The sequence below is a fragment of the Limnobaculum zhutongyuii genome (genome assembly GCF_004295645.1).
GTDB lineage: Bacteria > Pseudomonadota > Gammaproteobacteria > Enterobacterales > Enterobacteriaceae > Limnobaculum > Limnobaculum zhutongyuii.
In genome coordinates this window covers 1,956,613-2,071,955 of record NZ_CP034752.1, presented here as the reverse complement: position 1 = coordinate 2,071,955, position 115,343 = coordinate 1,956,613, and the positions used below count along the sequence as shown (strand labels likewise).

Annotated in this window: 98 protein-coding genes, 4 pseudogenes and 2 other annotated features (2 of these 104 only partly in view); of the genes and pseudogenes, 52 read left to right on the top strand and 50 right to left on the bottom strand. The window is 45.1% G+C overall.

The genetic code is table 11. The annotated features are described in order from the left end of the window. From EKN56_RS09110 to EKN56_RS09090, 5 genes are all read left to right on the top strand, one after another. Positions 1 to 1,350 carry the final stretch of an autotransporter outer membrane beta-barrel domain-containing protein gene (locus EKN56_RS09110; RefSeq protein ID WP_407656540.1) on the top strand. Its footprint begins 1,521 nt before the window's first position, so 1,350 of the gene's 2,871 nt are visible here — the last part of the coding sequence; its start codon lies off the left edge, out of view; its stop codon occupies positions 1,348 to 1,350. Between the two features lie 282 nt (positions 1,351 to 1,632). Next, the gene (locus EKN56_RS09105; protein ID WP_246020020.1) at positions 1,633 to 2,403 is read left to right on the top strand and encodes an IclR family transcriptional regulator; all 771 of its coding nucleotides are present in this window, start codon (positions 1,633 to 1,635) and stop codon (positions 2,401 to 2,403) included. Positions 2,404 to 2,418: 15 nt separating this feature from the next. Continuing rightward, on the top strand, positions 2,419 to 3,321 hold the full coding sequence (locus EKN56_RS09100; RefSeq protein WP_130591487.1) for a dihydrodipicolinate synthase family protein: 903 nt from the start codon (positions 2,419 to 2,421) through the stop codon (positions 3,319 to 3,321). 17 nt (positions 3,322 to 3,338) lie between these two features. Further along, the gene (rhmD, locus tag EKN56_RS09095) at positions 3,339 to 4,544 is read left to right on the top strand and encodes an L-rhamnonate dehydratase (protein WP_130591486.1); all 1,206 of its coding nucleotides are present in this window, start codon (positions 3,339 to 3,341) and stop codon (positions 4,542 to 4,544) included. A gap of 84 nt (positions 4,545 to 4,628) precedes the next feature. After that, a complete protein-coding gene (locus EKN56_RS09090) occupies positions 4,629 to 5,924 on the top strand; it encodes an MFS transporter (RefSeq protein WP_130591485.1) in 1,296 nt (431 codons plus the stop codon). A 55-nt stretch (positions 5,925 to 5,979) separates the two neighbouring features. Here the strand turns inward: EKN56_RS09090 and EKN56_RS09085 are convergent, their stop codons facing one another. Genes EKN56_RS09085 through EKN56_RS09075 form a run of 3 tightly spaced genes read right to left on the bottom strand, consistent with a single transcriptional unit; the run spans position 5,980 to position 9,123 of the window. Next, positions 5,980 to 8,016, bottom strand: coding sequence for an FUSC family protein (locus EKN56_RS09085; protein WP_130591484.1), 2,037 nt, complete (start codon positions 8,014 to 8,016; stop codon positions 5,980 to 5,982). Positions 8,017 to 8,024: 8 nt separating this feature from the next. Beyond that, positions 8,025 to 8,882 carry an efflux RND transporter periplasmic adaptor subunit gene (locus EKN56_RS09080; protein ID WP_130591483.1) on the bottom strand — a complete coding sequence of 286 codons (858 nt, stop codon included), beginning with the start codon at positions 8,880 to 8,882 and terminating at the stop codon, positions 8,025 to 8,027. 4 nt (positions 8,883 to 8,886) lie between these two features. Then, on the bottom strand, positions 8,887 to 9,123 hold the full coding sequence (locus tag EKN56_RS09075) for a DUF1656 domain-containing protein (protein WP_130591482.1): 237 nt from the start codon (positions 9,121 to 9,123) through the stop codon (positions 8,887 to 8,889). Between the two features lie 1,150 nt (positions 9,124 to 10,273). Here EKN56_RS09075 and EKN56_RS09070 point away from each other — a divergent pair. The 5 genes from EKN56_RS09070 (at position 10,274) to EKN56_RS21700 (ending at position 14,429) form a co-directional block, all read left to right on the top strand. Further along, positions 10,274 to 10,567, top strand: a complete 294-nt coding sequence (locus EKN56_RS09070) for an IS1 family transposase (protein ID WP_130591481.1) — start codon at positions 10,274 to 10,276, stop codon at positions 10,565 to 10,567. A 427-nt stretch (positions 10,568 to 10,994) separates the two neighbouring features. After that, positions 10,995 to 12,074: a YedE family putative selenium transporter gene (gene yedE, locus EKN56_RS09065; protein WP_130591480.1), complete on the top strand. Its 1,080-nt coding sequence runs from the start codon at positions 10,995 to 10,997 to the stop codon at positions 12,072 to 12,074. A gap of 30 nt (positions 12,075 to 12,104) precedes the next feature. Further along, entirely contained in the window at positions 12,105 to 12,314 is a 210-nt protein-coding gene (locus tag EKN56_RS21475; protein ID WP_168189633.1) for a putative Se/S carrier-like protein, read from the top strand. Between the two features lie 664 nt (positions 12,315 to 12,978). Continuing rightward, positions 12,979 to 14,004: a helix-turn-helix domain-containing protein gene (locus tag EKN56_RS09055; protein ID WP_130591478.1), complete on the top strand. Its 1,026-nt coding sequence runs from the start codon at positions 12,979 to 12,981 to the stop codon at positions 14,002 to 14,004. A gap of 128 nt (positions 14,005 to 14,132) precedes the next feature. After that, the gene (locus EKN56_RS21700; RefSeq protein ID WP_456085571.1) at positions 14,133 to 14,429 is read left to right on the top strand and encodes an IS1/IS1595 family N-terminal zinc-binding domain-containing protein; all 297 of its coding nucleotides are present in this window, start codon (positions 14,133 to 14,135) and stop codon (positions 14,427 to 14,429) included. A 630-nt stretch (positions 14,430 to 15,059) separates the two neighbouring features. On the opposite strand, the gene EKN56_RS09050 is transcribed toward EKN56_RS21700, so the two are convergent. Both EKN56_RS09050 and EKN56_RS09045 read right to left on the bottom strand, forming a co-directional pair. Beyond that, positions 15,060 to 15,953, bottom strand: coding sequence for a dihydrodipicolinate synthase family protein (locus tag EKN56_RS09050; protein ID WP_130591477.1), 894 nt, complete (start codon positions 15,951 to 15,953; stop codon positions 15,060 to 15,062). Positions 15,954 to 16,260: 307 nt separating this feature from the next. Beyond that, positions 16,261 to 17,013: an IclR family transcriptional regulator gene (locus tag EKN56_RS09045; RefSeq protein WP_130591476.1), complete on the bottom strand. Its 753-nt coding sequence runs from the start codon at positions 17,011 to 17,013 to the stop codon at positions 16,261 to 16,263. A 156-nt stretch (positions 17,014 to 17,169) separates the two neighbouring features. Here EKN56_RS09045 and EKN56_RS09040 point away from each other — a divergent pair, with 156 nt between their 5' ends. Next, positions 17,170 to 17,730, top strand: a complete 561-nt coding sequence (locus EKN56_RS09040) for a VOC family protein (protein ID WP_130591475.1) — start codon at positions 17,170 to 17,172, stop codon at positions 17,728 to 17,730. Between the two features lie 56 nt (positions 17,731 to 17,786). Here the strand turns inward: EKN56_RS09040 and EKN56_RS09035 are convergent, their stop codons facing one another. After that, complete coding sequence (locus EKN56_RS09035; protein ID WP_130591474.1) at positions 17,787 to 18,941, bottom strand: MalY/PatB family protein; 1,155 nt, start codon at positions 18,939 to 18,941, stop codon at positions 17,787 to 17,789. Between the two features lie 113 nt (positions 18,942 to 19,054). Here EKN56_RS09035 and cutC point away from each other — a divergent pair, with 113 nt between their 5' ends. Next, positions 19,055 to 19,819: a copper homeostasis protein CutC gene (gene cutC / locus EKN56_RS09030; RefSeq protein WP_130591473.1), complete on the top strand. Its 765-nt coding sequence runs from the start codon at positions 19,055 to 19,057 to the stop codon at positions 19,817 to 19,819. Positions 19,820 to 19,898: 79 nt separating this feature from the next. On the opposite strand, the gene EKN56_RS09025 is transcribed toward cutC, so the two are convergent. From EKN56_RS09025 to EKN56_RS09005, 5 genes are all read right to left on the bottom strand, one after another. After that, positions 19,899 to 21,116, bottom strand: coding sequence for a lactonase family protein (locus EKN56_RS09025; protein WP_185955859.1), 1,218 nt, complete (start codon positions 21,114 to 21,116; stop codon positions 19,899 to 19,901). A 169-nt stretch (positions 21,117 to 21,285) separates the two neighbouring features. Further along, positions 21,286 to 22,125, bottom strand: coding sequence for a YaeF family permuted papain-like enzyme (locus EKN56_RS09020; protein WP_130591472.1), 840 nt, complete (start codon positions 22,123 to 22,125; stop codon positions 21,286 to 21,288). Positions 22,126 to 22,161: 36 nt separating this feature from the next. Further along, the gene (cmoB, locus tag EKN56_RS09015) at positions 22,162 to 23,133 is read right to left on the bottom strand and encodes a tRNA 5-methoxyuridine(34)/uridine 5-oxyacetic acid(34) synthase CmoB (protein ID WP_130591471.1); all 972 of its coding nucleotides are present in this window, start codon (positions 23,131 to 23,133) and stop codon (positions 22,162 to 22,164) included. After that, positions 23,130 to 23,873, bottom strand: a complete 744-nt coding sequence (cmoA, locus tag EKN56_RS09010) for a carboxy-S-adenosyl-L-methionine synthase CmoA (protein WP_130591470.1) — start codon at positions 23,871 to 23,873, stop codon at positions 23,130 to 23,132. Before cmoA ends, cmoB begins: the two co-directional genes overlap by 4 nt. 129 nt (positions 23,874 to 24,002) lie before the next feature. Continuing rightward, a complete protein-coding gene (locus EKN56_RS09005) occupies positions 24,003 to 24,398 on the bottom strand; it encodes an MAPEG family protein (protein ID WP_130591469.1) in 396 nt (131 codons plus the stop codon). Between the two features lie 423 nt (positions 24,399 to 24,821). Here EKN56_RS09005 and EKN56_RS09000 point away from each other — a divergent pair, with 423 nt between their 5' ends. The 7 genes from EKN56_RS09000 (at position 24,822) to ruvB (ending at position 30,437) form a co-directional block, all read left to right on the top strand. Further along, the gene (locus EKN56_RS09000; RefSeq protein WP_108899573.1) at positions 24,822 to 25,082 is read left to right on the top strand and encodes an FmdB family zinc ribbon protein; all 261 of its coding nucleotides are present in this window, start codon (positions 24,822 to 24,824) and stop codon (positions 25,080 to 25,082) included. A gap of 14 nt (positions 25,083 to 25,096) precedes the next feature. Continuing rightward, the gene (gene aspS / locus EKN56_RS08995) at positions 25,097 to 26,869 is read left to right on the top strand and encodes an aspartate--tRNA ligase (protein WP_130591468.1); all 1,773 of its coding nucleotides are present in this window, start codon (positions 25,097 to 25,099) and stop codon (positions 26,867 to 26,869) included. A 1-nt stretch (position 26,870) separates the two neighbouring features. Then, a complete protein-coding gene (nudB, locus tag EKN56_RS08990; RefSeq protein ID WP_130591467.1) occupies positions 26,871 to 27,314 on the top strand; it encodes a dihydroneopterin triphosphate diphosphatase in 444 nt (147 codons plus the stop codon). 31 nt (positions 27,315 to 27,345) lie between these two features. After that, complete coding sequence (locus EKN56_RS08985) at positions 27,346 to 28,089, top strand: YebC/PmpR family DNA-binding transcriptional regulator (protein ID WP_130591466.1); 744 nt, start codon at positions 27,346 to 27,348, stop codon at positions 28,087 to 28,089. After that, positions 28,089 to 28,613, top strand: a complete 525-nt coding sequence (gene ruvC, locus EKN56_RS08980; RefSeq protein WP_130591465.1) for a crossover junction endodeoxyribonuclease RuvC — start codon at positions 28,089 to 28,091, stop codon at positions 28,611 to 28,613. The genes EKN56_RS08985 and ruvC overlap by 1 nt, the downstream gene beginning before the upstream one ends. A gap of 178 nt (positions 28,614 to 28,791) precedes the next feature. Beyond that, positions 28,792 to 29,403, top strand: coding sequence for a Holliday junction branch migration protein RuvA (ruvA, locus tag EKN56_RS08975; RefSeq protein ID WP_130591464.1), 612 nt, complete (start codon positions 28,792 to 28,794; stop codon positions 29,401 to 29,403). Between the two features lie 17 nt (positions 29,404 to 29,420). After that, positions 29,421 to 30,437, top strand: a complete 1,017-nt coding sequence (gene ruvB / locus EKN56_RS08970) for a Holliday junction branch migration DNA helicase RuvB (RefSeq protein ID WP_130591463.1) — start codon at positions 29,421 to 29,423, stop codon at positions 30,435 to 30,437. Positions 30,438 to 30,515: 78 nt separating this feature from the next. On the opposite strand, the gene EKN56_RS08965 is transcribed toward ruvB, so the two are convergent. Then, complete coding sequence (locus EKN56_RS08965; RefSeq protein WP_108899566.1) at positions 30,516 to 30,779, bottom strand: GrxA family glutaredoxin; 264 nt, start codon at positions 30,777 to 30,779, stop codon at positions 30,516 to 30,518. Positions 30,780 to 31,075: 296 nt separating this feature from the next. On the opposite strand from EKN56_RS08965, the pseudogene nfsA reads away from it, so the two are divergent. Further along, positions 31,076 to 31,798 (top strand): annotated as a pseudogene (gene nfsA / locus EKN56_RS08960) (oxygen-insensitive NADPH nitroreductase). 1 nt (position 31,799) lies between these two features. Here nfsA and EKN56_RS08955 read toward each other — a convergent pair. Then, on the bottom strand, positions 31,800 to 31,988 hold the full coding sequence (locus EKN56_RS08955; protein WP_130591462.1) for a DUF4250 domain-containing protein: 189 nt from the start codon (positions 31,986 to 31,988) through the stop codon (positions 31,800 to 31,802). A 114-nt stretch (positions 31,989 to 32,102) separates the two neighbouring features. Here EKN56_RS08955 and EKN56_RS08950 point away from each other — a divergent pair, with 114 nt between their 5' ends. Together EKN56_RS08950 and rlmC are read left to right on the top strand one after the other, a co-directional pair. Then, positions 32,103 to 32,597 (top strand): type III secretion system chaperone family protein, encoded by a 495-nt coding sequence (locus tag EKN56_RS08950; RefSeq protein WP_130591461.1) that lies wholly within the window; start codon positions 32,103 to 32,105, stop codon positions 32,595 to 32,597. 44 nt (positions 32,598 to 32,641) lie between these two features. Continuing rightward, positions 32,642 to 33,787: a 23S rRNA (uracil(747)-C(5))-methyltransferase RlmC gene (rlmC, locus tag EKN56_RS08945; protein WP_130591460.1), complete on the top strand. Its 1,146-nt coding sequence runs from the start codon at positions 32,642 to 32,644 to the stop codon at positions 33,785 to 33,787. A 4-nt stretch (positions 33,788 to 33,791) separates the two neighbouring features. On the opposite strand, the gene EKN56_RS08940 is transcribed toward rlmC, so the two are convergent. From EKN56_RS08940 to EKN56_RS08930, 3 genes are all read right to left on the bottom strand, one after another. Further along, on the bottom strand, positions 33,792 to 34,289 hold the full coding sequence (locus tag EKN56_RS08940; protein WP_130591459.1) for a methylated-DNA--[protein]-cysteine S-methyltransferase: 498 nt from the start codon (positions 34,287 to 34,289) through the stop codon (positions 33,792 to 33,794). A gap of 106 nt (positions 34,290 to 34,395) precedes the next feature. Then, positions 34,396 to 35,127, bottom strand: a complete 732-nt coding sequence (gene artJ / locus EKN56_RS08935) for an arginine ABC transporter substrate-binding protein (RefSeq protein ID WP_130591458.1) — start codon at positions 35,125 to 35,127, stop codon at positions 34,396 to 34,398. A gap of 126 nt (positions 35,128 to 35,253) precedes the next feature. After that, positions 35,254 to 36,114 carry a LysR family transcriptional regulator gene (locus EKN56_RS08930; protein ID WP_130591457.1) on the bottom strand — a complete coding sequence of 287 codons (861 nt, stop codon included), beginning with the start codon at positions 36,112 to 36,114 and terminating at the stop codon, positions 35,254 to 35,256. Between the two features lie 264 nt (positions 36,115 to 36,378). Between EKN56_RS08930 and bla the strand changes: the two genes are divergently transcribed. Continuing rightward, positions 36,379 to 37,266 carry a class A beta-lactamase gene (gene bla, locus EKN56_RS08925; RefSeq protein ID WP_130591456.1) on the top strand — a complete coding sequence of 296 codons (888 nt, stop codon included), beginning with the start codon at positions 36,379 to 36,381 and terminating at the stop codon, positions 37,264 to 37,266. 47 nt (positions 37,267 to 37,313) lie between these two features. After that, positions 37,314 to 38,141, top strand: a complete 828-nt coding sequence (locus EKN56_RS08920; RefSeq protein ID WP_130591455.1) for an aminoglycoside phosphotransferase family protein — start codon at positions 37,314 to 37,316, stop codon at positions 38,139 to 38,141. A gap of 60 nt (positions 38,142 to 38,201) precedes the next feature. Here EKN56_RS08920 and rimO read toward each other — a convergent pair whose 3' ends face one another. Then, on the bottom strand, positions 38,202 to 39,536 hold the full coding sequence (gene rimO, locus EKN56_RS08915; protein WP_130591454.1) for a 30S ribosomal protein S12 methylthiotransferase RimO: 1,335 nt from the start codon (positions 39,534 to 39,536) through the stop codon (positions 38,202 to 38,204). Positions 39,537 to 40,165: 629 nt separating this feature from the next. On the opposite strand from rimO, the gene EKN56_RS08910 reads away from it, so the two are divergent. Next, entirely contained in the window at positions 40,166 to 44,689 is a 4,524-nt protein-coding gene (locus EKN56_RS08910; protein WP_130591453.1) for an autotransporter outer membrane beta-barrel domain-containing protein, read from the top strand. Positions 44,690 to 44,752: 63 nt separating this feature from the next. Here the strand turns inward: EKN56_RS08910 and EKN56_RS08905 are convergent, their stop codons facing one another. The 4 genes from EKN56_RS08905 to znuC form a co-directional block, all read right to left on the bottom strand. Further along, on the bottom strand, positions 44,753 to 45,322 hold the full coding sequence (locus EKN56_RS08905; RefSeq protein ID WP_130591452.1) for a DUF1523 family protein: 570 nt from the start codon (positions 45,320 to 45,322) through the stop codon (positions 44,753 to 44,755). Between the two features lie 291 nt (positions 45,323 to 45,613). Continuing rightward, a complete protein-coding gene (locus tag EKN56_RS08900; RefSeq protein ID WP_130591451.1) occupies positions 45,614 to 47,299 on the bottom strand; it encodes an aspartate:alanine antiporter in 1,686 nt (561 codons plus the stop codon). A gap of 217 nt (positions 47,300 to 47,516) precedes the next feature. Beyond that, on the bottom strand, positions 47,517 to 48,302 hold the full coding sequence (znuB, locus tag EKN56_RS08895; protein WP_130591450.1) for a zinc ABC transporter permease subunit ZnuB: 786 nt from the start codon (positions 48,300 to 48,302) through the stop codon (positions 47,517 to 47,519). Beyond that, on the bottom strand, positions 48,299 to 49,057 hold the full coding sequence (gene znuC / locus EKN56_RS08890; RefSeq protein ID WP_130591449.1) for a zinc ABC transporter ATP-binding protein ZnuC: 759 nt from the start codon (positions 49,055 to 49,057) through the stop codon (positions 48,299 to 48,301). Before znuC ends, znuB begins: the two co-directional genes overlap by 4 nt. 67 nt (positions 49,058 to 49,124) lie before the next feature. On the opposite strand from znuC, the gene znuA reads away from it, so the two are divergent. The 3 genes from znuA to lpxM all read left to right on the top strand — a co-directional run bounded on the left by znuA (position 49,125) and on the right by lpxM (position 52,547). Further along, complete coding sequence (gene znuA / locus EKN56_RS08885; RefSeq protein ID WP_246020016.1) at positions 49,125 to 50,102, top strand: zinc ABC transporter substrate-binding protein ZnuA; 978 nt, start codon at positions 49,125 to 49,127, stop codon at positions 50,100 to 50,102. 20 nt (positions 50,103 to 50,122) lie between these two features. Then, the gene (mepM, locus tag EKN56_RS08880; RefSeq protein ID WP_130591448.1) at positions 50,123 to 51,439 is read left to right on the top strand and encodes a murein DD-endopeptidase MepM; all 1,317 of its coding nucleotides are present in this window, start codon (positions 50,123 to 50,125) and stop codon (positions 51,437 to 51,439) included. A gap of 130 nt (positions 51,440 to 51,569) precedes the next feature. After that, positions 51,570 to 52,547, top strand: a complete 978-nt coding sequence (lpxM, locus tag EKN56_RS08875) for a lauroyl-Kdo(2)-lipid IV(A) myristoyltransferase (protein ID WP_130591447.1) — start codon at positions 51,570 to 51,572, stop codon at positions 52,545 to 52,547. Positions 52,548 to 52,604: 57 nt separating this feature from the next. Here the strand turns inward: lpxM and pyk are convergent, their stop codons facing one another. Continuing rightward, entirely contained in the window at positions 52,605 to 54,047 is a 1,443-nt protein-coding gene (pyk, locus tag EKN56_RS08870) for a pyruvate kinase (protein ID WP_130591446.1), read from the bottom strand. 274 nt (positions 54,048 to 54,321) lie between these two features. After that, a complete protein-coding gene (locus tag EKN56_RS08865) occupies positions 54,322 to 55,179 on the bottom strand; it encodes a MurR/RpiR family transcriptional regulator (protein WP_456085570.1) in 858 nt (285 codons plus the stop codon). A gap of 346 nt (positions 55,180 to 55,525) precedes the next feature. On the opposite strand from EKN56_RS08865, the gene zwf reads away from it, so the two are divergent. The 5 genes from zwf (at position 55,526) to mdtI (ending at position 59,769) form a co-directional block, all read left to right on the top strand. Beyond that, positions 55,526 to 57,001: a glucose-6-phosphate dehydrogenase gene (gene zwf, locus EKN56_RS08860; RefSeq protein WP_130591444.1), complete on the top strand. Its 1,476-nt coding sequence runs from the start codon at positions 55,526 to 55,528 to the stop codon at positions 56,999 to 57,001. A 73-nt stretch (positions 57,002 to 57,074) separates the two neighbouring features. After that, the gene (pgl, locus tag EKN56_RS08855) at positions 57,075 to 57,770 is read left to right on the top strand and encodes a 6-phosphogluconolactonase (RefSeq protein ID WP_130591443.1); all 696 of its coding nucleotides are present in this window, start codon (positions 57,075 to 57,077) and stop codon (positions 57,768 to 57,770) included. Between the two features lie 108 nt (positions 57,771 to 57,878). After that, a complete protein-coding gene (locus tag EKN56_RS08850) occupies positions 57,879 to 58,520 on the top strand; it encodes a bifunctional 4-hydroxy-2-oxoglutarate aldolase/2-dehydro-3-deoxy-phosphogluconate aldolase (RefSeq protein ID WP_130591442.1) in 642 nt (213 codons plus the stop codon). Between the two features lie 546 nt (positions 58,521 to 59,066). Then, entirely contained in the window at positions 59,067 to 59,450 is a 384-nt protein-coding gene (gene mdtJ, locus EKN56_RS08845; RefSeq protein ID WP_130591441.1) for a multidrug/spermidine efflux SMR transporter subunit MdtJ, read from the top strand. Then, entirely contained in the window at positions 59,437 to 59,769 is a 333-nt protein-coding gene (mdtI, locus tag EKN56_RS08840; protein ID WP_130591440.1) for a multidrug/spermidine efflux SMR transporter subunit MdtI, read from the top strand. The genes mdtJ and mdtI overlap by 14 nt, the downstream gene beginning before the upstream one ends. Positions 59,770 to 60,146: 377 nt before the next feature. Here the strand turns inward: mdtI and EKN56_RS08835 are convergent, their stop codons facing one another. Then, positions 60,147 to 60,491: a RidA family protein gene (locus EKN56_RS08835; RefSeq protein ID WP_130591439.1), complete on the bottom strand. Its 345-nt coding sequence runs from the start codon at positions 60,489 to 60,491 to the stop codon at positions 60,147 to 60,149. Between the two features lie 298 nt (positions 60,492 to 60,789). Between EKN56_RS08835 and EKN56_RS08830 the strand changes: the two genes are divergently transcribed. The 4 genes from EKN56_RS08830 (at position 60,790) to rnd (ending at position 66,593) form a co-directional block, all read left to right on the top strand. Continuing rightward, positions 60,790 to 62,709, top strand: coding sequence for an ATP-dependent DNA helicase (locus EKN56_RS08830; protein ID WP_130591438.1), 1,920 nt, complete (start codon positions 60,790 to 60,792; stop codon positions 62,707 to 62,709). Between the two features lie 86 nt (positions 62,710 to 62,795). Continuing rightward, positions 62,796 to 63,497, top strand: coding sequence for a tRNA (adenosine(37)-N6)-threonylcarbamoyltransferase complex dimerization subunit type 1 TsaB (tsaB, locus tag EKN56_RS08825; RefSeq protein WP_130591437.1), 702 nt, complete (start codon positions 62,796 to 62,798; stop codon positions 63,495 to 63,497). A 194-nt stretch (positions 63,498 to 63,691) separates the two neighbouring features. Then, positions 63,692 to 65,380: a long-chain-fatty-acid--CoA ligase FadD gene (fadD, locus tag EKN56_RS08820; RefSeq protein ID WP_130591436.1), complete on the top strand. Its 1,689-nt coding sequence runs from the start codon at positions 63,692 to 63,694 to the stop codon at positions 65,378 to 65,380. A gap of 79 nt (positions 65,381 to 65,459) precedes the next feature. Next, entirely contained in the window at positions 65,460 to 66,593 is a 1,134-nt protein-coding gene (gene rnd / locus EKN56_RS08815; RefSeq protein ID WP_130591435.1) for a ribonuclease D, read from the top strand. Between the two features lie 78 nt (positions 66,594 to 66,671). Here the strand turns inward: rnd and minE are convergent, their stop codons facing one another. Genes minE through minC form a run of 3 tightly spaced genes read right to left on the bottom strand, consistent with a single transcriptional unit; the run spans position 66,672 to position 68,461 of the window. Next, positions 66,672 to 66,941, bottom strand: coding sequence for a cell division topological specificity factor MinE (gene minE, locus EKN56_RS08810; protein WP_130591434.1), 270 nt, complete (start codon positions 66,939 to 66,941; stop codon positions 66,672 to 66,674). A gap of 3 nt (positions 66,942 to 66,944) precedes the next feature. Next, complete coding sequence (gene minD / locus EKN56_RS08805; RefSeq protein WP_130591433.1) at positions 66,945 to 67,760, bottom strand: septum site-determining protein MinD; 816 nt, start codon at positions 67,758 to 67,760, stop codon at positions 66,945 to 66,947. A gap of 23 nt (positions 67,761 to 67,783) precedes the next feature. Then, a complete protein-coding gene (gene minC / locus EKN56_RS08800) occupies positions 67,784 to 68,461 on the bottom strand; it encodes a septum site-determining protein MinC (RefSeq protein ID WP_130591432.1) in 678 nt (225 codons plus the stop codon). A 149-nt stretch (positions 68,462 to 68,610) separates the two neighbouring features. Here minC and EKN56_RS08795 point away from each other — a divergent pair, with 149 nt between their 5' ends. From EKN56_RS08795 to EKN56_RS08775, 5 genes are all read left to right on the top strand, one after another. Beyond that, entirely contained in the window at positions 68,611 to 68,880 is a 270-nt protein-coding gene (locus EKN56_RS08795; RefSeq protein ID WP_130591431.1) for a YcgL domain-containing protein, read from the top strand. 111 nt (positions 68,881 to 68,991) lie between these two features. Beyond that, the gene (locus EKN56_RS08790) at positions 68,992 to 70,029 is read left to right on the top strand and encodes a lytic murein transglycosylase (protein ID WP_246020014.1); all 1,038 of its coding nucleotides are present in this window, start codon (positions 68,992 to 68,994) and stop codon (positions 70,027 to 70,029) included. 155 nt (positions 70,030 to 70,184) lie between these two features. Continuing rightward, a complete protein-coding gene (locus EKN56_RS08785; RefSeq protein WP_130591429.1) occupies positions 70,185 to 70,841 on the top strand; it encodes a fumarylacetoacetate hydrolase family protein in 657 nt (218 codons plus the stop codon). 95 nt (positions 70,842 to 70,936) lie between these two features. Next, on the top strand, positions 70,937 to 71,383 hold the full coding sequence (locus EKN56_RS08780; RefSeq protein WP_130591428.1) for a YcgN family cysteine cluster protein: 447 nt from the start codon (positions 70,937 to 70,939) through the stop codon (positions 71,381 to 71,383). A 194-nt stretch (positions 71,384 to 71,577) separates the two neighbouring features. Next, the gene (locus tag EKN56_RS08775) at positions 71,578 to 71,952 is read left to right on the top strand and encodes a lysozyme inhibitor LprI family protein (RefSeq protein ID WP_130591427.1); all 375 of its coding nucleotides are present in this window, start codon (positions 71,578 to 71,580) and stop codon (positions 71,950 to 71,952) included. A gap of 119 nt (positions 71,953 to 72,071) precedes the next feature. Here the strand turns inward: EKN56_RS08775 and dsbB are convergent, their stop codons facing one another. Then, positions 72,072 to 72,611: a disulfide bond formation protein DsbB gene (gene dsbB, locus EKN56_RS08770; protein ID WP_130591426.1), complete on the bottom strand. Its 540-nt coding sequence runs from the start codon at positions 72,609 to 72,611 to the stop codon at positions 72,072 to 72,074. 300 nt (positions 72,612 to 72,911) lie between these two features. On the opposite strand from dsbB, the gene fadR reads away from it, so the two are divergent. Next, positions 72,912 to 73,628, top strand: a complete 717-nt coding sequence (gene fadR / locus EKN56_RS08765) for a fatty acid metabolism transcriptional regulator FadR (RefSeq protein WP_130591425.1) — start codon at positions 72,912 to 72,914, stop codon at positions 73,626 to 73,628. 54 nt (positions 73,629 to 73,682) lie between these two features. Here fadR and yegS read toward each other — a convergent pair whose 3' ends face one another. Next, complete coding sequence (gene yegS / locus EKN56_RS08760) at positions 73,683 to 74,582, bottom strand: lipid kinase YegS (protein WP_130591424.1); 900 nt, start codon at positions 74,580 to 74,582, stop codon at positions 73,683 to 73,685. A 129-nt stretch (positions 74,583 to 74,711) separates the two neighbouring features. On the opposite strand from yegS, the gene EKN56_RS08755 reads away from it, so the two are divergent. Continuing rightward, a complete protein-coding gene (locus EKN56_RS08755; RefSeq protein WP_130591423.1) occupies positions 74,712 to 75,056 on the top strand; it encodes an antibiotic biosynthesis monooxygenase family protein in 345 nt (114 codons plus the stop codon). 235 nt (positions 75,057 to 75,291) lie between these two features. Here the strand turns inward: EKN56_RS08755 and trhP are convergent, their stop codons facing one another. The 13 genes and pseudogenes from trhP to sbcD form a co-directional block, all read right to left on the bottom strand. Beyond that, a complete protein-coding gene (gene trhP / locus EKN56_RS08750; RefSeq protein ID WP_130591422.1) occupies positions 75,292 to 76,656 on the bottom strand; it encodes a prephenate-dependent tRNA uridine(34) hydroxylase TrhP in 1,365 nt (454 codons plus the stop codon). A 186-nt stretch (positions 76,657 to 76,842) separates the two neighbouring features. Further along, positions 76,843 to 77,682: a hypothetical protein gene (locus tag EKN56_RS08745; RefSeq protein ID WP_130591421.1), complete on the bottom strand. Its 840-nt coding sequence runs from the start codon at positions 77,680 to 77,682 to the stop codon at positions 76,843 to 76,845. 63 nt (positions 77,683 to 77,745) lie between these two features. After that, on the bottom strand, positions 77,746 to 78,453 hold the full coding sequence (gene baeR, locus EKN56_RS08740; protein WP_130591420.1) for an envelope stress response regulator BaeR: 708 nt from the start codon (positions 78,451 to 78,453) through the stop codon (positions 77,746 to 77,748). A 2-nt stretch (positions 78,454 to 78,455) separates the two neighbouring features. Beyond that, positions 78,456 to 79,859, bottom strand: coding sequence for an envelope stress sensor histidine kinase BaeS (gene baeS / locus EKN56_RS08735; protein ID WP_130591419.1), 1,404 nt, complete (start codon positions 79,857 to 79,859; stop codon positions 78,456 to 78,458). Between the two features lie 16 nt (positions 79,860 to 79,875). After that, a complete protein-coding gene (gene mdtD, locus EKN56_RS08730) occupies positions 79,876 to 81,300 on the bottom strand; it encodes a multidrug transporter subunit MdtD (protein WP_130591418.1) in 1,425 nt (474 codons plus the stop codon). A 44-nt stretch (positions 81,301 to 81,344) separates the two neighbouring features. Next, positions 81,345 to 84,446: a multidrug efflux RND transporter permease subunit MdtC gene (gene mdtC, locus EKN56_RS08725; RefSeq protein WP_130591417.1), complete on the bottom strand. Its 3,102-nt coding sequence runs from the start codon at positions 84,444 to 84,446 to the stop codon at positions 81,345 to 81,347. Position 84,447: 1 nt separating this feature from the next. Beyond that, entirely contained in the window at positions 84,448 to 87,597 is a 3,150-nt protein-coding gene (locus EKN56_RS08720; RefSeq protein ID WP_130591416.1) for an MdtB/MuxB family multidrug efflux RND transporter permease subunit, read from the bottom strand. Further along, complete coding sequence (locus EKN56_RS08715; RefSeq protein ID WP_130591415.1) at positions 87,594 to 88,817, bottom strand: MdtA/MuxA family multidrug efflux RND transporter periplasmic adaptor subunit; 1,224 nt, start codon at positions 88,815 to 88,817, stop codon at positions 87,594 to 87,596. The genes EKN56_RS08720 and EKN56_RS08715 overlap by 4 nt, the downstream gene beginning before the upstream one ends. Positions 88,818 to 89,017: 200 nt before the next feature. Beyond that, positions 89,018 to 89,503, bottom strand: coding sequence for a FidL-like protein (locus EKN56_RS08710; RefSeq protein WP_130591414.1), 486 nt, complete (start codon positions 89,501 to 89,503; stop codon positions 89,018 to 89,020). Next, positions 89,500 to 90,300, bottom strand: coding sequence for a hypothetical protein (locus tag EKN56_RS08705; protein ID WP_130591413.1), 801 nt, complete (start codon positions 90,298 to 90,300; stop codon positions 89,500 to 89,502). The genes EKN56_RS08710 and EKN56_RS08705 overlap by 4 nt, the downstream gene beginning before the upstream one ends. 204 nt (positions 90,301 to 90,504) lie before the next feature. Continuing rightward, on the bottom strand, positions 90,505 to 91,416 hold the full coding sequence (rdgC, locus tag EKN56_RS08700; protein ID WP_130591412.1) for a recombination-associated protein RdgC: 912 nt from the start codon (positions 91,414 to 91,416) through the stop codon (positions 90,505 to 90,507). Positions 91,417 to 91,532: 116 nt separating this feature from the next. Further along, complete coding sequence (locus EKN56_RS08695; RefSeq protein WP_130591411.1) at positions 91,533 to 95,213, bottom strand: SbcC/MukB-like Walker B domain-containing protein; 3,681 nt, start codon at positions 95,211 to 95,213, stop codon at positions 91,533 to 91,535. Further along, positions 95,213 to 96,465: pseudogene (sbcD, locus tag EKN56_RS08690) on the bottom strand (exonuclease subunit SbcD). The gene EKN56_RS08695 and the pseudogene sbcD overlap by 1 nt, the downstream one beginning before the upstream one ends. A 290-nt stretch (positions 96,466 to 96,755) precedes the next feature. On the opposite strand from sbcD, the gene phoB reads away from it, so the two are divergent. After that, positions 96,756 to 97,445 (top strand): phosphate regulon transcriptional regulator PhoB, encoded by a 690-nt coding sequence (gene phoB, locus EKN56_RS08685; protein WP_130591410.1) that lies wholly within the window; start codon positions 96,756 to 96,758, stop codon positions 97,443 to 97,445. A 23-nt stretch (positions 97,446 to 97,468) separates the two neighbouring features. Further along, complete coding sequence (gene phoR / locus EKN56_RS08680) at positions 97,469 to 98,758, top strand: phosphate regulon sensor histidine kinase PhoR (RefSeq protein ID WP_130591409.1); 1,290 nt, start codon at positions 97,469 to 97,471, stop codon at positions 98,756 to 98,758. 76 nt (positions 98,759 to 98,834) lie between these two features. On the opposite strand, the gene trpA is transcribed toward phoR, so the two are convergent. The 6 genes and pseudogenes from trpA to EKN56_RS08650 all read right to left on the bottom strand — a co-directional run bounded on the left by trpA (position 98,835) and on the right by EKN56_RS08650 (position 105,766). After that, positions 98,835 to 99,641, bottom strand: a complete 807-nt coding sequence (trpA, locus tag EKN56_RS08675; protein ID WP_130591408.1) for a tryptophan synthase subunit alpha — start codon at positions 99,639 to 99,641, stop codon at positions 98,835 to 98,837. Next, on the bottom strand, positions 99,641 to 100,831 hold the full coding sequence (gene trpB, locus EKN56_RS08670; RefSeq protein ID WP_130591407.1) for a tryptophan synthase subunit beta: 1,191 nt from the start codon (positions 100,829 to 100,831) through the stop codon (positions 99,641 to 99,643). Before trpB ends, trpA begins: the two co-directional genes overlap by 1 nt. 33 nt (positions 100,832 to 100,864) lie before the next feature. Next, positions 100,865 to 102,226 (bottom strand): bifunctional indole-3-glycerol-phosphate synthase TrpC/phosphoribosylanthranilate isomerase TrpF, encoded by a 1,362-nt coding sequence (trpCF, locus tag EKN56_RS08665; protein ID WP_130593646.1) that lies wholly within the window; start codon positions 102,224 to 102,226, stop codon positions 100,865 to 100,867. A gap of 3 nt (positions 102,227 to 102,229) precedes the next feature. Beyond that, a pseudogene (trpD, locus tag EKN56_RS08660) lies at positions 102,230 to 103,225 on the bottom strand (anthranilate phosphoribosyltransferase); the annotation flags it as partial. A gap of 90 nt (positions 103,226 to 103,315) precedes the next feature. Then, positions 103,316 to 103,418, bottom strand: a sequence feature (Trp leader region). Between the two features lie 216 nt (positions 103,419 to 103,634). After that, positions 103,635 to 104,204: pseudogene (locus tag EKN56_RS08655) on the bottom strand (glutamine amidotransferase-related protein); the annotation flags it as partial. Beyond that, positions 104,204 to 105,766, bottom strand: coding sequence for an anthranilate synthase component 1 (locus EKN56_RS08650; RefSeq protein WP_130591405.1), 1,563 nt, complete (start codon positions 105,764 to 105,766; stop codon positions 104,204 to 104,206). The pseudogene EKN56_RS08655 and the gene EKN56_RS08650, both read right to left, overlap by 1 nt. A gap of 59 nt (positions 105,767 to 105,825) precedes the next feature. Then, positions 105,826 to 105,929: a sequence feature (Trp leader region), on the bottom strand. Positions 105,930 to 106,200: 271 nt separating this feature from the next. Between EKN56_RS08650 and dbpA the strand changes: the two genes are divergently transcribed. Then, complete coding sequence (gene dbpA, locus EKN56_RS08645; RefSeq protein WP_130591404.1) at positions 106,201 to 107,586, top strand: ATP-dependent RNA helicase DbpA; 1,386 nt, start codon at positions 106,201 to 106,203, stop codon at positions 107,584 to 107,586. A gap of 38 nt (positions 107,587 to 107,624) precedes the next feature. After that, positions 107,625 to 107,915: a putative quinol monooxygenase gene (locus EKN56_RS08640; protein WP_130591403.1), complete on the top strand. Its 291-nt coding sequence runs from the start codon at positions 107,625 to 107,627 to the stop codon at positions 107,913 to 107,915. Between the two features lie 65 nt (positions 107,916 to 107,980). Here the strand turns inward: EKN56_RS08640 and rne are convergent, their stop codons facing one another. Continuing rightward, complete coding sequence (gene rne / locus EKN56_RS08635) at positions 107,981 to 111,265, bottom strand: ribonuclease E (RefSeq protein ID WP_130591402.1); 3,285 nt, start codon at positions 111,263 to 111,265, stop codon at positions 107,981 to 107,983. 602 nt (positions 111,266 to 111,867) lie between these two features. Between rne and rluC the strand changes: the two genes are divergently transcribed. Then, on the top strand, positions 111,868 to 112,824 hold the full coding sequence (gene rluC / locus EKN56_RS08630) for a 23S rRNA pseudouridine(955/2504/2580) synthase RluC (RefSeq protein WP_130591401.1): 957 nt from the start codon (positions 111,868 to 111,870) through the stop codon (positions 112,822 to 112,824). Between the two features lie 97 nt (positions 112,825 to 112,921). On the opposite strand, the gene EKN56_RS08625 is transcribed toward rluC, so the two are convergent. Continuing rightward, positions 112,922 to 113,509, bottom strand: coding sequence for a Maf family protein (locus EKN56_RS08625; RefSeq protein ID WP_130593645.1), 588 nt, complete (start codon positions 113,507 to 113,509; stop codon positions 112,922 to 112,924). Positions 113,510 to 113,897: 388 nt separating this feature from the next. On the opposite strand from EKN56_RS08625, the gene yceD reads away from it, so the two are divergent. The 3 genes in view from yceD to plsX are tightly spaced (at most 16 nt apart) and all read left to right on the top strand, a layout consistent with a single transcriptional unit that may run on beyond the window. Further along, positions 113,898 to 114,419 (top strand): 23S rRNA accumulation protein YceD, encoded by a 522-nt coding sequence (yceD, locus tag EKN56_RS08620; RefSeq protein ID WP_130591400.1) that lies wholly within the window; start codon positions 113,898 to 113,900, stop codon positions 114,417 to 114,419. A 16-nt stretch (positions 114,420 to 114,435) separates the two neighbouring features. Beyond that, positions 114,436 to 114,606, top strand: coding sequence for a 50S ribosomal protein L32 (rpmF, locus tag EKN56_RS08615; RefSeq protein WP_108899505.1), 171 nt, complete (start codon positions 114,436 to 114,438; stop codon positions 114,604 to 114,606). 14 nt (positions 114,607 to 114,620) lie between these two features. Beyond that, positions 114,621 to 115,343 carry the 5' portion of a phosphate acyltransferase PlsX gene (plsX, locus tag EKN56_RS08610; RefSeq protein ID WP_130591399.1) on the top strand. 306 nt of this gene lie beyond the right edge of the window, so 723 of the gene's 1,029 nt are visible here — the first part of the coding sequence; the start codon lies at positions 114,621 to 114,623; its stop codon lies beyond the right edge, outside the window.

The following is a 115,343-nucleotide window of genomic DNA, read 5'->3' as shown; positions in this document are numbered from 1 at the left end:
AATAACAGTACCGTTGATTTTGCTGAAGATAAAACCGGTTCTTTACTCACGGTTAAGCAGTTAAGTGGCAACGGCAACTTTATTATGCGAACGGATATCGTAGGTGATGGCGATGGCGTCAATAACTCTGGTGATAAACTGGTCGTTACCGGCAGCAGTAGCGGTGACCATACACTGACTATTCTTAATCGCGGTAGTCTGGCGACCACCGGTAATGAAGTCTTAACCGTAGTGGAAACCTCGGATGGTCAGGCGACCTTTACCAATTCATCTCAGGTAGAACTGGGCGGTTATCTGTATGATGTGCGTAAAGCGGGAAATAACTGGGAGCTTTACTCCTCAGGTGTTTATGTTCCTCCACCAGAACCTGAGCCGCAGCCTGAGCCAGAACCGCAACCCGATCCGGATCCAAATCCGGCACCTAATCCCGATCCGGAAATAACCACTACGGCTGATGCCGGTGCTAATTTCCTGAACGTGGGTTATCTGCTGAATTATGCAGAGATGCAAACCCTGCTGCAACGTATGGGGGATTTGCGACAAAACAATGAGCATGGTGACATGTGGCTAAGGGGTTATGCCGGTAAATTTGACTCTTTTTCTGGTGCAAAACTGAGCCGTTTTGATATGGATTACAGTGGGGTACAGATTGGGGTAGACAAGCGTATCTCTCAGGAGCTACCACTGTTTATTGGTACGTTTATGGGGCAAACGCGGGGTAGTCCAAACTATACCAGCGGCGATGGTACAGTAGAATCGAGCCATATGGGGCTCTATGCCAGCTATATGGCACCTTCGGGATTGTATTTTGATGGCGTGGCAAAATACTCTCGCCTGAAGAATCAGTTTGATGTGCTTGATAGCCAGAATAACCATGTTAACGGTAGCGGTAGTTCCGATGGTGTAAGTTTCTCACTGGAGTCTGGTCAGAAATTTAGTTTGAACCAACCGGGGAATGGTTTTTATATCGAACCTCAGTTGCAGTTCACTTATAGCCATCAGGACGCCACCAGAATCAAAGCAGCTAATGGGCTGATGGTTGATCTTGGTAGCTATGAATCAATGATTGGACGCGCCGGAACCGTTGTGGGTTATGAAGTATTAAGTGGTAATAATGCGCTTAATGTTTATGTTAAAACCGGCTATCTACGTGAATTCTCCGGGGATGCGAACTATCGTTTGAATGGTTCTCTGGAAGAACATACCTTTAAAGGCAACTGGTGGAATAATGGTGTTGGCGTCAGCGCCCAGATAAATAAGCAGCATACTCTGTATCTGGATCTGGATAGCGCCAGCGGCAATAAGTTTAACCAGCGTCAGATTAACGGTGGTTATCGCTTTAGCTTCTAATCATTATTTATATTGTATAAAAGGCAGCGATTTATTCGCTGCTTTTTTTTGCCTTCAAAAACCCACTTTGGGTTTCGCCATTCCGTTTTTTAGTTTTTCCAACCCATTGTATTTCATTCATTATTGGCTGATTTTTTCCATCATATTGGAATATTTAATGCAAGAAAGTTGGATAAATAATATGCCGTGAGATGAGTATCACAAATTGGCAATTTGGTTATTGTTTGCCCGGTTAGACGTGATAAATATGAAGTCTAATATAGAAGAATGAGTTCCAATATAATGGAAATTGACAAAAAATCGAAAGTACCCGCACTGACCAGAGCGATCGATATTCTCAATTTTGTTGCAGAAAATGGACATTGCTCGGTAACGGATATTGCAACCAATCTTGCGCTGCCAAAAAGCTCGCTCTATCTAATGATTGACGAGCTGAGAAATCTTCGGTTACTGGCGCAAAGCGAAGATGGCTCTCTACGTTTAGGGCTGAAATTGATGGAGCTGGGCAGCCGCTCTGTTGAACAATTGGACCTGCGTCGTATCGCTAAAGACTATCTTACTCAATTAATGCTGGAGACTGGGTTAGTTTGTCATTTAGGTATTCTGGATGACAACGATCCTATCTATCTGCTGAAAGTAGACTCCAAAAGTACTATTCAGGTGCGCTCATGGGAAGGGAAGCGCCTCTCGTTATATAGCTCCGCCTTGGGTAAATGTTTATTAGCCTGGATAAGTGCCGAGCGGCAAAAAGCCTTGATTTCCGCCATTGAGTTCAAGGTCGTCACACCTTACACCTTAACCTCTGAAGAAGAGCTGGTGAATGAGCTGGCTCTTATTCGGCAGCGGGGCTGGAGCTTTGACAATCAGGAAGACCTGTTGAATATCCAGTGTATTTCCGCTCCGATATTTGATTCATCCAACAAGATTATTGCCGCGATATCAGCGGTAGGAACCACTTTGCAAGTTAATGAAAACAATTTGCAGATGTTAGCGGAAAGAGTAATGCATGCAGCAGAGCTGATTTCCAAAGAGCTGGGCCATAGTCACAAGTAAGGAGCAAAAATAGTCATGATTCGACCTTCTGGTATTTATAGCGCGATGCTGACTCCGTGGAAGAATGGGGTACCTGATTTAGCGGAGCTTAGAAAAATTGTTGATTTTCAAATTGAAGCAGGATTAACCGGATTATTCCCTGTGAGTTCGGTTGGAGAATCAGGCTTGATGTCGTTTGAACAGAAGTGTGCGCTGATGGAAACGGTTATCGATCAGGCCGCCGGACGAGTTCCGGTATGGTGCGGTATACCTGCCAGTACGGCACAGGAAAGCATTGCGCTGGGGAAATTTGCTAAAGAAAAGGGTGCTGCGGGTTTGGTTTTAATGCCACCGGTTTTTTATCGCCATTCTTCAGAGGTGATTGTTACCACCATGAAACAGATTATCGAGAGCACTTCGCTACCGGTATGTCTGTATAACATTCCATTCTTTGCCGATGCGATTACACCAGCAATGGTTGCTGAGCTGGCACAGTTACCAAACGTAGTGGGTATTAAAGACTCGGGAGGCAATGCCGTTGAATTTATGCAGATGCTTTCGCTCTGCGGTGAGGTCAATCCACAGTTTAATGTGTTGACTGGGCGTGAAGAGTTTCTTTATCCGTCACTAAAAGCCGGTGGTAAAGGCTGTATGACGGCAACGGCCGGTGTCTTACCTGAAGTTATGGTGAAAATATATCGCCTGACGATGGAAGGAAAAGATCAACAGGCTCATCAATTACAAATGGCTGCACTGCCCGTCATGATGATGCTGTCTTCATTACCGTTCCCACTGGGTTACAAACTGGGAATGGAAATAAGGGGATTCAACATGGGAGAAACACCATTCCCACAAGTTGATTCAGTAAAAGAAAAGGCTAACTCAATAAAAAATAAACTAGAGAAAGCCCTGCAACAACTTCTAAATATTGCCAACTAGCGAAACAGAGGATAACCATGAACTTACCTAAAATCAAACAGGTTAGAGCCTATTTTATGGGTGGAGCGACCGCAGAGAAAGGTTCTGGCGGAGCTGATTATCATGACCAGGGAGACAAACACTGGATTGACGATCATATTGCTACACCAATGAGTAAATATAAGCAGTATGAGCAATCCCGTCAGTCATTTGGGATTAACGTGCTGGGGACACTGATTGTCGAAGTCGAAGCTGAAAACGGTGTGAAGGGATTTGCCGTTTCAACCGGCGGTGAAATGGGATGTTTTATTGTAGAAAAGCACCTCAACCGCTTTATTGAAGGAAAATGCGTGTCGGATATCAAGTTGATTAACGATCAAATGATGAACGCCACCATGTACTATTCTGGCTCTGGCGGTCTGGTAATGAATACTATCTCCTGTGTCGATCTGGCGTTATGGGATCTGTTCGGGAAAGTGGTTGATCTGCCGGTATATAAGCTTCTGGGTGGTGCTGTACGCGATGAAATTCAGTTTTACGCTACCGGAGCTCGTCCCGATCTGGCAAAAGGACTGGGTTTCATCGGTGGAAAAATGCCGACCCATTGGGGGCCACATGATGGTGATGCGGGCATTCGCAAAGATGCGGCGATGGTTGCTGATATGCGTGAGAAGTGCGGCCCTGATTTCTGGCTGATGCTGGACTGCTGGATGAGTCAGGACGTGAATTATGCCACTAAACTGGCCCATGCTTGTGCACCATACAATCTGAAATGGATTGAAGAGTGCTTGCCACCGCAACAATATGAAGGATATGCCGAGCTGAAGCGTAATGCTCCTCCGGGAATGTTGGTTACCTCTGGAGAACACCACGGTACATTGCAATCGTTCCGTACCTTATCGGAAACGGGTATTGACATCATGCAGCCAGACGTTGGCTGGTGTGGTGGTTTAACCACATTACTGGAAATTGCCGCCATCGCTAAATCACGTGGTCAACTGGTGGTTCCACATGGCTCTTCTGTTTACTCACATCATGCGGTTATTACATTTACCAATACGCCGTTCAGTGAGTTCCTGATGACCAGCCCGGATTGTTCAACCATGCGTCCGCAGTTTGACCCAATCCTGCTGAATGAGCCGGTACCGGTTAACGGGCGTATGCATAAATCAGTACTGGATAAACCAGGTTTCGGTGTTGAGTTGAATCCGGCGTGTAACTTAACTCGCCCTTACACGCACTGATATTTGATTAGCCGTTAATTAAATAATAAGCCTGCCGATTAGACGGCAGGCAATATCAAACTATATATCATTAAGGATCTAGTCATGACTACGGTTCTCAACACGGCTGTAACTAAAACAAGGTGGCGTCTGGTTCCCTTTATGCTGACGCTGTATATTTTGGCCTTTTTGGATCGCGCCAATATTGGTTTTGCCAAGCAGTCTTATCAGTTAGATACCGGTTTAAGTAATGAAGCTTATGCGCTGGGCGCAGGTATCTTTTTTATTGCTTATGCCTGTCTGGGGGCACCAGCCAATCTGTTAATGAAAAAATTTGGTGCCAGAAAATGGATTGGTATCACCACGCTATGCTGGGGCGTTTTATCTTCAGCTATGGCCTTTTGTGATACTGAATGGAAATTCCTGACGGTTCGTACGTTATTAGGAGCCGCTGAAGCGGGCTTCTTCCCGGGAATGATCTATCTGACCTCTCAATGGTTTCCACAGCGTACCCGGGCTAGCGTTATGGGGCTGTTCTATATGGGGGCTCCGCTGGCATTAACACTTGGTTCACCGCTGTCTGGTGCACTATTGGAAATGCACGGTTTTGGCGGGCATCCGGGCTGGTTTTGGATGTTTATGATTGAAGGGGTTCTGGCCGTTATGGCTGGTTTCTGGACCTTCTGGTATTTGGATGACAATCTGGAAAAAGCGCGTTTTCTGACTGCTGAGGAGAAAAAGGCGTTAATCGATCAGATATCTAGTGAAGAGTCGAAGAAACAAACCTCAAGACTGATGGATGCGGTTAAGAATGTGCAGGTGTGGCATCTGGCTATTATCTATATGTTGATTCAAATTAGCGTATACGGCCTGATTTTCTTCCTGCCAACACAGGTTGCAGCATTGATGGGGACTACTGTGGGCTTTAAGGCTTCCATGGTGGCCGCTATTCCATGGATTGCAGCGATGTTCGGGACTTACTACATTCCTCGTTATTCAGACAGAACAGGAAACCGTCGCAATCTGGCAGCGCTTACGCTGGCAGTTGCCGGTATTGGTATCGGCGTGTCTGCATTTGCTTCACCGGTCGTAGCTATTATTGCGCTGTGTTTTGCTGCCGCAGGTTTTATTGCAGTGCAACCAGTGTATTGGACGATGCCAACCAGTATGTTATCGGGTGTGGCATTGGCCGCAGGGATCGGGTTCGTCAATATGTTTGGCGCTATCGGTGGTTTCCTGGCGCCGTTAATTCGGGTTAAAGCTGAAACGGTAATGAATAACTCAATGGCAGGTTTGCTGACATTAGCGGTACTGACTGTTGTCGGGGCTATAGTGATTATGGCGCTGAAGAAAGACAAAGTTGCCGACGCCACGACGGGAGTTGTTGCTGACGTTAAGTGATAATTTCTTGTTGAGGAAGAATAAGCCCCGATTTTCGGGGCTTATTTTTTTACTATCAGACCGGTTTAGTTTGTTCCGATAGAGTGCCGGGCATACCGCTGGTGGCTTGTTGTAGTTGAGACAGGGAGCAGTAAAGACGCCAAATCAATCCCGCTAATTCTCTGGCAGAGGCCTCATGATGGCGGGAAAGAACGGTACTCATTTTTAGTAACTCTTCTAATGCAACTTCCAGTGAGCGTTGTTGAACGCCTTTTTCCGTCATGATGCCTTTTAAACAGCGAATACAAACTTCCCGTACCACGACTAACGGATCTGAACGAGCTTCCCATTCACGCAGTTGCCATACAACATGGCTACAGTTAAGCAAAACAACGCCCCAACGTAGTACCCAAATGCGAACCTGCTCGTCTTTGCTTTGGATTAACTGACTGATGCGATGATAAACCATGGACTCAAAATAGCTCTCGGTTTGAGAAGGTTTTTGACTCAGCTGTCCCATAAAGTCACGGCGTAACGCCCGAATAATTCGGCGACTTTTCACCTTATCAGAACTTGGCCTTAATATTTGAAAAGCCGCACCGGCAAGAATAACCCCGGCCAGTTTGCCAAAGTCATCATTAATATAACGGCTAAAGTCATAATCTGGTGGATTGGTAATGGTTAAGAACGACCCCATAAAAACGATGAGTTGTCCCCAAAGCGACGCATAACGAGGATGCTGCAACTTTAGCATCTGCATGGTGAGCAATACCGGAAGTAAAAAGGCGCAAAATACCCAGAAGTCATCGATTTGAATCATCAGGCCAAACTTAACCATATAGCAGGCAATGGAAAGCAGTACGATGGCCTTAATCAACGTCATTACGCTATTGATGGGCGAGGGCGTGGCAGAATAGAGCACACAGCTGATAGCCGTTAACGTTAATGCGGATGCGCCCGCATCCCATTGGGTATTAATCCAATAGGCACAGCCGATCACAATACATAAAAACGTTCTTAATGCATTATAAGCTGCTTCGGTAGAATCGGTATGCTGAGCGATACTTTTGACTTTAGGTGGTTGCAGGTCACTATCCGGAGCAGAAGCTTCCAGACGAAGCAACCAACGGCTGGATTGTAAATAGATCCAGCAAAAATGCCGCAATCGTAACCAGACTGTGCGATGGCGAAAGTCACTATCATCTGTGGGATAGATTTCCTGCAAAATCCTGGCCAGACGATACTTATTAGTATCGGGCTTACCAAGCTCGGCAAGTAAACGATGCAGGACTTCAGACAGGTTTTCAGGTCGATCCGGCCAGTTGATCATTAAACGACGAATACCGGAAATGACACTGGTAAGACGCAATTGCTGGTGCAGCATATAGTTAAGAATATTATTCCGCCGACGCAGGCGATAGTGGCTCCAGACCGCCTGAATTCTCAATACGTTCATGGTCAGAATTTGGCTAATGATACCTTCATGAGAGGTTCGTATTTGAGGGGTAATTTCAGCCTGCCATAGGCTTTCCGCGTGTTCCAACAGGCGGCTATGCATTTTTTTCAGTGAGTCCAGCAGTGTGGAACCATCAGAAGTACTGGGTAAAATCATCATCATGACAGCACCGCAGATAATCCCGGTAACGACCTCACATACGCGGGCCTGGGTGGTATCAAAAACCTGAAGAGAGTCGGTACTGTCCGTCAGAGAGAAGGTAATAATGGCCGCGGTATAACCAGCCAGAGCAAAAGCATATGAGACATTGTTCTGGTAATGGTTAGATATATAGGTACATAAGGATAACCAGCCAGCAATGGCAAAAGTAAATAGCCAGGGGTCGTTAAGACATGTGCCTGCAATGAGCATTGAGGCCAGAGCGCCCAGCAGGCTGCCCAGAATACGTCCAACGCTTTTACTGATAACGCCACCGATAGTCGGAAAGCTGACAACCGCAGCGGAGGTCATGGCCCAATAAGGAGCATCTAAATCCAGCAAAAAGGCAACGCCAAGCGCCAGACACATGGCAATAGCATTACGTAAGGCATAACGCCACTGTGCTTGAGTCGCTTTCCTCCAGGGGGTATTTTTCCATTCAAGCCAGGATATGTTCACACCTATGCCTATTGATGAATAGAAACGGAGCAGGTGGTTCCGGCAATTAACAAAACGTTATCAGGGACTTTGGTAAGTTTTATTCTGACGGGAACTCGCTGAGCTAAACGAACCCACGGAACGTTAGGTTTAACATTCATTAGCATATCTACATCACCATCGACGCTTTGGTCTGAAATTGCACGACCAATACTTTCTACTTCGCCACTTAACGGAGTGTTGCCGTTATACAGCGTAATGTTTGCAGCATAGCCGGGTCTAATATGGCTTAACTTGGTTTCTTCAAAATAACCCATTATGTAAAAAGAGTGAATGTCGACCAGCGCAACTAAAGGTGTACCAGATGTTGCATAGCTTCCGGCACGGATTTGCAAATTAGTCAGATAACCATCCGTTGGGGCATAAATATTGGTATGGGAGAGATTCCACTTAGCCTGATTGAGGCTGGCTTGCGCGGCTTTATAGTTTGCCTGCATAGCCTGGACGTTTAGATTGGCATCATCCAGTTCTTCTTTAGAAATGACACCTCCACTTAATCGACCGCGACGTTCAGCTTCATGGTTGGCTTTCCCTAAATCTGACAGTGCTTTTGCTAATGCCCCTTCGGCTTTATCAACTTCAATTTGGTAAGCGCTGGGGTCAAGGGTAAACAATAAGTCACCTTTTTTAACCATTTGGTTATCAGCGGCATTAACCAGCGTCAGTTTACCTGAAACTTCCGGCGTAATATTAACCAACTCTGCCCTGACTTTAGCATCACGAGTCCAGGGGGATTGCATATAGTAATTCCATAGCCACCAGCCGGCGCTTAACGCAATGGCAAAAATGATGACGGTAGAGAAGTATTTTATGACATTAATCTTCATATGATTACCAATGGGTTAACATCCACATAGAGCCGCTGACGGCAATAATAAAGATAGAGAGGTCCATCAGGGTGGGGTGCCAGATATCGCCAGAATATAGCCAGTCGCGAATGGCTCGGTGAACTAATAACCAGATGATGAAACCAAGAAAAAGTGCTTTAAATATCGGGGGAAAGTAGAGAGATGCACCGAACACCAGGTCGGATAACGCACTGTTCTTATTTATTAAACCAATATCCACGTTAATGGTACCTGCCTGATGTGATGTAAGTTTTTTCTGTCGGATATTGTGACATAAAACTTTACTATATAGCCTGTGTTTACTGAGAGCTTTCAACTAACATCAGCATAGCACTATCAAATTATAGTATCACCATACTTATCAGGCATTATGCAAGAATGAGTGCTTTCCTTACTATTGTTTACCAGAGTAATAAGCCTTAATTGTAATTTATAGAGTTATACTTATAATAGAATATGTAGTATGGAAGTATAAGTTCACCTAAATTAAACGCTGGTTAACGGATGGTTATTAATTGCTTTTGGCATAATGACAATCATCAGTCTTTTAGAAAATACTACAAGCATGTTATTATTATTTTTCTATAAATCCCCTTTGTTTTTCTGCTAAAAATAGTAATTAACATTTTATTTTATTTCAAAAAACATCCATATATGAGCTTAATTTAGTTGTTTAAATTATAGTGACCATAACCAAACTTAACAAATAAAAACAATCAGATAGAGTTGTTTTGTGAAAATCACAACGATAAAAAAATCATTATTAATAGTCATTGGCTATCAAAATGGTTGTTATGTTAGGAATTAACGATTTGTAATCAAGTGGTTTTAGATATTACTCTCACTGCCAATAGAGGTGTTTATTTATTACCATTATGATTTTTAACTTTGCGTGATAATTATATTAAACTCCCAGTTAAAACGAATGGTTGAAGCAAATTAATATTATTTGATTATTTAGTTTCTACCGATTTGCCATTAGTTTTTGAGGTTTAAGGTTAACCCTAAGAGTAAATGGTGAAGTAGGTCATATTTTTTGCCAATGGAATGTCTGGCTCTTTGAGATTTGGATTTCATATTAGAGAATATTTATTGAACTTTTAAAGATTTGAATAGCTATTGGGATTGTTACTAAACGATCCCAGTTTCGGCTAGGCGAAAGCCTGTAGCTGAAAAACAGAATTCACAATGTGAATAATGAAGTAAACATAATAAAAAGGCTGAATGTTTTTGTTTTGACATAACGGCCAAAGAGAACGGCAACCGGAATCCAATATGGAATGGTGAAAGTGTCGTATCTATAGGATGTAAAGGACAAGTGGTGGTTTGTTATATGCTCTTTTTATCAGAAGTATATGAGGAGAAGTAAGATGAAGGAAAATCTGCCTGTTTGTCACCACTGCAGTAAGATAGACAGCGTCCGCAAGCATGGATTAGCCCGCTCCGGGGTGCAGCGTTACTATTGCACATCCTGTAAAAGAACGTTTCAGGTTCGTTATATATATCTGGGAAATGAAACTAACATTCTGCGCCAGGTTAAGACCTTGTTGGACGAAGGAAAGAGCCGGGTAGAAATCAGCCAGGTATTAGGGGTCAGTCAGGGAATTATCGACCGTCACATATACTTAATTACGCTGGATGAAGAAGAAAAAATTGGGGCATAAGTGAAAGACGAAAGCGTCGTTGTTTGCTTAGTCTGATGATGAAATAGAGAGTTTTGTATATCGCTAAAAGATATCAGGATTACTGTTTACATCATACGCCAGAACTTGGTTCAACCTGAGGGTGAACGCACTTGACGGGAAGAGGAGGGCAGAACTCTTCCCGTTCATTATCTCTACACCTCTACAACTTGCCATTCAATCTATCCATCCTTTTCTTAGCAAATCATCTTTTACTCACGAGCCTTTACCTTAGATTAAATGAAATATCATAGTGATTAATAATAATTTCAAGGGGTGTTTTTACCTTGATATTAAAAGGAATAACGTGACTGAAGTAAAAGAAGTATGGTGCGATGCGGTATAAAATACCCACAACTTAATAGGTCTATTAGTAGGGATTTATCCCGCCATCAAAGGAAACCACAAAATGTCTAGAACATGGATATTAATTATCTCAGGTATTGTTATTGGTGCTATTGCATTAACGTTAGCCGTTGCAGGAAATCCACCCAATATGGGAGTCTGTGTCGCCTGTTTCATTCGTGATAGTGCCGGTAGCTTAAATCTTCATTCAACGGCTACGGTGCAATATCTGCGTCCGGAAATATTTGGTTTTGTTATTGGTGCTTTCGCGACGGCATTAATATTTAAAGAGTTCAAGGCTAAAGCTGGTTCAGCCCCGATTATTCGTTTCACTCTGGGTTTTCTGATGATGATCGGATGTCTGGTCTTTTTAGGCTGCCCATTACGCATGGTTTTACGTATTGGTGCCGGAGATTTAAATGCGGTGATTGGATTGATCGGACTGGTGGTGGGTATTGGTATTGGTAGCCTGTTCCTGAAAAAAGGATTCTCATTACCACGTAATTATAGCCAATCCTCTATTGAGGGTATTTTGTTTCCAACTACCTGTATTGTTTTATTGATGATGTTTTTGTGGAACAGCGGCATATTTAGCGCCAGTGAAAAAGGACCAGGAGCCAGTCATGCCCCAGTGTGGTTATCAATAATCGCTGGGCTGGTGATTGGTGTGGTTGTTCAACGTACGCGTTTTTGCTTTATTGGTATGGCGAAAAATATTTTTCTGTCGCGTAACTATAATATGGCATTGGGTGTTTTAGCCTTAACGCTGATTGTGGCTGCAGGTAATCTTTATCTGGATAAATTTACTCTGGGTTTTGATAACCAGCCAATTGCTCATACCGATGGAGTATGGAATTTCCTCTCAATGATGTTAGTTGGACTTTGTGGTGTGTTTATTACTGGTTGCCCATTACGTCAATTAATTAGTGCCGGGCAGGGAAGTTCTGATGCTGCAGTTAGCGTACTGGGAATGTTGATTGGCGCCGCATTTGCCCATAATTTTGCTTTTGCATCCAGTCCTGCAGGGCCAACAGAGAATGGGAAGATTATCGTTATTGTAGGTATTATTCTGGTATTAGCTATTGGTGTTATTTATACCGTAATGATACGTAAAACGCTGGAAAGTGCGATTGATGAGTCGTGAGTATCTGTTTCTTTTCCATACCCCTTGGGAGTGATTAAGCTAAAAAAGAAGCTAAATGGCTGGGGGGTTAATTTTCAGGTCATTGATGCTCCCAGAACACTCTCGGCAGAGTGTGGCATGGCAGTACGTTTTGAGTTGGTTGAACTGCGCCCGTATTTAACCTTGATAAATTCGCAGGTTAAAGCTGTCTATCAGGTAACGGCAGAAGGTTATCATGTTTTGTGGCAAGATGAACAATAATTGAACAAGTGTTAATAACAAAAAGCGTCCATTGAATGGGCGCTTTTTGTTATGTCTTTTTGATAGATGAACAAGGATGTTTGATTCTATTTGCTATTTTAAAAGTGATTAGTACTCATTGGGTTTGGTTTATTTAGCTCACATTTTCATCTGTATAAATAGAATTATCAGGCAATTTTCATCATTAAATTTCTTGTCAATTTTTTTCTAATCGGATATGTCTATCAACTTAATCAGGATTAACTAATTTATTAAAATACAAAATATGAAATCTCGGCTATTTTTTCGTTTTTTGGATAACTACTTTTCTTAAATTAGTCTAACTTGTAACAGTTTTAAGATTAACGATGTTTGAAAACTGACTGTTTTACCAGCGAACTATGCAATGAAAGGTCATTTATCAAATAATAATGGAACTCGATACAATAAATGTTAATTCTTGTTATCGGGATGGCAAATGGCCTTCGGGAAATACCTGTCTGCTGTGTATCGACTAATTGATCGGAATATTCTTATCGTGGTGGATATATGATTGTTATTTAGCAAAAAACAGCGGTATTGGGTGGTTATTTTAAGACCATTAAAAGCTTCGTTTGAATGATAGGGTAATAAGGCAACATTTTTAATATCCTCAAGGCGAAGTTTCAGTGAGAAAGAGTGCTAAATGTCCTCATCACCAATTTATCAATGTAATGTCTATTTTGGGCTTGATGTCGCTCGGGCTTCAGATATTCTTTATGGGGGATATTTTGAGCATCGATTATCTTCTTCTGCTCAATTGAGTTTATATCACCAAAGAGTGATGTTAAACGATATCCGATTGGAAACGGGTAACTATAGTTTCCCTATTATTGCCAGAGGATGTACTCCTTCTGATACCATATGTATTGGTTTTATGGCCCATGGTAGTGATGTGACTCGTTATAATACAGTGCCAATCGGTACGGATGAAATACAAATTTATCCGGAAGGGTCGGAGTTATTATATCAATCATCCGGGTCATCGCGTTGGGTTGTCTATTCTGTTCCCCACACTATATTGATACAGGCAATCTTGACATATAGTGGTCAGGATATGACTCTATCGAAAGAGAATGCTATTTCTTTAAAATTACCGAAAGGAAGCATTGACAGTTTATTGAGACAAACCAATGAAGTTTTTACTATTGCCCAAAATAGCTCAAATTCTGATTGCCGACGAGGAAATTTCAACAAAATACAGGAGCAACTACTGGCTAGTTATAGTCGGATTATTTGTGACGCCATGTTGGAATCTTCCATTGAAAAAAAGAGTAGTGTATCTCAGCGCCATAATAATCTTATTTTGGATAGCGAATATTTCGTTATGTCCTGTGATGATGTAAGTGCCAGTTTGATCAATATAGCTCAACGGACAGGATATAGTTTGAGAGCACTTGAGCTTATTTTTCGTAATTCAGTCGGAATGTCTCCGGGAAAATGGTTTTTAAACCTGAGGTTAAACGGTACGTTACGCGATTTTTTGATGGCAACGCCAGTGAGTACCGTATCAGGCATTGCTACCCGCTGGGGATTCCAGCATCTTTCTCGCTTTTCTGAGCAATACCGTAAAACGTTTGGTGAATACCCAAGCCACACATTGAATCGGAGTAAAAAGAGAGTAGAAGCAGTTTCCTTCGAAAGGGAATTTGATAGTCAAATAAACTCCTAATTGATTGATTTCATTCTTACAATACTAATTTTATGAAATTGCTTCAGATAAGGAGAGTCACGCTTATGATAAATTAAAAAATTAGTAAAACTAAATATTTCAGTTTGATTATTATCATTAATAATTGAATGGCTAAATATCCAAAAATATATTTCCTGTGGTTTTTTCGTTTTTTGGATAACGGAATGATTGAACATATATTACATTGTTCGTGTTGTTTCATTGAACCTAAACTAAAGCAGGAGCGCATTATGTTTAAAAAGAAGACGCCATGTCGTTATTGTCAGGATAATCAATCCGTCAGAAAACACGGAAAAGGACGTGCGGGTTATCAACGTTTTTATTGTGTAAATTGTAGTCGTACATTTCAGGTGAAATATGTCTACTCAGCTTATTATAAAAATCCAGAACCTGTTTTATCCTAAGGATAAAACCTATTGGAAGTATTTTTTATAAAGTCAATTACTATATTTATAGCTAAGTAATAGATCATATTGATATTAATTATCATATTGGTTTTTTGTTTTGTTATGGTTATAACCTCATGATAATAAAGTGGATGAATTAATTATCACATAGGTCGAGATCGTGAGGTGGCATATCAATATAATTGAATATATCTACTAAATAAATAGTTAAACTCTATTTGTTTAATTGAGAAGCCCGTTACCCAACGGGCTTTCATTTTAACTGTATCTATATCCCAATTACTTATTAAGTACACTTGAAATACCTTACGATTGTCTTATCAAAAGCCTCGATAACCCGTCAAACTTACTATATTTTTTGTTTAGTTAAGTTTTACATTATCTTTAATGAAATATATGTTATTTAATAATGACATTAATCTTATATACTTAATAAATTAACGTTCCTGGTCTAGTGTAATAGCCTTAACATATCCAATGCGCTAACAACAACTCAATCAAGTGTTGAAGTATTCCGTGTTACAGTTCTGGCAGGCTCACTGAAGATATTACCTTAACTATGATGCACTATTGATAGGTAGGAATATCATCACCCCCACTATATGTGGGGGCTAAATTTAAATGACATTATTTAATATCAAATAACGTATCAACAGCGGCCAACTGCTCTGGATTGAGTTTACCACCATAATTACGGGAAATGGGCTCAAGGTATTTGTATTTTCTGGCTACGGTAGTTTTAATCGTCGTGACAAAATCATCACCAATTGCATAAATGCCGGATAACCGTCCAATCTCTTCATGTAATGCAGCAACTTTGGCAAGATCGTTTGCCTGATAGGCCACTTTAATTTTAGTAAACAGCTCAGGCACTACATTATTTAAACCGGAAAGTACGCCAGCACCACCATTCATCAAATTTGGTACAAAGTATTCGTCATAACCGGCAAATATTGAGAAGTCTTTACGTACTGGTGCCAGAGCACGAACAATGAGGCGGGTGTGGGAAGAACAGTCGACGGTATCTTTGATACCAACAAAATTAGGACATTCTTTAGCCAGCTTTAGTACTAATGCAGCATCTACATCACAACCGGTACGGGCAGGGAAGTTATAAATCAGCCACTTTCCTTTAAAGCGATTGTTTAGATCAATAAAATATTCATATAACTGTTTTGGCGTTTGGGCGTAATAATAGTGAGGTAACGCCATTACTGCTTCATAGCCTTCGGCGTAAGCGATATCAGCCAGATGTACCATATCATCAACACAAGTCGTTGATACATGGGCAATCATTGGCAGCTTAGTCATTTTGCGTGCTTTCTTCAGTAAATTCTCACGCTCGCTGAGATTCATGGTAACAAACTCACCAATGGTTCCCATCAGTAAGATACCATCAGTTCCTGAAGCTGCCAGACGATCGAAGTGCTTTTGAAGTGCATCATAATCGATTTCACCGCTGGTTTTGAAGGGTATGACAGAAGGGCACCAGGCACCGGAAAACAGGGCTTTATTACTCATCTCTTATTCCTCTGATGATTCACAACGTAATTTCCCGGGCGCGATGCCACCAAATCATTAATGACATTTATCAGACCCGGATGTTCGTTCTGATCGCTTACAGCTAAAGTGCGGTCATCACGGGTTATTTGCTACGGCTTAAATTAACTCCTGTATGTGAGAGCTATAATCTCATATATAAGAGTCATAAATATACCGAAGATAAAACCGTTGTTAAAGCAACATAATAGTAATAGAGGGAGGCAGATCACAGAATTGAACAATGAATATGCAGGAGGGCACTCTGAAGTTGATAAGAGAGAAATAATTAACGAATAGATTCTGACAGCATATTGGCTGCCGTTTTTACTAATTCAACGAATTCAGGGATTTTTTCTTCAGGGACCTGAAAACTAACGCCAGACATACTAATCGCAGCAATGACTTTATTATTTCGATCAAATACCGGGGCGGAGATGCAGCTTACGCCGTCATAATCCTCTTCGTTGTCAAATGCCCAGCCTTGCCGACGAACTGTGGCTAATTCTGCTTTAAATGCACTGCGGGTTGTGATAGTAGTTTTAGTTTTTACTTCTAACGATTCTTCAGGCAGCAAACGATCGATTTCAGCCTCTGGCAGCCAGGCCAGAAGACATTTTCCCAGACTGGAACTATGCAATGACAGGCGCTTTCCCAGCCAGCTTCGTACAACTATAGCTCCCGGGCTTTCAATTTTTGCCAGATAAATCGCAGACGTATTATCCAGAACACCCAGATGGCAGGCCAGGCCTGTGCTGTCACGCAAAAAAGTCATTGGAGCAATAGCCAAATCCCGAATATCAAAGCTTTCAATGGCCCGAATACCCAATTCAAACAGCGTCAAACCTAAATAGTAGCGACCTTTTTCCTGACGTAAAAAACCATGGGCTACCAGACTATTCAGTAATGTAGCCGTTGAGCTTTGCGCCAGATCCAGCGTTTGATGAATTTGGCTAAAGGTGACGCTGCCTTGAGTAGAGACATATTTCAAAATGCGGGTCGTTTTATCAATGGCCGGTGTTTTGGTCGTAATCTCTTGCATAAGACTCTGGGTCAGGGGACAGATAGTAAATCGCAGTGTAAAGTAAAAATGAAACAAACTCAAAATACTGACGATCGGTCACTCTGGTTTTGCGTAACTGACGTTATTATGAATAATAGTTGACTGTTATTAGCGTATCAAAAGCGGAGAACAGAAGTGCCATCATTTAAGGATATTGCAGAACTGAGTGACTTACATCAGAGCTTACCGACGTTTGTTGATAAATTGCATCAATTGCTTACGCGGCTGGAACTATCGCTGGAAACTTATTCTGCGGATCATATTTCCGTTCGCTGTTTTCAGAAAGCTACTGCCGATCGCTGGCGCCAGGGATTAATGCAGTGTGGTGAACTGATGTCTGAAAAGATAATTAATGGTCGCCCTATCTGTTTGTTCAATTTGGATGAACCGTTACAGGTTGGTCAATGGCAAATTGACTGCATTGAATTGCCCTACCCGGGAGATAAGCTTTATCCGCAAGAAGATTGGGAACACGTAGAATGGGTGATACCCGGTGAGGTAGAAAATTTCCATCAAACTGCGCTGTCTCTGTTTTCAGACGATATTTTGTTGATGCCGCAGCTAAAACTAAAATTCAGTAATCCTGCAGGAGAAGGGGAAAGGTTGCCTAATCCAACGCTGGCGGTAACCGACAATGGGGTAACCGTTAAGTTTCACCCATACAGTATTCAGGAAGTGGTTAAAAGTGAAAGCTAAATGATGGTAATAAAGAAAAAACTGGCCATCATTTGATTTAATGATGGCCATACCTGTCAGGCTAAGGCGGGTAAGGTAGCTACAGCGTTTGCCATACGAGTTAGCGCCTGTTCCAGTAACGCTCGCTGGCAGCCAAAATTCAAACGAACAAAGTTTGGATTACCAAAGTCACTGCCTGGCGATAACCCCACACCAGCCTGTTCAAAGAAGGCATGCGGATTAGACACTGCTAATCCTGACGCGTCAATCCAGGCCAGATACGTAGCTTCAACCGGCATCAGTTTTAGTCCGGGAATTGCATTGATTCTTTCCATCACCAGATCCCGGTTACCACGCAGATAGGTTAATTGCTCTGCGAGCCATTCATCCCCGCCTTTGTAGGCAGCAGTTGCAGCAACATAAGCCAGAATGTCAACGCTGGGAACAATACCCGCCCGTGCTTCAGTAAAGCGATGTCGCAGTGCTGCATTTGGAATAACGGCAATTGATGCACCCAATCCGGCAATATTAAAGGTTTTAGAGGGAGACATTAATGTTACGGAACGTTGAGCTGCATCTTCGCTAAGGGAGGCGAAGGGAATATGTTCCAAACCTTCATCCAACAGAAGATCACAGTGGATTTCATCTGAACAGACAATCAGGTTATGTCGCTGGGCGAAATCAAGCTGAGCTGCTAACTCATGGCGGCGATAAATAGTACCACCCGGGTTTTGCGGATTACATAACAGCAACAGTTTTTCAGTGCCAGATAGTTGATTTTCAGTCGCCTCCAGATCTAACACCCAACGCTTATTTTGTAACTTAACAGGGGCAGAAATCTGATTGCGGTTAGCAAATCGGGCAGCTTTCATAAATGGAGGATAAATTGGGTGGGGTGCAATCGTTCCCTGTTCCGGCGTGGTTAATGCCCGAACGCATAAGTTTAATCCACACACCAGGCCCGGCAGAAAAACCAGCCACTCTGGTTTTACATCCCATTGATAGCGCAGCTTCATGCGCTGAATGAACACCTCAACCAACTCAGGTGAAGGGTAGCCATAACCAAATACCCCATGAGCTATACGTTTTTGCAGGGCTTCAATAACAGCGGGAGGAGATTTAAAGTCACTATCCGCAACCCATAGGGGAATAATCTCTTTATCTTCATATTTGTGCCACTTATCACTATCGGTGTGATGTCGCTCCACATACAGATCAAAATTAGATGCCATAATAAAACCTTTAGTGCGCCTTTGATTGGGTGTCATTTATTAAAGTGTAGACTACGCCAGATGTGTTCTCTTGCTCAAGAATTGTTTTGTTTTTACTTGATTTAGGGGGAAAGATGTCAAAACTGGAGGTGTGTTGTTATAGCGCCGATTGTGCCATAAAGGCCGAACGCGCTGGCGCGGATCGCATAGAACTTTGTGCAGGCAAGCAAGAAGGGGGAATTACGCCGAGTATCGGCATGCTTGACTGGGTTTCTCATCAGGTTTCTATTCCGGTTCATCCGATTGTACGCCCGAGAGGAGGGGATTTTTGTTATAGCGAAAGTGAGTTTGCCATTATTAAGCGAGATATTGACCAGATCCGTGACCTTGGTTTCCCCGGTATCGTGATTGGGATCCTGACGGAAGACGGTCATATTGATGTTGAGCGTATGCAACAAATCCTTCGCCAGACAGCAGGAATGTCTATTACTTTTCATCGGGCGTTTGATATGTGTGCTAATCCGTTACTGGCCCTGAGCCAACTGACAGATTTGGGAGTGGACCGTATTCTGACGTCGGGACAACAGCAAACCGCTGAGGTTGGATTGCCTTTAATCCGTACTCTGATTCAACAAAGCCAACGACCCGTTATTATGCCCGGTGGTGGTATTCGTTTGACGAATATTCATAAGTTTATTGAAGCTGGGGTTCAGGAAATTCATACTTCTGCCTGTCAAACTATTCCTTCCTGTATGCGTTATCGTAAGGCGGGCGTAAATATGAATACCGATAGCGAAGCGGATGAATTTGCGCAGTTTCAGGTTGATAGCGATATGGTGGCTGCCATGAAGGAGGTATTCGCTCCCAGCGTAGTCAGGTTTCGTCAGCAGGTAGGGTAAGACTCTCGAGATTGCTAAAAGGCCAGATAATTATCTGGCCTTTTTACTTTGGTTATCTCATCACATTTTGGAAAAACGCTTATTGCTGATGAGTGATAAACAGCATTTGCGATGGGCTACCGACAGGAGTAAAGCGATTAGTGAATGTTAGTTTGCCATTGGTTGGATCGATGGTGAACTGGGTGATGTTATCGCTACGCTGGTTCATGGCATACAATGACTGACCATCCGGAGAGATAACCAGCGTGCGGGTGTAATCCCCATGCGTCCAGATATTATCCGCCAGCGTCAGGCTACCGTTCTCATTAATATTGAAATGCGAAATACTGTTATGCAGACGATTAGCCACATACAGGTGATGACCATCCTGACTAAGCACTAATCCAGAGGCAAAACTGGTTCCTTTATATTCCTCAGGTAAAGCGGACACTGTTTGCTGTTCTGTCAGTTTTCCTGATTCTGCATCCAACAGATAAGTCGTCAGGGTAGAGGACTCTTCATTAATTAAATAAATATGCTTATTCGTTGGATGAAAAACGAAATGGCGAGGTCCGGCACCGGCTGATGAGGCAGCAATAAATGGTGGATTGTTAGCCGAAAGAACACCATTGCTACTATCTATCCGCCATTGATAAATTCGGTCTAAACCCAAATCGGTGGAGTAAACGAATTTGCCATCAGGGTCGCTACCGATCATATGGGCATGTGGGCCATTGTGATCGCTAAAAGCGAAACTGCCTTCAACGGCAGCGGCAGGTTTGCCTGCACCGGGTTCTCCACTACTTTGCTTCACGGATGCCGGACGCCCCAGCGAACCGTCTTTATTAATCGGAAAGCTGGCAATGGAGCCACTGATATAGTTTGCGACTAACAGATATTTTCCATTGGGGTGAATGGAAAGATAAACCGGACCAGCTCCCTGAGAGTCAACTTCGTTTAGCTTGGTTAAACTGCCATCCTGACTATTCACTGAATACGCGGTGAGAGAGCCATGTTTTCCACCGTTATAGTTAGCGACTTCACTGGCGACATAAAGGTGTTTGCTGCCGTTATCTAACACAATTTGTGCAGCATTAGGAATGTCGCTAACCAGCTTATCTTTTTTAAGGGCTCCATCTTTATCCACCTTCATAAGGTAGATACCTTCGCCATTAGGATTATAGGTGGCAACATAAGCCATCATTTCGGTAGGGGGAACAGCTGAAGGTTCGGTACTGGCTAAAACGGGAAAAGTAGCAAGAGAAGATAATCCAATAATGATGCTGCGGTAAATTGTCGTGGTTGCTGAACCATCCATGCGTTTCTTCTTCATATAATCTCCTGCATTTTTATAAATGTACGACATTCCTTAAATGTATGAGTAAGACAAGAGTGAATGCCGTGGTGTGATAATGAACATTGGATTAATGATTATCCCAGATCTTAAAAAGATCAAATAAACCATACAGAAATTTGGCAGACCCCCGTTACTTGAAGCTAAAGAAGTCCTGAATTGAAGCGGTGGTGCTTTCAACCATGCCTTTTTTCAAATGACCTATATACAACAGTGGTTTATTCGGCGTCAGGGATGCAACATCGCCTTCGCGCATATGGAGAAGATCTACCGGACTGACCCAAACCGGATCAGAAGCAGTGATAGGAAGTCCAGCCTGATTGTAAGCTTCAATCACAAACTGAGAGCAGAAGAAGCTGCCTTTGGCATCATCGTCTGAACCCAGTTGAACTTTAGCCAATGTACTAATGCAGTTATTGCGGAATTTTTCAGAGAATGGGTTTAGGCTGCATAACTGACGAGTCATCATAAACGGCGCCATCAACGCTACACCATTATAGTTATAGCGTTGGCCAACCTGAGACTCTGAAAAATGACGAATCATTAAAGCCTGTTCTGCTGATAGCTCCGGTACCCGAAAGACAATGATCTTAGAGTTATGGCCGATCACTTTTTCCAACGGAACAATCTGTACTCCGCTGCCACCCACGGCTTCAACCACCTGTTCGTTACCTAAATAGATAGCCGCATGGCTAACGGTTGACGCGCTAAACAGGCGGATCCCCAAAGACGTTGGTCCGTAAGGTGAGGTTAACAGAATATCGCCGGCAACCATTTCCGAAGCGGGAATAACCAGACTCCCGCCTTCAGGATAGGAGTGAAGGCGCTGCATCTGAATGTCTATCGGTAGGGCATTATCGGTGCTGAGCTGACTCTCTTCTTTTTCAGAAATTTGCATTGTGCAGCCGCTAAGCAACAAGCAGCCACTGAAAATAATGGCAAACAGAGAAGTAACGGGTCTGCGAAATGACATGATTTAATCCTTTAAATACGCTAAACAGGCCGGTAGTTATGGTCTTTTGGCTACAATAACAGCTCGGATTGGCGCAGGATATCCTTCAACAGTTTTACTGTGATCCAGGGGGTCAAGAAATTCGGCTAAAGAATCACTGGTCATCCAATCGGTTTTACGCTGCTCTTCAACAGTAGTAGGGCAAACATCAACAATACGAATATCAATAAAACCGCACTTTTCCAGCCAGTTAACCAGTGCCGCAGCTGATGGAATAAAATAGACATTACGCATTTGAGCATAGCGATCGCCTGGTACCAGAACCTGATGTTCATCACCTTCAATCACAATGGTTTCCAGTACTAATTCACCGCCAGAAACTAACTGATTCTTTAGCTGATACAAATGGTCGAGCGGTGAGCGGCGATGATAAAGTACTCCCATGGAGAATACGGTATCAAAGGCTTTTAACTCGGGTAATTGCTCAATGCCTAATGGCAGCAGGTGTGCCCGCTGATCGCCACCTAACAGTTTACGTACCGCTTCAAACTGACATAAAAACAGCTGAGTAGGATCAATACCAACGGCTAAATGAGCACCGGCACCAATCATACGCCACATGTGATAACCGCTACCGCAGCCAACGTCTAACACGGTACGACCAGCTAAAGAAGAGATATGGGGGACAACGCGCTCCCATTTCCAGTCCGAACGCCATTCAGTATCAATATGAATGCCATAAAGATTAAATGGCCCTTTACGCCAGGGCATTAATGTTTTCAAGTGCGTCAATATACCTAACTGCTGACCTTCACTCAGTTCAGGAGAGATATTTGCGGTAACACTGTGTAATAAATCTAGCGGCTCAGGTTTAATGGTTGGCATATATTCAACCGCGTTAAACCACTGTTTGAATTGTCCGTGATGGGAACTCTTTTGCCAGGCAGCAATTTGTGCCGGCAGAGTTTCTAACCAGTGACTAAGAGGGCCTTTAGCGATCAGCCGGTAAAAATCACCAAACTCAATCATGATTTAGCCTCCTCTTTTACTGCAATCAATGAGCCAAAGTTAAAGCATTGAAACCAGGTTTCGGCATGGCTGAAACCCGCCTGATGCAGGCGCGTTTTATGAGCTTCCACACTATCCGTGCGCATCACATTTTCCAGCATGCTGCGCTTTTGACTGATTTCCAGTTCGCTGTAGCCATTGGCACGTTTAAAATCGTGGTGCATATCAAACAGTAATTCACCAATCTGCTGGTCTTCAAAACTGAATTTTTCTGACAGCACCAGAATGCCGCCGGGCAGCATTCCCTGATAAATTTTATTCAGTAACCGCTGGCGATCGTCGGGTTCGAGAAACTGCAGGGTAAAATTCAGCACCACCATTGAGGCATCTTGAATTTCTACGTCACGAATGTCAGCCTCAATGACGTCCACCGGAGTGGCTGCGCGAAAAGCGTCAATATGGCGACGGCAACGTTCAACCATTGCCGGTGAATTATCGACGGCAATAATATGGCAGCCATCAACTTTAATATTACGTCTAACCGACAGGGTTGCTGCGCCAAGAGAACAGCCTAAATCATAAATGTGGGTATTGGGGCGAACAAAGCGTTCAGCCAGCATGCCAATCATCGAAATAATATTGGAATAACCAGGAACGGAGCGTTGAATCATATCCGGAAACACTTCGGCGACCTGTTCGTCGAAAGTCCAGTCACCCAGTTTATTTATTGGGGCAGCAAATAAGGTATCGCGGTTTGACATAGCAATAGAAAGAGTCAGAACAATGAATAAGGGGCACAGTTTATCAGAGCAGTGGGGGAATGTCTGTAAACCCAGAGGCAAATAACCAACCGCGTGATAATGGTAATGCTGTATTACTATGGTATGGAATTAATACAGAATCAGAATTTGTTCCCACGGTAAGTAGTAGATATTGGCGCAGATCATCATCACCATAGAAATATAGGTAGCGGTCATGCCGGAACGACGCCAGAACCAGTCGCGATGGCGTAAAGCATAATAATGACTCAGGCGGCCGGCGAATAACATAATTCCGCTGACATGAACTAGCCACACGTTGGCACCGTTCATTTCCATAATCACCATTAAAACTAGTGCAATAGGAATATATTCCACGGCATTACCGTGAATACGAACAGCCATTTGTAGCTCATAAAAGCCACCATCGCCAAAAGGAACTCGATATTGAGTACGAAGTTTTACTACATCAAGAGACAGCTTAAATAATAGTAGTGCGCCCAGCACGGCATACAGTGCACTAACCATTTATCACCCCACAGATATAATTTTTGCAACAGAATAATAACCGGATATAACAAAAAATTCCGCTATAAAGAAATAACTTTAGCTTACTTACTATTTTATAAGATAAAAAATTTGATGATAGTGTCGAATTATTATCATCAAATTTAATTTTCAGGTAATTAATTAACACAATTGTGGATAAGTCAGAGACTCAATCTTTGATCGAAAAGAAGCTGATGATGAGATTTTAAAAACAAGAGTGCTGTTTTTTTGTTCGTTTAAGCATAAAGTAGTTTGAATCCGGTTGATGTCACCTGATGTAGCTCTTATCGGCAGTGATAATTTCCTTTATAATAACCGCCTTTTGGGTGACGCTATGATTTACCGTTTTGCCTCATCCTGATTGAATGAAATAACAAACGATCGGTATTCAGAATCATTATTATGCCTATTTATGAATATGAGTGTGGCGTTTGCCACCATCGTCTGGATAAATTACAGAAGTTAGCTGATGCCCCTTTGGTGGAATGCCCTGAGTGTGGTGAGTCAGCATTAGTTAAATTGGTCTCCCCCGGAAATTTTCATTTGAAAGGTTCCGGCTGGTATGCGAGTGAAGCCCCGCAAAGCCGTAAGAATACTTCATCAGATACCCCTTGTGCTGGGGCCTGTCAGGCGAATTGCCCGGGCGCAGCATTGGCTGAATAAAAGGATAGATCGTTATGCGTACTCATTATTGTGGACAGCTCAACACCACTCACGTTGGGCAAGAAGTAACCCTGTGCGGCTGGGTCAATCGTCGCCGTGACTTAGGTGGCTTAATTTTTATCGATATGCGCGATCGTGAAGGCATTGTGCAGGTGTTTTTTGATCCTGATTGCAAAGCGGCATATGAACAAGCCTCTGAGTTACGTAATGAGTACTGCATCCAGATCGTTGGAACCGTACGTGCCCGCCCTGAAAGTCAGGCAAACAAAGATATGGCGACCGGTGGTGTAGAAATATTCGCCCATACGCTAAATATTATTAACCGTTCAGAGCCACTGCCGCTGGATTCCAATCAAAACAATACTGAAGAACAGCGCCTGAAATACCGTTATCTGGATCTGCGTCGTCCGGAAATGGCTGAACGTCTGAAAGCGCGTGCGCGTATTACTGCATTTGTTCGCCGCTATATGGACGGCAACGGTTTCCTGGATATTGAAACCCCAATGCTGACTAAAGCAACGCCGGAAGGTGCGCGCGACTATCTGGTGCCAAGCCGGGTGCATAAAGGCAAATTTTATGCACTGCCTCAATCACCTCAGCTGTTTAAACAGCTGCTGATGATGTCCGGTTTTGACCGTTATTATCAAATCGTGAAGTGCTTCCGTGATGAAGATTTACGCGCAGACCGTCAGCCAGAATTTACCCAAATCGACGTAGAAACCTCCTTTATGACTGCAGAGCAAGTGCGGGCCATTATGGAAAAAATGGTGCGTGAGCTGTGGGCTGAAGTAAAAGGCGTTGATTTAGGCCAGTTCCCAAGTATGACCTTCGCTGAAGCCATGCGTCGTTATGGTTCTGATAAACCGGATCTGCGTAACCCAATGGAGCTGGTTGACGTTGCTGATTTACTGAAAGACGTCGATTTTAAAGTATTCTCTGGTCCGGCAAACGATCCTAAAGGCCGTGTTGCTGTGCTTTGTGTTCCAGGTGGTGCCCAGTTAACCCGTAAACAAATTGATGACTACACTCAGTTTGTTTCTATTTATGGTGCCAAAGGTCTGGCCTGGATGAAGGTCAACGATCGTAATGGTGGCATCGATGGCGTACAGAGTCCGGTAGCTAAATTCCTCACCGCTGAGATTATCGAAGCGATGCTGGAACGTACTCAGGCGAAAGATGGCGATATTCTGTTATTTGGCGCTGACAGCTTTAAAGTGGCAACCGATGCCATGGGGGCACTAAGACTGAAAGTGGGTCGTGACCTGAAGATCACTAATGAAAACAGTTGGGCTCCGCTGTGGGTTATTGATTTCCCAATGTTTGAAGATGACGGCGAAGGTGGCTTAACCGCCATGCACCATCCGTTTACTTCACCAAAAGAGATGACGCCAGAGCAACTGGTTGCCGATCCGGAATCAGCCATTGCTAATGCTTATGATATGGTACTGAATGGCTATGAAGTGGGTGGTGGTTCAGTTCGTATCTACAATGGTCAAATGCAGCAGGCGGTATTTGGTATTCTGGGCATTAATGAACAGGAACAACGTGAAAAATTCGGTTTCTTACTGGATGCGTTGAAATATGGCACGCCACCACATGCGGGGATCGCATTTGGTCTGGATCGTTTAGTTATGCTGCTGACCGGTACTGAAAATATTCGCGACGTTATTGCTTTCCCGAAAACCACGGCAGCATCCTGTCTGATGACTGAAGCACCAAGCTACGCTAATCCGGCATCGCTGAAAGAGCTGTCTATCAGCGTAGTGACAGAGAAGTCAGACAAGTAATATGAAGCAGTTTAAGCGCCCGGAATCTGTGCTGGTTGTGATTTACAGCCGTGATAGCGGACGGGTACTTATGTTACAACGTAACGACGATCCTGAGTTTTGGCAATCGGTTACCGGTAGTCTGGAAGCAGGAGAGTCTACGGAACAAACGGCGCTACGTGAGGTCAGGGAAGAGGTTGGTATTGATATTCAGGCAGAAAAATTAATTCTGCAAGACTGTCAACGTAGCGTTGAGTTTGAAATTTTTACACATTTTCGCCACCGTTATGCGCCGGGTATTACGCATAATCTGGAACATTGGTTTTGTCTGGCATTACCCGCAGAGCGTGAGATTGCGTTGTCTGAGCACCATGCTTACCAATGGCTGGATAAAACGCAGGCTGCTCAACTGACAAAATCGTGGAGCAACCGGCAGGCGATTGAAGAATTTGTTATTTCTCATTAAGCCTTAACCGGCTTTCGACTGGAGATTTTTTATGGCAGGTCATAGTAAATGGGCCAATACCAAGCATCGTAAAGCGGCACAAGATGCAAAGCGCGGTAAAATTTTTACAAAAATCATTCGTGAGCTGGTAACAGCTGCCAAATTAGGCGGTGGTGACCCAGGATCGAACCCGCGTTTACGTGCTGCTATCGATAAAGCGTTATCAAACAACATGACGCGGGATACCTTAAACCGCGCCATTGCCCGCGGTGTGGGTGGTGGTGATGATAACGATATGGAAACCATCATTTATGAAGGTTATGGCCCTGGCGGTACAGCGGTTATGGTTGAGTGTTTGAGTGATAACCGTAACCGTACCGTTTCTGAAGTTCGCCATGCGTTTACTAAAACCGGCGGTAACCTGGGTACTGATGGTTCTGTTTCTTATCTGTTTACCAAGAAAGGCGTTATTTCCTACGCAGAAGGTACCGATGAAGATGCAGTAATGGATGCGGCATTAGAAGCCGGCGCAGACGACGTTGTCACTTATGACGATGGCGCTATCGACGTTTTCACTACGCCAGAAAGCTTTGGTGATGTGAAAGATGCGCTGGATGCGGCGGGTCTGGTCGCTATCGCGGCAGAAGTCTCCCTGATTCCATCAACCAAGGCCGAACTGGATGCAGAAACTGCACCAAAACTGCTGCGTCTGATTGATATGCTGGAAGATTCCGACGACGTTCAAGAGGTTTATCACAACGGTGAAATCTCTGATGAGGTTGCGGCAACGCTTTAATGGCCATTATTCTTGGCATTGACCCCGGCTCGCGGATTACCGGCTACGGTGTAATTCGCCAGCAGGGGCGTAAGTTAGAGTATCTCGGTAGCGGCTGCATTCGCACCGCTGTCGACGATCTTCCTACCCGTCTTAAGCTGGTCTATGCCGGCGTCAGTGAAATTATCACCCAGTTCCAGCCCGATTTTTTCGCCATTGAACAGGTATTCATGGCCCGCAATGCGGACTCAGCATTAAAACTGGGTCAGGCCCGCGGCGCGGCAATTGTTGCGGCAGTGAATGCGGATTTGCCGGTATTTGAGTATGCGGCGCGTCAGGTGAAACAAACGGTAGTTGGGCACGGTGCAGCGGAAAAATCACAGGTACAGCATATGGTGAAAACCTTGCTTAAACTGGCCGCTAGCCCACAGGCCGATGCCGCCGATGCTTTGGCCATTGCCATTACCCATTGCCACCTGAGTCAAAATACTATCCGTATGGGTAATGCCAGATTAACCCTGGCCCGCGGTCGGGTTGGGGAATAATTGAGTGAAACGCTGAAGCTAAGTGATGCGGCGATCAAATAAATAGAACAAAAGCTGGATATTTATCCAGCTTTTGTTATGTAATACGTGTATAAATAGAGACGTTGAGCGGCAGGCCATTTAAGATAAATGTATATTTTAAGTTTCTGCCCTGTGTAAGCCATAAGGAGCCTGAGTCGTGATAGGTCGTTTACGTGGAGTTATTCTGGAAAAACAGCCCCCTGAAGTTTTACTTGAGGTAAATGGCGTTGGTTATGAAGTATTTATGCCAATGAGCTGTTTTTATGAATTACCCGATCGGGGTCAGGAAGCCATTATCTTCACCCATTTTGTCGTGCGTGAAGATGCTCAATTACTGTATGGCTTTAACGATAAGCAGGAGCGGGCGCTGTTTCGCGAACTGATTAAAGTGAATGGCGTGGGGCCAAAACTGGCGCTGGCAATTCTCTCCGGTATGTCTGCTCAGCAATTTGTTCACGCAGTAGAACAGGAACAAATTAGCACATTGATTAAACTGCCGGGCGTTGGTAAGAAAACCGCTGAGCGTCTGGTGGTAGAAATGAAAGATCGTTTCAAAGGACTTAATGGCGATCTGTTTAACAATAATAACGACTTGCCTCCGCTTAGCCCATCGAAAAGTGCGGATAATGATGCGGAGTCGGAAGCAGTATCTGCGCTGGTTTCTCTGGGCTATAAACCACAGGAAGCTAGCCGACTGGTTAGCAAAGTGGTAACGCCGGGTGCCGACAGTGAAACCCTGATCCGTGAAGCATTGCGTTCTGCACTGTAAGTAGAAAGAGAAAAAGCATGATTGAAGCCGATCGTTTGATTTCACCGGTAGCGCAGTTTGAAGAAGAAGACCCCATCGACCGTGCGATGCGCCCCAAACTGCTGAGTGAGTATGTTGGGCAACCTCACGTTCGTGAACAGATGGAAATCTTTATTCAGGCCGCCAGATTGCGTGGTGATGCTCTGGATCATCTGCTGATTTTTGGCCCGCCGGGACTAGGGAAGACCACATTGGCTAACATTGTTGCCAATGAGATGGGGGTAAACCTACGAACCACTTCCGGCCCCGTTCTGGAAAAGGCAGGGGATCTGGCGGCGATGCTAACCAATCTTGAACCGCATGATGTGCTGTTCATCGATGAAATTCATCGTCTTTCGCCAGTGGTGGAAGAGATCCTGTATCCGGCGATGGAAGACTATCAGTTGGATATCATGATTGGTGAAGGGCCGGCAGCGCGTTCGATCAAAATTGATTTACCGCCGTTTACTCTGGTGGGTGCCACAACACGAGCCGGTTCACTTACTTCGCCGTTACGCGATCGCTTTGGTATCGTACAGCGTTTAGAGTTTTATCAGGTTGCCGATCTGGAATCGATCGTTTCACGTAGTGCGCTGTGTATGGATCTCAATCTGTCACAGGAAGGGGCGAATCAGATAGCTCGTCGTGCACGCGGAACGCCTCGTATAGCTAACCGACTACTGCGCCGGGTGCGTGATTTTGCCGAAGTTCGGGCTAATGGCGCAATTGATGGTGATGTAGCAACCCGGGCGTTAGATATGCTGGATGTGGATGCTGAAGGTTTCGATTTTATGGACCGTAAGCTATTGCTGGCCATTATTGATAAGTTTATGGGTGGTCCGGTTGGGTTGGATAACTTGGCGGCAGCCATTGGTGAAGAGCGAGAAACGATTGAGGATGTTATCGAACCTTATCTGATTCAGCAGGGATTTATTCAGCGTACGCCAAGAGGGCGGATGGCCACTCAACATGCCTATCAGCATTTTGGCATTAGCAGAGATGATGAACGGCGCTAATTTAGTCGCCAGTAAAGATAAAAAAAACCGGAGAACATAGCTCCGGTTTTTTTATTGAGTCAGATTGATTATCAATAATTATTGATACAGGCTCAGGTTTTCTTTTGCGTAAGCTTCAAAATCGGTGCAACCACCAATATGAACCTGATCGATAAAGATTTGAGGTACGGTTTCTACTGGTTTACCAACGGTTTTTTCCAGGTCGGCTTTAGTAATACCTTCTGCGTGAATATCAACATAGTTATAGCTGAAATCGTCGCGTTCCTGACTCAATTTTTCTGCTAATTCTTTAGCACGAACACAATAAGGACACCCAGGACGTCCAAAAATCACAACAAACATGAATACTCCTTAAAATTTTTAGAATGTTCGGCTTTTCGCCGTTAGCCAATATGATAAAAACTGCCGATACTATGCCCGTCACAGGCAGTAAAAAAAAGCAGGAATTACCTGTCAGTTTGATAAATCTTACCTATCTGACACTAACTGCATAAATTTATAAAGAAAAATTTGTGTAAAAAAACATATAACAGACAACTAATGGGGAATCACTTTCTGCCAGAGGTGCTGCATATGTTACGATAACCCGTGTTTTTAACCACGTTCTCAGGTTACACCAACAAAAATCAGGACTTTCTATGACGCCGACTATCGATCTTATCTGCTCTCATCGTTCTATCCGCGCTTTTACTCCTCAGCCAATAACGGATGAGCAACGTCAGGCCATCATTGGGGCTGCGCAGTCGACATCGAGTTCCAGCTTTTTACAATGCAGTTCGATTATTCGGGTGACCGATCCGGATTTACGTTTGGCTTTGGTTGAATATAGCGGTGGTCAAAAACATGTGGCTCAGGCGGCGGAATTTTGGGTGTTTTGCGCCGACTATCATCGTAATCAGGAGATTTGCCCTGAAGCTGAACTGGGATATGCAGAACAACTATTATTGGGGGCAGTAGATACCGCCATGATGGCGCAAAATGCCTTAACGGCAGCCTAATCATTAGGGCTGGGTGGTGTGTACATCGGTGGATTAAGAAATAATATCGCGGCAGTGACGGAGTTACTGCAACTGCCAAAACAGGTATTGCCGTTGTTTGGTTTATGTTTGGGTTATCCCGATCAACACCCGGAACAGAAGCCTCGTTTACCTGCGGAGATGGTGGTGCACGAGAATAGTTACCAACCATTAAATCGGGAGTTACTGGCACAATATGATGCCCATATTGTTGCTTATTATGAGGCTCGTTCAGAAAATAAGAAACATGTTAGCTGGAGCGAACAAATCGCTGCCACGGTTCGTAAAGAACGTCGACCATTTATTCTGGATTACTTGCATAAGCAAGGATGGGTGACGCGCTAAGTTATCGAAACTGGTTATTGGATGATTGGTATTGATAGCCAGCATCCGATAACTTTTTTATCAATGCTTCCCGATCAATATCATAACTACGCGCCAAATCATCGAGAGATTCAAATTCATCTCTTAGTTTCATATTCACAATGCTAAATAGCAGATGAGGATCCATGGCTAAAAAGTTTTGACGTTGCATATTTTTTCCGGTGAGAGCGTAAAAATTTATAATAACTTACCTCATCAGGTGATAAATAGGGTAATATTCGTGTGTTATCGCACTTTCTTTTTGATTTACTGAGGACATACCATAATGGATAAGCTGATCGTCCCTGATCTGGCCCTAATGCGTAGTTGGCTTGAACAGTTGGGCATCGCCTTTTTCGAATGTGATTCTTGTCAGGCGTTACATTTACCATACCTGCAAAGCGTTGATGGTATTTTTGATGCTAAAGTCGATCTGCTCGAAAATGTTATTCTGTTCTCTGCCGTGGCGGAAATACGCCCTGTAGCGCTGATCCCTCTGGTTGCGGATCTCAGCCAAATTAATGCTTCATCATTAACCACTAAGGTATTTATTGATGTTCAGGATGACAATTTACCTAAGTTGGTTATTTGTCAGTCTTTGAGTGCAGCAGCAGGTATTACATTAGAACAGTTCCGTTTGTTACTACAGGAAGCGGAAGAGCAAACCACTCAAATTGTTATGGAAGCCAGAGCTAACGAGCTACTGACGGTCAGTGATAACGAGCGTGAGACTGAAGACGATATTCAGGTGCTTCGCTCAATTACCCATACCATTCATTAATTTTCCTATATTTGCTTAATCCAGTGGTCCCGGAGTCCGTTCTGATGCAGTGCCAGCTTCACGCCGCAGGGCTTTGTTATTCATGCCAATGGATAGACAAACCCTATTCACAACAACTGGAAGAAAAACAGCAAGGCTTAGCAATATTGCTGGAGTCGATACCCGTTGAACAGTGGTGCATACCCGTATCTGGTATTGAGGCAGGTTTTCGCAATAAAGCGAAAATGGTGGTAAGCGGTAGCGTTGAACGTCCGGTGCTGGGGTTACCCATTAAACAAGGCGAAGCAGTGGATTTGTGTGATTGTCCACTTTATCCTGATTCTATACGTAATGTGTTTCCGTATCTCAAACAGTTTATTGCACGGGCGGGATTAACCCCCTATAACGTAGAGCGTAAACGGGGCGAGCTGAAATTTATTTTGCTTACCGAGAGCCGTTTCAACAGCGGTTTAATGCTGCGTTTTGTGCTGCGCTCAGAAACCAAGCTCCAACAGCTGCGTCAGGCTCTGCCCTGGTTACAGGCACAGTTACCTCAATTACAGGTAATATCAGCCAATATTCAACCGGTTCATATGGCCGTGCTGGAAGGGGAACGGGAAGTGATTCTCACCCCACAGGATGCGTTAGAAGAGCAATTGAATCATATTCCGTTGTATATCCGACCGCGCAGTTTCTTTCAGACTAATCCTGAAGTAGCAGAAAAACTGTATGCCACAGCAAGAGAGTGGGTTTCAACACTGAATATTCACAGTATGTGGGATTTGTTTTGCGGTGTAGGGGGCTTTGGTCTGCATTGTGCAGCTAATTCTGAGATTAAACTAACCGGCATTGAAATCAGTGCAGAAGCCATTGAATGCGCCAAACGTTCGGCGGCCTCTATTGGATTGAGTGATATTGAGTTTGATGCACTGGATTCAACCCAGTTTGCCCGTAGCAAACATCAACAAAATATTCCGGATCTGGTACTGGTGAATCCACCGCGCCGGGGAATAGGCGAAGCACTGTGTGAATATCTGAGTGAAATGTCTCCGGACTGGATCCTTTACTCCAGCTGTAATGCACAAACCATGGCAAAGGACATTCATCAGCTTACTGGTTATCGGGTCGTGAGGGTTCAACTGTTTGATATGTTCCCTCATACTGCGCATTATGAAGTTTTGACTTTACTACAACGTATTGCGGCAAAATAAAGTCTCAGCGTTTATTTTCTTTATAGGGAATGCCTTCCAGCTCCAGCAGCGCCTTCTTCACGTGTAAACCACCAGAATATCCGGTTAATGAATTATCTTTTCCCATCACCCGATGGCAGGGAAGAATAATGGCAATCGGATTGGCCCCTACGGCTCCGCCTACCGCCTGCGCACCTTTAGGTTTGTTGATTGCAGCAGCAATATCGCCATAGCTGACGACTTTTGCGTAATCAATAGATTTGAGCTGATGCCAGACGCTTTTTTGAAATACCGAGCCTTCTGGCTGGCAAGGGATTAAGCTGAAATCTACTTTTTTACCGGCAAAATAATCAGAAAGCGTTTTCACCACTAAATGAATAATCGGATGTTGGGCATCTTCAACCCATGTAGTGTCAGGTTGGCGGCGCTCAACTTCATTGGCTAACCAAAGCTGACGGAGGGCAATATCGTCTGCCACGATACGCAATTGACCCACAGGGGAAAGATACAGTTGATGATACATAGCAGGCTACCCTTTAACTGAAAACGAGAAAAAGCATATTAACACTGCGTAACTAAAAGTAAAAATGGCCTCATAAAGAGGCCATTTTTATACCTAAGGCAATGACTTACTGCGGAAACCACTTATGACTGATTTGCTGGTAGGTACCGTCTTTCTTGACGGCTTCCAGCGCGGTGTTAATTTTATTCATCAGCTCGGTATTATCCTGACGCACCGCAATACCTAAGCCTGCACCAAAGTAGGCCGGATCGGCAATATGTTCGCCCAAAGTAACCAGCTCAGGACTGGTTTTCAGCCACTCGTTTACTGCCGCTGTATCACCAAATACCGCATCCAGACGACCGTTCTTCAGGTCGATAACTGCCGTTTGATAGCTATCATAAGGAACGGTTTTAATTTCAGGATGTTTTTCATTCATGTATTTCTGATGGGTAGAGCCATTCTCCATACCCACTTTTTTACCTTTCATCTGATCAACAGAAGTCATGGTACCTTTACGTACAATAAGCACCGCAGAGTTAGCATAATAAGGCTGGCTGAACAGAACCTGTTTGCTACGCTCGGCAGTGATGTCCATACCAGAAATCACCGCATCATAACGACGGAATTTCAACGCAGGGATCAGGCTATCAAACGCATGGTTAGAAAAAGTACATTCTGTTTTCATCTCTTTGCAAAGTGCTTTGGCCAGATCGATATCAAAACCTGTAATATTGCTGTCTTTATCCATAAACTCAAACGGAGGGTAAGTTGCAGATGATGCAAAACGAATGGGATCGGCAGCCTGAGCAGATAACGCGGCACCGGCTAATAACAGAATGGCTACAACTTTTTTCATGGTACAAACTCCGATAGTAAAAAGGGGTATGACTATTTATTCGCATAAATCGAATATATATTCATTAAATATGAATAAGCAAGCAAAATTTTTATTAAAGATGAAAGAGATGAAAAAATAGCCAGTTTAATGCTCCTGACATATCCAATCCTGAAATAGTTGCATCGCCGGAGTCAGATGTTTTGATTTCAGCCGGGTTAGCCAGTAGCTACCCATAGAGATCTCTGTTTTGAAGGGGCGGATAAGAACGCCATTTGCTAATTCTCGCTCAAACATGCTTGACGGGGCTAAAGCAACACCGACATTCAGTATGGCGGCTTCAACCATTAAACGGGAAGAGTCGAAAATCATGCCATTTGGTCGCCATGGTGTGAGGCCCGCGTGAAGTAACCAGCTATCCCATTCCTCTTCACGGTAAGAACGAAGAAGCGTTTCTTTTTCCAGATCGCCCGGTTCCACCAGACGTTTAGCGGTCTCTGGCGAGCATAAAACTGTCAGTGGGGCATCGAATAACAACGTATTATCGCTGGTTGGCCAGCTTCCTTCACCAAACCGAATAGCGAAATCCAGCCCCTCAGCAGCAAGATTGACCACGTTATTATTGGTGAGTAATTTCAATTCGATGAACGGATATTTTTCACGAAACTTCCACAGTCGGGGGAGTAACCAGCCCACAGCAAAAGTACCTACCGTCGCAACGGTGAGAACCTCATGAAATTCACCGCCTTCAAATCGTTTTAATACCGTCTGAATATGATCAAATGCTTCGGTTAATACCGGAAGTAAAACCTGGGCCTGTTCAGTCATTTCCAGCCCACGAGGTAACCGTTTAAAAAGCGCAGTACCCAGTTGTGCTTCGAGTAAACGAACCTGTTGGCTCACTGCCGCCTGAGTGACGTTTAATTCAAGACCGGCACGGGTAAAGTTCAGATGTCTGGCAGACGCTTCAAAAGCACGCAGCGCATTAAGAGGAAAAAAAGATCGCATCAACGAATACCTATAAGTTTTTCTTTACCCTTGGTGAAAATAACCTTGCTTGTGAATCGTTTTATAATGATTGATATTGCTCGGGTTATCACTAAATCAAAGTATTAATGGAGTAGGGCATGATGAGTATTATCTATCATCATAGCGACTAATTTAGCGATGGTAATAGTATTTCTTTTGATAAGCTGGTTAACCATCGAAGTGATAACGCCTAACCATTTGAGAGATCGAATTTTTGTAACATATTCATTTAACGAGACTAATATGGCTAAAAATATATTGCGTAAAAGCATGCTGGCAGTAGCAGCCTTTATACCCTTTATCACATTTTCTACACCTTTGTTAGCCGCTACAACGGACCAGATTTCAACTATCCAGCAGAGTCTGGCTGATTTAGAAAAAAGTAGCGGTGGACGATTGGGCGTCGTACTCATTAACACAGCAGATAATTCACAGATTGTTTATCGTGGTGATGAACGTTTTCCAATGTGCAGTACCAGCAAAATGATGGTAGTTGCCGGCGTATTAAAACAAAGTGAATCACAAAAAGGCCTTTTGGATCAGCAGGTGGATATTAAAAAGAAAGATCTGGTTAGTCATAGCCCGATTGCTGAAAAACGTTTAAACAATAAAATGTCATTAGCAGAGTTGAGTGCTGCTACATTGCAATACAGCGATAATGCAGCTATGAATAAACTGATTGAACAGCTGGGCGGCACCAAAAAAGCCACGGCGTTTGCGCGTTCTATTGGTGATAAAACATTTCGTTTAGATCGCACCGAGCCAACGTTAAATACGGCCATTCCCGGTGATAAGCGCGATACCACAACACCGCTGGCTATGGCGCTAAGTCTGCAAAAATTAACACTGGGAGATGCGCTTGCTGCGCCACAACGCGATCAACTGGTGGAATGGTTAAAAGGAAACACCACTGGTGCCGCCAGTATTCGTGCCGGTTTGCCAACGGAGTGGGTGGTCGGTGATAAAACGGGCAGCGGTTCTTATGGCACGACCAATGATATTGCTGTTATCTGGCCTAAGGATAAAGCACCACTCATTTTGGTCACTTATTTTACCCAGAATGAAAAAGAGGCAAAATCTCGTAGAGAAGTTTTAGCGTCGGCAGCAAAAATCATTACACAGGGTCTCTGACTTTTCATATCAAACAGGGTGGGTGTTGAACATTGAACAGGCAAAAGATGACGTTTTCGGATGGGTTAACCAAATTCCGTGACTATATAACCCTTTGGCAGCTTACCGAAGACGGAGAGCCGTTTCACACCCATTCCAGTTGGCTGCAGCGAGTTTACTCTGGCAACAGACTCGCAATGCTTAAAATTCCGCTGTCAGCAGAAGAACGAAGAGGCTCCCGGCTGATGGTGTGGTGGAATGGTCAGGGTGCTGCTCAGGTATTGAAACAGGATGATAATGCTATGCTGCTTGAGTACCTGTCAGGAGATCAATCGCTGGTTGAGATGGCTATTGGTGGGCAGGATGATCGGGCGACTCGCATTATTTGTCAGGTGACTAATCGGTTACATGCACAACCAATACCGTCCGATTCTGAACTGGTTTCTCTGCCTGAGTGGTTCAAATCACTCTTTTTAGCAGCGAAACATCAGGGGGGAATTTTTAGCAGAGCTGAATCTATCGCTTCCCGATTACTTTCACAACCTCAGGATATCAGGATGCTTCATGGTGATATTCACCATGGAAATATACTGGATGCCGGAGAAAGAGGATGGCTGGTAATTGATCCTAAGGGGTTATCGGGTGAACGAGGATTTGATTTCGCCAATATTTTTTGCAATCCCCGGGCTGATATTGCTACCAATGTACAGCAATTTGCCAGACGGCTGGAGATCGTGAGCGAAGTGGCGAATATCAAGCGTTCCCGGTTGTTGGCGTGGATTATTTCGTGGTCGGCCCTTTCGGCAGCCTGGTTTATCGAAGAGGGTGAAAATCCGGAAACACCATTAGCTGTTGCAACGCTGGCACTTGATGAACTGGGTGATAGTGACTTCTAATCTGAACTATATAAAAATCCCGGCTTAGCCGGGATTTTTATTAATCAAAGATACGTCGCGTTATCTTGCTACCGAGCCCCACATGTCGTATTCGTCAGCATTTTCGATAGTGACCTGAACAATGTCGCCCACTTTAACCTGACGTTCTTCATTCAGGTAAACCACACCGTCAATTTCCGGGGCATCAGCCATACTGCGGCCAATCGCACCTTCCTCATCAATTTCATCAATAATAACTGGTAAAGTCAGGCCAATTTTATCCTGTAAGCGCTGGGCCGATATTTGCTGTTGCAGTTGCATAAAGCGGTGGAAGCGTTCTTCTTTTATCTCTTCCGGAACCTGATCGGCAAGTTCATTGGCGGCAGCACCTTCAACCGGGCTGTATTTGAAACAACCTACGCGATCCAGTTTAGCTTCACGCAGAAAATCCAGCAGCATTGTGAAATCTTCCTCTGTTTCACCAGGGAAGCCGACAATAAAGGTAGAGCGCAGCGTCAACTGTGGACAAATTTCTCTCCAGCGTTTAACGCGTTCCAGCGTACGTTCCACTGAACCTGGACGCTTCATGGCTTTCAGAATTTTTGGGCTGGCATGTTGCAGAGGAATATCCAGATAAGGCAGAATTTTTCCGGCGGCCATCAGTGGAATAACATCATCTACGTGTGGGTAAGGGTAGACATAATGTAAGCGCCCCCAAATCCCCATGGTGGAAAGTTGCTCACACAGGCTTACCATATCGGTTTTAACCGGCTGACCGTTCCAGAAACCGGTACGATGTTTGACATCCACACCGTAAGCTGAAGTATCTTGTGAGATTACCAGCAGTTCTTTCACTCCGGCATCCACCAAACGTTTAGCTTCATCCAGTACTGAGCCAATCGGGCGGCTATCCAGATCTCCGCGCATGGAAGGAATAATGCAGAAGGTACAGCGGTGATTACAACCCTCGGAAATCTTCAGGTAAGCATAATGTTTAGGCGTCAGCTTAACGCCCTGAGCGGGAACCAAACTGGTAAATGGATTGTATTCTGGTTTCGGCGCATAAGTATGAACGTGGGCTAATACTTGTTCGTAGCTATGAGGGCCCGTAATTTCCAGTACTTTAGGATGGACTTCACGGATCTGATCTTCTTTTGCACCCAAACAGCCCGTTACGATAACTTTACCGTTTTCAGTTAATGCTTCACCAATGGCTTCCAGCGATTCTTGCACTGCACCCTCAATAAAGCCGCAGGTATTAACGATAACCAGGTCGGCACCTTCGTAGCTTGGAACCACCTGATAGCCTTCAGTGCGCAATTCCGTGAGGATACGTTCTGAATCCACCAGATTTTTAGGGCAGCCTAAAGATATAAATCCGACTGTTGGAGCATGGGGCGTTGTAGTTTGGGACATTATGCAAAACTCATTGATTTAGTGATTCAGCAGATGACCGATTTATCGGTGTTCGCTGCTGCTAGTGACTGGGGCAGAATTCTACCGATGTCGGAGCCAAAATTATATAGCCATATGCGGTGATTTGCTGGCCGACAAGTGGCAGTAGTTTAGAGCATTGAGTTTAAAGCATACGACAGATAAAACCAGAACATTTGAGTTTCGAAATAAATCAAAATGAAATGAATAATCACTCAACTGTTTTGTTAATTTAATTTTAAATTTTTGCAACTCAATAAATATCATTTTTTAATAGGTTTTCAATTATCTTATATTTTAACTAATTAGTGTTATTTACTCGTTGGTTGATAAATAATCAAAACATTTGGTGGCAAGAAAATATCAAGTATAGCAAGGGTTTCAGGAGTGCTAATTTTACGTAACATCACACGAGTATCATGAGTATTCTCTTTGATTTTGAGTAGGTAAAGGGGTTTTTAAATGACTATCCACTGATTAATGGGTGATTTTTATTCTTAAAAGTGTGGATCTACAATGATACTTTGGTATCATTATCCACCTATTTTTCTGTCTGCTTATTAATTTCAAACGCATTAGATTTTATTAATCACTCTTATCCTGGATAGGATATGGTTGCAAATATAAAAGGGATTGTTTTGAACAACACATTTAATTATTCAAAAATAAATGGTCAACGTTCTCAGGGTGCGTTTAAAAAGAAACGCATTGCGCTAGCCGTTATCGCCGGAGCTTTCTCCACTCTCTCTGCTACCTTTCCACAATCCGTTAATGCAAATGGTAGTAACATCATTCTTCATCACGACCAGGAAATGACCATTGATACTACAATGGACATCAGGCCAACGAATGTATCGAGCACTGGCCGCGTGCTGATTGGTTTTCAGGAGTATATAAAAGAAGGGACTAATGGAACCCTTACCGTTACAGAGAACGGTAATCTTACCGCCAGGCTGATTAACCTTGCCCGCCACCCAAATTCTTATGCGGTAATGAATGTTGAGAAAGGCGGTAAAGTTCAAGTTATTAATACCAGTTATGCTTATCCAATGGCGATTGGTGGGGATGGTGGAACAACTGACTCGGTTGGCGCTGTTGGAATATTGAATATTACCGGACCGGGGAGCGAGGTTGTGGTCACGCCATTAAACCAGTCGCTTTCTCTGGGTAGCGGTGAGGTTTCAATCGGTAGTAATGGTGCCACTGGCTATCTGAATATCACTGATGGCGGAAAGTTTAGCGTCAGAGACAATGATGGCACAGACAGAGGCGTCGGAATTTATATTGGTAGCCGTGGCGCTAACACCACAAAAGGTTATGTGACGGTTGATGGGGCCGGTAGCGAGTTTTATGCCGAAAACAGAATTCTGGTTGGTACCTATAACCAAGGGGTACTTTCTGTCAAAAATGGCGGAACTGCAAAAGCGGATTCCTATATTAGCGTTGGTCGGGTGGAAAATATTCTGGGTGAAAGCCTGCTCTCTGTTACCGGAAGTGGTTCATTAGCACAGGCAGAGAATATCTATATTGGGGAAGGTAACAAAAGCCAAAGTGCGGTTGTGGTAGCCGATGGCGGCACCCTGACCAGTGAAAATAATATTTATATTTCCCGATATTCCGGCTCTCTTGGCGAATTAGTGATTGGCGGACGTGCCGGTGAAAGCGCACTGGCTGCCGGTACTGTTAATGCCAATATCATTCAATTTGGTCAGAATGGCTATGTAGGTGACGGTAAAATCACCTTTAATCACACCAATGATGATTATCAACTGGCCTCCACTATTGTTGGTCAGGGTGCTATTAACGTCCTGAGTGGTAATACTGAACTAACGGCGGATAACACCGGATTTACCGGTAAATTCACTATCGATAACGGCGGCACATTGACGGCGCGGCAACAGCAAAATTTGAGTAATGTTGCTATCTCGAATAATGGCGGTTTAACGCTGCTTGGCAATAGTGACTGGGAACTGATTAACCAGATTTCAGGCAACGGCCTGATCAATGTTGATACTAATAATAATCAGTTTAGTTTTGCTGCCAATACCGGCAATGCGTTTACCGGGACGGTGGCGCTAAACAATACTCGTTTTACCCTTGATTCACTGAACGTCCCACAAAATCTTCAGTTTCTGCAGGGGACGACACTGCAGCTTAACAACGGTAGTAATACCACCGTTGGAACTGGGGCCCAGTCCATTGGTGGATTGACGTTTAATGGCGGTCAGCTATCTTTTGACACCACGATTACTCCGGGTGAACTGCTCTCTTCAAATTGGGTTGAAACCGATGCTGGCAGCGTTTTAGATATTAGCGGTACCGGTTCGGTTCAGGTCGCTATGCCTCCGGCGGTACCTAACGATATTCCGGCGATCAATAGTAATAAAACCCTGTTAGAGCAGGATGATGAACAGACGTTGGTGATGCTGATTAAGGCCAATGGCAGCGTTTCCGGCACCGGTGGTCAGCTTAGTTTGATTGATGAAAACGGTAATGCCATTAGCAATGCCCAACTATTGGATATCTCTCAAAACGGGAACGTGGTTGCTAAAGGCACTTACGATTTTCAGTTAAGCAGCGGCACAAATAACGATGGTTTGTACATCGGCTATGGCTTGAAGCAGTTGGAATTGCAGGGTAGCGGTAATAACGCATTGATTCTGACTCCTGCGACAGGCGCTACCGACTTAGCAAGCGACTTACGAGCCAAACTAACCGGAAGTGGCGACCTGGCAATTGATGCCGTGGGTCAAACTGTCTCATTATCCAACGGCGGTAATGATTACACCGGTGAAACTTTTATTCGTCAGGGCACATTGTTGCTGGCAAATAATAACGTGCTGGGGCAGACATCTCACTTACAATTGGACGCTGATACCCAAGTATTAATGAATAACTATCAACAGTCAGTGGGTAAGCTCAGTACGGCAGTTGGCAGTCAGGTAAGCCTTGGCGATGGCAGCCAGCTCACCATCACTTCAGCCCAACGTACGGCGGGTGATAATGATGGCGGTCTGATCGCTCAGGATACACTAACGGGAACGGGCAGCTTAATATTGGATGGTAGTGCTGTAGTAGTCAATGGCACCAATGAACAATACAGCGGTAATGTAACGCTGAACAACAATTCATCTATTGCTCTGGAGCAGGTAAATGGCCTTGGAGCAACAGGAAATATTACCCTGACGGGTGCTGGCGATAGATTAACGTTATCTATTACACCGGATAGTGCAATTCCAACCCATGCCTTTACCCGTACGTTGGCAGGCCAGGGCGTCGTATCTTTGCAAGACAGTACCGATATCACCCTGAATGCAGATAACAGCGGCTTTAGCGGTCTGTTTACGGTGGCTCAGGATTCCACATTACGTGCCGCTGCAGTACCCCATTTGGGAAGCGCCGGCATCGATAATCAGGGTGAACTTTACCTGACGGCGAATAATAACTGGATACTGGAAAATGATATCTATGGCAGCGGTGACCTGTATAAGCAGGGCGCTTCCATGATGATCGTCAACCATGATTTAACCTACACCGGTAATACAACCGTAGAAAATGGCACACTGGTAATTGGTGACAATACGGAGACAGCGGGAGCGCTTTCTGCCAGCTCACAAATAAATGTGCTATCTGGTGCAGTACTGGGTGGTAGTGGTCATGTTGCCGGTTATATTGATAACGCCGGTACAGTTTCTGCTCTGAATGCATTATCAGGTTATGAATCTGCTGCGGCCAGCCACTTTACCGTGGGCGGTATCAATAACAGCGGGACTCTTCTTTTAGCGGGTGGTTCAACAGGAAACCAACTGAATATTAACGGTAATTACACCGGCAATAGCGGTAGTCAATTAGTTATTAATACCCAACTGGGCGACGATAACTCAGCAACGGATAAATTGGTGATTAATGGCGATAGCGCAGGCGCTACTGACCTGATCGTCAATAACGTTAACGGTGCCGGTGCGGCAACTCAAAACGGTATTCAGGTTGTGAGTGTTAATGGTGCATCAGACGCTGAGTTCAAATTGGCTAATCGTGCGGTAGCCGGTGCTTATGAGTATCTGCTGTATAAACATGGCACCACGGAAGAAGATGGACACTGGTACCTGCGTAATACCACAGAAGAGCAACCTGGTGGTGGGGATAATGGCAATGGCACTAAACCTGAAGAGGTAACGCCAGACGAGGGCACTCCGATTTATCGACCTGAAGCGGGCAGTTATATCGCTAATATGGCTGCGGCAAAAACGATGTTTAATCTGCGTCTGGAAGATCGTGAAGGCCGGGCAGAAAACAGCAGTATGTGGTTACGTCAGGTCGGTAGTCATAATCGTCAGCGTGAATCATCCGGGCAATTACGTACCACGACCAACAGCTATGTTATACAAGGCGGCGGTGAAATTCTGTCCCATCAGTTTGGTGAACAAGATCGCTTAGGCTTAGGGCTGATGTTGGGATACGGTAATGCCAGCAGTAAAACGCGTTCTACCTTCACCGGTTATCATTCGAAAGGCCGTGTTGATGGATATACCGCAGGAATATATGGCACCTGGTATCAGGATGCTAAAACACTAAATGGCCTGTATCTGGATAGCTGGTTGCAATACAGCTGGCTGGATGCTTCAGTCAATGGTGAGAAGTTGTCACAGGAAGACTATGACATTAAGGGATACAGCGCTTCACTGGAAGGTGGTTACCGTCTGCCGGTTTATCAGGGTCTGAATGGTGATGTATTTATCACGCCTGAGGCTCAGGTCATCTTTAATGCTTTGGATGTTAGTGATTATCGTGAAACCGGTGGTACTTATGTTCGCTCCAGCGGTAAGGATAATGTCCAAACGCGTTTAGGGTTAAAAGTTTCCCGTGATGGCGTTCATGATAAAGATAAAGGAACTAATAAGCTGTTTACTATCTATGCAGCAATTAACTGGTTGTATAACAGTGAATTGACCGGTGTATATATGAATGATGTACATATGGAGCAGGTTGGCAGTCGTAATATTGGTGAACTGAAACTGGGTGCTGAAGGGCAAATAAACAGCCACCTTAACCTGTGGAGCAATGTAGCTCAGCAGATAGGTGGTGATGGTTACAGTGATACTTCAGTTAACTTTGGTATTAAGTATCGTTTCTGATAAACCATAGTGATAAAAAAGGCAGCCTTTTGGCTGCCTTTTTCAATTCATACAGAAGATAACTTATTTAACAATAGAACCATCAGGGCGTTTCAGATCTTTACGATCGCGCCAGTTGGTAATAACTGTTGGTAGAGCAGCCTGAATAGCGATCAGAACAAACCAGATAATCCAGCCCAGAATTTTCATTACCGTATAAAAAGAGAAGCCGGACGCGTCAAACCCATCAACTGGTTTAATCGAGATAATGTTCTTGAACATATGAACCATATTAAAACGCCAGCCGTAGTGAACTACGCGGGTGATTTGGTTCGCGTCATTGGCTGATTGAGCCTGTGCCTGAATATCCGCGCTGTTAAATTTGAAATACCATGGGAAGCTCCATCCGGTATCTTCATTGCGGTAAACCATAATCTTTTTATTTTCGTTGATAGTATAAATGTAATACACATCACGGGTTGGACCGTCCGCCGGATTTTCTGCTGAAATTGGACCATCGTTATCAACGCGTTTAACTTCAGAACCGGTGATTTTAACAATATCCGTTGAAGGCAGATAAAAGCTGCAAAGAAGAGCGGTGCCGATAGCAAAACAGACCAAATAGCCGATAAATATTTTCTTGATTAATGACATAAGAATCACGCTTCCCTATGAGTTTGGGGGTAATGCACTTCTTACATTGTATGTCATTGCGTAATGACATGCATGAACAAATCGTGAGAGTTACTGAATTACAGGCAATAAAAAACCCGATAAGTATGAAACGTAAAAACGACTTATCGGGTCAACCTCAATGAGGGAGTTCTAAAGTAAAGCAGTGGCACTATTTAAGACGTGAATACGTTGAAATAGTTCATCACGTAAGCAAGAAATTTTTCACTTTTTTTACACTTTCTTATAATCACATGATTTATATGGGATTATTTATAGCAAGCTAGGCCAAATGATAATAATTAGTGAACCTGCCAGAGTCAACAGTACGTTGGCAATAGCGTAGGTCCCTGCATAACCCAGTGCTGGAATATTGCTACGGGAAGTATCGCTAATGATTTCCATTGCAGGCGCACAAGTTCTGGCCCCCATAATGGCACCAAACAGCAGGGCTCTGTTCATGCGTAATATATAGGCACCGAACAGATAGCAAATTACCACAGGAACCAGACTTACCAGTAAACCGGCAACCAACATTTGGCCACCAACCAGCCCCAGATTGTTGCCGATACCGCTACCAGCACTTAATCCTACACCAGCCATAAACACCATCAACCCGAACTCTTTGACCATGTTGAGGGCACCCTGAGGAATGTAACCAAAGGTTGGATGATTAGCCCGCATAAAGCCCAGCATAATGCCAGAGAACAGCAGACCAGCAGCATTACCAATACCAAATGAAAAGTTACTAAACTGGAAGGTGATCTGACCAATCATCAAACCAAGAATGAAGAAGGCACAAAAGGCCAGCAGATCGGTAACCTGACTATGAATAGAGATAAAACCAATACGTTCCGCAACGCCTTTAACCCGATGAGCATCGCCGCTGATTTGCAGAACATCCCCGGCATTCAGCACGATATTATCGTCAATAGGCATCTCAATCTGACTACGAATAACCCGATTAAGGAAACAACCGTGGTCGGTCAGATTTATCTGGCTCAGACGTTTGCCTACGGCATTATTATTTTTTACTACAATCTCTTCGGTGACAATGCGCATATCCAGCAGATCGCGTTCAAATACCTCTTTGCCGTTGCGAAAGCTGGGATCTAATCTGGCATGGGCATCAGGATAACCCACTAATGAAATTTCATCATTTACCTGCAAAACCGCATCACCATCGGGTGAGGCAATAATGCCATTACGGCGAATTTTCTCGATATAACAGCCGGTTTGGCGATAAATGCCCAGCTCACGCAGGTTTTTGCCGGCAGCCCATGCCACCAGTTCCGGGCCTACACGGTAGGCGCGAATTACCGGTAGATAGACTTTACGCTGGCTATCATGGTCCAGACCACGCTCTCTGGCGATTTGTTGGGCACAGGTAGATAAATCCTGTCGCTGCAGTTTTGGCATATAACGAGCGGCAAAGATTAAACTCACCAGACCAATCAGATAGGTCAGGGCATAACCCAGGCTGAGGTGATCCTGCGCAGTGGCTAACAGGGCTGCATCCGAGGTGGTATGACGTAGCGTATCACCAGCACCTACCAATACAGGCGTTGAGGTCATCGAACCGGCCAGCATACCGGCAGTGAGGCCGATGTCCCACTTGAGGAATTTACCCAATCCCAGTGCAATGCACATCGCGCTACCCACCAGAACCAGCGCCAGTAAAAAGTAGTTTTTCCCATCGCGAAAGAAGATGGCAAAGAAGTTTGGACCGGCTTCAACTCCGACACAGAAGATGAACAGCATAAAGCCCAGGCTCAAGGCCTCGGTGTTAATCGTAAAATGCTGATAGCCTAATAATAAGGAGATAACTAGTACGCCAATTGAGCCGCCCAGTTGAACCGAACCCAGCCGAATTTTCCCTAAACACAAGCCTAATGCTAATACTACAAACAGCAGAAGAATGTAGTTACTGTTTAGCAGGCTGATAATATCAATATTCACAATGTTAACTTTACGTCATTTGCAATGGATGAATAGTGGATTCATCTTTATAATCCACATAAAAAAGAGTCTTGCACTGACGAAAAATCTGTCATCTGCAAGACCTTTATATTTCTGCCGGGGTATTTTAAAGCTTATTGCCGCATCATTCATACTAAAAAATACGGCTTTACCTCACGAGATCAATAAATTTATATTCTCTTTATTTCTCATAAGATTAATCAGATTGTCTTTTCATCAGGCTGAGGATGAAAAGACAGCAAGAACAAAGCACGACAGACGGGCCTGCTGGCGTATCGTGGAAAGCGGAAAGTGTTAAACCGCCAGTTACGGCAATAATGCCAATAATAACTGCGAAACCAGCCATTTGTTCTGGTGTTCGCGAGAATCTGCGCGCTGTAGCAGCAGGAATAATCAGTAATGAGGTGATAATCAACGCCCCAACAAATTTCATTGCCAGACCAATGGTTAATGCAGTAACCAGCATCAGCAACAGGCGAACTCTTTCAGGATTAATACCGTCAACATGTGCCAGTTCAGGATTAATGGTCACCGACAATAGTGAACGCCATTGCCACCATAAAATTGCCAGCACCACAACCACACCAGCACCAATCATCCACAAGTCATTCATGGTGACAGAGAGCAGGTCACCAAACAGATAGGCCATCAGGTCAACGCGTACGTTCGACATTAAACTGATGGTGACCAAACCTAAAGAGAGGGCACTATGGGCTAAAATGCCTAATAGCGTATCCACTGCAAATTGAGGGCGACGCTCCAGCCATACCAGACCAATCGCCAGTAACAGGGTAATAGCAATGACCGCATAAAACGGATTAATATTCAGCAACAGCCCAAAAGCTACGCCCAGCAATGATGAATGAGCCAGAGTATCGCCAAAATAAGACATTCGACGCCACACAACAAAAGAGCCTAAGGGACCAGCAGCCAGGGCCAGTAATACGCCCGCCATCCAGCCCGGAAATAATAGTTCGATCATGCTTTATTACTGCCTGAAGTTTTAAGAACAATACGACCCTGCAGGTCATGTTGATGATTATGTCTGTGATGGTAGACCGCCAATTGTCGGGCTCCGCGATGGCCAAACATAGCAATAAACTCCGGATGTTCAGAGACGGCCTCCGGTGCACCGGAACAGCAAATATGCTGATTAAGGCACAATACCTCGTCAGTTTTTGCCATCACTAAATGCAGATCGTGTGAAACCATTAATACTGCACAATTCAGTTCAGTACGCAGTTTCTCTATTAGGTCATACAGCGCCAGTTGCCCATTAACATCAACCCCTTGGGTTGGTTCATCCAGTACCAGCAACTGGGGGCGATTTAATAAAGCCCTTGCCAGTAAAACCCGTTGAGTTTCCCCTCCCGAGAGTTTTTGCATTGGCATTTTCACTAAATGCTTAGCCTGAACGCGACTGAGGGCTGGCAGAATATCTTCTTTTTTTACACCAGGACGCAGGCGCATAAAGCGCTCAACGGTGAGTGGTAAGGTAGGATCAAGATGCAATTTCTGTGGCACATAGCCAACACGTAAGTCTTTGGGGCAGCTAATTTTTCCCGAAGCAGGAGAGACCAGTCCCAAAACAACGCGAACCAGCGTTGATTTACCAGCACCATTTGGGCCGAGCAGGGTAAGGATCTGTCCTTCATTCAGGGTAAGGGAAACATCGGAAAGAACTTTCCGGCTACCGAAAACAACAGAAATATGTTCTAACTTAAGCAAACTGGACATTTTTCATTTTTCTTGCAGAATTCAAGATGTGTTATATTATAACATATCAAAGGCAATTACTATTCAAATGAGATTAGAACAAATGCAGCAAACAGCAAATACAAAATGGTTTAACCGCATGATTTTGGCTGGAACACTATTAACAGCAGGTATCGCTATTAATGCATCGGCCGCCGTTTTAACCTCAACAAAACCGCTGGGGTTTATTGCATCAGCCATTACCGAAGGGGTAATGCCGGTAGAAGTGCTGCTTCCGGATGGCGCATCGCCGCATGATTATGCGCTTCGCCCATCAGATGTCCAGAAAATACGTTCAGCGGACCTGGTGGTATGGATAGGTCCGGATATGGAAGCTTTTCTGACTAAACCGTTGCAACAGGTGAATGAAAAGAAACAAATTCCTTTAGCCAGTCTGGACTCAGTAAAACCATTATTACTTAAAGGCGGTGAAGATGACGATCATGACGCGGGGCATCAGGAGCAACATACTGATAATGCACACAATCATGACGAGCATGACCATCACCATGGTGACTATAATATGCACATTTGGATGTCGCCGGATATAGCAAAACAGTCCGCAATTGCAATTCATCACAAATTATTGGAACTTATGCCACAAAATAAGGACAAACTAGATGCTAATCTTAGTCAGTTCGAGAAACAACTAGAGCTGACAAAAGAAAATATTGCTAATATAATGCAGCCGTTGCGTGGCAAAGGATATTTTGTTTTCCATGACGCTTATAATTATTTTGAGAAAACATTCGGTTTAACCCAATTAGGGCATTTTACTATAAACCCCGAAATCCAGCCCGGAGCGCAACGCTTACACAATATACGAACACAGTTGGTTGAGCATAAAGCGGTATGCGTTTTTGCTGAGCCACAATTCCAGCCAGCCGTCATAAATGCTGTCGCCCAAGGGACGAATGTCCGCATCGGAACACTGGATCCGTTAGGCAGCAAAGTAACGTTAGGTAAAGATAGCTACGTACAATTTTTGACTCAGCTATCCCAACAGTTTACGAGCTGCCTGGAGTAACAGAACGAGGAATTCGAGTAGTGCTCCAAGTCGTTAGAACCATTGCGCTGTTTTATAATAATTTACCCCGGCCTCACAAGTTTACCTTTGGGGCCCTTCTGTTTCTCACCTGGAGTATGTTGGTTTGGCAGGCGGCAGTATATAAACCGATAACGGAATCGCCGCTTCCATTACCTACAACTACCGCAACCGATGGCAGCATTTCAACCGATGCTGATGATGCTGAACCTATGGATCAGCCAACACCTGACGATGAAATTCCGAAGGATGAGTTGGATGAAACAACCGGCGATGCATCAACACCGAACGAGTATGTCGTTTCTAACGGTGATACTCTGGGTAGTATTCTGACTCAGTTTGGTATGGATGCGTCTGACATCTATTTACTGGCAAATAAGAACAGTGCGTTAGCTAATCTGAAAATTGGTCAGCAATTGAACTGGGTGCTGGATGATGAGGGTACTCTGCAATCGTTGACCTGGGTAGTTTCTCGTCGGGAAACACGTGTTTATGACCGCGCTGAGAACGGTTTTAAAGAAACGATTAATACCTTAAAAGGTGAGTGGAAGAACGCAGTCGTAACCGGAAAAATGGATGGTAGCTTTCTGGTCAGTGCCAGAGCCGCAGGTTTAACTAACTCAGAAATTCGAGCTGTCACCAAAGCGCTTCAATGGCAACTGGATTTCCGTAAGTTACGCAATGGCGATCGTTTCTCGGTATTGCTTTCCAGAGAAGTGCTGGATGGTAAAAATGAGCAGAGCCAGTTGATTGGCGTAAGAATGCAAAGTTCCGGTAAAGATTATTATGCTATTCGTTCCGGCGACGGTAAATTCTACGATCGTGAAGGTTCTGGTTTAGCAAAAGGTTTCCTGCGTTACCCAACGCCAAAGCAATATAAAGTGACATCATCGTTTAACCCACGTCGTTTGCATCCAATTACCGGTCGTGTAGCACCGCATAAAGGGGTCGACTTCTCTATGCCGATTGGTTCTCCAGTTCTGGCGGTTGGTGATGGTGAAGTGGTGGTTGCTAAATTCAGTGGTGCGGCAGGTAACTATGTGGCAATTCGCCATGGTCGCCAGTACAGCACTCGCTATATGCACCTGAATAAGATTTTGGTGAAGCCGGGGCAGAAAGTTAAACGAGGCGATCGCATTGCATTATCCGGCAATACCGGTCGCTCCACCGGGCCTCATCTGCATTATGAACTGTGGGTTAACGAGCTGGCAGTGAACCCATTAACCGCAACGCTTCCACGTTCCGACTCGCTGATTGGTAAGGATCGTTCAGAATACCTTGCCCAGGTTAAAGAAGTAGTTCCACAACTTCATCTCTGAGAATAAAATAGAACGCTGCTAATAATTTGGCAGCGTTTTATTTTTCAAACACTGTTTAATTATTTCTATTCATCAGGTGAGCAGACTATTATCAACTGCAGGATTGTTCATCTATCTAATGAGTTTTGGCATGCAAAAACAACAGCGTTCAAATATTGAGTTTATTCCTCTATTTAAGAAGTCCTTTTTTCTGCCTAAATATTGGGGAGTCTGGCTGGGGGTTGGCGTCATGCTCTTACTGGCTTATGTGCCAGTAAAAATCAGAAATCCGATGTTGGGTTCACTGGCTAAATTCGCCGGGCGATTTGTCGGCAGTGCCCGACGTCGTGCCCGTATCAATTTATATTATTGTTTTCCTGAGTTAAGCGAACAGCAGCGGGAAGCCATCATTGAACAGATGTTTGTCACCGCCGTTCACTCCACCATGCTAATGGTAGAGCAGAGCGTACGTAGCCCTGAATATCTGATGAAGCGAGTGCGTTGGCACGGTGATGAGCAGCTCGATGCTATTCGAGCTTCCGGACGTAATGTGATTTTTATGGTGCCGCATGGTTGGAGCGTAGATATTCCGGCAATGATGATGGCGGCGCGTGGTCAGCCAATGGCGGCCATGTTCCATAATCAGAAAAATGAGCTGGTCGACTGGATGTGGAATACCGTACGTCGCCGTTTTGGCGGTCGCATGCATGCGCGTCAGGATGGTATTAAACCGTTTATCAGTTCAGTGCGTCAGGGATACTGGGGATATTATCTGCCGGATCAGGACCACGGTGCTGAGCACAGCGAATTTGTTGATTTTTTTGCTACTTATAAAGCAACGTTGCCTGCCGTTGGTCGGTTAATGAAAGTATGCCATGCGGCGATTGTACCGTTATTCCCGGTTTATCGTTCTGATGAAGGTATTTTAGATATCTATATTAATCCGGAAATGAGTGATATTGCCGACGCAGACCAACACACCATTGCCCGCAGAATGAATGAAGAAGTTGAGAAACTGGTTCGCCCGAATCCTGAGCAATATGTTTGGGTGCTTAAATTTCTGAAAACCAGAAAAGAGGGTGATACGGAACCTTATAAACGTCATGACCTGTGGCCAAAGGATAAGTAATTTTATTCTCTAATAAAAAAGGGCCCAAATGGGCCCTTTTTAGCGATGAAAACACAATCACTCAATTCGTAGAATACGGCAGGTGTTAGTACTGCCAACCAGCGCCATTACATCACCCTGAGTAATAATAACCAGGTCGCCGGACATCAGAAAACCGCGATCGCGCAGCTGATTAGTTGCAGCCATGGCCGCAGCCAGACCATCACAGTCACCGGTGAACATAACCGGCGTTACGCCACGATAAAGGGCGCACAGGTTCAGCGTTTGTTCATGACGGGACATAGCGAAAATCGGCAAGCCGGAACTGATACGGGACATCATCAAAGCAGTACGGCCAGATTCAGTCATGGCGATAATGGCGCTAATGCCTTTCAGGTGGTTAGCGGCATACATGGTTGACAGCGCAATGGTGTCTTCAACGTTATCAAATTCGACATCCATACGGTGCTTGGAGATATTCAGACGAGGCATTTTTTCTGCCCCAACGCAAACACGCGCCATTGCTGCGACGGTTTCTGCCGGATACTGACCGGCAGCGGTTTCAGCAGAAAGCATCACCGCATCGGTACCATCCAGCACGGCGTTGGCAACGTCCATGACTTCAGCACGGGTTGGCATAGGATTGGTAATCATTGACTCCATCATCTGGGTCGCCGTGATAACCGTACGGTTTAGCTGACGGGCACGTAAGATCAGTTTTTTCTGTACCGCCACCAGCTCGGGATCGCCAATTTCAACCCCCAGATCGCCGCGGGCTACCATGATAGAGTCAGATGCCAGAATGATATCGTCAATGGCTGCATCGGTTGCAACCGCTTCTGCACGTTCAACCTTAGCGACAATTTTAGCGTTACAGCCCGCATCGCGCGCCAGACGACGAGCATAGTTCAAATCTTCACCGGTACGAGGGAAAGAGACGGCTAAATAGTCAACGTTGATTTTTGCCGCAGTAATGATGTCAGCTTTATCTTTCTCGGTTAACGCATCGGCAGAGAGGCCACCACCCAGTTTGTTAATCCCTTTATTGTTAGATAACGGGCCACCCACGGTGACTTCGGTAAACACTTTCATTCCCTGAACTTCAAGCACTTTCAGCTGTACGCGACCATCATCCAGTAACAGAATATCACCAGGAACCACATCCGCAGGCAGGCCTTTATAGTCGATACCTACTTTTTCTTTATCGCCATCGCCAACGGAAAGGTTGGCATCCAGCAGGAATTTATCGCCAACATTAAGGAATACTTTGCCTTCTTTAAAGGTTGATACACGAATTTTAGGCCCCTGCAAATCGCCCAAAATAGCGACATGTTTACCTAATTTTGCTGAGATTTCGCGGACTTTGTTAGCGCGGAGCTGGTGATCTTCGGGGGTTCCGTGGGAGAAGTTTAAGCGGACTACGTTAGCACCTGCGGCAATGATTTTTTCTAAGTTATTGTCACGGTCAGTTGCAGGGCCTAACGTGGTAACAATTTTGGTTCTTCTAAGCCTTCTGGACATGTATCACTCCATTCAACATGATAAGTTTTGACCTAATCAGTATGTTTTTAAAGCGTTAGTACTAATAAAAGCCAGGCTGGTTAAATTTGCCTGACTCTAAAAATTTCAGTTGTCTTAATTTCTGAGGGGTTTTATACCACTATCCAGCTAGCTTCTCAAATAAGAGCTGTCACGTTTCATATCACAGTAAGCTAATCGTTTGCTTAATATCAAATTATCAGATTCAGGGAATTAGTCGTTTCTCATTTGATTAAAATAGTGGATGAAATAAAGATTAACGATCTTTATCAAAGCGAGACTGCTTCAGCGCATCTTTAACGCGTTTCAGATTATCCCTGGCAAGACTACTGCGGAGGGTAAATCCTGTTGCCAGCACATCAATGATGGTTAATTGAGCCAGACGGGAAACCATCGGCATATAAATGTCGGTATCTTCAGGGACATCAAGCAAAATGGAGAGGGTGGCAGCGTTTGCCAGCGGCGTGCCCTGAGAGGTAATGGCAATGACGGTTGCACCGTTTTGGCTGGCAATATCCGCCAGCTCGACCAGACTCTTGGTTCTGCCGCTGTGGGATATTAACACCACCACATCACCCTGATTGGAGTTCATACAGCTCATTCGCTGCATGACAATGTCATCAAAATAGATTACCGGAACGTTGAATCTGAAAAATTTATTCATGGCATCGTGCGCCACAACAGAGGAGGCACCATAGCCAAAAAATGATATTTTTTTCGCTTGTGTCAGTAAGTTAACTGCCCGATTAATGGCTATAATGTCAAGACTGCTCTTCGCCATATTCAGGCTGGCAACGGCAGATTCAAAAATTTTATAGGTAAAAGCATCGGTGGTGTCGTTTTCATCTACATTGCGATTTACATAAGGCGTTCCATTAGCCAGACTTTGCGCCAGTGCCAGCTTAAAATCGGGGAAACCTTTGGTATTCAATCGGCGGCAAAAACGGTTAACGGTTGGCTCGCTAACGTTGGCGATTTTAGCTAAGGTAGCAATGCTGGAGTGAATGGCAGTTTGTGGCGCAGCTAAAATGGCATCAGCAACTTTTTGCTCTGATTTGCTTAATGAATCTCGAAATTGGTGAATTCTTTCCAGCATATTTATATCCCGCTGCATTTGCCTATTACATTCAAAGGAGAAATCAATCTCTGATTTGTGGAAATATACTACTTGATATCAGATCGTGCAGTAATAAAGCATCATTTTGTAATTTTTTTTCAGAAAATTTGACTCACATCTGATTTTAACGTTTTAACAGCACGGAAAGAGTAAGAAGATAGCCAAATATTTTTTATATTTAATGGGTTACCTCTTAGTCTCACAAGGGTTTACTACAGGTTTTTACTTTTTTATCCGCCTATTTACGTTAGTCAGATAAAGAGGTACATTACTTATGTAATAAAATTACAATATTTTTTAAGTCGTATACCTACATTTTTACGGCTTAATTGAGGAGATAGTTATGGTAGATGATTCGATAGCTCAAGCCTGTGATTTAGTCATTTTTGGTGCCAAAGGTGATCTGGCTCGCCGCAAGCTATTACCGTCACTTTATCAACTGGAAAAAGCCTGTCACATTCATCCTGATACTCGTATTTTAGGTGTTGGACGCGCCGAGTGGGATAAGGCTGCCTATACTGACGTTATCGAAAAAGCGCTGACCACCTTTATGAAAGAGGAGATCGATCCAGAGGTTTGGAAACGATTAAGCGCCCGTTTAGACTTCTGCAATCTGGATGTTAATGATATCCCGGGATATAACCAACTGGGGCAGATGCTCGATCAAACCAGCAGAGTCACCATTAACTATTTTGCGATGCCACCCAATACATTTGGTGCAATTTGCCGTGGTTTAGGCGAAGCAGGATTAAATAAATTCCCCAGCCGCGTTGTAATGGAAAAACCGCTGGGTACCGATTTAAAATCTTCTCAAGAAATTAACAATCAAGTTGCTGAGTATTTTGATGAATCTCAGGTTTACCGAATCGACCATTATTTAGGTAAAGAGACAGTTCTGAACCTGTTAGCGCTGCGTTTTGCTAACTCGCTGTTTTCTGCCAAGTGGGATAATACCGCCATTGACCACGTCCAGATTACTGTCTCCGAAGAGGTCGGTATTGAAGGGCGTTGGGGCTATTTTGATAAAGCAGGTCAGATGCGTGACATGGTGCAGAATCACCTGTTACAAATTCTGACCATGATTGCGATGTCTCCTCCGGTGGATTTAAGTGCCGACCGTATTCGTGATGAAAAAGTTAAAGTGTTACGTTCGTTACGTCGTATCGATCACACCAATATTCGCGAAGCAACCGTCAGAGGCCAATATACTGCCGGGTTTGTTCAGGGACAAAAAGTGCCGGGCTATCTGGATGAAGAAGGTGCCAACAAGCGCAGCAACACCGAAACCTTCGTCTCTCTGCGGGTGGATATTGATAACTGGCGTTGGGCTGGCGTACCGTTCTATTTAAGAACCGGTAAACGTTTGCCGTCCAAGTGTTCAGAAGTGGTTATCTACTTCAAGAATCTGCCAATCAATCTGTTCAGAGATTCTTACCAAACATTACCACCAAATACCTTAACCATTCGTCTTCAGCCTGATGAAGGGGTTGATGTACAGATCCTGAATAAAGTACCGGGTCTGGACCATAAACACCGCCTGCAAACTACTAAGCTGGATCTGAGCTTCTCAGATACTTTCCACGAACAACATGTGGCCGATGCCTATGAACGCCTCTTGTTGGAAACCATGCGCGGTATTCAGGCTCTGTTTGTTCGCCGCGATGAAGTAGAAGAAGCATGGAAATGGGTTGATTCCATTATGGAAGCCTGGGCTGCGGATAATGAACCACCAAAACCGTATCAGGCTGGTACCTGGGGACCCGTAGCATCGGTTGCTATGATTACCCGTGATGGCCGCTCATGGAGCGAATTTGAATAAATAAGACAAAACGATGCCATCTCGTCAGGTTAGAATGAGATGGCTATAACGATTGTTAATGAAGGTAACTACCATGGCAAACTTAACTAACTTCCCATCAACGGATGATTTAAATCGCCGCTTAGCGCAACAGGTGGTCTCTGAGTTGCAAAAAGGAATTGATACTAAGGGAAAAGCGAGTCTTGTAGTCTCCGGCGGTAAAACCCCGTTAGGTTTATTTAAATTGCTCAGTCAGCAGCCATTGGCCTGGGAAAAGGTCACCATTACTTTGGCTGATGAACGTTGGGTGGACAGTAATGATGATTCCAGCAATGAAAAGTTGGTACGTGAAAATTTATTGCAGGAACATGCAGCTACGGCGCATTTTGTCTCATTAAAAAATGAGAGTCTCACACCATTTGAAGGCGCGTCAGGGATTGAAAAATCCTTGAAAGAGATAGCTAAGCCTTTTGATGTTGTGATTTTGGGTATGGGTGATGATGGGCATACGGCGTCATTGTTTCCCGGCGCTGAGAATTTATTTCCAGCTCTGGATATGAAGTCTAAACAGCTGTGTATGGGCATGACACCATTAACAGCACCGTTAGACCGATTAACGTTGACGTTACCTGCGCTACTGAACAGTCGCCATATCTTCCTGCATCTGGTGGGGGAGAATAAGCGAGCCGTTTACCATCAGGCACAGGAAGGTGATGACGTTAATGAAATGCCTGTCCGTGCGGTAATACACCAAACCCAGACGCCGGTAGATGTGTTCTGGTCAGCATAACGATTTAAATAATCCTGCGTGTGGCGAGTCAGTTGCACGTTTATGTTAACGGCTGCGACGAGCCTGACTGGATCAGGTATTTGATTAGCCACATGGAGATCCCTTGAGATGAAAAACTGGAAAGTAAGTGCTGAAAGTATCCTGTCAGATGGACCGGTCGTTCCTGTTATTGTTATTAAGGAACTGAAAGATGCCGTTCCTCTGGCTAAAGCATTAGTTGCCGGAGGTGTTCGCGTACTGGAAGTCACCCTGCGTACTCCTTGTGCAATGGATGCGATCCGCGCTATTGCCAAAGAAGTCCCTGAGGCCATTATTGGTGCAGGTACCGTGCTGAACCCTCAGCAACTGGCTGAGGTTGCTGCTGCTGGCGGTCAATTCGCTATCAGCCCGGGTTTGACCGAACCTTTGCTGCAGGCGGCTGTTGAAGGCAATATGCCTTTGATTCCGGGAATCAGTAGCGTTTCTGAACTGATGCTGGGTATGGATTACGGTTTACGTGAGTTCAAATTCTTCCCGGCGGAAGCTAACGGTGGCGTAAAAGCGCTTCAGGCAATTTGTAGTGCGATCTCTTCGGTTCGTTTCTGTCCTACCGGTGGTATTACCCTGAACAACTGCCGTGACTATCTGGCGCTGCCTAGTGTGCTGTGCGTGGGTGGTTCATGGTTGGTTCCGGCAGATGCCATTGCGAAGGGTGACTTTAACCGCATTACTGAATTGGCTCGTGAAGCCGTGGCACACGCTAAAGGTTAATTCTCTCTGCTGTTTGGTTACAGATAAATCCCGTTGGCTTAATTACCGACGGGATTTTTTTATAACCGTGTTTTAATTATATTAAGTGCATATTAATGCAGAGGGGGCTATTCTTGCACTGCTATAATTCATTTAATGCAATGACTAAAGGTGGTTAAATTTATAAATATATTATCTTTTGTGTGTTTACTTTCGTTATTTCCCTGTGGTAAAAATAGATCTGTAAATAAACTATTCTGGAGGGGTAAGGGCAAATCGTGGTTTTATCACACGACTGACAACCAAATTTCATGATGAACATTCAACGTTCTGTGCTACAAACATCAACTTTTGTCTTCTTTATTTCAGCTATTTTGGCCAGTGAGCTTAACTGGAGCTCTGCACTTTAGCGTCTTCTCCCAGCCTGTTTGGCATATCAATACATTAATTCTGATGTTGCTAATCTATTTTTGCGATGAATAATATTTGCTGTTGGTAAATATTATTTTTGGCATCAAAATATTTAGCGGTCAGGATTATTAAATAAAAATAATCTGGAGAAGAAAAATGATTTATTGGCTGCTGTTATTAATGGCTATTATTACTGAAGTTATTGGCACTTTATCGATGAAATATGCCAGCGAAACCGGAAGTATTTATGGGCATATTATTATGTATATGATGATTACCATCTCTTATCTTTTATTATCTCTTTCCATTAAACGTGTTGCATTAGGGGTGGCCTATGCTTTGTGGGAGGGCGTTGGGGTTTTATTGATCACCACATTCAGCGTGCTGCTATTTGGGGAGGAGATATCAGTCGTTAAGGTAGTTGGTTTGGCGGTACTACTGCTGGGTATCGTATTGATTAAATCAGGTACGCAAAAACCAAAGAACCCAACAGGGAAATCGCAACCCAAAATAATGGAGAAACATCATGCAACAGCTTGAGTTTTACCATATCGCATTTTTGGGACTGGCGATCGTACTGGAAATTATTGCCAATATATTTCTAAAACTCTCAAACGGCTTTAAGCGTTTTTGGTTGGGGATACTCTCACTTATTTGCGTTTTGGGCGCATTTAGTTCACTGGCTCAGGCGGTAAAGGGAATGGATTTATCTATCGCCTATGCGTTATGGGGCGGTTTTGGTATTGCAGCAACGATTGCAGCCGGTTGGATTCTGTTTGGACAGAAGCTAAACGCCAGAGGCTGGGTAGGATTGACGTTACTACTGCTTGGAATGGTTATTCTTAAGTTAGCGGTTTGATGCTGAAATTAAGAATAGTCTTCATTTACTGCGGTGTTTAAACAAATCAGAACAGATCGATGACAAAGTGATAGTTCAGCTTTGTACCTTAAGATAGTCAATCGTTGGGAGGGACGGGTGTTGGGATCGACTTGGCGCAAGCGCTGTTCCGAAGGGCAAAACACCGAAGATGTTTTGTAACGGCCCCTAACCCGGCCAGGCCCAACGCACTCCGTAGTTGAGTACAAATGGTTTTCCGGTCGAGCACTAAGCCAATATAAACACTTTAGACTTTACGACCGGAATATTCATTGATGCTGATTTCTCTGGTTTGTCAGTACCACGGACTTAGCTGTAACAAACCTCAGAACGCTGTTTGCTCTGCCAAAATCCTTAACCTAACAAGCCGCCACAATCTTAATTTCCACTTTATATTGTGGTTTCATCAGTGCTGCTTCTACGGTACAACGCACTGGGGCATTACCATCCGGAACCCAGGCATCCCATGCCGCATTCATTGATGCAAAATCAACCCGATCGGCCAAAAAGATAGTGACATCCAGAATGCGTTCTTTACTGGAACCCAACTGACTGAGCATGATATCGATATCTGCCAGTACGTTAGCCGTTTGAGCGGTTACGTCCGCATCCAGATTGTCAGGTACGCTGGTATAGTAAATCGTATCGTTATAAATCACAGCGTCAGACCAGCGTTTGGCAGGGTTAATTCGTTTAATTGTCATGGTGTATTGCTCCTGAATTTATCATGGTGATTTCATATTAATAGCTTAAGGTTAAGATAACCACTCTTGTGGATCAATTCCCCTGTAGGATCAAGCATAAAGCTATAGCGAAAAAATACGGATGAGATGAGCGGTTGCAGGGAAAATCCAGCTACTGAATACCAGCCAATTTTTTGTTATATGAGCAAACAGGGTGGTGGTGACAGGTCAGGACAGGCATAATAAGCAACTTCTTTACCGCATCTGCTCAATGCTGGCGGTCAGACTCATTCAAGCTTAACCCAACGGATACTCATACTTGGCAGATGATTTCGCACCCAAAGGTGCATTAGCTCAGGCAATTAAAGGTTTTAAGCCGCGTGAACCGCAGCGTGTAATGGCCAAAGCTATCACTCAGGCAATCAAGAAAAAACAGGAACTGGTGGTGGAAGCAGGTACCGGCACGGGGAAAACCTATGCTTATCTGGTACCCGCGATACGTTCTAAACGTAAGGTTATTATCTCAACCGGCTCAAAAGCCTTGCAAGACCAACTGTTTGCTCGCGATCTGCCAACGGTGGCTACTGCACTGGAATTCACCGGCAAGCTGGCGCTGTTGAAAGGGCGCTCTAATTACCTGTGCCTTGAGCGCATGGAACAGCAATCAATGACCGGGGGAGAGTTAACGAATTCAACCCTTAATGACTTGGTAAATTTACGTCGTTGGTCGTCCAGTACTATGGATGGCGACGTCAGTACCTGTACTCAGGTGGCTGAAGATAGTTATATCTGGCCTTTAGTGACCAGTACTAATGACAATTGTCTGGGTAGCGACTGCCCTTATTATAAAGAGTGTTTTGTCGTCAAAGCACGTCGCCGGGCGATGGATGCGGATCTGGTGGTGGTTAACCATCACCTGTTTTTAGCCGACATTGTGGTAAAAGAGACCGGTTTTGCTGAGCTGATCCCGAATGCTGATGTCATGATCTTTGATGAAGCCCATCAGTTACCGGATATTGCCAGCCAGTATTTTGGTCAACAGGTTACCAGCCGTCAGCTATTGGATTTAGCGAAAGATATTATTATCGCTTACCGCACCGAAGTACGGGATATGGCTCAGTTGCAAAAGAGCGCTGACCGTTTAACGCAAAGTACTCAGGATTTTCGACTGGCGCTGGGAGAACCAGGCTTCAGAGGCAACCTGCGGGATGTTTTGGAACAACCGGCTATTCAACGAGCGCTGCTATTAGTCGATGATGCGCTGACCCTGTGCTATGACGTCATAAAAATGGCACTGGGTCGTTCTGCCTTGCTGGATGCCGCTTTTGAAAGAGCGACTCAGTATCGTGTGCGTCTGGATCGTCTGAAAGATGTCACTATTCCCGGCTACAGTTATTGGTACGAATGCGGTGCCCGCCATTTTGTGTTGGCCCTGACACCGCTTTCGGTATCGGATAAATTCCGTGATTTAATGGATGAAAAAAAGGGCAGTTGGATTTTCACCTCAGCCACTCTTTCCGTGAATGATTCTCTGGATCACTTCAGTCAACGTTTAGGATTGGAAAAGGCCGAAAGCCTCATTCTTGCCAGTCCGTTTGATTATGAAACCCAGGCATTGTTGTGTGTGCCGCGTTTTCTGCCATCGCCAAATCAGTACGGTGGGGCGAAACAACTGGCGACAATGCTGCAACCACTTATTGAAGCCAACGATGGCCGCTGTTTCTTTTTATGCACCTCACATCAAATGATGCGTGATTTAACGGAAGCCTTCCGTGAGAGCATGACCTTACCGGTACTGATGCAGGGAGAAACCAGTAAAGGCAAGCTGCTTTCTCAGTTTGTTGATTCAGGTAATGCATTACTGGTGGCAACCAACAGCTTTTGGGAAGGGGTGGATGTGCGCGGCGATGCGCTGTCCTGTGTCATTATCGATAAACTACCGTTTACCTCACCAGATGATCCGCTGCTTAAAGCGCGCATTGAAGATTGCCGACTGCGCGGAGGTGATCCCTTTAATGACGTTCAGCTTCCGGATGCGGTGATAACCCTGAAGCAGGGGGTGGGACGTCTGATTCGCGATACTGACGATCGTGGCGTCATTGTCATCTGTGATAATCGATTAGTGATGCGCCCTTACGGAGCTATTTTTCTTAACAGTTTGCCACCGGCTCCCAGAACGCGTGATTTGAGCAAAGCCATTGAGTTTCTTCATCAGCGACCAAAGTCTGATGTTGAATAAAACTGCTTACCTAATGAATAACAACCATCATCAATATGATATGATTGGCGGATTATTTTTATCTGTAATCCCGCCTGAGGTTTTCTATGTCAACGCGAATTCTTGCGCTTGATGCAGCCACAGAAGCGTGCTCCGTTGCCATCTGGAATGACGGTAAAGTTCATGCTTTGTACGAACTGTGTCCTCGTGAACATACCCAACGCATTTTGCCTATGGTTCAGCAGATTTTAGCTGAAACAGGCTTAACTCTGGCCCAGATGGACGCGCTGGCTTTTGGCCGTGGTCCGGGTAGCTTTACCGGTGTTCGAATCGGTATTGGTATTGCTCAGGGGCTGGCTTTAGGGGCCGACTTACCTATGATTGGTGTTTCAACCCTGAATACCATGGCTCAGGGCGCTTATCGCATGACCGGCATGACGCAAGTTCTGACCGCTATCGATGCCAGAATGGGGGAGGTTTACTGGGGGCAGTATCAACGCTCTTTACAAGGCGAATGGAGCCTGGTGAACACGGAACAGGTTCTGTCACCACAGCAGGTCAAAGAACAGTTAAAATCCACTCGTGGTGAATGGGCTATTGCCGGTACCGGATGGGAAACTTATCCGGATATGGCTGATGACACCGATGTGATCATTCGTAACGGTAAAATGCCGTTACCGCAGGCGGAAGATATGCTGCCTTTGGCCGTTTCCTGCTGGAAAAAAGGTGAAACTCAGACGGTAGAATCTGCGGAGCCGGTCTATTTACGTAATGAAGTAACCTGGAAAAAACTACCGGGTCGGGAATAAACAAAAACGATCGTGTTTTCTCCCATATACTTTTGTCAGAGAATGTAATTTTTTGATATTACAGTGGTAATAGAATATTAGCCTATGGTAACCATAGGGTTATTAGCGGTTTAGTTCACTGTAATGAGTCTTGCTCTGTTTAAATAATAACAACGGCAGAACAAAGGCAAAATGTCAGATACAGGAGTATTGCATTGAATAAGGTTTGGTTATCCCGTTATCCCAAAGATGTTCCGGCAGAGATAGACCCTCAACGTTACTCATCACTGGCGGATATGTTTGAAAATGCGGTAAATCGCTTTGCCGATCAGCCTGCTTATATTAATCAGGGGAAGGTGATGACCTTCCGTCGATTAGAGAAGCGTAGTCGGGCTTTTGCTGCCTACCTGCAAAATTCACTGGGATTGAAAAAAGGTGATCGGGTAGCGGTAATGATGCCGAACCTGTTGCAATATCCTATCGTGCTGTTTGGTATTCTGCGTGCGGGTATGGTGGTGGTTAATGTGAACCCACTGTATACCCCGAGAGAGTTGGAACACCAGCTAAATGACTGTGGTGCAAAAGCGATTGTGATTGTGTCCAACTTTGCCCATACGCTGGAAAAAGTGGTTAAGCAGACGCAAATTGAGCATGTGATTCTCAGCGGCCTGGGCGATCAGCTCTCCGTTGGCAAACGCTCTCTGGTTAACTTTGTCGTTAAGTACATTAAAAAATTGGTGCCGAAATACAATTTGCCCGGCGCAATATCATTTCGCAGTGCTTTACATAAGGGGCGTAATCAGCAGTATATTAAACCGCGATTATCACCTGACGATCTGGCTTTGCTGCAATATACCGGTGGAACCACCGGTGTGGCCAAAGGCGCAATGCTCACTCACGGTAACCTGTTGGCGAATATGGAACAGGCCCGGGCCGCTTACATTCCACTGTTAATCGTGGGACAGGAACTGGTGGTAACGGCTCTGCCGCTTTATCACATTTTTGCTTTAACCGTAAACTGCCTGCTATTTCTTGAGGTGGGGGGATGCAACCTGCTCATTACTAATCCACGTGATTTAAAAGGCATGGTGAAAGAGCTTTCCCGTTATCCATTCTCCGCTCTGACCGGGGTGAATACGCTGTTTAATGCGCTCATCAATGATGAAGATTTCCGCGAGTTGGATTTCAGTCACCTGCGTATTACCGTTGGTGGCGGTATGTCGGTTCAGCGTAGCGTCGCAGATCGTTGGGAGCAATTAACAGGAACTCATTTGCTGGAAGGTTATGGTCTGACTGAGTGTTCGCCATTAGTTGCCGGTAATCCTTATGATTTGCAGCAATACAGTGGCAGTATCGGTTTACCGGTAGCCTCTACGGAAATTCGCCTGGTTGACGATCAGGGGGTTGATGTACCAGAAGGACAAGCGGGTGAGCTTTGGGTTAAAGGGCCACAGGTAATGAAAGGCTACTGGAATCGCCCTGAAGCCACCAACGAAGTGTTAAAAGACGGGTGGCTGGCAACCGGTGATATTGTCGTGATGGACGAACAGGGATTTATGAAAATCGTCGATCGTAAAAAAGATATGATTTTGGTTTCCGGATTTAACGTTTATCCTAATGAAATTGAAGAAGTGGTAGCCAGCCACGCTAAAGTACTGGAAGTGGCTGCCATTGGCGTACCCAATGAGGTTTCCGGCGAAACTGTGAAAATTTATGTGGTTAAAAGAGATCCGAGTTTAACTAAGGATGAACTTTTAGCCCATTGCCGCAGTGGATTAACTGGTTATAAAATTCCGAGAATTGTTGAATTTCGTGATGAATTGCCTAAGTCTAACGTGGGTAAGATCCTACGTAAGGATCTGCGCGACGAAGCCATTAAACAGCAAGCGGGTAATCAGCAGTAACCCGCTTGTGATGAAACATAAATAACGCCGGAAATCCGGCGTTATTTATGCCAGAAACTAACAAACAAGAGATTATGTTTTGGATTATCAACTGATAACAACTGATGTCGAATTACAGCAGGTTTGCGAACGTGCCAGTCAGGTTTCACGCATAGCGTTGGATACTGAATTTGTTCGAACCCGTACTTATTACCCTCAGTTAGGGTTGATTCAACTTTATGATGGTAAACAGGTCGTTTTAATCGATCCGCTGAATATTCAGCAGTGGGAACCGTTTCGTGCACTATTGATTAATCCAAAGGTCATTAAGTTTCTTCATGCCTGTAGTGAAGATCTGGAAGTCTTTCTCCATGAGTTTGGCGTATTGCCGGATCCTATGATCGATACCCAAATACTGGCAGCATTCAATCAACGTTCGCTGTCGACCGGGTTTGCAACGTTGGTTGCGGAGTATCTGGATATTGAACTGGATAAAAGTGAATCCCGAACCGATTGGCTGGCGCGTCCACTGACTGAAAGGCAGTGTATTTATGCCGCAGCGGACGTTTTCTACCTGTTACCTATTGCCGATGTCATTCTGCAAGAAACCGAGCAGCTAAAATGGCTGGATGCCGCTAAAAATGAGTGCATCATGATGAGTAAGCGCCGCTGTGAGTTGCTGGCCCCTGAAGATGCCTATATTGATATTAATAACGCCTGGCAGTTAAATCGTCGTCAGTTGGGCTGTTTAAAGCTGTTAGCCGCCTGGCGTTTAAATTATGCGCGTGAGCGAGATATGGCGGTTAACTTTGTGGTCAGGGAAGAGAATCTGTGGCAAGTAGCCAGGCATCAACCTTCATCAATGGGGGAGCTGGAGCCATTAGGGTTAAGCGGGCCGGAAATTCGTTACCACGGTAGAACCATGCTGCGTTTAGTGGCTGAAGGGCTGCAATTGGCGGAAGAAACGCTACCGGAAAAAATATCGCGTATCGTGGATCACGCTGGCTATAAGAAAGTGTTTAAAGATATTAAAACCCTGATCCAGACCATTTCTGGCGAAAGTGGATTGAATGTTGAGCTGCTGGCATCACGTCGTCAGATAAACCAGCTGCTGAAGTTTTTCTGGCAGAAAGATGGCAATGAACAGCCCGAGTTATTGCAAGGCTGGCGAGGAGCGTTAATGCGTGAGCGTTTAACCGAATTGCTTGAGCAGGAAGCCAGAGTTTTTATGTAGAATTTATTTGCCCGGATTAAAACAGAAAACCGCCGTTTAAGGCGGTTTTTCTCATGTTATAACGCTAATTCGGCAAGCTTAACGCTTTACGTCATCATGTTCCGGTAGCGTTACGTTAAGCTCCAGCACGGAAATATCATCACCTTTTTGTTCCAACTGAACGGTGACCATTTCCGGATCAATCTGCACATACTTGCAGATAACCTCAAGCAGGTCACGCTTCAACTGAGGTAAGTAGTGCGGCTCACTATCGCCGCGACGACGTTCCGCAACGATAATTTGCAGCCGCTCTTTAGCGATATTGGCGGTTGGCTTTTTACGGGACAGGAAAAAATCTAACAATGCCATGGCTTATGCCCCTCCAAACAGTCGCTTTAACAGACCTTTCTTCTCTTCAGTCAGGAAACGGAATGGTATTTCTGCACCCAACAAACGTTCAACGGTATCTGCATAAGCTAAACCTGCATCGGATTCGGTATCCAGAATAACCGGCTCACCCTGGTTAGAAGCACGCAGAACTGACGGACTCTCAGGAATAACGCCTAATAGAGGAATACGCAGAATTTCCAGCACGTCTTCAACGCTTAACATATCTCCACGGTTAACGCGGCCTGGGTTATAGCGGGTAACCAGTAAATGTTCTTTAATCGGCTCTTCGCCATTTTCAGCACGGCGAGATTTTGATGCCAGAATACCGAGAATACGGTCGGAGTCGCGTACGGATGAAACTTCCGGGTTAGTGGTGATAATGGCTTCATCTGCGAAATACAGCGCCATCAGGGCTCCGCTTTCGATACCGGCCGGAGAGTCACATACGATAAAATCGAACTCCATTTCACCCAAGTCTGCCAGAACCTTTTCCACGCCTTCTTTAGTTAATGCATCTTTATCGCGAGTTTGAGACGCAGGCAGAATATAAAGGTTTTCTGTTCGTTTATCTTTTATCAGAGCCTGATTAAGCGAGGCATCACCCTGAATGACGTTAACAAAGTCATATACCACGCGGCGTTCGCATCCCATGATTAAGTCGAGATTACGCAGCCCGATATCGAAATCGATAACGACAGTTTTATTTCCTTTTTGTGCTAAACCAGTAGCAATGGCAGCGCTGGAGGTGGTTTTACCAACGCCCCCCTTACCGGAAGTAACAACAATAATTCGTGCCATAAGGTGTTCCTTGTAAATAAGGCTTAATTTAATGATTCAATAGTTAAAATGTTATCTTGCAAAAACAGTCTTGCGCCGCGCTCATAGAATGTAGATGGAATTCTGTCACTTAGCCAATATTCACCGGCAACGGAGACTAATTCGGCAGCAAGTTGGGTACAAAAAACCTGACTGGTCACGTCGCCACTGGCCCCCGCCAGAGCACGACCGCGCATCATACCGTAGACATGAATATTGCCATCGGCAATCAACTCAGCACCTGAACTAACCGAACTAATAACTACAAGGTCGCAACCGCGAGCATAAATTTGCTGTCCGGTACGAACGGGAGTACTGATGATTCGGGTTTTCGGTGGAGGAGGAGGTGGTGCGGCAGCTTTGGTTACTTTTCCTGCTTTGCCTTCTGTCAGCAGCGGTAAACCGGCAGATTGGATAGAGCGTTTTTGTTCATCATTATGAAAGCCACTTACACCAACAACGCGTAAGCCAGCATCCATCACTGCTTTTTGCACCTGTAGCCAATCAGCATCAGGTGTAAGTGCAGCAACGTTCAAAACCACCGGTGCATTCTGCAAAAAAGCGGGGGCTTGCTTCACTTTTTCAGTTAAAGCTTCCCGAATGATATTAGGTTCTGAATGATTCAAATGAACAACAGACAGAGTAAAACTACTGCCTTTCAATTCAACTGGCGATTGTGACATCTATCCTACTCAGTTTTGGCTCCCGCTATTATAGCCAGAGCACTGTTTTAATGTTCAATATTGTAAAATGCACGAACGTATAACAGCATGTTATAGTTAGCGGCATATCTAGGCAAGTCAATGACTCAATTAATTAGAGCGAAAGAACAATGTTGTGTGCAATTTACCGTAGCAATAAACGCGATCAGACCTATCTTTATATTGAACAGCGAGATGATTTCTCCAAAATCCCTGAAGCATTAATGAATAGTTTCGGTAAACCTGTGTTTGTTATGACACTGGAACTGGAACAGCGAGAGAAATTGGCCTCGGCAGATATTGCCAGAGTAAAACAAGATTTGACGGAACAGGGATTCTATTTACAGGTTCCACCTCCGGTAGAAAGCTTGCTAAAAACGCCTGATGATTTTGACGATTAATCCACGGTTAAATTTAACAAAAATGATCTGATATTGTTTTTCGTTTTCATAGCGTTGTAATAATAGATTTTGTTTATGCGGTTTGCGTCAAAATAATTTGGGATGATGATAGTGAAATTATCAATGATTGCCTGGTTGACAGGTGTGGCACTACTCGCCGGATGTAGCGGCAAAAACCTCCAGGCTCAACCCGCTATCAATAATGTTTCAGCCAATGCTCCCGTAGCGGGACAGAGTGTGACTTATAACGAATCACAGTTTCCTGCCTATGTGGACAAACTCAAGGTCAGAGCGTTGAGCGAAGGTATCAGTCAGCAAACCATCGATCAGGCGTTTGCTAATGTCTATTTTCTCAGTCGCGTTATTGATTCGGACAAAAACCAGTTAGAGAAAAAGATCACTCTTGATGATTATCTGCAGAGGGTGCTGCCAGACTGGAAAATAGAACGCGCACGTCAGATGTATCAGGCTAATAAGACCAAACTCAATAAAGCCAGTAAACGCTCTGGCGTACCGGCCAGCTATATCGTGGCACTATGGGGTATGGAGAGCACCTTTGGTAAGCGTCAGGGGAAAGAAGATATTATCTCTGCGCTGGCAACATTAGCTTTTGAAGGACGCCGCGAAGAGTTTTTTACCCGGCAATTGATAGCCGCGCTGCAAATTTTACAGCAGGGTCATATTCAGGCCGATCAGTTTAAAGGCTCATGGGCTGGGGCGATGGGGCAATGCCAGTTTATGCCGACCTCATTCCTTAAATATGGACTGGATGGTAACGGTGATGGGCGGATTGATATCTGGAATAACAAGGATGATGTATTTGCTTCAACGGCAAACTATCTGGCTACCGAAGGCTGGAATTCCAATGAAGGTTGGGGGCAAGAGGTCAAATTAACCAAAAACCTGACAGAGACAGTGATTGGACTGGAAGATGCTAAAGCGAAAAGTGTAGCCGAGTGGCAGAAGCAGGGCATTGTGCTTTCACATAAAGTTCCCGCAAATCAGCGAGCCTGGATTATCCAGCCAGATGATGCACAGGGGAGAACATTTATGGTATTTAACAATTTCCGAACCATTATGCACTGGAACCGATCTACCTACTTTGCGATCAGTATCGGTACTTTGGCAGATAAAGTTGTACAAAACTAAGCGCTTAATCTAAGTTTTTGTTACCGATGTAATGATACTATCGGATGATAACAATCGGACTACAGCGAACGGCCCGGCATAATGTCGGGTTGAGAACAATAATAAATCACTACATCGATAAAATCAGACAAAGGTTATGAAGGAGTAGCAATCATATGTATCAACATCGGGATTGGCAGGGTGACCTGTTAGAGTTACCTGTGAGCAAAGTAGTTTGCGTTGGCAAAAATTATTCAGACCATATCAAAGAGATGGGGGATAACACGCCTCAACAGCCGCTACTGTTCATTAAGCCTGAAACGGCGTTATGCGATATTACTCAGCCAATAGCAATTCCGGATGGATTCGGTTCTGTCCATTATGAAGTAGAGCTGGCGGTACTCATTGGTTTGCCGTTGAAGAATGCTGATGAAGGGCGGGTTGCTAACGCTATTGTAGGATACGGCATTGCTATTGATTTAACTCTGCGTGATTTGCAGGCAGAGTGCAAAAAAGCGGGCGAACCTTGGGAAAAGGCCAAAGCATTTGATAATTCTTGTCCTATTTCTGGTTTTATTCCGGTAGGGCAGTTTGGCGATGCTCAACAGGCTTCACTGTCACTGTCGATTAATGGTCAGGTACGCCAGAACGGGAATACGCGCGAGATGATAACCCCCATTCTGCCGCTGATTTCCTATATGAGCCGCTTCTTTACGCTGCGCCCCGGCGATATCGTATTAACCGGTACTCCTTCAGGGGTTGGCCCGATTGAACATGGTGATAACTTTATCGTTGCGCTTAATGGTAAAGAAATTAGCAGCCGCGTGTTATAATCTTTCTATATCGTCTAAAACAGACGCCTGTAGCTAACCGTTACAGGCGTTTATTTTTAGATTAATCCCTTATTTATTAATGCCGGAATACCATCATGAGCCAATCCTTTTTTTGGCAGCAAAAGACGCTGCCTGAGATGACCGATGACGAATGGGAGTCGTTGTGTGACGGATGTGGTCAGTGCTGTCTGAATAAACTGATTGACGAAGATACCGATGAAATCTATTTCACCAACGTCGCATGTAATCAGCTTAATATTAAGAGTTGCCAGTGCAGTAATTACGATCGCCGTTTTGAACTGGAAGAAGATTGCATCAAGCTCACTCGTGACAATTTACCCACGTTTGAATGGTTACCACCAACCTGCGCTTATCGTTTGATCGCTGAAGGTAAAGCTTTGCCGGAATGGCATCCGTTGTTAGCGGGTTCTAAATCAGCTATGCATGCCGCCAGAATTTCAGCGCGCCATATTGCAGTACCGGAGAGTGAAGTGATTGACTGGCAGGACCATATTTTGAACAAGCCCGACTGGGCCAGGTAGTTGATCAATTTTAAAATAAGCTGGATATATCATTTTTAGAAGGGATTCTTAAATTTTGATTAACCCTCTCTGGAGGGTTTTTTATTGGATTAATATTCCTGGCAATCTACCGTTTCTGATAGTTATTTTCTGTTTATAAAACTAAACACAATTGTATAGAATAGGTCGTTAAATTAACTAAAAAGGAGTTTAGTATGCGTCGAATTCTTGTTGCTTTAACCGTAATGGTATCAGCCAATGTATTAGCAGCAGGCTGTGAAACCCCTCGTAATGCCTTCGATCAGGTCTATTGTAGTAGTACTGTCTTTTCCCAGTTAGATCGTGATTTGAATCAACAGTATTCTCGTGTGGTGAAATTAGTCAGTGCAGAGCAGAAGGCTATTCTGAAAAAGAGTCAGCTAAATTGGATCAAGCAACGGGATAATAACTGTAGCGAAGAGAAAAGCAGCGGATACTTTGTCAATTTAACCTGTGCTAACAATATGATGAATGAACGTATCACCTTCCTTAAAGAACGTGAGCGTGAGTGTAGCAGCACCGGTTGTGTATCATCTAAACTTGCCGATTAAGCAGATAGTTATCTGAAACCTCGCAATGCAAGGTTTTTACGTAGCTATTGTGTGAAACGGGAACAATAAAAAAGCGCCAATGATGGCGCTTTTTTATTGTCGTTCTTCTGATTTAAATATCAGAGTGGGTTGTTGTAGAAAAAACGTCTCTTTGGTTTAACAAATTGAGCAATAATCACCAAAGCAACAATAACTAAATTAATCGCGAAAATAATCAGTAACCACTGTGGCATTTCTAATGAAAGGAATGACCACTGCTTTTCGCTGCAATCACCGTTCGCAACAAACAACGCAGGTAACCATTTATCCAGCGGTAGCCAGGTTGGAAAGTTAACAAAAATATCGCAAGTATATGCAGGAGAAGGGTAAAGCTGAATCATGGTGTGTTTCCACGTCAACAACAGGCCTTCGATGGTGCTGTATAGCCATACAATGATAGCCAGAAAACGTATCAGCGTAGAGGAAGGTGCCAACATACCAATCAGGGCTGCGCCTAAAATTCCAAACAGCGCACAACGCTCGTAAATACAGAGCACACAAGGTCTCAGTAACATCACGTGTTGGAAATAGAGGGCAATTAACTCAAGTACAATAACAATCAGAGCCAGAAGGAACCAGGCACCTCTTCCTTTAGAACAGCTATTTAAATAACATAACATGATTAATTCACTTTAATATGTATGAGCGATCGCCGATAGCGGTAGTTTAAACTAGTTTTATTTCTATGCCATCTTTCAAATGACATTATGGTTAAGATTTTCGTTGTAAGCCAAGGATTTTTCCCCGCACGGCAGATTTAGAATGAATAAGTAATTTTTTACACTGAAATTAGTCTGTTTTTGTAATCTAAACCACAGTTTACTCTATTAGATATTTTGAGATGCTATATCCAGCTGCGGGCTTCTGGTATGATGCGACAAATCGTTTTAATTTTTGTACCTTAATGGAATAGCACTTTTATGGTGATCAAAGCGCAGAGTCCGGCAGGATTTGCGGAAGAGTATTTAATTGAGAGCATTTGGAATAACCGGTTTCCCCCTGGTACCATTTTGCCCGCAGAGCGTGAACTCTCCGAACTTATTGGCGTAACTCGTACCACATTGCGTGAAGTATTGCAGCGTCTGGCCCGAGATGGCTGGCTGACAATTCAGCACGGCAAACCAACTAAAGTAAATAACTTCTGGGAAACTTCCAGCCTGAGCCTGCTGGAAACGCTGGTACGTTTAGATCACGATAGCGTTCCTCAGTTAATTGATAATCTTTTGGCTGTCAGAACTAATATCGCCGCTATCTTTATTCGGGCTGCGGTTCGTCAAAATCCGGAAAAGGCTCTGGAGGTCTTAACTCAGACCAATGACGTTGAAGAACGTCCGGAGTTATTCACCGAGCTGGATTATAATATTTTCCGTGGATTGGCTTTTGCCTCCGGAAATCCGATTTATGGCCTGATTCTTAACGGTATCAAAGGGCTGTATATCCGCGTTGGCCGTTACTATTTCTCCAATCCGGAAGCTCGCCAGTTGGCCTTGAATTTCTATCAGCGCCTTTCTGATTTATGCCGCGACAGACTACACGATCAGGTAATGGAATGTGTACGACAGTACGGTAAAGCCAGTGGCGTTATCTGGCATAAGATGCAAAGCAATATGCCAAAGGATCTGGCAGAAGCCAATTAATTGTGGTTTCAAAGATTTAATAAGGGGCGCAATAAGCGCCCCTTATTCTTGAACTCAAATTAACAAAGGGCAATTTGGGGGTAAGTGGCATCGAATCGCGGCGGGCACCACCTCAATTTGAAATTGATTGCCTTTTAATGGCTCACCATCAAGATTAAGGATCATCTCATGGCTGGAAGTAAGGGTTAAGCTATTCAGGGATTCCTCAATGATATGCTCACTGTTTTTACCGTTGATTAAACTGGTGAGCAGGGCGGGCAACGATTCATCTGCCATCAGAATAGCCAGTTGCAACTTCCCGTCGTTAATTTTGGCCTCAGGGCACAGTGGATGACCGCCTCCAGCCTGTTTTCCGTTACCGATGCCTATCACCAGCGCTTCCCCTGACCAATGAAAGTTATCTGCCTTAATGGTGCAATTATCGGGTTTTAGCGTGTTAGCTTGAGTAATACCGTGCAGCAGATAAGAAAAACCACCTAATGCCGCTTTAAGCTTATCCGGTGTTTCAGTGGTAATTTTGGTCCCAAAACCGCCGGTAGCCATATTAATAAAATAGTGTTGTTGATTTACCTTCACCATATCAATAGATACTGGTTTACTGTTCAGACCTAAGGTTAACGCCTGATAGGGTTGTTCCGGAATTTGGCAGGCGGTAGCAAAATCGTTGGCGGTTCCTAAAGGTAAAATTCCCAAAGCCGGTCTGGAATGGTTGCTCAACTGTACGATAGCTGCAGCAACCTCATTGATAGTTCCATCACCGCCTCCGGCAATAATTAATTCAGCGTGCTGCCGTTGAGCCTCTGCCACGTAACGACCGGCATCGCCGTACTCCCAGGTGACTCTGACGTCGAGTTGATATCCTTGTTCCCTGAGTTTTTTTATCGCATCCCGAACCTCAGGTGTATTGGCACCTTTACCGTTTAAGATAATAAAAGAGTTGGGTGATATAGCCATTACACCTCCTGAAAGTGAAAAAATGATAGAAGATAAAAACAGTATAACGATTCAATCACCAGTGATAATATTTTTACTAATTGTTTACATTAAAATAATTTGGTGCCTGATAAACACAAGGAAAAAACAATGATTGCGGTAATCTTTGAAGTGCAAATAAAACAGGGTCATAAACAAGCTTATCTGGATTTGGCAGCAGAGCTGAAGCCTTTACTGGTCGAAATGGACGGTTTTATTTCTATCGAGCGGTTTGAAAGTCTGTCTGAACCGGGCAAGATTTTGTCTCTTTCATTTTGGCGTGACGAAGAAGCCGTTCTGCAGTGGCGGCAATTAGAGCTGCATCGACAGGCACAGGCTAAAGGCAGGGCGACGATTTTTAATGATTATCGGCTGAAAATTGCCGGAATTATTCGGGATTATGGCATGACTGACAGAGAGCAGGCACCCGCGGATAGTCGCATTATGCATGGCTAATCCAGTAACAAGAGAGGGGGGAAATTTAGAAGGGCTATAAAAAAAGAAACCAGCCCAAGGGAGATTGGACTGGTAAGGAGGTGGTTTCTATTAAAGAGATAATAGGAACACAACTAGTTATTAATCTTTAGGACTGAGATAGTAGTCCTTTTATTTGCTAATAGATGTGATCTATTTCTAATAATTTGAATTAAAGCGTGTGATTTTTATCATCGCAAGTGGAAAAAAAAGATTTTTATGCACTATGCGGATTTCTGGTACTGTTGTTTCCGGCTAAATTACGCATCAGCAAAGCGTATTCCAGATTTACATCTTCCGGAACCGGCAGATAAACCACGTGCCCGTTACCTGGGGCTACTTCAGTAGGTTGACCTTTGCTGGTTTCCATTGCTTCAATGGTGAAATGAATATTGCCCAGCGGGGTCATCATCTCTACGCTATCACCAACGGAAAATTTATTTTTTACATCAACAGCCGCTAAACCATTACGACGTTCACCGGTAAACTCACCAACAAACTGTTGGCTGTCAGAAATAGAATAGCCATAGTCATAATTTTGATGTTCATCATGTACATGACGACGCAGGAAACCTTCGGTATATCCGCGGTGGGCCAATGATTCCAGCGTTGTCATCAATGACTCATCAAAGGGTTTACCGGCAACGGCATCATCAATAGCCCGGCGATAAACCTGAGCGGTTCGTGCACAGTAATAAAATGATTTGGTACGGCCTTCAATTTTTAATGAATGAACACCCAACTGGGTTAAACGCTCTACATGTTGAACGGCACGTAGATCCTTAGAGTTCATAATATAAGTACCGTGTTCATCTTCAAAAGCACTCATATATTCGCCCGGACGCAGCGCTTCTTCAATCATAAACACTTTATCGGTAGGGGCACCGGCACCTAAGGTTGGCTCAACGTTTTTTACCGGAATAGGCTCATGAATATGCACAATATTACCGGTGTCATCTTCTTTGCCTTCTTCTACTTTGTATTCCCAGCGGCAAGCGTTAGTACAGGTGCCCTGATTAGGATCGCGTTTATTGATATAGCCAGAGAGCAGGCAACGACCAGAATAAGCCATGCATAAGGCGCCATGCACAAAGGTTTCCAGTTCAATATCAGGCACCTGCTGGCGAATTTCTTCAATCTCTTCCAGTGACAGCTCACGGGAAAGGATAACTCTGGTCAAACCCATCTGTTTCCAGAATTTTACCGTTGCCCAGTTAACGGCGTTAGCCTGTACGGAAAGATGAATATCAATATCAGGAAATGCTTCACGCACCATCATAATCAGGCCGGGGTCGGACATGATTAATGCATCCGGCCCCATTTCTACCACAGGTGCTAAATCGCGAATAAAGGTTTTTAGTTTGGAGTTATGTGGAGCAATGTTAACCACCACATAAAACTTCTTGCCAAGGGCATGAGCTTCATTAATGCCTAATGCCAGATTCTGGTGATTGAATTCGTTGTTACGTACCCGCAGGCTGTAACGAGGCTGACCGGCATAAACTGCATCTGCGCCATAAGCAAAGGCGTAACGCATATTTTTAAGCGTACCGGCCGGAGAAAGTAATTCCGGTTTAAACATGTTGTTGGTCTCTTAATCTGATCACAAGTCAGAGCCGCACCTTAAAGGTACGGCTTTGGGAAAATCCCAGGGCCGGAATTGTAGACCTGGTTGAGAGGAATGGCAACGGCAGGTATGTAACAAGTGAAGCGATATATGCCATATCACTTTTACAACCGGAATATTGATTGATGCTAAATTAACTCATTACCAGTATGTATAAGTTGATCGTAATACTGTTGTTCTGTCTACAACATAGGTCGGAAACAGCTCCAGCTCCTTGCTGATAGATTTCGTGCAATCATTGTGTTCATTCCATTCCAGACAGTCAGTTTTTTTACTGCCAAGATAGTAGGGGGAAACGGTAATTTCTATCATTCCACTGGCACGTTGCTGCTCGTCATACAGGTAACTGATGCTCATCGTCGGGCTGATTAAGGAAAAAGGTTTGTTGTCCGGCTGATAGAAGAAACGATATTCACCATTTACTGACTCATCGCTGCCGCTTAACAGGCTATAAGCCATACGAAATTTATCATCGGTTTTATAGATGCCGTTGGTAATGCCGGTTTCTGCTTTTTTCTCATCGCTACCGGAAATGTAATTATCCGTTGAGCTGACAATCAGCCCTTTATCATTTGTCTGATAATCAATCGCGCCTTCTCTGGCATAAAACAGCTTATTCATACCAAAAAGTGTGACATTGTAACTATTGCGCCAACCCTGTTGATTCTTACTGATGTCATAGCTGGAATCAATTCGAAAGCGTAGTTCATTGCGGGTCATTAACGCATACATATCGGTCAACTGACCGCAGCGGTCGTAATTAAATTTGTAGTAAAAGGCGGAGCGGGTGTTATCGCTTTCAGTGACGGTTTCTACTTCTCGCGCGTGATTAAACTCAGGCATGCTTAACAGCGCCAGATGATTATTAACAATAATATCTTTGTTTACCGTGCAGTTTTCAAGGGCATCTGCATGGGCGGTAGAGACCAACAATGCTGGAATAATCAGAACCAAAAGGGAACTTTTAATAACTAAACTCATTAACCTGACAACTCCTGTTGTGTTATTCCATTGCTGCTTAGAAAGGTATGAATACCTGTTTTGTTACTCTTCCCAACGGTAGCCTAATCCATATACCGAACGGATAAAGACTTTTTCTGGCGCTAAGGTTTCCAGTTTACGGCGTAAATTCTTGATATGACTGTCTACAGTACGGTCAGTTACTACACGATAATCATCGTAGAGATTATCCAACAGTGATTCCCGCGTCAGCACCTGGCCTGAATGGGACGACAGGGTTTTAAGCAAACGAAATTCGGCGGCGGTTAAATCAAGGCTGGTATTGTTATAACGAACCTGAAACTGTGATTCGTCTAACTGTAATCCCAACTCCAGTGAAGGTAACTCTCTGGCGGGTAGATAACAGCGTCTTAAAATGGTTTTAACCCGAGCCACGACTTCACGAGGACTATAGGGCTTGCAGATATAGTCATCAGCGCCAATTTCCAGTCCGGACAGACGGTCTATTTCTTCAGTTTTTGCGGTAACCATCACTACAGGGACATCAGAAAACGTACGGATCTCGCGACACAGCGTGATGCCATCAACACCCGGCAGCATCAAATCTAACAGGATCAGCGAAGGTGAGTATTGTTTCACCCAACTAATCACTTCCTGCCCCTGGGTAATTAAATGCGTGCGATATCCTGCCGCCTGAAGATAATCAATTAATAACTGACCCAGTTTTGGCTCATCTTCTACAATCAATACGGGTGGCAAGTCATCGCCGGGCAATAGAACACTTTCTGTCATAGTTATGAGGATACCGTTTCTGTTACCAGCGGTAAGAGTAACTTAATTTCCAGTCCGCCTAAAGCAGAATGGCTGGCACTAATTTCTCCGCCGTGAGCATCAACAATATTCCAGCAGATGGACAGGCCGAGTCCTGAGCCGCCGCTGGCGCGATTGCGTGAAACTTCAGTACGATAAAAGCGTTCAAAAATTTGACTCAGTTGTTCGTCGGTAACGCCGGGAGCAGAGTCCTGCCAGTGTAACAGTATTGATTGTTTAGTTAGCATTGCGGAAATGTGTAGCCGTCCCTGAGTGCTATCACTGGTGGCATCGGTATAACGCAGGCTGTTTTCTAATAGATTGTGAAATAACTGCGACAAACGGTCTGGATCGCCAAATACGACGGCGCTTTGCGGTAATTCTGTCTCGATGGCTAACCCTTTATGACTGAAGCGGCTGTGATAGGCAGCAATCGCCTGTTCCAGCAAGGCTATCAGATTGAGATCGCTCTTCTTGTAGGTTAATGCCCCTAAATCGGACAACGAAAGCTGATGTAAATCATTCACTAATTTAGTCAGAGAGCGCACTTCAGCCTGCAGTGAATGTAGTGAGGTTGGGGTTAACTGACGTACGCCATCTTCCAGCGCCTCTAATTCGCCCTGCAACACGGCTAAGGGGGTACGTAATTCATGAGAAACATCAGCGATAAATGCCCGCCGCATACGCTCGTTTTTTTCCAGCGTGTTGGCCAGTTGGTTAAAGTCATTAGCCAGAATCCCCAGTTCATCTTTACTGGTAATTGGAACCCGGGCAGAAAAGTCACCGGCTGCCAGTTGATGGGTTCCGGTAACAAGGCGTTTTACCCGGGATAACAGACTGCGGGAAACCAGCAGTGTAGTCACAGCCGCTAGCAGGGTTGAAAGGGCAATGAGCATCCAACTGGTGCGATTCTGTTGTTTAGCAAAGTTGATGTCGGCGCTGCGGGTAAGCTTTTCGCTGGGCATACCAACAATCCAGCCAATGGTTTGCCCATCTAAGGTAATGGCTTTGCGGGTAGCATGGCGCGGGACCGGATGAGAGGAGCCAGCCAGCATATGGTTTTCAGTATCGAAGATCCAGAAAGGGACGCGCCATCCCTGAGGCGGTAGCGCCGGTTCGTTACTTTCATCGTCGCTTTGCTCTACCGTTCGCAGAAACTGATAAATGATTTTTTCGTTGCGTTGGAGGAATTGCCAGTTTCCTTCATGACGATAGCGTTCTGCCAGCGCATTACCCAGTAAACTTAAGCGCTGCTCGTTGCTGGAGCGAATATAGTCGGTAAAACCACGTTCAAAACTCAGGCGAACGCCCCAGTGCATGGTAATCAGTACCAGCATGCAGGTGGCTAAAATAGCAAAGAATAGTTTTCCGGTGATCCCCATTTTCATTAGATTTTGGTTTCCGTTAGTTATCGGATTTATCCCGGCTCTTTCCGGAACCTAATAAGACGTTTTTGGCACTGTCTTTAGGAACCCGGGCAAAAATCGCCGTCGGAATTAACATAATTAAACCAATGCACAGATAGGTATATAGGAATGCCTGTTGAACCTCAGGGCTACCAACGGCCACGTGATGCATTGAGAAGACCCCCAGTAAAATCCCGGCGGTACTGACACCCAGACTCATGGACAGCTGCATAACCATCGATAACAGGCTGTTGCCGCTACTGGCAAACTCATCGGGCAGATCTTTTAGCGTCAGGGTATTCATGGTGGAAAAACGCACAGCATTCGTTACACCGAGCATAAATAGCAGGAATGGAATGACAATATACCACCCCAGCATGCCTGCCAGCGGAATCATTAACGTAATGACCGGTAAGGCTAAAGTAGCAATACTCAGAACAACCCGATAACCATAACGGTTAACAATTTGTACCACCAGACGTTTAATGCTCATGCTACCGATGATCATCGGAATCATCATTAAACCCGCATGAAATGGGGAGAAGCCTAAGCCGATTTGTAAGAATAGCGGGGTCATAAACGGCAACATTCCACTGCCGATACGGGCGAATAAACTGCCGGTCAGTCCCAAAGAAAAGGTTGGGATTTTAAACATCGCTAAATTGAACAACGGCGCTTTTGCCCGACGGGCGTGAAGCCAGTAAAGCCCGAGTGAGGCAACGCCGCTGGCACACAGCAAGAGGATGGTTGCTGGAGCCAGCCCTAAACCTGAATGTCCATCCAACGAAAGGGTAATGGTGGCCATACCAATCGCCAGCAAAATAAAGCCCACCACATCAAAGGGACGAGGTGGCATCTTGTAGTTAGGCATAATCATCAGGGTTGCCAGTACACCAATGATACCCACCGGAATATTGATCAGAAAAATCCAGTGCCAGCTGGCGTATTCCACTAAAAAACCACCCAGCGCAGGCCCCATTAATGGACCAACCTGACCGGGTAAGGTGACAAAGGTCATCGCTGCCATATACTGTTCGCGTGGGACAATTTTCATGACGGTTAACCGACCCACGGGCACCATCATCGCCCCGCCAATCCCTTGAATCACGCGGGCACGCACCAACTCCTGTAAGCTTTCTGACTGAGCGCAAAGCAGAGAGCCTAAAGTGAAAAGCACAATGGCGGACAGAAACACGGGTTTAACGCCGATGCGATCTGCTAACCAGCCGCTGGCGGGGAGTCCTACGGCAACCGTAAGAATATAGGCAACAATCACTGACTGCATCTGTAGCGGACTTTCATTCAGGCTAACGGCCATAGAGGGTAAAGCCGTATTCAAAATGGTGGTGTCCAGCGACTGCATAAAGAAACCCAGGGCCACAATCCACAGTTGCCAACGCACATTAGCGGTACTATTTTTCATTTTGTGTTGGCTCCTCCGGCCAGACTAATGTGGTTAGTTGATGATCAGTGACTGTTTGTCCCGGTGACCAGCGTTGACGTTGGTGACGAACGACGATTCTTATACCAAAGCCTTAAACGGTCAAAGTAGAGGTAAATCACCGGGGTAGTATACAGTGTCAATAGTTGGCTCATTACCAGTCCGCCAACAATAGTGATACCCAGAGGCTGACGTAACTCTGCACCATCTCCGCTGCCCAGCACCAGTGGAACGGCCCCAAAGATAGCCGCCAGAGTGGTCATCATTATTGGCCTGAAACGCAGTAAACAGGCCTGAAATATGGCTTCACGAGGCGTCATGTTACCTTGTCTTTCTGCGGTGAGCGCAAAATCCACCATCATGATGGCATTCTTCTTCACCAAACCAATTAACAACATCACACCGATCAGGGCTATCAGACTAAATGGCGTATCAAACAGCTCTAAAGCCAGTATAGCGCCAACCCCGGCAGAAGGCAGAGTAGACAAAATGGTCAGTGGATGAATATAGCTTTCATACAACACACCCAACACAATATAGACAGTGACGATAGCCGCAATAATCAGGAAAATCTGCGATTGCAACATTTCCTGAAATACCTGAGCCGTACCGGCAAACGATCCTCTTACCGTATTGGGAACCCCTAAAGCCGTCATGGTTCGTTCAATGGCTGCCGTCGCTTCTGAGAGCGAGTAGCCATCTGCCAGATTAAATGAAACGGTAGAGGCAGCGGAAAGTCCCTGATGGTTAACGGATAACGGCGCATTTGCCGGCACCCATTGGGCAAAGTAAGAGAGTGGAATAGGTTTGCCATCCTGATTGATGACAAACATTTTATCCAGAGCGCTTTGGTCTTGGGCAAATTCGGGAGCGACTTCCATCACGACTTTGTACTGGTTCAGCGGTTGATAGATGGTAGAAATCTGCCGTTGTCCAAATGCATTATTCAGCAGGGCGTTGGCAGCAGAAACGTCAATCCCCAGTCGCGACATGGTTTCACGGTTATAGGTGATGGCAATTTCGGCCCCTTTATCCTGTTGGTCAGAGTTAACGTCCGCCAGTTCAGGCAGCGTAGCAAATGCTGTCCGTATCTTTGGCTCCCATTCGCGCAGGGTGCTCAGGTCATCAGATAACAAAGCATACTGATAACCGGCGTTAGACTGACGGCCTCCGGCTCTGACATCCTGTACTGCCATCAGAAACAGACTGGCTCCCGGCTCCTGAGAGAGCTTACCTCTCAGACGGCTGATTACTTGTTGAGCGGTGTCTTTACGCTCAGAGAGCGGTTTTAGTGAGATAAACATGGAGCCGCTATTGGTGCGGGAACCACCGGTAAAACCAGTTACGTTATCCACATCCCGATCGCTACTGACGATTTTCATCAGCACTTCCATCTTCTTTTTCATTGCCTGAAAAGAGATGCTTTGGTCAGCCTGAACAAACCCCATCAATCGACCGGTATCCTGTTCCGGGAAGAAGGTCTTGGGTACATTCATATACAGCCAAACGTTGAGTACAATGGTGCTAAGAAAGACCATCAACACTAATCGGGAGTGGTCCAGTGTCCAGCTTAGGGTTCGGGCATAGCCCTGTTGTAACGCGAGAATGATGCGACCAAATCCTTGTGATGAACGTGGTCGTTCCTGTTTTCTGGCGCGCAACAAGCGGGCGCACATCATTGGCGTTAGGGTAAGGGAAACCACCAGCGAAATCCCAATAGCTACCGATAGCGAAATAGCAAATTCACTGAATAAACGTCCGGGTAAGCCACTCATAAACAACAGGGGAATAAAAACCGCCACCAGAGAAAGGCTCATAGAAAGGACAGTAAAACCAACTTCACCGACGCCTTTCAGTGCTGCCTCAAAAGGTTTAAGCCCGGCTTCAATATGGCGGGCAATGTTCTCCAGTACCACAATGGCGTCATCCACCACAAAGCCAGTGGCGATAGTTAAGGCCATTAGTGACAGGTTATTCAGGCTAAAACCAAGCAGATACATGGCAGCACAGGTACCAATCAGCGAAACCGGTACGGCAACCGCCGGGATCAGTGTGGCACGGCCAGAGCGCAGAAACAGAAATACCACCAGAATCACCAGCGCAATGGCAATGACTAATGCGCGTTCAACTTCAACCAAAGAGGCTCGGATAGTCGGTGAACGATCCTGAGCAATGGCCAGATTTATTGAGGCAGGAATATAAGACTGCAGTTCAGGCATCTCGGCGCGAATGCGATCGACGGTATCGATAATGTTGGCATCTGCGGAACGTCGAATCATGATCAAAATAGCCGGAACGCCGTTGGCCATACCCGCGTTACGAATATCCTGTACCGAATCGGTGATGGTGGCTACATCCTGTAGCCTGACCGCCGACTGATTATTGTAATGAATAATGATCGGTTTATATTGGTCAGCGGTTTTAATCTCATCATTGGTTTGAACCTGCCAGTTTTGGTCATCCGCCTTAAGAAAACCCTGTGGTTTTCGAACGTTAACCTGGCTAATGGCAGTTTTGACATCATCTAACGAAACGCCCTGATTAAATAACGCCTGAGGGTTAAGCTGCACCCTTACTGCGGGCAGAGAACTACCGCCAACCGAAACATCACCCACTCCCTCTAACTGAGAGATCTTCTGTGCCAATTGGGTCGACGCATAGTCGTACAGCTCACCCTGACTATAAACATCGGAAGTTAAGGTCAGAATCATAATCGGCGCATCGGAAGGGTTAGCTTTTCGATAGGTTGGTCTTGAAGGCATACCGCTGGGCAGTAAATTATGTGCTGCGTTGATAGCCGCCTGTACGTCACGCGCTGCACCATTGATATCCCGGTCCATATCAAACTGCAAAATAATGCGGGTACTGCCCAATGAACTGGTTGAGGTCATCTCATTAACACCAGCAATGGCGCCCAGCGAACGCTCCAGCGGGGTAGCAATCGACGATGCCATGGTCTCTGGTGATGCCCCCGGTAGTGATGCACTAACAGAAATCACCGGGAAATCGATTTTCGGCAGGGGGGATACCGGCAACAATCTGAAACCAAGAATACCGCTGAGGATAATGCCCAATGTCAGCAAAATGGTTGCTACCGGACGATTAATAAACAGCGCATAAAACTTCATATTACACACCATCCTGAGAAGTTTCAGTTGGCTGAGTGATAAGCGGTTTATGACTGCTTAAACGGTCAAACATCAGGTAGATAACCGGAGTGGTAAACAGGGTGAGTACCTGACTGACTAACAGGCCGCCAACCATACAGATCCCCAACGGATGGCGCAGTTCAGCACCAATACCGGTGCTGAGCATCAGCGGTAAGGCACCAAGTAAGGCTGCCATGGTGGTCATCAGAATAGGGCGAAAACGCAGTAAACAGGCCTGATAAATGGCGTCATAAGGCGTTTTTCCCTGTTCACGCTCTGCCGCTAAAGCAAAGTCGATCATCATGATGGCGTTCTTTTTCACGATACCAATAAGCAGGATGATGCCGATAATGGCTATGATATCCAGCTCCTGGCCGGAAAGCATCAGCGCCAGTAAGGCGCCAACGCCAGCGCTGGGTAAAGTAGAAAGGATGGTGACCGGATGAATAAAGCTCTCATACAGTACGCCAAGCACAATATACATGGTGACGATGGCCGCCAGAATTAACCACAGTGTACTACTCAATGAGGCCTGAAATGCCAGCGTTGCGCCCTGAAACTGGGTGGTAATATCGGTTGGGAAATTCAGATCCTGTTCAGCCTGAGTGATGGCTTTCGTTGCCTCACCCAGCGAGACACCAGCCGGTAAGTTAAACGAAACCGTAGCCGAAGGAAATTGAGCGATACGGTTAACTGACAGCGGTCCAAGTCGTTGCTCAATGGTGGCAATATTGGTTAAGCGAATTGACTGACCGTTGCCGTTTTTCAGATAGATATCGTCAAAAGCATCTAGTACCCGTTGTTGATCAACCTGTTGTTCCAGTACCACCCGATACTGGTTGGCCTGAGTATAGATAGTAGAGATTAGTCGCTGACCAAAAGCGTTATACAACGCATTATCAATACTGCTCATATTGATACCTAAACGGCTGGCTTCATCACGGTTAACATTCACATAGGCTACCAATCCCTGATCTTGCCAGTCGCTGCTGACATCAGTGAGTTCCGGCAATTGTTTCAGACGATCCAGTAATTTAGGGACCCATAAAGTGAGTTGGTCCAATGACATGGTTTGCAATGTGAACTGATACTGGGTAAGGCTTACCCGATCTTCAATGGTTAAGTCCTGTACTGGTTGCAGATAGAGCGTAATTCCCGGAACGGCTTGTACGCTATGCTGGAGGCGTTCAATAATTTTTGGTGCCCGATCATCACGTTGACTTAATGGCTTGAGATTAATTTGCAGTCGTCCATTGTTCAGGGTGGCATTACTGCCATCAATACCAATAAATGAAGAGACGCTTTCTATCGCCGGGTCTTGTAGCAGAATTTTGGTTACGGCCTGCTGGCGCTCCGACATGGCTGAAAATGAGATGGATTGTGGCGCTACCAGCGTTCCTTGAATCAGACCATTATCCTGTAGCGGAAAGAAGCCTTTGGGAATAAACAGATAGAGTAATACGGTAAGGCCCAGTGTGCCTATCGCTACTGCCAGAGTGGTCCACTGATGTTTTAATACCACGGTCAGATAGCGACCGTAACCTGCGATAACCCGTTCAAAAAAACGTTCACAAGCCAGAGAGAAACGGTTTTGTTTACGCAGAGACTCATGATTCAGCAGGCGGGCACACATCATTGGCGTAAGCGTCAGAGAAACCACACCAGAAATCAGAATGGCAATTGTCAGTGTCAGGGCAAACTCATGGAACAGGCGACCAACCACATCGCCCATAAACAGCAGAGGAATTAATACTGCCACCAAAGAGATGGTTAACGAGATAATGGTGAAGCCAATTTCTCCTGCGCCTTTCAGTGCTGCATTTAGCGGTTTTTCTCCCTGTTCGATATAACGGGAAATGTTTTCAATCACCACAATAGCGTCATCCACCACGAAACCGGCGGCAATAATCATCGCCATTAACGTCAGGTTATTGATAGAAAACCCGAGAAAATACATGGCGGCAAAGGTGCCGATTAATGACAGAGGTACCGCTACGCTGGGAATAATGGTTGCAGGAACATTACGCAGGAAAAGGTAGATCACCATTACCACCAGTATTACCGCCAGCAGTAGCTCAAACTGTACATCGTTAATTGAGGTACGAATGGTGACGGTACGATCGGTGAGTATTTGAACTTTTACCGAAGCCGGCAGGCTTTCGGTTAGTTGGGGTAATACATCACGGATCTCATCGGCGGTGGTAATAACATTAGCACCGGGCTGACGTTGAATATTTAAAATAATCGCCTGTTTTTGATTGGCCCAGGCGGCTAATTGAGTATTTTCTGCACCTTCTTCAATATTCGCAATATCCTGCAAGCGAACCGGTGCGCCATCTTTATAGAACACAATCAACTGGCGATAGTCTTGTAACGACTTCATCTGATCGTTTGCCGATAAAGTGGCGGAGCGCGTTGGGCCGTCAAGGTTACCTTTAGCCGTATTGACGTTAGCGCCAGTAATCGCCGTGCGTACTGTTTCACTATCCAGACCATAAGCGGCAACGGCCTGAGGATTGAGGATAACCCGTACCGCCGGACGTTCGCCACCGGATAAGCTAACCAGACCAACCCCAGAAACCTGAGAAATCTTCTGCGCCACACGGGTTTCTATCATATCCCGCACCTGACTCATGGGTAAGCCATCCGATGTAACGGCCAGCGTCAGAATAGGGGCATCAGCAGGGTTGACCTTACTGTAAATGGGCGGGTAGGGTAAATCGTTTGGCAGCAGGTTAGTTGCGGCATTAATTGCTGCCTGAACTTCCTGCTCAGCGACATCCAAATCCAGATCGAGCTGAAACTGTAAGGTAATAACCGAAGCGCCACCAGAGCTTTGAGAGGACATCTGCTTCAGACCAGACATCTGCCCTAATTGCTGTTCCAGCGGTGCTGTAATAGCCGAGGTGGTTACGTCCGGACTGGCCCCTGGATAGAGGGTGACCACCTGAATAGTGGGGTAGTCGACTTCAGGTAGCGCAGAGACCGGCAGCGATTTATAACCCAGAATCCCCGCTAACAGCAGGGCAATCATGAGCAGCGTTGTTGCTACCGGACGCAGGATAAACTGGCGGGATGGACCTCCGCCTGAAATTATCTTGTCAGAGCCGTGTTCAGGATGCTCACTCATTTTGCATCCTGTGGTTGACGTGGAGTTTTAGCGGTGGAGGTTGACAGTGATTGTGGGGTTACCACTTCAACCTGCATATCCTGTTTCAGGCGATCAACGCCATCGGTTACCACTCGTTGCCCGGATTCTACGCCCTGGCTTACAACGACACTCTCACCACTGCGTAATCCGACCGTGACGGGTTGTTTGCTGACTTTGTTTTGGTCATTAATCATCCAGACAAAGTTTTCATTATTACCGGTTTGAATGGCAGCCGCAGGGATAACAATGGCGTTATCCAGCGTATCAACCTTAATTTTTGCGTTAACAAACTGATTTGGAAACAGTTGATTATCCTGATTGGTAAAACGCGCTTTTAATTTAATGGTGCCAGTAGCGGTATCAATTTGGTTATCCAGACTGAGTAAATTACCCGTTGTTATCAGCTGTTTATTCCCCCGATCCCAGGCTTCTACCGACAGGCTTTTGCCCTGATTGTAGGCGGGCAAGATAGCGCTCAGCTCAGTTTCCGGTAAAGCAAACAGCACATCAATGGGATGGGTTTGAGTAATAACCACCAGACCAGTACTGTCGCCGCTGGAAACATAGTTGCCCACATCAACCAGCTTCAGACCAACCCGACCAGAAATGGGGGCAGTGACTTTACTGTAGGTCAGTTGCAGATTAGCACTGTCAACGGCACCTTGTGCCGCTTTTAAACTGCCTTCGCTTTGCTTAACCAGTGCTTGCTGCGTATCTAACTGCTGTTGTGAAACCATATTGGTTTTAATTAGTTTTTGATAACGAACTAAATCACGTTTGGCATTACTCAGGGTGGCTTGCATATTCAGCAACTGACCTTCTGCCTGAGTTAACTGTACCTGATAAGGGCGAGGATCGATTTCAACCAGCAGATCGCCAGCATTCACTTCCTGACCTTCGGTAAAGTGTATTGCCATAATTTGGCCATCTACCCGATTGCGTACCGTCACCGTATTGGCGGCGGTAACCGTTCCCAGACCACTAAGATAGCGAGGAATGTTCTGCACATTCGCCGTGGCAACTTGTACTGGTGGTAGCGGCATATTACGTCGCCCACCATTGCCAGATTGGGATGATTTCGTTGCACCCGGTGCCTGTTCGGTATTGCTGTTATGCCAAAATAGCCAGGTTCCGATAGCAATAATAGCGGTAGCGATGAGCGGCAGTGGGCGTAATAAACGCTTAAATTGCAGTGTCATAGTTAGAGGCTCACTTAAACAGCTCAATAGTGGAGCTATTACCCTGAATTAGTTAAGAATACTGTGATTTTATCAGTATAACTGGTTCGGAGAAAAAAATGATGAAGGAAATATGGAAGTTCGGTAATGAAGCGTAAGCCGGATGTCTGTTTTATGTAATGAAGCAGCAGCGTCCAGCTTAGCTATAGTCACAGAGGGTGTTATTCACATAAGAAGTAGGGCAAGGTTCCGCTGGAAAACAGACGTTTCCCACTGTTCATACGAATAATCACCAAATGAGTTGATTCATGTTGTTCAGTGCTAAAACGGTAGAGATAACGTTCTCCCAGCGCTTTAGGCAAGTTATCAGTACTTTCTAAAGAGACCTGGGTGGTACTCAAAACGTAATTGTTAGCTTTGTTGTGAGTGTAATCAAACTGTACTTTGCGATTGATGGTGTAAGAGCTGCCATCCACCAGCAAATTTCCAACAATAATATTGTAACCTTTCCCGTCACCATCAAAATGAAATCTCATTTCAGAGGTTAGTAAGGCTTCCTTTTCTTTGTTAACTTTTTCAAACAGGTAAGTCGTATTTGCTGAACAGGTGAATTTATTATTGCTACTGGCATAAAACAAATATAAGCCGACGGCCAGTAAGGCTGTCACGATCAGTGTGGCAATCATAGAAAACTTAACATTGTTCATTTCACTTTTACCACATAGAAATTGAAACAGGGGGCATTAGACTTATCCGGATCGCTATCGCAGACCTGAATTGACTCCCGGCGATCGTCGGCGGGAAGGCTAAAATAGACATTTTTAGGGCTATCGCAGGCAATGGCGAACTCATCTAACCGCTTTTTCAAATTGGCTAAGTCAGTAGGTTTTTGATTGTGAATGAAAATATCACACTTCTGATATTTTTCCTGATGATGGTAATCAGCAAAATACCCGGGCTTACTGGTAAACATATCTAAAGCAAAATAGAACACAAAAATAAACAGGGTAGCAACCAGCGCAATACGAGTGTAATACCAGACAAAACGGCTTTTAGGCGGTGGCGTAGTGGAGGTGTCATTATTGCCATTGACCGTGGCAGAGTTGATTAATGACTTTTTGGCAATATAGGGTTTTTCTTTGCTGTCATCACTGAACGTTCGATAACTAGTGATAACTTTTAGCTCTACATCTGTGGATAACTGCACACCGTACGAGTAGGTGGTCAAAATGGGTTCAAACTCACCTAACTGATGAAAAGCCTGTGTAATACCACTCAGTTCAGAGACAACATCTTTAGCCGTATTATTAACATTTTCAGGTGGTTCAATTTCACTGGTTAGCTGTTCAAAAGGAACAATCTGGTAACCACTGTCAATCAGACGCAGAAATAATCGTTTAGCATTACTATTGAGCGTGCTCAATTTCCGCGGATCGTCAAGTCGACTTAATCCGCCGGTAAAAGTGTTAAACATCACTCGGTCATTAATAATATAGTTATGCAAACGTTCCCTCCGGGCACTTATTTCTCAATGGTGTTTTAATCTGAGATTTGGCGCATTTTACACATTAATTCACCAGATTAAAGAGAAATAATAGTGTTACATAAAGTAGGGTTATTTTGCCTGAAACAGCTAATTGTTATTTATCATACTAATAGAGATGATAACTCACCTCTATTAGCATTATCTTTTGTTTTTTAAACAATATTATTCGCTATGCTCACCACCCAACGCTTCAATTAACTCTTGAATCAGTTGGGCAACTTCACCGGTCATTAAGGTAAAATCAGCATCAAAGCGAGCAGCATAATCTTCTTTATCGATATCCTGATTTTGATCGCGAATAGTTTCAGTAAATTTGATGCGTTTCAAACTGCCATCATCAGCAATGACAAACTGGATGCGTTCACGCCATTCCAGCGCCAGTTTGGTAACCAGTTTGCCCGCCTCAATATGTACCGCAATTTCATCACTGACCAGTTCCTGCGCCTTGCAACGAATAACACCACCGCCTTCAAGAATGGCCTTCAGTTCCGCCTCATCCTGCAGTACAAATCCTGCGGGTGCATTACCAGAACGAACCCATTCGGTAAGCGTCAGTTCAATAGGACTTTCCAGTGTTAATGGAACTACCGGTAATGAACCTAAGCTTTTACGTAGCAGGGCCAGTGTGTCTTCGGCGCGTTTGGCGCTGGCGGCATCAACAATAATTAAACCATTGACCGTATCAATCCACAGACTGGTTTGGTTAAAGCGGCTAAACGCACGGGGTAACAGGCTGTGCAGCACCTCGTCTTTTAACGCATCTTTTTCTGTCTTTTTTAGTTTTCTATGCTGTTCGGCTTCCAGCTGTTCAATTTTTGCCTGTAGGGCTTGTTTAATCACCGGAGAGGGCAGAATTTTCTCTTCTTTACGGGCAACGATCAGAATCTGGTTGCCTGATGCATGTGTTAAAGCATCACTCTGTGACCCTAAAGGAGATACCCAGCCTGTCTTTGCCATATCCTGGCTGCCACAAGGGGTAAATGTTAATGGCTTCAGTTGCTTTTCCATCTCATCGGCAGACAAATGGGTTTCGCGACTGAGGCGATAAATCATTAAATTCTTAAACCACAACATAGTTATTTCCATTAAAAAGAGCAGAGCTCTGTATAAACATAGCCGTCATCATAACCAATCGCAAAGCGTCTTGCTGTGATTTTGGCTAACGAAACTTATGAAATAATTAGACAATGCTATTCTTTGAACCGATCATCCAATTTACTGATACCTAATCCATTCACTTTACGAACTCGAATTTGTACTGGAATTCGCTCTTTCATGGCGTCGATATGGCTGATAACTCCAATAATTTTGCCGCTGGCGTTCAGGTTATCTAAGGCGTCCAGTGCGATATCCAGCGTTTCAGCGTCCAGCGTGCCGAAACCTTCATCAAGAAACAGGGAGTCAATACTGGTTTTGTGACTGACCAGGTCCGACAAAGCCAGCGCCAGCGCTAAACTCACCAGAAAACTTTCTCCCCCGGACAGAGTACGAGTATCCCGCAGATTATCGGCCTGCCAGGTATCAACAACCTGTAGCTCAAGTGCACCGCTCTCTTTACGCTGTAACAGATAGCGGCCATGTAGCCGATTAAGCTGTTGGTTAGCCAGGTAGACTAAATGATCCAGTGTGAGGCCTTGAGCAAATTTACGGAACTTTGCACCATCGCTGGAGCCGATTAGATTATTGAGATAGGCCCAATCATCAACCTGCTGTTGATGCTGAGCAATACGCTCCACCAGCGATTGCTGATTGGCGCGGCTTTGTCGGTCGTTTTCCAGCTGTTGGCGGATTTCCCCCTGACGAATACCGTTAGCCTTACTCTCTTCCGCCAACTGAGTTAACTGCAGGTTGAGCTCTGCGATATTACTCTCGTCAGTTAAGGTTGCTGGTCGCTGAGCCTGATGCTGTTGCCGTTGTTTATTTGCTTCATTAAACAGGGTTTGTGCCTGATTCAACGTATTGGTAAGCGTCTCTTTAAGTTCACTAAGCTGTAGATGTAATTCCGGAGATAACAGGGCATCCAGAAAGTCTGCCAGATGGCTGAAAGGGCTTTGTTGTAATGCAGCGTTAAATTCATGCTCTGCACTGTCGGTTTTTTGTCGAAGCTGTTGTTGTTGTGATAACAGAGCGGAAAGTTGTCCGCTGAGTGCAGTCAGCCGATCATTTAGTTGTTGCCAGACATTTCGGCTATCGGTTACCGCCAGTTCAAAAGCCTGCTGCTGTTGTTGAAGTTGCAACATGGTGGCATCTGTCTGTTTATCTCCGAATAACTGATGGCGCTGTTGCCTGAGCTGTTCTGATTCAGTTTGGCATGCAGTAAACTGCACCAGATTTTCCGTCGCTTGGGTATTCAGACTGTCCTGTCGGGTTGTCAGCGTGGCGATTTGGGTATTTAGCGTAATTAACTGCTGCTCTAATATTTTTTGGTCGCTGAGGTGGTTTTGCCACTGCTGCCATTCACTCTTACGAGCGTCATACCAATTGTCGTACTGTTCTGGCAGCGGCAGTGTCAGTTCATAGTGCGCCAGCGCAGTTTTCAGCTGTTCTGACTGCATTTGGTAATCTTGCTGTAGTGATAACAGTGTCTGGTTGAACTGTTGGTGTTGCTGGGTTTTATTTAAAACATCCTGAGCCAGTAACGTCACCCGCTGTTGTGCTTCCTGGGTTGCATTATGTTGTTTATTAAGCAGCTCTTTTTGTTGCTGCCATTGTTGTTCGGCCTGTTCTAACTGGCTTATCTGTTGCTGTAATTGCCGCTCTTGTTGACGGGCACTCTCCAGATAAGCGTCGAATGGTTCAGTTTCGCTAAGCGACAGGCTGACATTCAGATCCTGACAGTGTTGCTGCCATTGCTGGCTAATATCATCCAACTCCTGACTCAGATTATTCATCTCTTTTGTCAGTTGGTTTTGCCGATCGCCATGTAGTGCGATCTTACTTTTTAACTCAATACCGGCATCATGTAATTGCTGGAATTCGATTTTTAACTGACTCAGACGTTGCCCGGTATCTGATGTTTTTAATGACGTATTTTCACCCATTAATGGGTGTTGGGTAGAGCCACATAACGGACAGGGTGCGCCAGGCTGTAACAATGCGCGTTCTTGCTCAAAACGGTTAATTATCAGCTCTTGCTCAGCCAGTTTTTCCAGGTCGGCCAGATGAACTTTTTTATCGCTATACTGCTGGCGTTTGGTAAGTAAATCTTCATCGAGCTGCTTAATGGCTAACGTGAGTTCATTTAACTGAGTCGATCTGGCCAGATGCTGTTTAGTCACCTGTTGATAGCGTTGAAACAGCAGAGCGAGCAACTGTTGCCGCTCTCTGGTTTGAGTAAGATTGTGTTGCTGCTGTTTTAATTCATCCAGATTGTGCTGAGTTCGTAACTGCCGGAAAGCGGCGTCATGATTATCAAAGCTCTGCTGTAACTGTTGTAGTTGGGTCTGATGTTGATTTTGTGACGATGTCACGTCAACGAGCTGCTGATTAAGTTGATTAATCTCTTTTTGCTTAGCTTCAGCTAATTGCCGAGTGTTCTCTAATTCGCGATGAGTGCGGGTGAGCTGATTTAATTGCTGTTGCCACAGGGGAAGATTTTCTCCCCAATACTGATGGTGTGGATGCTGCTGGAAATAGTCATATAGCGCCTGCTGTCGGCTGAGTAGCTGGTGCTGTTGCTTTAAGTTTGCATCACGTTCGCTTTGCTGCTGTTGTAACTGCTGGGTAAGGTTGGTTTGAGCTGACTCCAACTGAGTTAATTGGTCGATCTTATTTTTAATCTGTAAATCCAGCGGTATGACTTGAGTGGTAATCAGGGTGCGGGTTAACTCATGCTGTTTGAGCTGTAGGGCATGTTGCTGCTCTGCCTGTTCACGATCCTTCAGAGCAATCGCAATCTGCTGTTTTAGTTCGGTTTCAGCCTGAGTGATGCGGGTTATTTCCTGCTGATTATCCTGTTGTTCCTGACGCAAACGCATCAGATTTACATGCAGAGGTCGTAGCTTTTCAGCCGGTTCGCTTCGCTGTAATCTTTCCAGTTGAGGTTGTTGCTGTTGCCAGTTCTGCTGAGCCAGATTTAACTGCTGCTGGCACTGTGCTTCCTGATGCAGATATTCATTTTGTTTTTCCAGCCATTGCCTGTCTGCCACCAGACGTTCAGTTTGCTGAGTCAGTGATTTTTCCTGAGATTGCAGCTGTTGTGCCTGCTGTTTTAACGCCAGAGTTTGTTCTTCTGACAACAACTGTACGCTACCTAACAGAGTATGCAGGGTATCCAGCTGGTTTTTAGCCTCTTTATGCGACAGGAAAACTTGCTCTGAAATATGGCCATAAATCTCTGTGCCGGTAAGCTCTTCCAGCAGTTCAGCGCGTTCATTTGGCTCTGCATTAAGGAAAGCAGCGAACTCACCCTGCGATAGCATCATAGACTTAGTAAAACGGCTAAAGTCCAAACCGGTGATCTGAGCGGTGAGGTCGAGCTTATCGCGTATTTTATCGGTAATGATTTTGCCATCGCGAATGTACGCCAGCTCAACCTTCGGGGTTTGCAGATTGCCATCCGGACTGCCTTTTGCCCGACGCTGGCTCCAGAAAGCGCGATAGCCAACCCCCTGAACTTCGAATTCTACTTCCGCCAGAGACTCAGCAGTATGGTGGGTCATCAGCTCATTTTGAGTCGGTGACACATTCAGGCGCGGAGTTTTATGATAAAGCGCCAGACAAATGGCATCCAGCAGGGTGGTTTTACCGGCACCGGTAGCGCCGGTAATTGCAAACAGAGCGTTATCGCAAAAGGGTTCTTGGGTGAAGTCGATTTTCCACTCGTCTTTCAGCGAGTTAATATTTTTAAGCCGTAGGCTAAGGATGCGCATCAGACAGATCCTCCATCAACAGGTTGTTCGGTCTGATCGGCCATTTCCTCAATCAGTGAATGGAACAGCTGACGCACTCGTTGATGCTGTTGTTGGGTGCTTTGGTTTTCATCATCATCCAGAACCAACCGGCGTTCGAACACTTCGCTTACCGTCAGTTCTGACAATGTCTCTTTTTCCTGACGCTGAATGGCTTGTTGAGTGAGGGCTTTGCTACGGCGTAGTAAAATCACTTCCACCGGTAATTGGTCGGCTATTTGCTGAATTTGTCGCTGAATATCATTCAGGTAAAGTCGTGAATCTACTTCAATATCCAGCCAGATGATTTTTTGTTGTTGCTGATGACGAAAACTTTCCAGTGCCAATTTTATTTCATCAATATCGCCCTTAATTAAACGCATAGGCTGAAATTGCGGCACGGTAAGCAGAGTAATTTGCGGCTCTGCATGAGCGGCAAACTCCACCAACACTACACTTTTTTCCTGCCCGCTTTCATCAAAGCTTAAAGGGATAGGGGAACCTGAATAGCGAATGAATTCCGACTTGGCTACCTTTTGTGGCCGGTGGATATGGCCTAAAGCGATATAGTCAGCCGGAGGAAATGCCTGTGCAGGAAACGCATCCAGCGTACCGATATAGATATCACGCACGGAGTCGGAGGTAGAAGCACCGACGGTGGTTAAATGTCCGGTAACAATAATTGGTAAATGTTTGGTGTATTGCTGCTGTTTATCTTTTGCCAGTTGATATATCTGCTGATAATGCTGACTGATTGCTTCCAGCAAAGCCTGTTGCTTTTCACTGCCGGATTGACCCGCCTGGCTGGAGAGCACATCTCTGGCACGAATAAATGGAATGGCACACACTAATGCACCGGGCTCACCCTGAGCGTTGTTCAAAACGATCAACTGCTGTTCAGGTTGTTGTGCAACACTGGCGATTACCCGGGTGTTCAGATAGGTCAAAAGTTCTCTGGATTCATTCAGCATTGCAACAGAGTCATGGTTTCCACCCAATACCACTAACTGACAGCCAGTTGGTTGCAACCCCACAATGAATTGATTGTAGAGTTCACGGGCATAGCTTGGGGGGAGGTGGTATCGAAAACATCGCCAGCCACAATAATGGCATCAACCTGATGTTCTGTGACCTTTTCAGTCAACCAGCGCAAAAATTCTGCATGTTCAGCCGCACGGCTTTTGGTAAAAAAGTATTGTCCAAGATGCCAGTCAGATGTGTGAATAATGCGCATGAATCCTCTCTGTCAAAAAATAGCCATGTGGTGCGCTATGGTTATTGGGGATTATACGCAGCAGAGATGACCAGCACTACCTTAGTCGTGTCTCAATTAACAGAATACGTTGTTAACGTAATAAAAGTGTCATATATCTGTAGCATAATGCCAAGGCACTATAAGTCAGCATACTTTAGGTTGCAGATGTATTAACGATGTTATTGGCTTTTCTGCAACTCAAATTATTAGGGTATATAATCATTCAACTCGCATTGTGTTGAGAAAAAACAACAAAGAGCAGAGCCCGCATGATAAAACGCATACTGGTGGTTGAGGATGAAGCACCGATACGGGAAATGATTTCTCTTGTTCTTGAACAAAATGGCTATCAGGCCATTGAAGCCGCGGATTTTACCGCTGCGCAATCTTTATTGATTGAGCCTTTCCCCGATCTGATCTTATTGGATTGGATGTTACCTGGGGGTTCAGGCATTCAACTGATTAAATTTCTGAAACGCGATCCACTGATGAAGGCGATTCCGGTAGTCATGTTAACCGCCCGCGGAGAAGAGGAGGATCGGGTGCAAGGGCTGGAGTCCGGGGCAGATGACTATGTAACCAAGCCTTTTTCTCCTAAAGAACTTCTGGCGCGTATTAAAGCCGTGATGCGCCGAACGTCACCCATGACTGAACATGAAGCTTTGGTCTTTGATGGCTTAACCTTAGACCCATCATCTCACCGGGTTATGGCGGACGATAAGCCGCTGGATATGGGCCCCACAGAATATAAACTGCTGCATTTCTTTATGAGCCATCCTGAACGGGTCTATAGCCGCGAGCAATTGCTTAATCAGGTATGGGGAACCAATGTGTATGTTGAAGACCGAACCGTTGACGTATTTATTCGTCGCTTGCGTAAAACGCTGGAGGACAGCGGTTATGACAAGATGCTGCAAACCGTACGCGGTTCTGGTTATCGCTTTTCAACTCGCTTTTAAGTTAACTGGTTAGGGACTCGCCTGTGCTAGAACGCCTGTCGTGGAAGAGAATTGTCATTGAGCTATTGCTGTTTTGCCTTCCGGCATTGCTGTTAAGCATTTTTATTGGTCATCTGACGCTATTACTGCTGATTTCTGCACTCTGTGCCTTACTGTGGCATTTTTATAATCTGTTAAAGCTGTCTCACTGGTTATGGCTGGATCGCAGCATCATGCCTCCACCCGGTCGGGGAAGTTGGGAACCGTTATTCTACGGCCTGTATCAAATGCAGCATCGTAATCGCCAACGTCGACGCGAGTTGGCTTCACTAATTAAACGCTTTCGTAGCGGTGCCGAATCGCTACCTGATGCCGTAGTGTTGAGTACCGAAAGCGGACATATCTTTTGGTGTAATAAACTGGCGCAACAAATGTTGGGATTTCGCTGGCCGGAAGATAATGGTCAGCACATTCTTAATCTGATTCGCTATCCGCAATTTGCCGAGTTTATTAAACGTAAGCAATTTCATGAGCCGTTAACTCTACAGTTCAATAAGGGGAGTTATATTGAGTTTAGGGTGATGCCTTATGATGAGGGGCATATGTTGATTTCTGCCCGGGATGTCTCTCAAATCCGGCAATTAGAAGAAGTTCGCCGTAAATTCTTTACCAACGTGAGCCATGAGCTAAAAACCCCGCTTACCGTGTTACAAGGCTATATTGAAATGCTGGGGGATGATGATACCCGGCCTGAGATACGTCATAAGGCATTAACCAGCATGAAAGGCCAAACTGAGCGCATGAGCAGTCTGGTGAATCAATTGCTGACGTTATCGCGCATTGAGGCAGCACCTCGTTATGCATTAAATGAAAAGATTAACGTACCGGTTCTGTTGGATAGTCTTGCGCGTGAAGCCAATATTTTAAGTAACGGCGAACATCAGCTTCATTTTGATGTTGATGCTAAATTGCAGGTGTTAGGTAATCAGGAACAACTTTACAGCGCAATGTCCAATCTGGTGTATAACGCTATCAATCATACACCATCGGGAACGGACATTTATGTTAGCTGGGTATTAACGCCTCGTGGTGCTCAGTTTAGCGTGAAAGATAATGGTCCGGGCATTGAACAACAACACATAGCTCATCTGACAGAGCGGTTTTATCGTGTTGATCCATCGCGCTCCAGCCAGACCGGCGGTAGCGGTTTGGGGCTGGCGATAGTTAAGCATGTGCTGAATCACCATGATTCCCTGTTGAGTATCGAAAGTCAGTTGGGGGTTGGCAGTGAGTTCAGGTTTGTGTTGCCGGGAAGGTTGGTGGTGGAGAAATAAATATTTTTGTGGGATCCCTAAATAACGAAACAGGCCCGCTAAATAAGCGGGCCTGTTATAAGATACAGCATATTAATTAACGTTTCGTCGCGGCCTTCATTCCCTTAACAAACTCCGCCAGTTTCTCCAGCATAATTTTCGGTTGCTGGTGGCTTTGTTCGATAATCTTCACAATGGCTGAACCAGATATGGCTCCTGCCGCTCCACTGGTGAGTGCGGCTTTTACCTGTGAAGGTTCTGAGATGCCAAAGCCCTGAATAGATGGTGCTGCGTTGTACTCTTTCAGTTTGGCGACCAGATGCTCCAGTGGCAGATGTGCTTTGTTTTCTGCACCGGTGACACCAGCACGGGAGAGCAGGTAGGTATAACCACGGCCATGGGTAGCAATTTGGCGTAATAGCTCGTCGCTGGCATTAGGCGGGCAGATAAAGATTGGTGCGATATTATGACGCTGTGCCGCCAGACGATAAGGCTGTGATTCTTCCAGTGGAACATCCGCCACCAGTACGGAATCTACACCAACTTTTGCACATTGTGCATAAAACTCATCAATACCGCGACTAAACACCAGGTTAGCATACATCAGCAAGCCAATCGGAATATCAGGGTGTTTTGCCCGGATCTTGCCTAATAACTCAAAGCAAAGTGACGGTGTCACTCCTGAAGTAAAAGCACGTAAGGTAGCACTTTGAATGGTTGGACCATCAGCCAGCGGATCGGAGAACGGAATACCCAGCTCCAGAGCATCAGCGCCTGCGGCAACGAGGGTATCAATAATTTCCAGCGACAGCTCCGGATTTGGATCTCCCAGAGTAACAAAAGGAACAAAAGCGCCCTGGTTGCCAGCAGCCAGACGTTCAAATAGTTGTTGATAACGATCCATCAGATTTCTCCCCGCGCTTTTAAAATATCATGAACTGTAAAAATGTCTTTATCACCACGACCAGACAGATTGACCACCAGAATTTGTTCTTTTTCCGGCTCTGCGGCAATCATTTTTAGGGCGTAAGCCAGGGCATGAGAAGATTCCAGCGCAGGGATAATTCCCTCATGGCGGGATAGCTGTTTAAAGGCTTCCAGCGCTTCATCATCTGTAATTGAAACGTATTCTGCACGACCAATGCTGTTCAGGTGAGCATGTTGTGGCCCAACAGAAGGGAAATCGAGACCGGCAGAAATAGAGTAGGACTCTTCAATCTGTCCTTCACTGGTTTGCATCATTGGTGATTTCATACCAAAGTAGATACCAACGCGACCGTGTTTTAATGGTGCACCGTGCTGACCAGATTCAATACCTAATCCTGCAGGTTCAACACCAATCAGCCGGACGCTGGACTCCTCGATGAAATCGGCAAACATACCGATAGCGTTAGAACCGCCGCCAATACAGGCGATAACCGCATCCGGCAGGCAATCTTCACGCTCTTTCATTTGTTCTTTGGTTTCTTCACCAATCATTCGTTGGAACTCACGTACGATGGTTGGGAATGGATGAGGGCCCGCCGCAGTACCCAGCAGATAGTGTGCGGTATCATAATTACCAGACCAGTCACGCAGTGCCTCATTACAGGCATCTTTCAGGGTGGAAGAGCCGCTGTGCACAGGAATAACCTCTGCTCCCATTAAACGCATTCTGAAAACGTTTGGCGACTGACGCTCAACGTCTTTAGCGCCCATATAAACCCGACATTTTAAACCCAGTAAGGCACTGGCTAATGCCGCGGCAACCCCGTGTTGACCAGCGCCGGTTTCGGCGATGATTTCAGTTTTACCCATGCGTTTTGCTAACAGCGCCTGACCCAATACCTGATTGGTTTTATGGGCACCGCCGTGCAGCAAATCTTCGCGTTTCAGATACAGTTTGGTTTTGCTTCCCACCGTCAGATTACGGCATAAGGTTAATGGCGTTGGGCGACCAGCATAGTTTCTCAGTAAGTCCTGAAATTCAGCATGAAATGCCGGGTCCCGCTGAGCACTGACGAAAGCCTCTTCCAGTTGCTGTAGTGCGGGCATCAGGATTTGAGGTACATACATCCCGCCAAACTCGCCGAAATAGGGGTTAAGTAATGTCATGTTATATCCCTTAGTCTTCCACTTTTGTCATTATTAATAGTTGCGTAGTATGCTAAATACCGCGTTGATTTTGGTAATGTCTTTATGGCCTGGCTGGCTTTCCACACCGGAATTAAAATCCAACCCCTGACAGCCAAGCTCGGCTGCTGCTGCGGTATTACCCGGGTTTAATCCTCCGGCTACCATCACATTATCCAGTTTCTGGCCCTGTAAAACTTGCCAGTCGAAAGCCTGTCCGGTACCACCAGCACCGTTATCCAACAGATAACAATCAACCAGAGAGTCATTGAGTTCGGGCAGTTGACCATCAACCGATTGTGCTTTCCAAATAAGGCAACTTGCCGGTAAGAGTGAACGTAACTCATGAATATAGTCGCTATTTTCACTACCGTGCAGTTGAACGACTGAGAGATTAAGGCGATCTACCGCCAGACAAATGGTATCGGCCTTAGCATTACTGAAGACGCCAACCCATTTTAATGGAGCTGCCGCTGCAACTTTTTGAGCCTGAACTAAATCAATATAGCGAGGCGATTTACCAACAAAAATTAACCCTCCGTATACGGCACCGGCATGATAAGCGGCTGCAGCATCTTCTGGCCGGGTTAATCCACATACTTTGTTGGCACCAAAAAGAACGCGGCGTATAGCCAGGTCCAGATTCTCTTCTGACATCAGTGCGCTACCGATAAGAAAGCCATTCGCGTACTGACTGAGTTCACGCACTTGCTGATAGTTATGAATACCGGATTCACTGATAACAATGGTGGACTCCGGCAGCTGTGGTGCCATAGTACGGGTACGATTCAGATCGATAGAGAGATCGCGTAAATCCCGATTGTTGATACCCACCACACGGGCCTGTAGCTCAATGGCTCGTTGCAACTCACTTTCATTGCTGGCTTCTGTCAACACACCCATATTGAGTGAATGAGCAACGGCAGCCAGTTCGACATATTGCTCATCATCCAGGACCGAAAGCATCAGCAGAACGGCATCCGCATGATAGAAGCGGGCCAGATAAATCTGATATTCATCAATAATAAAATCTTTGCATAACACCGGTTGATGAACCTGATTGCTTACCAGCGTTAAATAATCAAAGTTGCCTTGAAAGTATTTCTCATCCGTCAATACGGAGATGACCGAGGCAAAATTACGGTAACTTTCAGCAATAGCTCGCGGATCAAAATTCTGACGAATAACCCCTTTGGATGGGGATGCTTTTTTACATTCCAGAATAAAAACGCTGTTATCACTGGTTAATGCCTGGTAGAAGTTGCGCTCACTGGGAATAACCTTATGGCGAAAGCTTTCCAGCGGCTGTTTTTGACGACGTTCTGCGACCCAGACCTGCTTATCACGAACAATGCGCGTTAATACGGTTTCTTGCATCATTTATCCTCTTGCCGCCAGTGCCTGCACTCTATCGAAGGCGACACCACTATGAATCACATCCATTGCCTGTTGCGCATTGGCACGCAGATTTTCTTGTCCAAATAATCTCATTAATAATGCCACATTTGCTGCCACGGCAGACGCGTGAGCAATTTCACCTTTACCTTGTAACAAGCGGGACAAAATGTCACGATTTTCTTCAGGTGTCCCGCCTTCAAGGTCGGACAGCGCATATTGCTTCAGGCCAAAATCCTGATTGGTTAACTGATAACATACAATTTCACCGTCACGCAGTTCAGCAACTTGAGTTGGAGCATGAATGGCAACTTCATCCATTCCGCCACCGTGAACCACAGCAGCTTGCTGGTAGCCAAGTACTTTCAGCGCTTCGGCGATAGGGCGTACCAGTTCAGGGCTGTAAACGCCAATCACGGCTTTTTTCGGGCGGGCCGGATTAATTAACGGACCCAGTACGTTAAACAGCGTACGGGTTTTTAGCTGTTGACGAACCGGCATGGCGTGGCGAAAGCCAGCGTGATACTGAGGTGCAAACAAAAAGCAGACGCCTACTTCATCTAACGCCTGACGAGAAACATCTGCCGGTAAATCCAGTTTAATTCCCATTGCTGCCAGCAGGTCAGAAGAGCCTGAACGGCTGGATACGCTACGGTTACCATGTTTGGCAATTTTAATACCGCACGCTGCGGCAACGAACGCGCTGGCGGTTGAAATATTAATACTGTTAGTGCCGTCACCACCGGTACCAACGATATCGGCAAAATCGTAATCCGGACGCGGGAAGGGCATGGCGTCAGCTAAAAATGCGTTTGCAGCGCCAGCGATTTCATCCGGTGTCTCCCCGCGGACTTTCATACTAATCAATGCAGCAGCCAGTTGTGACGGTTCTAAATCTCCATGTGCAATGCTGCTAAAAAGCATTTGGCTTTCCTGCTGAGTCAATGATTCGGCACGGAATAATTTATTAAGAATTGATTGCATCATGTCTTGTGTTTGCATTTTGGTGTTCGCCGTTTTTATTAAAATTTGTTTCTTTGCCAGGATGCTTTCGGTTGGTGAAAAGCGTCCATAAAAAAGCCCGCATTTTGCGGGCTTTTGGCTATTTGCTTTATCAGATGACAAATTAGTGCAAGTAAACCGCCCGCTAAGGGAGGAGTCGCCACCAACGATTTGCTAAAATATTTAATGTCATCATGATATTACCTTCGTGTTGTTGTGTTAGTTATTTGCTGCATCTGTGTACTAGTAAACTAGTTTTATGTATCGCTGTCAATATATTTAAGATAGAAAAATAAAAATATTTTCATTCTTTCAGTGTTCTCAATTTTTTAGTGAAAAAATGAATTAAATATATTTATTTTTCATATGGTTAAAAATGTCAGGATAACGCCCATTCCAGCGTTTGATCTAACAGGCGTGCGCCCTGAGTGGTTAAAATGGATTCAGGATGGAACTGAAAACCACATACACGATGTCGATCGTGACGAACCGCCATGACCATCTGATTAAAATGTGCATTAACGGTGAGCTCTGAGGGGATCTCTGTACCTACCAGCGAATGGTAACGGGCAACGGGTAGCGGGGAAGGAAATCCTTCAAACATTGCCATGCCGTCATGCGTAATCAGTGATGATTTCCCATGCAGAATTTCGCCAGCCTGACCAACGGCGCCACCATAAGCTTCAACGATGGCCTGATGTCCCAGACAAATGCCAATAATGGGCAACTTGCCAAGCAGAGCTGAAAGTAATTCTGGCATACACCCCGCTTCAGAAGGTTTACCTGGCCCCGGTGAAAGCATCAGTACCGGATTATTCATTCGTTCAACATGTCGAATAATCATATCGGCAGGCACTTGGTTGCGATAAATCGTTACCTGATGACCACTGGCTCGCAGTTGATCCACCAGGTTATAGGTAAAGGAGTCGATATTGTCGAGTAATAGGATATCAGCCATTAAAAAATCTCCTTAACCTGATGGGCGCTGGCAATGGCACGTAGCACGGCTCTGGCTTTATTGCGGGTTTCATCCGCTTCTGATTGTGGATTGGAGTCCAGAACAACGCCGGCACCTGCCTGAATCGTTGCAATGCCATCTTCAACATAGGCGGAACGGATAACGATACAGGTATCCAGATCCCCATGAGCGGTCAAATACCCAACTGCGCCGCCATAACTGCCGCGACGAACGCCTTCATATTGAGCAATTAACTGCATGGCTCGTACTTTAGGTGCACCGCTTAAGGTTCCCATATTCATACAGGCTTGATAGGCGTGCAGGGCATCGAGGTCTTTTCTTAATGTACCCACCACCCGGGAAACCAAATGCATCACAAACGAGTAACGGTCAACTTTGGTTAAATCGGCCACATAGCGACTACCCGCTTCGCAAATACGGGCCAGATCGTTACGAGCTAAGTCAACTAACATTATGTGCTCCGCCAGCTCCTTGTGGTCAGTACGCATATCCAGTTCAAAGCGACTATCCAGATCTTTATCCAACGAACCGTCAGGCCGACGGCCTCGTGGGCGAGTACCGGCAATAGGATAGATCTCAATTTGTCGACTGTTGGCCTCATATTTCAGAGCACTCTCTGGTGAGGCACCAAACAGGGAGAACTCCTCATCCTGCATAAAGAACATATAAGGGCTGGGATTGCTCTCTTTCAGGGTCTGATAAGCCGCCAGTGGAGAAGGGCAAGGCAAAGTGAAACGACGAGAAGGCACTACCTGAAAAATATTACCGCGACGAATAGACTGCTGTAGTTCACGGACAATATCACCGTACTCTTCATCGCTGCGATCGCAATTTAATTGCATACTATCAAGCGCAGGAGCCGTGACTGGGGAAGCCGGAGCTCGTAACTGTTGCTGAATTTCAATCAGTCGTGATTTCAGACGCTGTTGTTCAGCATTGTCCTGCGTAAACAGACTGGCCTGAAGGCGCGAAACACCGTTTTGATGATCGAGAATCAGTAACGTTTCTGCCAGATAAAAACAGAAATCAGGGCAGCGGCGATCGCTTTCCAGAGTCGGGAGGTTCTCAAAGCCAGCCACCAGATCGTAGGCAAACAGGCCGCCCAAAAACATCGCTTCACGCTGATCCTGAGGAACATTAACCAGAGCTAGTAGTTGGCGTAAGGAGTCAAAAACTGAGATGGACTTTAACCGGGTATCTTCATCCTGTACCGCATCAATCTCAGGGTAAATCAACTCGCGTTGTCCTGCACTGATATGGTTTTCCACCTCTTTTGGGAGCTGCTGGTCTAATAAGGCTAGCAGGGCATTACCATTTTCTGTCAGTGCCCGGAACGTAACCCGGCGGCCTTCAGCCGTAATCCGCAGTGCGCTGTCAATCACCAACAGACTCTTCAAATTTTGTTTACTGTCAACTTCGGCTGATTCAAGCAGCAAAGTGGACGGGCGATTATTACAGAACTGGGTAAAAATAGCCGTAGGATCGTCACGATATGGCGTCTCTGCGGTCAATAATAATATTGTTGGTTTCTGTGTTTGCATGTTGTACGCCAGTAATTAGTTAGTTTTGTTGGTTATCTATCAATGCTAATGCTCAGACAATAAAAAAGCCCGCAGTTTGCGGGCTATTGGGCTATTTGCTTTATCAGATAACAATATGGTGCAAGTAGGCCGCCCGCTAAGGGAAGTCTCGCCACCAACCTGTTAATACCATAGGGTATGTCATCATGATAATTGCCTGTAGAAATGATCCGTTCTTGCGTACTAGTAAACTGGTTTTGTTGATGGGTGTCAACTGCTTTACCTGAGAAAAACGAAAATTATTCTGGATGTCTTAAAAGAGGCCTGGACAGGATGGTTGGTAAATGTGTCTTATCAGGGAACAGTTATAAGCATCAATAAGCCAAAAAATCTGGTAATATCAGCCTCTCGTCTGGTCTGGACCAGTCCGTTCACTTTCTGCTAAAGAGTCTTCTGTGAGTACAACACAATCCTTTTCCGAGTTACCGCTGGATAAAGCGCTAATTGATAACCTGCATGAGCTGGGTTATGCACAAATGACCCCCATTCAAGCCGCAGCGCTGCCCGATATTTTGCAGGGGAAGGATGTGGTGGCTCAGGCAAAAACCGGTAGCGGGAAGACAGCTGCGTTTGGTATTGGGCTGCTGTCTGCTATTCAGGTTGATGCTTATCGTACTCAGGCATTAATACTTTGCCCTACCAGAGAACTTGCCGATCAGGTCAGTAAAGAACTTCGACGTTTGGCCCGCACTATCGCCAATATTAAAATCTTAACGCTGTGCGGTGGGCAACCAATGGGAGCGCAGGTAGATTCACTGGCTCATCCTGCCCATATCATTGTTGGTACTCCGGGACGAATTCAGGATCATTTACGCAAAGGGAATCTGACGTTAAATGATCTGAATATTTTGGTACTGGATGAAGCCGACAGAATGCTGGATATGGGGTTCTCTGATGAGGTCAATGACATTATCAGCCATACGCCATCTCAACGTCAGACTTTGCTATTTTCTGCCACTTATCCTACAGATATTGAGAAAATGAGTGAGCGAGTTCAGCGTTCTCCTCAGCGAATTATTATTGAATCGGCGGATGACCGGGTTCATATTGAACAGCAGTTTATTGAAGTTACTGCACAACAGCGTATTAGTCTGTTGCAGAAAATTCTTTCCAGCAGTCAGCCAGAATCATGTGTGGTATTCACTAACACTAAACGAGACTGTCAGGAGATAGCTGAGACACTGAGTGCAGCCGGAAGCAGCGTATTGGCTCTGCATGGTGATTTAGAACAGCGGGATCGGGAGCGAGTGCTGGTTCAATTCGCTAATCAAAGTTGCCGGGTGTTGGTGGCAACCGATGTGGCAGCCAGAGGATTGGACATTAAGGATCTTCCATTAGTGGTCAACTTTGAGTTACCTTTTGATCCTGAGGTATATGTTCACCGCATTGGTCGAACCGGTAGAGCTGGCGCTCAGGGAATGGCGATTAGCTTTTGTACGGTGAATGAGCTACAGCGCGCCCATGCTATTGAAGACTATTTGTCTGAACAGTTAACGTGGAAACAGGCTGAGCGTTTTAATCATAGCGATATTCAGCCGGTGGTTTCGAATATGCTGACGTTAAGCATTGACGGTGGCCGTAAAGCCAAAGTTCGCCCGGGAGATATTCTGGGTGCTTTGACCGGAGATGCAGGGCTAACGGCAGCTGATGTTGGTAAAATAGCTATCTTTGATACTCAGGCTTATGTGGCTATTCGCCGCCAGCGTGCCAGATTTGCCCTTGAACAATTGCGTAATGGAAAAATTAAAGGCAAAAATTGTCGGGTTTGGTTAATTAAATAATTTTATTGTTATGACATGAAAAAGGCTAAGGATCTTAAATGAGCGAAATAACTATTGTTGCAACACTGACTATTAAAGCAGATTTCCAGGCTCCATTAATGGAAGCACTAAAAAAGCTGGTAGATAGCAGCAGAGCAGAAGAGGGATGCCTGCAATATGATCTACATCAGGACAATCAAAATCCACTGGTCTATGTATTTATAGAGCGTTGGGCATCACAAGAAATACTGGATATCCACAGTAAGTCACCTCATTTTGTCTCCTTTGGCCAATTCACCAAAGGTAAAATCGAATCACTGACGATTAATTTAATGACAAAAGTTTATTAATTTTCTGAAGTGATAAAAAAACCCGCATAATGCGGGTTTTTTGTTTTTTACCATATTACGATTGATTAATCATCAACCGGAGCCGGTCTTGCAGCAGGAGCGCTGGCATAATTAGTAGCAGCGTGACCACCTGCAGAAGGCTTAACCACAACCTCTTCTTTAGCCACTGGAGCTTCTTCAGGTTTAGCTTGTGGAGCCGCAGGGGCTTCTTCAGCTTCAGCTGTTTCTAACTCAGGCATCACTGGTTTAAAGGCCGGAGAACTGGCAACACTAGACGCCTTCTTTTCAACCGATTCAGTATTAATAACTTCAACCGCTGATGTTTCAACTTCAACTACCGTCTGAACCACTTCTTCAACGATAACGTCAGGTTCAGTATTGAATGACGGAGATGCTGCCGGAGCGGATGAGCTACCACCAGAAATCGCTTCAGGTGCCACTACTGATTCACTCTTCAATGGTTTTGGTGCTTCAATCGGAGCGATATCCAGCGGTGCTGGCGCTTCAACATGCCATACGGTTTCTACTGATGGCGTAACAACCAGTTCAGTTTCCGCAGCAGGTTGTTCATCTCTTTCAGCAATATAGGTTACCGCAATGGCTGGCTCACTTACCGTTTCAGCAATGACTGAAGTAGCGAGCTGAGGTTCTGCTGCTGTTTCAACAACGGCTACGGGTGCTTCAATAACGGCTGGAACCGCGGATACAACTTCAGTCTGTTGGTTATTCGCAGCTTCCAGTGCTTCAACCGGTTCGAAAACTTTCACCTGTTCTGTCGCCAGAGCAGCATAGTTAATACAAACTTTACCTGAAGCCATCTCTGGTGAAGCCATAGCCAGAGTTAATGGCATTGGCGATACGCTAGGGTACTTCTCATCGCGATAACGACGACGACGTTGTCCACTAACGCGCAGATGACGAGGTGAGCGGCGAGAACGACGCGGCATACCGTTACTATCGGTTGCGTTGTTATAACCGTTTTTCTCTCCATCAGCTTCATCAGTCGTTGGCGCTACGAAGTTTTCGCTGACAGTTGTTGGTTGAGGTAGTAGCTTAATTTCCTCTACCGGAGCAACAGGCGTTTTCACCGCAGCGACTGGGGTAATATTTTCAGCTGTTTGATCGTTTTGAGCCGCAACGCGAACTTTTTGGTTCATTTGGCGACGTTGACGACGTTGAGCTGGCGCCTGAGTCGGTTTTTCTTCCTCTGCAGAAACTTCATTTTCAACAGCGGCTTCAACTTGCTCTACCTGCACAGCTTGTTGCTGTTGTTGACGTTTGTCTTCGTTACGACGACGTTGACGTTCAGCACGAGTTTCACGACGGTTTTCATCACGAGCAGTGGTGGTAGCTGTCGCTTCCTGTGCACTATCTTGTGGTGCAGCGGTAGCCTGACGATTATTACGACGCGATTCCTGATTGTTGTCGCGGTTTTGACGATCGCTGTTACGTTCATTCCGCTCATTACGGTCGCTGTTACGATCGTTATTACGGTCATTGTTACGATCGTTATTGCGATCTTTACGATTGTTATTACGACGATTGTTACGGCGATCCTGCTGGTTGTTGCCAGAAGATTTCTCAGACGCTGTTTTTTCAACCGGGGCAGCAACGGTTTCTGCCGGTGCTAACAGATTTTTTAATCCGCTAACAAAACGAGAGAACAGGCCCGGACCAGCGGGTTGACTAACAACTGGCGTTGCAGCAACAGGTGCTTTTTTCTCTTCAACCGGCGCCGATTCTGTTGGCATTGAGAAACTGGTTAATGCCGGTTGTTCCGGAATTTTACGCTCAAGAACCGTCTCTTCTTCCGATTCAGTTTCGGTTTCATGCAGCTGTGGCAGCATGTAACTTAACACGTTGCTCTCTTCGCCTGGTTTCTTACGAATGACTTCGTAATGAGGGGTTTCCATACGATCGTTTGGAACCACCACAACGCGAACTTTGCCACCAGAACGGCGTTCAATAGCATTAACTGATTCACGTTTTTCGTTTAACAGATAAGAGGCAATTTGCACCGGAACAATGGCGTCAACTTCTTTGGTATTGTCTTTCAGCGCTTCTTCTTCAATCAGACGCAGAATAGACAGAGATAATGATTCGTTATCACGCACGGTGCCGGTGCCGTTACAACGCGGGCAGACGTGATGGCTGGATTCACCCAGAGAAGGGCTCAGACGCTGACGGGACATTTCCAGCAGGCCAAAGCGAGAGATACGACCAATTTGAATACGCGCACGGTCCTGACGGACGGCATCGCGTAAACGGTTCTCTACTTCACGCTGATGGCGAATAGGGGTCATATCAATAAAGTCAATAACGATCAAACCACCCAGGTCACGCAGACGTAATTGACGGGCAATTTCATCAGCAGCTTCCAGGTTGGTATTAAATGCAGTTTCTTCAATGTCACCACCGCGGGTAGAGCGGGCGGAGTTGATATCGATAGCGGTTAATGCTTCAGTGGTATCAATAACAATCGAACCACCGGATGGAAGACGCACTTCACGCTGGAATGCAGATTCAATCTGCGATTCAATTTGATAGTGGCTAAACAGCGGGATTTCACCGGTATAAGGTTTAATCTTGCTGCTGAAGTCCGGACGGCCTAACGCGGCGATATGTTCTTTAGCCAAATCGAGGATTTTGATGTTGTCGATCAGAATCTCACCGATATCCGGACGTAAGTAGTCACGGAAAGCACGAACAATCACGTTGCTCTCCTGATGGATCAGGAATGGAGCTGGGCGACTTTCTGCCGCTTTTTTAATCGCTTCCCAGTGCTTTAACCGGAAAGACAGATCCCATTGTAAGGCTTCTGCAGATTTACCTACGCCAGCAGTACGGACAATTAAGCCCATGCCGTTAGGGATCTCTAATGAATCCAGCGCTTCTTTTAGCTCCTGACGATCGTCACCCTCGATACGGCGAGAAATACCGCCAGCGCGTGGGTTATTGGGCATCAGAACTAAATAACTACCGGCCAGACTGATAAATGTTGTCAGTGCTGCGCCTTTATTTCCACGTTCTTCTTTATCAACCTGAACGATGACTTCCTGGCCGACATGCAGTACATCCTTAATGTTAGGACGACCCTGAGACGCAGAATTAGAGGAAAAATACTCGCGGGAAATTTCTTTGAAAGGGAGGAAACCGTGTCGTTCTGCACCGTAGTCAACAAATGCCGCTTCAAGGCTTTGTTCAACGCGGGTGATCTTACCTTTATAAATGTTTGCCTTTTTTTGTTCATGCCCTGGACTTTCAATATCTAAATCATACAGACGTTGCCCGTCAACTAAGGCTACACGCAACTCTTCCTGTTGAGTTGCGTTAATCAACATTCTTTTCATTAAAAAATACTCATTTTTTTACATTGTCAATTGAGTCTACGCATAGAGGAACTAATGGACAGCGTTAACCGACGGCCCCGAGTCTTATCGCAAAATCGTCAACCTCACGGTTGTCGCCTGCACAGGGGCGCATTATCTCGGTAAGCCTGTATTTCTTTGTGAAAACAGCGCTTTTTATCGGGGAAAGCCGTTCCTGAAATCTGTGGAAATCGGGTCCCTTTATACTATCCAGGCCACTACCCGTAGCTCGCTAATTGCCTGATACTCAATGCGTCTTACGCCATTGCTGCACTACTTGAGCTATCTGCAAATTTCATTTTTTCCCTGTTATCACACTTTAAAGTGAGTCAGGGTAGAAAATCAGCCACATTATCAACTGCCAACCGCATTATGGCAAGGTGACTTTTACTCAGATACGTAATAATGTAAAAAACGTGTTAAAGTTAACGCCGACAGAGGCTTACATGCCTGAATACGATGGCATACTTGCAACACGTATCTTATTTATTTTTCAGCTCAAATAGCACTATTGATAAGTGTAGTCATTAAAACAAGTTAATAAGGCATATTTAGCAAAAAATGATCGTGCTAGAATCAGCGTTATGAAAACAAATCAACCAACTGTACAAACTGTCACCATTACTGCCGATACGGCAGGACAACGCATCGATAACTTTTTAAGAACCATGCTGAAGGGTGTGCCGAAAAGTATGATTTATCGTGTGCTGCGTAAAGGTGAGGTTCGCGTAAATAAAAAACGTATTAAGCCGGAATATAAGCTGGAAGACGGTGATATTATCCGAATTCCTCCCGTTAGAGTCGCCGAGCGCGAAGAGTCTGTCGTTTCAGCCAAATTAGATAAGGTTGCTGCGCTGGAACACTGCATTCTTTATGAGGATGACCATATTCTGGTCATGAATAAACCTTCAGGAACGGCGGTTCACGGTGGAAGCGGCTTGAGTTTTGGTGTAATAGAAGGCTTAAGAGCGCTTCGACCAGACGCTAAATTTCTTGAGCTGGTCCACCGTTTAGATCGTGAAACATCCGGTGTTTTGCTGGTAGCAAAAAAACGTTCAGCATTACGTTCGTTACATGAACAATTACGTTTAAAGACGATGCAGAAGGATTATCTGGCGCTGGTTCGTGGTCAGTGGCAGTCTCATTGTAAAGTAGTACAAGCCCCTTTGTTGAAAAACGTATTGCAAAGTGGTGAGCGAATCGTACGGGTTGATGCAGAAGGCAAACCTTCAGAGACTCGTTTTAAAGTAGAAGAGCGTTTTGAGTTTTCTACCCTGGTTAAGGCCAGTCCGGTAACGGGAAGAACACACCAAATTCGCGTTCATACTTTACATGCTGGTCATCCTATTGCTTTTGACGATCGTTACGGTGACCGGGAATTTGATCAACAGCTTGAGCAGACCGATTTAAATCGTTTGTTCCTTCATGCGGCCAGTTTGCGTTTTGAGCATCCCTCTACCGGGGAAACGATGAGAGTAGAGGCACCGATGGATAAAACACTTCATCGTTGTTTAACTGTATTACGGGCGCAAAAGTCTTAAGTTTTCTGATAGTTCGCACTTTTGTCTGAGTTTAATTAAACCGCAAAAGTGCGAATGACTAGCTTAGTCCAATCAATGTCAGTGACGCCGTCACGTTTTATTTTCGATTCAATGGGTTCATACTATTTTTTATCAACATATGATTAAGAGCTATTAAAGGAAGCCCAATCAGGCTATTCGGATCCCGTCCTTCCAGCCGCTCAAACAGCGTAATGCCTAAACCTTCGGATTTAAAACTTCCCGCGCAATACCATGGTTGTTCCTGATCAACATAGGCTTCGATCTCTTCCTGACTGAGATGACGGAAAAAAACCGTAAAAGGCTCGCATATTACCTCTGCCTGTTGGTTATGGCTGTTATACAGGCAAAGGCCGGTATAGAAGGTAATAGATTGTCCACTGGCTTGCGTTAACTGAGCGATAGCGTTTTCTCTGTTAAGCGGTTTGCCGGTAATTTGGTGATTTAACACGCATACCTGATCGGAACCAATAATGAGACTGTCCGGATTATTTTTAGCCACGGTTTCGGCTTTGCTGGTTGCCAGTCGAATAACCAATGCTTCTGCAGATTCATTTACTCGAGGTGTTTCATCCGCTTCTGGCGCTATACATATAAAAGGAAGCCCCAGCTTTTCCAGCAGGGCCTGACGGTAGGGTGAGGTTGAAGCCAAAATGAGTTGTGTCATATCTTGAGTATTGTATAAACCCATTGGTAGTGTTGAAACAAACATAATAAAGGTAATTCATCCCTTTATCCTAATAAGAGAGGGCGAATATTTATTTGTAATGAAATATGGTTGTTAATTAATCACTATTTATAGGTGATTAACATTATTTAATCCGTCAACAAAGCTTATCAATTTATGACATGATAAGAATGAAGCTGTTTTTTATTTTATAAATCAATGAATAACTGGATTTCATCGATGTATTTAATTTTTATTAAAACAATAGCGAAACCGCGTCGGCTGCTTTAAACTATGCCCACTCGAAAAAGCTGAGATCGTTAAAAGCACGTTATTTGCGTGCATTTCCTTTGACTATCAGCCATGACAACGATAATATGCGCGCCCTATGCAAAAGGTAAAATTACCCTTAACTATTGATCCGCTCCGTACGGCTCAGAAAAGTCTGGATTACTCAGGTATCTATTCAGGCGCTCAGGCCCAGCGGTTAGCAGAATCAGTAGTAAGTGTGGATGGTGATGTTGAAGCTGAATTATCATTTAATATCGATAATCAGCGGTTGGTTGTGATTACAGGGCAGGCCACGGTTCCAGTAACTTTGATGTGTCAGCGTTGTAATGGCAATTTTCCTTACACTATTCACGCAACGTATTGTTTCAGCCCGGTCAAGAATGATGAGCAGGCAGAAGCATTACCGGCAGACTACGAGCCGATTGAAGTCGATGAGTTTGGCGAAATCAATTTGCTGGCAGTAATTGAAGATGAACTTATTCTTTCATTGCCAATAGCGCCGGTTCATGAATATGAACACTGTGAAGTGTCCGAAGCGGACATGATTTTTGGTGAACTACCGCCAGAGGCGGAAAAACCAAATCCATTTGCCGTATTAGCCAGTTTAAAGCAAAAGTAACCGAGGAGTAAGGTCGATGGCCGTACAACAGAACAAAAGTACCCGTTCAAGACGTGGCATGCGTCGTTCACATGATGCATTGACTACAGCTGCAGTATCTGTGGATAAAGTCTCAGGTGAAACCCACCTGCGTCACCACATCACCGCTGACGGTTACTACCGTGGCCGCAAGGTTATCACTAAATAATCATTGGTGATCCCTTGTCTCGTCTAACCATTGCGTTAGATGCTATGGGCGGGGACTTCGGTCCCTGCGTAACAGTGCCTGCAGCCTTGCAGGCATTGGCTTCTAATCCCGCACTCAATATCAAGCTCGTTGGTAATCTATCCGATATTCAGCCACACCTTAAACAATGTGATCCGGCTGCTCTTGAACGTCTTCAGCTTATTCCCGCAGAACTCATGGTAGCTAATGATGCCAAACCTTCTCAGGCTATTCGTAATAGTCGAGGCACTTCTATGCGTATTGCGCTGGAACTGTTAAAAGAGGGGGAAGCTCAGGCCTGTGTTAGCGCCGGAAATACCGGTGCGTTGATGGGATTAGCTAAAATGATGCTCAAACCTCTGGATGGTATCGATCGCCCTGCATTGGTGACCGCTTTGCCTAATCAGAAAGGGGGAAAAACGTTGTTACTGGATTTAGGTGCCAACGTTGAGTGTGACAGTGATATGCTGGTTCAGTTTGCCGTAATGGGCGCCGTGATGGCAGAAGAGATTCTGCAGATTAACAATCCACGAGTGGCATTACTGAATATTGGAGAAGAAGAGACCAAAGGCCTTGATAATATTCAGGCTGCTGCGGCTATACTCCGGAATGTTCAACAGATAAACTATATCGGTTATCTTGAAGGTAACGATCTTCTGACTGGCGAAACGGATGTGTTAGTATGCGACGGTTTTGTCGGTAACGTTACGTTAAAGACA

Bases quoted from the DNA above. Each gene is read 5' to 3' on its own strand.
- EKN56_RS08695 (WP_130591411.1), bottom strand. From the start codon at position 95,213: ATGCGCATCCTTAGCCTACGGCTTAAAAATATTAACTCGCTGAAAGAC.
- yegS (WP_130591424.1), bottom strand. From the start codon at position 74,582: ATGGCTATATCACCCAACTCTTTTATTATCTTAAACGGTAAAGGTGCC.
- EKN56_RS09070 (WP_130591481.1), top strand. From the start codon at position 10,274: ATGAAGGAAAATCTGCCTGTTTGTCACCACTGCAGTAAGATAGACAGC.
- trhP (WP_130591422.1), bottom strand. From the start codon at position 76,656: ATGTTTAAACCGGAATTACTTTCTCCGGCCGGTACGCTTAAAAATATG.
- EKN56_RS08905 (WP_130591452.1), bottom strand. From the start codon at position 45,322: ATGTCATTAATCAAGAAAATATTTATCGGCTATTTGGTCTGTTTTGCT.
- minC (WP_130591432.1), bottom strand. From the start codon at position 68,461: ATGTCACAATCGCCAGTTGAATTGAAAGGCAGTAGTTTTACTCTGTCT.
- EKN56_RS08745 (WP_130591421.1), bottom strand. From the start codon at position 77,682: ATGAGTTTAGTTATTAAAAGTTCCCTTTTGGTTCTGATTATTCCAGCA.
- EKN56_RS08715 (WP_130591415.1), bottom strand. From the start codon at position 88,817: ATGACACTGCAATTTAAGCGTTTATTACGCCCACTGCCGCTCATCGCT.
- rhmD (WP_130591486.1), top strand. From the start codon at position 3,339: ATGAACTTACCTAAAATCAAACAGGTTAGAGCCTATTTTATGGGTGGA.
- pyk (WP_130591446.1), bottom strand. From the start codon at position 54,047: ATGTCCAGAAGGCTTAGAAGAACCAAAATTGTTACCACGTTAGGCCCT.
- EKN56_RS09035 (WP_130591474.1), bottom strand. From the start codon at position 18,941: ATGGCATCTAATTTTGATCTGTATGTGGAGCGACATCACACCGATAGT.
- rdgC (WP_130591412.1), bottom strand. From the start codon at position 91,416: ATGTTGTGGTTTAAGAATTTAATGATTTATCGCCTCAGTCGCGAAACC.
- minD (WP_130591433.1), bottom strand. From the start codon at position 67,760: ATGGCACGAATTATTGTTGTTACTTCCGGTAAGGGGGGCGTTGGTAAA.
- phoB (WP_130591410.1), top strand. From the start codon at position 96,756: ATGATAAAACGCATACTGGTGGTTGAGGATGAAGCACCGATACGGGAA.
- dsbB (WP_130591426.1), bottom strand. From the start codon at position 72,611: ATGTTATGTTATTTAAATAGCTGTTCTAAAGGAAGAGGTGCCTGGTTC.
- EKN56_RS09025 (WP_185955859.1), bottom strand. From the start codon at position 21,116: ATGGATGGTTCAGCAACCACGACAATTTACCGCAGCATCATTATTGGA.
- cutC (WP_130591473.1), top strand. From the start codon at position 19,055: ATGTCAAAACTGGAGGTGTGTTGTTATAGCGCCGATTGTGCCATAAAG.
- EKN56_RS08780 (WP_130591428.1), top strand. From the start codon at position 70,937: ATGAGCCAATCCTTTTTTTGGCAGCAAAAGACGCTGCCTGAGATGACC.
- EKN56_RS08865 (WP_456085570.1), bottom strand. From the start codon at position 55,179: ATGCAGCGGGATATAAATATGCTGGAAAGAATTCACCAATTTCGAGAT.
- EKN56_RS09020 (WP_130591472.1), bottom strand. From the start codon at position 22,125: ATGTCATTTCGCAGACCCGTTACTTCTCTGTTTGCCATTATTTTCAGT.
- yedE (WP_130591480.1), top strand. From the start codon at position 10,995: ATGTCTAGAACATGGATATTAATTATCTCAGGTATTGTTATTGGTGCT.
- znuA (WP_246020016.1), top strand. From the start codon at position 49,125: ATGAGATTAGAACAAATGCAGCAAACAGCAAATACAAAATGGTTTAAC.
- EKN56_RS08985 (WP_130591466.1), top strand. From the start codon at position 27,346: ATGGCAGGTCATAGTAAATGGGCCAATACCAAGCATCGTAAAGCGGCA.
- trpA (WP_130591408.1), bottom strand. From the start codon at position 99,641: ATGGATCGTTATCAACAACTATTTGAACGTCTGGCTGCTGGCAACCAG.
- EKN56_RS08775 (WP_130591427.1), top strand. From the start codon at position 71,578: ATGCGTCGAATTCTTGTTGCTTTAACCGTAATGGTATCAGCCAATGTA.
- EKN56_RS08940 (WP_130591459.1), bottom strand. From the start codon at position 34,289: ATGTATCATCAACTGTATCTTTCCCCTGTGGGTCAATTGCGTATCGTG.
- baeR (WP_130591420.1), bottom strand. From the start codon at position 78,453: ATGACAGAAAGTGTTCTATTGCCCGGCGATGACTTGCCACCCGTATTG.
- EKN56_RS09105 (WP_246020020.1), top strand. From the start codon at position 1,633: ATGGAAATTGACAAAAAATCGAAAGTACCCGCACTGACCAGAGCGATC.
- baeS (WP_130591419.1), bottom strand. From the start codon at position 79,859: ATGAAAATGGGGATCACCGGAAAACTATTCTTTGCTATTTTAGCCACC.
- aspS (WP_130591468.1), top strand. From the start codon at position 25,097: ATGCGTACTCATTATTGTGGACAGCTCAACACCACTCACGTTGGGCAA.
- EKN56_RS08910 (WP_130591453.1), top strand. From the start codon at position 40,166: ATGGTTGCAAATATAAAAGGGATTGTTTTGAACAACACATTTAATTAT.
- bla (WP_130591456.1), top strand. From the start codon at position 36,379: ATGGCTAAAAATATATTGCGTAAAAGCATGCTGGCAGTAGCAGCCTTT.
- EKN56_RS08930 (WP_130591457.1), bottom strand. From the start codon at position 36,114: ATGCGATCTTTTTTTCCTCTTAATGCGCTGCGTGCTTTTGAAGCGTCT.
- EKN56_RS08650 (WP_130591405.1), bottom strand. From the start codon at position 105,766: ATGCAAACACAGAAACCAACAATATTATTATTGACCGCAGAGACGCCA.
- EKN56_RS08955 (WP_130591462.1), bottom strand. From the start codon at position 31,988: ATGCAACGTCAAAACTTTTTAGCCATGGATCCTCATCTGCTATTTAGC.
- rlmC (WP_130591460.1), top strand. From the start codon at position 32,642: ATGCAGTGCCAGCTTCACGCCGCAGGGCTTTGTTATTCATGCCAATGG.
- EKN56_RS09055 (WP_130591478.1), top strand. From the start codon at position 12,979: ATGTCCTCATCACCAATTTATCAATGTAATGTCTATTTTGGGCTTGAT.
- lpxM (WP_130591447.1), top strand. From the start codon at position 51,570: ATGCAAAAACAACAGCGTTCAAATATTGAGTTTATTCCTCTATTTAAG.
- rluC (WP_130591401.1), top strand. From the start codon at position 111,868: ATGAAAACAAATCAACCAACTGTACAAACTGTCACCATTACTGCCGAT.
- EKN56_RS09000 (WP_108899573.1), top strand. From the start codon at position 24,822: ATGCCTATTTATGAATATGAGTGTGGCGTTTGCCACCATCGTCTGGAT.
- EKN56_RS08920 (WP_130591455.1), top strand. From the start codon at position 37,314: ATGACGTTTTCGGATGGGTTAACCAAATTCCGTGACTATATAACCCTT.
- EKN56_RS09090 (WP_130591485.1), top strand. From the start codon at position 4,629: ATGACTACGGTTCTCAACACGGCTGTAACTAAAACAAGGTGGCGTCTG.
- EKN56_RS08755 (WP_130591423.1), top strand. From the start codon at position 74,712: ATGATTGCGGTAATCTTTGAAGTGCAAATAAAACAGGGTCATAAACAA.
- trpB (WP_130591407.1), bottom strand. From the start codon at position 100,831: ATGACATTACTTAACCCCTATTTCGGCGAGTTTGGCGGGATGTATGTA.
- EKN56_RS08710 (WP_130591414.1), bottom strand. From the start codon at position 89,503: ATGAACAATGTTAAGTTTTCTATGATTGCCACACTGATCGTGACAGCC.
- mdtD (WP_130591418.1), bottom strand. From the start codon at position 81,300: ATGAAAAATAGTACCGCTAATGTGCGTTGGCAACTGTGGATTGTGGCC.
- rimO (WP_130591454.1), bottom strand. From the start codon at position 39,536: ATGTCCCAAACTACAACGCCCCATGCTCCAACAGTCGGATTTATATCT.
- zwf (WP_130591444.1), top strand. From the start codon at position 55,526: ATGGTAGATGATTCGATAGCTCAAGCCTGTGATTTAGTCATTTTTGGT.
- EKN56_RS09045 (WP_130591476.1), bottom strand. From the start codon at position 17,013: ATGCAAGAGATTACGACCAAAACACCGGCCATTGATAAAACGACCCGC.
- EKN56_RS09005 (WP_130591469.1), bottom strand. From the start codon at position 24,398: ATGGTTAGTGCACTGTATGCCGTGCTGGGCGCACTACTATTATTTAAG.
- minE (WP_130591434.1), bottom strand. From the start codon at position 66,941: ATGGCATTGTTAGATTTTTTCCTGTCCCGTAAAAAGCCAACCGCCAAT.
- nudB (WP_130591467.1), top strand. From the start codon at position 26,871: ATGAAGCAGTTTAAGCGCCCGGAATCTGTGCTGGTTGTGATTTACAGC.
- ruvB (WP_130591463.1), top strand. From the start codon at position 29,421: ATGATTGAAGCCGATCGTTTGATTTCACCGGTAGCGCAGTTTGAAGAA.
- trpCF (WP_130593646.1), bottom strand. From the start codon at position 102,226: ATGCAAGAAACCGTATTAACGCGCATTGTTCGTGATAAGCAGGTCTGG.
- ruvC (WP_130591465.1), top strand. From the start codon at position 28,089: ATGGCCATTATTCTTGGCATTGACCCCGGCTCGCGGATTACCGGCTAC.
- rpmF (WP_108899505.1), top strand. From the start codon at position 114,436: ATGGCCGTACAACAGAACAAAAGTACCCGTTCAAGACGTGGCATGCGT.
- EKN56_RS08625 (WP_130593645.1), bottom strand. From the start codon at position 113,509: ATGACACAACTCATTTTGGCTTCAACCTCACCCTACCGTCAGGCCCTG.
- EKN56_RS09050 (WP_130591477.1), bottom strand. From the start codon at position 15,953: ATGAGTAATAAAGCCCTGTTTTCCGGTGCCTGGTGCCCTTCTGTCATA.
- EKN56_RS08965 (WP_108899566.1), bottom strand. From the start codon at position 30,779: ATGTTTGTTGTGATTTTTGGACGTCCTGGGTGTCCTTATTGTGTTCGT.
- mdtI (WP_130591440.1), top strand. From the start codon at position 59,437: ATGCAACAGCTTGAGTTTTACCATATCGCATTTTTGGGACTGGCGATC.
- artJ (WP_130591458.1), bottom strand. From the start codon at position 35,127: ATGAAAAAAGTTGTAGCCATTCTGTTATTAGCCGGTGCCGCGTTATCT.
- znuC (WP_130591449.1), bottom strand. From the start codon at position 49,057: ATGTCCAGTTTGCTTAAGTTAGAACATATTTCTGTTGTTTTCGGTAGC.
- EKN56_RS08950 (WP_130591461.1), top strand. From the start codon at position 32,103: ATGGATAAGCTGATCGTCCCTGATCTGGCCCTAATGCGTAGTTGGCTT.
- mdtC (WP_130591417.1), bottom strand. From the start codon at position 84,446: ATGAAGTTTTATGCGCTGTTTATTAATCGTCCGGTAGCAACCATTTTG.
- cmoA (WP_130591470.1), bottom strand. From the start codon at position 23,873: ATGTCAAACCGCGATACCTTATTTGCTGCCCCAATAAATAAACTGGGT.
- EKN56_RS09100 (WP_130591487.1), top strand. From the start codon at position 2,419: ATGATTCGACCTTCTGGTATTTATAGCGCGATGCTGACTCCGTGGAAG.
- EKN56_RS08785 (WP_130591429.1), top strand. From the start codon at position 70,185: ATGTATCAACATCGGGATTGGCAGGGTGACCTGTTAGAGTTACCTGTG.
- znuB (WP_130591450.1), bottom strand. From the start codon at position 48,302: ATGATCGAACTATTATTTCCGGGCTGGATGGCGGGCGTATTACTGGCC.
- mdtJ (WP_130591441.1), top strand. From the start codon at position 59,067: ATGATTTATTGGCTGCTGTTATTAATGGCTATTATTACTGAAGTTATT.
- EKN56_RS08850 (WP_130591442.1), top strand. From the start codon at position 57,879: ATGAAAAACTGGAAAGTAAGTGCTGAAAGTATCCTGTCAGATGGACCG.
- tsaB (WP_130591437.1), top strand. From the start codon at position 62,796: ATGTCAACGCGAATTCTTGCGCTTGATGCAGCCACAGAAGCGTGCTCC.
- EKN56_RS08795 (WP_130591431.1), top strand. From the start codon at position 68,611: ATGTTGTGTGCAATTTACCGTAGCAATAAACGCGATCAGACCTATCTT.
- cmoB (WP_130591471.1), bottom strand. From the start codon at position 23,133: ATGATTGAGTTTGGTGATTTTTACCGGCTGATCGCTAAAGGCCCTCTT.
- EKN56_RS09080 (WP_130591483.1), bottom strand. From the start codon at position 8,882: ATGAAGATTAATGTCATAAAATACTTCTCTACCGTCATCATTTTTGCC.
- fadR (WP_130591425.1), top strand. From the start codon at position 72,912: ATGGTGATCAAAGCGCAGAGTCCGGCAGGATTTGCGGAAGAGTATTTA.
- EKN56_RS08835 (WP_130591439.1), bottom strand. From the start codon at position 60,491: ATGACAATTAAACGAATTAACCCTGCCAAACGCTGGTCTGACGCTGTG.
- yceD (WP_130591400.1), top strand. From the start codon at position 113,898: ATGCAAAAGGTAAAATTACCCTTAACTATTGATCCGCTCCGTACGGCT.
- pgl (WP_130591443.1), top strand. From the start codon at position 57,075: ATGGCAAACTTAACTAACTTCCCATCAACGGATGATTTAAATCGCCGC.
- EKN56_RS21700 (WP_456085571.1), top strand. From the start codon at position 14,133: ATGGCTAAATATCCAAAAATATATTTCCTGTGGTTTTTTCGTTTTTTG.
- EKN56_RS08720 (WP_130591416.1), bottom strand. From the start codon at position 87,597: ATGAGTGAGCATCCTGAACACGGCTCTGACAAGATAATTTCAGGCGGA.
- rne (WP_130591402.1), bottom strand. From the start codon at position 111,265: ATGAAAAGAATGTTGATTAACGCAACTCAACAGGAAGAGTTGCGTGTA.
- EKN56_RS08640 (WP_130591403.1), top strand. From the start codon at position 107,625: ATGAGCGAAATAACTATTGTTGCAACACTGACTATTAAAGCAGATTTC.